Source organism: Advenella sp. FME57 (assembly GCF_014897675.1).
Classification (GTDB): domain Bacteria; phylum Pseudomonadota; class Gammaproteobacteria; order Burkholderiales; family Burkholderiaceae_B; genus Advenella.
This window is the reverse complement of sequence record NZ_JABUXU010000001.1, coordinates 403,139-517,302: the sequence shown is the minus strand read 5'-3', so window position 1 is coordinate 517,302 and position 114,164 is coordinate 403,139. Positions and strand designations below refer to the sequence as shown.

The 114,164-nt window shown below is 54.8% G+C and carries 108 protein-coding genes, 1 tRNA gene, 1 other RNA gene and 2 pseudogenes (2 of these 112 running past the window's edge); 63 read left to right on the top strand and 49 right to left on the bottom strand.

Going from position 1 to position 114,164, the window contains the following annotated elements:
* Positions 1-746: the start of an electron transfer flavoprotein-ubiquinone oxidoreductase gene (locus INT32_RS02350; RefSeq protein WP_193087102.1), read on the bottom strand. Its footprint begins 901 nt before the window's first position; only the first 746 of its 1,647 coding nucleotides appear in the window; it begins with the start codon at positions 744-746; its stop codon lies beyond the left edge, outside the window.
* 493 nt (positions 747-1,239) lie between these two features.
* Here INT32_RS02350 and INT32_RS02345 point away from each other — a divergent pair, with 493 nt between their 5' ends.
* The 3 genes from INT32_RS02345 to INT32_RS02335 are packed head-to-tail and all read left to right on the top strand — an operon-like array spanning position 1,240 to position 3,130.
* Positions 1,240-1,710, top strand: coding sequence for a thioesterase family protein (locus INT32_RS02345; RefSeq protein ID WP_193087101.1), 471 nt, complete (start codon positions 1,240-1,242; stop codon positions 1,708-1,710).
* A gap of 56 nt (positions 1,711-1,766) precedes the next feature.
* A complete protein-coding gene (locus INT32_RS02340) occupies positions 1,767-2,474 on the top strand; it encodes a CoA transferase subunit A (RefSeq protein ID WP_193087100.1) in 708 nt (235 codons plus the stop codon).
* Positions 2,475-2,476: 2 nt separating this feature from the next.
* A complete protein-coding gene (locus INT32_RS02335) occupies positions 2,477-3,130 on the top strand; it encodes a CoA transferase subunit B (protein WP_193087099.1) in 654 nt (217 codons plus the stop codon).
* A 244-nt stretch (positions 3,131-3,374) separates the two neighbouring features.
* Here INT32_RS02335 and INT32_RS02330 read toward each other — a convergent pair whose 3' ends face one another.
* Positions 3,375-3,824: a helix-turn-helix domain-containing protein gene (locus INT32_RS02330; protein ID WP_193087098.1), complete on the bottom strand. Its 450-nt coding sequence runs from the start codon at positions 3,822-3,824 to the stop codon at positions 3,375-3,377.
* Between the two features lie 120 nt (positions 3,825-3,944).
* Here INT32_RS02330 and INT32_RS02325 point away from each other — a divergent pair, with 120 nt between their 5' ends.
* On the top strand, positions 3,945-5,201 hold the full coding sequence (locus tag INT32_RS02325; RefSeq protein WP_226816380.1) for an MFS transporter: 1,257 nt from the start codon (positions 3,945-3,947) through the stop codon (positions 5,199-5,201).
* A gap of 57 nt (positions 5,202-5,258) precedes the next feature.
* Here the strand turns inward: INT32_RS02325 and gcvA are convergent, their stop codons facing one another.
* A complete protein-coding gene (gene gcvA / locus INT32_RS02320) occupies positions 5,259-6,146 on the bottom strand; it encodes a transcriptional regulator GcvA (RefSeq protein WP_193087097.1) in 888 nt (295 codons plus the stop codon).
* A 159-nt stretch (positions 6,147-6,305) separates the two neighbouring features.
* Here gcvA and INT32_RS02315 point away from each other — a divergent pair, with 159 nt between their 5' ends.
* Positions 6,306-7,712, top strand: a complete 1,407-nt coding sequence (locus INT32_RS02315; RefSeq protein ID WP_193087096.1) for an amidase — start codon at positions 6,306-6,308, stop codon at positions 7,710-7,712.
* 1 nt (position 7,713) lies between these two features.
* A complete protein-coding gene (locus INT32_RS02310; RefSeq protein WP_193087095.1) occupies positions 7,714-8,955 on the top strand; it encodes an MFS transporter in 1,242 nt (413 codons plus the stop codon).
* Between the two features lie 172 nt (positions 8,956-9,127).
* Here the strand turns inward: INT32_RS02310 and INT32_RS02305 are convergent, their stop codons facing one another.
* Positions 9,128-9,511, bottom strand: coding sequence for a DUF423 domain-containing protein (locus INT32_RS02305; protein WP_193087094.1), 384 nt, complete (start codon positions 9,509-9,511; stop codon positions 9,128-9,130).
* Positions 9,512-9,648: 137 nt separating this feature from the next.
* Here INT32_RS02305 and INT32_RS02300 point away from each other — a divergent pair, with 137 nt between their 5' ends.
* Positions 9,649-11,436: an aminopeptidase P family protein gene (locus tag INT32_RS02300; protein ID WP_193087093.1), complete on the top strand. Its 1,788-nt coding sequence runs from the start codon at positions 9,649-9,651 to the stop codon at positions 11,434-11,436.
* Positions 11,437-11,604: 168 nt separating this feature from the next.
* On the opposite strand, the gene INT32_RS02295 is transcribed toward INT32_RS02300, so the two are convergent.
* Positions 11,605-12,693 (bottom strand): YeiH family protein, encoded by a 1,089-nt coding sequence (locus INT32_RS02295; protein WP_193087092.1) that lies wholly within the window; start codon positions 12,691-12,693, stop codon positions 11,605-11,607.
* 105 nt (positions 12,694-12,798) lie between these two features.
* Here INT32_RS02295 and INT32_RS02290 point away from each other — a divergent pair, with 105 nt between their 5' ends.
* On the top strand, positions 12,799-13,698 hold the full coding sequence (locus tag INT32_RS02290) for a LysR substrate-binding domain-containing protein (protein ID WP_193087091.1): 900 nt from the start codon (positions 12,799-12,801) through the stop codon (positions 13,696-13,698).
* A gap of 88 nt (positions 13,699-13,786) precedes the next feature.
* Here INT32_RS02290 and rpmG read toward each other — a convergent pair whose 3' ends face one another.
* From rpmG to radC, 11 genes are all read right to left on the bottom strand, one after another.
* Complete coding sequence (rpmG, locus tag INT32_RS02285) at positions 13,787-13,954, bottom strand: 50S ribosomal protein L33 (protein ID WP_100696024.1); 168 nt, start codon at positions 13,952-13,954, stop codon at positions 13,787-13,789.
* 36 nt (positions 13,955-13,990) lie between these two features.
* On the bottom strand, positions 13,991-14,227 hold the full coding sequence (gene rpmB / locus INT32_RS02280; RefSeq protein WP_128394439.1) for a 50S ribosomal protein L28: 237 nt from the start codon (positions 14,225-14,227) through the stop codon (positions 13,991-13,993).
* A 306-nt stretch (positions 14,228-14,533) separates the two neighbouring features.
* The gene (locus INT32_RS02275) at positions 14,534-15,772 is read right to left on the bottom strand and encodes a Bcr/CflA family multidrug efflux MFS transporter (RefSeq protein ID WP_226816379.1); all 1,239 of its coding nucleotides are present in this window, start codon (positions 15,770-15,772) and stop codon (positions 14,534-14,536) included.
* Positions 15,756-17,153 (bottom strand): MATE family efflux transporter, encoded by a 1,398-nt coding sequence (locus INT32_RS02270; RefSeq protein ID WP_193087090.1) that lies wholly within the window; start codon positions 17,151-17,153, stop codon positions 15,756-15,758. The genes INT32_RS02275 and INT32_RS02270 overlap by 17 nt, the downstream gene beginning before the upstream one ends.
* A 6-nt stretch (positions 17,154-17,159) precedes the next feature.
* Positions 17,160-18,902: a glycosyltransferase family 39 protein gene (locus tag INT32_RS02265; protein WP_193087089.1), complete on the bottom strand. Its 1,743-nt coding sequence runs from the start codon at positions 18,900-18,902 to the stop codon at positions 17,160-17,162.
* An 815-nt stretch (positions 18,903-19,717) separates the two neighbouring features.
* A complete protein-coding gene (locus INT32_RS02260; protein ID WP_193087088.1) occupies positions 19,718-19,984 on the bottom strand; it encodes a type B 50S ribosomal protein L31 in 267 nt (88 codons plus the stop codon).
* A gap of 339 nt (positions 19,985-20,323) precedes the next feature.
* Positions 20,324-20,641: a hypothetical protein gene (locus INT32_RS02255; protein WP_193087087.1), complete on the bottom strand. Its 318-nt coding sequence runs from the start codon at positions 20,639-20,641 to the stop codon at positions 20,324-20,326.
* A gap of 365 nt (positions 20,642-21,006) precedes the next feature.
* Positions 21,007-21,861, bottom strand: coding sequence for a tryptophan 2,3-dioxygenase (kynA, locus tag INT32_RS02250; RefSeq protein WP_193087086.1), 855 nt, complete (start codon positions 21,859-21,861; stop codon positions 21,007-21,009).
* A 258-nt stretch (positions 21,862-22,119) separates the two neighbouring features.
* On the bottom strand, positions 22,120-23,376 hold the full coding sequence (kynU, locus tag INT32_RS02245) for a kynureninase (RefSeq protein ID WP_193087085.1): 1,257 nt from the start codon (positions 23,374-23,376) through the stop codon (positions 22,120-22,122).
* Positions 23,377-23,551: 175 nt separating this feature from the next.
* The gene (gene kynB, locus INT32_RS02240; RefSeq protein ID WP_193087084.1) at positions 23,552-24,184 is read right to left on the bottom strand and encodes an arylformamidase; all 633 of its coding nucleotides are present in this window, start codon (positions 24,182-24,184) and stop codon (positions 23,552-23,554) included.
* Between the two features lie 94 nt (positions 24,185-24,278).
* Positions 24,279-25,004 (bottom strand): DNA repair protein RadC, encoded by a 726-nt coding sequence (gene radC, locus INT32_RS02235; protein WP_226816378.1) that lies wholly within the window; start codon positions 25,002-25,004, stop codon positions 24,279-24,281.
* 69 nt (positions 25,005-25,073) lie between these two features.
* Between radC and INT32_RS02230 the strand changes: the two genes are divergently transcribed.
* The 3 genes from INT32_RS02230 to maiA are packed head-to-tail and all read left to right on the top strand — an operon-like array spanning position 25,074 to position 27,132.
* A complete protein-coding gene (locus tag INT32_RS02230; RefSeq protein ID WP_193087250.1) occupies positions 25,074-25,529 on the top strand; it encodes a peptidylprolyl isomerase in 456 nt (151 codons plus the stop codon).
* Complete coding sequence (gene ispH, locus INT32_RS02225) at positions 25,529-26,482, top strand: 4-hydroxy-3-methylbut-2-enyl diphosphate reductase (protein ID WP_193087083.1); 954 nt, start codon at positions 25,529-25,531, stop codon at positions 26,480-26,482. Before INT32_RS02230 ends, ispH begins: the two co-directional genes overlap by 1 nt.
* A 5-nt stretch (positions 26,483-26,487) precedes the next feature.
* Positions 26,488-27,132 (top strand): maleylacetoacetate isomerase, encoded by a 645-nt coding sequence (maiA, locus tag INT32_RS02220; protein WP_193087248.1) that lies wholly within the window; start codon positions 26,488-26,490, stop codon positions 27,130-27,132.
* On the opposite strand, the gene INT32_RS02215 is transcribed toward maiA, so the two are convergent.
* The 6 genes from INT32_RS02215 to INT32_RS02190 form a co-directional block, all read right to left on the bottom strand.
* Complete coding sequence (locus INT32_RS02215) at positions 27,114-27,725, bottom strand: nucleoside triphosphate pyrophosphatase (protein WP_193087249.1); 612 nt, start codon at positions 27,723-27,725, stop codon at positions 27,114-27,116. The genes maiA and INT32_RS02215 overlap by 19 nt on opposite strands.
* A 91-nt stretch (positions 27,726-27,816) precedes the next feature.
* The gene (rlmH, locus tag INT32_RS02210; protein ID WP_193087082.1) at positions 27,817-28,287 is read right to left on the bottom strand and encodes a 23S rRNA (pseudouridine(1915)-N(3))-methyltransferase RlmH; all 471 of its coding nucleotides are present in this window, start codon (positions 28,285-28,287) and stop codon (positions 27,817-27,819) included.
* Positions 28,288-28,295: 8 nt separating this feature from the next.
* The gene (gene rsfS, locus INT32_RS02205; RefSeq protein ID WP_193087081.1) at positions 28,296-28,703 is read right to left on the bottom strand and encodes a ribosome silencing factor; all 408 of its coding nucleotides are present in this window, start codon (positions 28,701-28,703) and stop codon (positions 28,296-28,298) included.
* Between the two features lie 50 nt (positions 28,704-28,753).
* Positions 28,754-29,341, bottom strand: a complete 588-nt coding sequence (gene nadD, locus INT32_RS02200; RefSeq protein ID WP_193087080.1) for a nicotinate-nucleotide adenylyltransferase — start codon at positions 29,339-29,341, stop codon at positions 28,754-28,756.
* Positions 29,338-30,621, bottom strand: a complete 1,284-nt coding sequence (gene purD, locus INT32_RS02195; RefSeq protein ID WP_193087079.1) for a phosphoribosylamine--glycine ligase — start codon at positions 30,619-30,621, stop codon at positions 29,338-29,340. Before purD ends, nadD begins: the two co-directional genes overlap by 4 nt.
* An 8-nt stretch (positions 30,622-30,629) precedes the next feature.
* On the bottom strand, positions 30,630-31,367 hold the full coding sequence (locus INT32_RS02190; RefSeq protein WP_193087078.1) for a YebC/PmpR family DNA-binding transcriptional regulator: 738 nt from the start codon (positions 31,365-31,367) through the stop codon (positions 30,630-30,632).
* A 251-nt stretch (positions 31,368-31,618) separates the two neighbouring features.
* On the opposite strand from INT32_RS02190, the gene INT32_RS02185 reads away from it, so the two are divergent.
* Entirely contained in the window at positions 31,619-33,112 is a 1,494-nt protein-coding gene (locus tag INT32_RS02185) for a helicase HerA-like domain-containing protein (RefSeq protein WP_193087077.1), read from the top strand.
* 290 nt (positions 33,113-33,402) lie between these two features.
* Here INT32_RS02185 and INT32_RS02180 read toward each other — a convergent pair whose 3' ends face one another.
* Positions 33,403-34,017, bottom strand: coding sequence for a MarR family winged helix-turn-helix transcriptional regulator (locus INT32_RS02180; protein WP_193087076.1), 615 nt, complete (start codon positions 34,015-34,017; stop codon positions 33,403-33,405).
* 145 nt (positions 34,018-34,162) lie between these two features.
* On the opposite strand from INT32_RS02180, the gene INT32_RS02175 reads away from it, so the two are divergent.
* Entirely contained in the window at positions 34,163-35,143 is a 981-nt protein-coding gene (locus INT32_RS02175; protein WP_193087075.1) for a quinone oxidoreductase, read from the top strand.
* Between the two features lie 70 nt (positions 35,144-35,213).
* Here the strand turns inward: INT32_RS02175 and INT32_RS02170 are convergent, their stop codons facing one another.
* Complete coding sequence (locus INT32_RS02170) at positions 35,214-36,161, bottom strand: LysR family transcriptional regulator (protein WP_193087074.1); 948 nt, start codon at positions 36,159-36,161, stop codon at positions 35,214-35,216.
* A 106-nt stretch (positions 36,162-36,267) separates the two neighbouring features.
* On the opposite strand from INT32_RS02170, the gene INT32_RS02165 reads away from it, so the two are divergent.
* A complete protein-coding gene (locus tag INT32_RS02165) occupies positions 36,268-37,332 on the top strand; it encodes an aldo/keto reductase (protein WP_193087073.1) in 1,065 nt (354 codons plus the stop codon).
* Here INT32_RS02165 and INT32_RS02160 read toward each other — a convergent pair.
* Positions 37,311-38,324 (bottom strand): class 1 fructose-bisphosphatase, encoded by a 1,014-nt coding sequence (locus tag INT32_RS02160; RefSeq protein WP_193087072.1) that lies wholly within the window; start codon positions 38,322-38,324, stop codon positions 37,311-37,313. The genes INT32_RS02165 and INT32_RS02160 overlap by 22 nt on opposite strands.
* A gap of 18 nt (positions 38,325-38,342) precedes the next feature.
* On the bottom strand, positions 38,343-41,066 hold the full coding sequence (pepN, locus tag INT32_RS02155; protein WP_193087247.1) for an aminopeptidase N: 2,724 nt from the start codon (positions 41,064-41,066) through the stop codon (positions 38,343-38,345).
* A gap of 240 nt (positions 41,067-41,306) precedes the next feature.
* On the opposite strand from pepN, the gene INT32_RS02150 reads away from it, so the two are divergent.
* From INT32_RS02150 to INT32_RS02110, 9 genes are all read left to right on the top strand, one after another.
* Positions 41,307-41,999 carry a DUF4136 domain-containing protein gene (locus tag INT32_RS02150; RefSeq protein ID WP_193087071.1) on the top strand — a complete coding sequence of 231 codons (693 nt, stop codon included), beginning with the start codon at positions 41,307-41,309 and terminating at the stop codon, positions 41,997-41,999.
* A gap of 13 nt (positions 42,000-42,012) precedes the next feature.
* Positions 42,013-43,470 (top strand): metalloprotease TldD, encoded by a 1,458-nt coding sequence (tldD, locus tag INT32_RS02145; RefSeq protein ID WP_193087070.1) that lies wholly within the window; start codon positions 42,013-42,015, stop codon positions 43,468-43,470.
* A gap of 461 nt (positions 43,471-43,931) precedes the next feature.
* On the top strand, positions 43,932-45,005 hold the full coding sequence (gene aroG / locus INT32_RS02140; protein ID WP_193087069.1) for a 3-deoxy-7-phosphoheptulonate synthase AroG: 1,074 nt from the start codon (positions 43,932-43,934) through the stop codon (positions 45,003-45,005).
* 200 nt (positions 45,006-45,205) lie between these two features.
* Positions 45,206-46,711, top strand: coding sequence for an FAD-linked oxidase C-terminal domain-containing protein (locus INT32_RS02135; protein WP_193087068.1), 1,506 nt, complete (start codon positions 45,206-45,208; stop codon positions 46,709-46,711).
* Positions 46,712-46,718: 7 nt separating this feature from the next.
* The gene (glcE, locus tag INT32_RS02130) at positions 46,719-47,816 is read left to right on the top strand and encodes a glycolate oxidase subunit GlcE (protein WP_193087067.1); all 1,098 of its coding nucleotides are present in this window, start codon (positions 46,719-46,721) and stop codon (positions 47,814-47,816) included.
* Between the two features lie 6 nt (positions 47,817-47,822).
* Positions 47,823-49,049 carry a glycolate oxidase subunit GlcF gene (glcF, locus tag INT32_RS02125; protein WP_193087066.1) on the top strand — a complete coding sequence of 409 codons (1,227 nt, stop codon included), beginning with the start codon at positions 47,823-47,825 and terminating at the stop codon, positions 49,047-49,049.
* Positions 49,050-49,098: 49 nt separating this feature from the next.
* Complete coding sequence (gene mnmA, locus INT32_RS02120; protein ID WP_193087065.1) at positions 49,099-50,217, top strand: tRNA 2-thiouridine(34) synthase MnmA; 1,119 nt, start codon at positions 49,099-49,101, stop codon at positions 50,215-50,217.
* A gap of 63 nt (positions 50,218-50,280) precedes the next feature.
* Entirely contained in the window at positions 50,281-51,657 is a 1,377-nt protein-coding gene (purB, locus tag INT32_RS02115; protein WP_193087064.1) for an adenylosuccinate lyase, read from the top strand.
* A 240-nt stretch (positions 51,658-51,897) separates the two neighbouring features.
* Positions 51,898-52,341, top strand: coding sequence for a cytochrome c (locus INT32_RS02110; protein WP_193087063.1), 444 nt, complete (start codon positions 51,898-51,900; stop codon positions 52,339-52,341).
* Between the two features lie 206 nt (positions 52,342-52,547).
* Here INT32_RS02110 and INT32_RS02105 read toward each other — a convergent pair whose 3' ends face one another.
* On the bottom strand, positions 52,548-53,252 hold the full coding sequence (locus INT32_RS02105; protein WP_193087062.1) for a cytochrome b/b6 domain-containing protein: 705 nt from the start codon (positions 53,250-53,252) through the stop codon (positions 52,548-52,550).
* Between the two features lie 134 nt (positions 53,253-53,386).
* Here INT32_RS02105 and INT32_RS02100 point away from each other — a divergent pair, with 134 nt between their 5' ends.
* The 4 genes from INT32_RS02100 (at position 53,387) to INT32_RS02085 (ending at position 57,193) form a co-directional block, all read left to right on the top strand.
* Positions 53,387-53,950: a carboxypeptidase regulatory-like domain-containing protein gene (locus INT32_RS02100; RefSeq protein ID WP_193087061.1), complete on the top strand. Its 564-nt coding sequence runs from the start codon at positions 53,387-53,389 to the stop codon at positions 53,948-53,950.
* 198 nt (positions 53,951-54,148) lie between these two features.
* Complete coding sequence (locus INT32_RS02095) at positions 54,149-54,691, top strand: hypothetical protein (RefSeq protein ID WP_193087060.1); 543 nt, start codon at positions 54,149-54,151, stop codon at positions 54,689-54,691.
* A gap of 162 nt (positions 54,692-54,853) precedes the next feature.
* Positions 54,854-55,345, top strand: a complete 492-nt coding sequence (locus tag INT32_RS02090; protein WP_193087059.1) for a hypothetical protein — start codon at positions 54,854-54,856, stop codon at positions 55,343-55,345.
* A gap of 138 nt (positions 55,346-55,483) precedes the next feature.
* Positions 55,484-57,193, top strand: a complete 1,710-nt coding sequence (locus INT32_RS02085) for an FMN-binding glutamate synthase family protein (protein WP_193087058.1) — start codon at positions 55,484-55,486, stop codon at positions 57,191-57,193.
* Between the two features lie 123 nt (positions 57,194-57,316).
* On the opposite strand, the gene INT32_RS02080 is transcribed toward INT32_RS02085, so the two are convergent.
* The 3 genes from INT32_RS02080 to INT32_RS02070 all read right to left on the bottom strand — a co-directional run bounded on the left by INT32_RS02080 (position 57,317) and on the right by INT32_RS02070 (position 60,427).
* Entirely contained in the window at positions 57,317-57,853 is a 537-nt protein-coding gene (locus INT32_RS02080; protein ID WP_193087057.1) for a hypothetical protein, read from the bottom strand.
* A 406-nt stretch (positions 57,854-58,259) separates the two neighbouring features.
* Positions 58,260-59,051, bottom strand: coding sequence for a CDP-diacylglycerol diphosphatase (locus tag INT32_RS02075; protein WP_193087056.1), 792 nt, complete (start codon positions 59,049-59,051; stop codon positions 58,260-58,262).
* A 29-nt stretch (positions 59,052-59,080) separates the two neighbouring features.
* On the bottom strand, positions 59,081-60,427 hold the full coding sequence (locus INT32_RS02070; RefSeq protein ID WP_193087055.1) for an MFS transporter: 1,347 nt from the start codon (positions 60,425-60,427) through the stop codon (positions 59,081-59,083).
* Between the two features lie 246 nt (positions 60,428-60,673).
* Between INT32_RS02070 and INT32_RS02065 the strand changes: the two genes are divergently transcribed.
* Both INT32_RS02065 and INT32_RS02060 read left to right on the top strand, forming a co-directional pair.
* Complete coding sequence (locus tag INT32_RS02065; protein ID WP_193087054.1) at positions 60,674-61,123, top strand: ribonuclease domain-containing protein; 450 nt, start codon at positions 60,674-60,676, stop codon at positions 61,121-61,123.
* Positions 61,124-61,152: 29 nt separating this feature from the next.
* On the top strand, positions 61,153-61,443 hold the full coding sequence (locus INT32_RS02060; RefSeq protein WP_193087053.1) for a barstar family protein: 291 nt from the start codon (positions 61,153-61,155) through the stop codon (positions 61,441-61,443).
* A gap of 184 nt (positions 61,444-61,627) precedes the next feature.
* Here INT32_RS02060 and sstT read toward each other — a convergent pair whose 3' ends face one another.
* From sstT to INT32_RS02040, 4 genes and pseudogenes are all read right to left on the bottom strand, one after another.
* Positions 61,628-62,866: a serine/threonine transporter SstT gene (gene sstT / locus INT32_RS02055; RefSeq protein ID WP_193087052.1), complete on the bottom strand. Its 1,239-nt coding sequence runs from the start codon at positions 62,864-62,866 to the stop codon at positions 61,628-61,630.
* 274 nt (positions 62,867-63,140) lie between these two features.
* Positions 63,141-63,713, bottom strand: a complete 573-nt coding sequence (locus INT32_RS02050; protein ID WP_193087051.1) for a DUF421 domain-containing protein — start codon at positions 63,711-63,713, stop codon at positions 63,141-63,143.
* A gap of 166 nt (positions 63,714-63,879) precedes the next feature.
* The gene (locus INT32_RS02045; protein WP_193087246.1) at positions 63,880-65,385 is read right to left on the bottom strand and encodes a tripartite tricarboxylate transporter permease; all 1,506 of its coding nucleotides are present in this window, start codon (positions 65,383-65,385) and stop codon (positions 63,880-63,882) included.
* Between the two features lie 104 nt (positions 65,386-65,489).
* Positions 65,490-65,936, bottom strand: a pseudogene (locus INT32_RS02040) (tripartite tricarboxylate transporter TctB family protein); the annotation flags it as partial.
* 231 nt (positions 65,937-66,167) lie between these two features.
* Between INT32_RS02040 and INT32_RS02035 the strand changes: the two are divergent.
* Entirely contained in the window at positions 66,168-66,881 is a 714-nt protein-coding gene (locus tag INT32_RS02035; RefSeq protein ID WP_193087049.1) for a response regulator transcription factor, read from the top strand.
* Positions 66,878-68,248, top strand: coding sequence for a HAMP domain-containing sensor histidine kinase (locus INT32_RS02030; RefSeq protein ID WP_193087048.1), 1,371 nt, complete (start codon positions 66,878-66,880; stop codon positions 68,246-68,248). The genes INT32_RS02035 and INT32_RS02030 overlap by 4 nt, the downstream gene beginning before the upstream one ends.
* Before the next feature lie 263 nt (positions 68,249-68,511).
* Here the strand turns inward: INT32_RS02030 and INT32_RS02025 are convergent, their stop codons facing one another.
* From INT32_RS02025 to INT32_RS02015, 3 genes are all read right to left on the bottom strand, one after another.
* Entirely contained in the window at positions 68,512-68,784 is a 273-nt protein-coding gene (locus tag INT32_RS02025) for a hypothetical protein (RefSeq protein WP_193087047.1), read from the bottom strand.
* Between the two features lie 88 nt (positions 68,785-68,872).
* Positions 68,873-69,307, bottom strand: coding sequence for a GNAT family N-acetyltransferase (locus tag INT32_RS02020; RefSeq protein ID WP_226816376.1), 435 nt, complete (start codon positions 69,305-69,307; stop codon positions 68,873-68,875).
* Positions 69,308-69,454: 147 nt separating this feature from the next.
* Complete coding sequence (locus tag INT32_RS02015) at positions 69,455-69,667, bottom strand: CsbD family protein (RefSeq protein WP_193087045.1); 213 nt, start codon at positions 69,665-69,667, stop codon at positions 69,455-69,457.
* Between the two features lie 506 nt (positions 69,668-70,173).
* Here INT32_RS02015 and INT32_RS02010 point away from each other — a divergent pair.
* Positions 70,174-70,383: a CsbD family protein gene (locus INT32_RS02010; RefSeq protein WP_193087044.1), complete on the top strand. Its 210-nt coding sequence runs from the start codon at positions 70,174-70,176 to the stop codon at positions 70,381-70,383.
* A gap of 204 nt (positions 70,384-70,587) precedes the next feature.
* Here INT32_RS02010 and INT32_RS02005 read toward each other — a convergent pair whose 3' ends face one another.
* From INT32_RS02005 to INT32_RS01995, 3 genes are all read right to left on the bottom strand, one after another.
* Complete coding sequence (locus INT32_RS02005) at positions 70,588-70,962, bottom strand: VOC family protein (protein ID WP_193087043.1); 375 nt, start codon at positions 70,960-70,962, stop codon at positions 70,588-70,590.
* A 588-nt stretch (positions 70,963-71,550) separates the two neighbouring features.
* Positions 71,551-72,735 carry a DUF1501 domain-containing protein gene (locus tag INT32_RS02000; protein ID WP_193087042.1) on the bottom strand — a complete coding sequence of 395 codons (1,185 nt, stop codon included), beginning with the start codon at positions 72,733-72,735 and terminating at the stop codon, positions 71,551-71,553.
* Positions 72,732-74,243, bottom strand: coding sequence for a DUF1800 domain-containing protein (locus INT32_RS01995; RefSeq protein ID WP_226816439.1), 1,512 nt, complete (start codon positions 74,241-74,243; stop codon positions 72,732-72,734). Before INT32_RS01995 ends, INT32_RS02000 begins: the two co-directional genes overlap by 4 nt.
* Before the next feature lie 450 nt (positions 74,244-74,693).
* On the opposite strand from INT32_RS01995, the pseudogene INT32_RS01990 reads away from it, so the two are divergent.
* A pseudogene (locus INT32_RS01990) lies at positions 74,694-74,987 on the top strand (tyrosine-type recombinase/integrase); the annotation flags it as partial.
* 47 nt (positions 74,988-75,034) lie between these two features.
* On the opposite strand, the gene INT32_RS01985 reads toward INT32_RS01990, so the two are convergent.
* Positions 75,035-75,111, bottom strand: a tRNA-Met gene (locus tag INT32_RS01985).
* 132 nt (positions 75,112-75,243) lie between these two features.
* Positions 75,244-76,470, bottom strand: coding sequence for a lytic murein transglycosylase (locus tag INT32_RS01980; protein ID WP_193087040.1), 1,227 nt, complete (start codon positions 76,468-76,470; stop codon positions 75,244-75,246).
* Positions 76,471-76,641: 171 nt separating this feature from the next.
* On the opposite strand from INT32_RS01980, the gene INT32_RS01975 reads away from it, so the two are divergent.
* The 4 genes from INT32_RS01975 (at position 76,642) to rfbD (ending at position 84,313) form a co-directional block, all read left to right on the top strand.
* Positions 76,642-78,852, top strand: coding sequence for a carboxy terminal-processing peptidase (locus INT32_RS01975; protein WP_193087039.1), 2,211 nt, complete (start codon positions 76,642-76,644; stop codon positions 78,850-78,852).
* 104 nt (positions 78,853-78,956) lie between these two features.
* Positions 78,957-80,132 carry an efflux RND transporter periplasmic adaptor subunit gene (locus INT32_RS01970; protein ID WP_193087038.1) on the top strand — a complete coding sequence of 392 codons (1,176 nt, stop codon included), beginning with the start codon at positions 78,957-78,959 and terminating at the stop codon, positions 80,130-80,132.
* 2 nt (positions 80,133-80,134) lie between these two features.
* On the top strand, positions 80,135-83,203 hold the full coding sequence (locus tag INT32_RS01965; RefSeq protein ID WP_193087037.1) for an efflux RND transporter permease subunit: 3,069 nt from the start codon (positions 80,135-80,137) through the stop codon (positions 83,201-83,203).
* A 141-nt stretch (positions 83,204-83,344) separates the two neighbouring features.
* The gene (rfbD, locus tag INT32_RS01960) at positions 83,345-84,313 is read left to right on the top strand and encodes a dTDP-4-dehydrorhamnose reductase (RefSeq protein ID WP_193087036.1); all 969 of its coding nucleotides are present in this window, start codon (positions 83,345-83,347) and stop codon (positions 84,311-84,313) included.
* On the opposite strand, the gene INT32_RS01955 is transcribed toward rfbD, so the two are convergent.
* On the bottom strand, positions 84,305-85,099 hold the full coding sequence (locus INT32_RS01955) for a hypothetical protein (RefSeq protein WP_193087035.1): 795 nt from the start codon (positions 85,097-85,099) through the stop codon (positions 84,305-84,307). The genes rfbD and INT32_RS01955 overlap by 9 nt on opposite strands.
* A 173-nt stretch (positions 85,100-85,272) precedes the next feature.
* On the opposite strand from INT32_RS01955, the gene INT32_RS01950 reads away from it, so the two are divergent.
* On the top strand, positions 85,273-85,824 hold the full coding sequence (locus INT32_RS01950; RefSeq protein WP_193087034.1) for a DUF1415 domain-containing protein: 552 nt from the start codon (positions 85,273-85,275) through the stop codon (positions 85,822-85,824).
* Between the two features lie 26 nt (positions 85,825-85,850).
* Positions 85,851-86,218: a transfer-messenger RNA gene (gene ssrA, locus INT32_RS01945) on the top strand.
* 93 nt (positions 86,219-86,311) lie between these two features.
* Here the strand turns inward: ssrA and INT32_RS01940 are convergent.
* The 4 genes from INT32_RS01940 to ompA all read right to left on the bottom strand — a co-directional run bounded on the left by INT32_RS01940 (position 86,312) and on the right by ompA (position 89,071).
* A complete protein-coding gene (locus INT32_RS01940; protein WP_193087033.1) occupies positions 86,312-86,908 on the bottom strand; it encodes an OmpA family protein in 597 nt (198 codons plus the stop codon).
* Complete coding sequence (locus INT32_RS01935) at positions 86,905-87,588, bottom strand: HAD-IA family hydrolase (RefSeq protein ID WP_193087032.1); 684 nt, start codon at positions 87,586-87,588, stop codon at positions 86,905-86,907. Before INT32_RS01935 ends, INT32_RS01940 begins: the two co-directional genes overlap by 4 nt.
* Positions 87,585-88,310, bottom strand: coding sequence for a bifunctional 2-polyprenyl-6-hydroxyphenol methylase/3-demethylubiquinol 3-O-methyltransferase UbiG (ubiG, locus tag INT32_RS01930; RefSeq protein ID WP_193087031.1), 726 nt, complete (start codon positions 88,308-88,310; stop codon positions 87,585-87,587). Before ubiG ends, INT32_RS01935 begins: the two co-directional genes overlap by 4 nt.
* A 200-nt stretch (positions 88,311-88,510) precedes the next feature.
* Entirely contained in the window at positions 88,511-89,071 is a 561-nt protein-coding gene (gene ompA / locus INT32_RS01925) for an outer membrane protein OmpA (RefSeq protein WP_014750459.1), read from the bottom strand.
* Between the two features lie 496 nt (positions 89,072-89,567).
* On the opposite strand from ompA, the gene gyrA reads away from it, so the two are divergent.
* From gyrA to cmk, 7 genes are read left to right on the top strand one after another with little or no spacing between them, the layout of a single operon-like run.
* Positions 89,568-92,279, top strand: a complete 2,712-nt coding sequence (gyrA, locus tag INT32_RS01920; RefSeq protein ID WP_193087245.1) for a DNA gyrase subunit A — start codon at positions 89,568-89,570, stop codon at positions 92,277-92,279.
* Between the two features lie 38 nt (positions 92,280-92,317).
* Positions 92,318-93,451, top strand: coding sequence for a 3-phosphoserine/phosphohydroxythreonine transaminase (serC, locus tag INT32_RS01915; RefSeq protein ID WP_193087030.1), 1,134 nt, complete (start codon positions 92,318-92,320; stop codon positions 93,449-93,451).
* On the top strand, positions 93,444-94,532 hold the full coding sequence (pheA, locus tag INT32_RS01910) for a prephenate dehydratase (RefSeq protein WP_193087029.1): 1,089 nt from the start codon (positions 93,444-93,446) through the stop codon (positions 94,530-94,532). Before serC ends, pheA begins: the two co-directional genes overlap by 8 nt.
* A gap of 12 nt (positions 94,533-94,544) precedes the next feature.
* A complete protein-coding gene (gene hisC / locus INT32_RS01905) occupies positions 94,545-95,681 on the top strand; it encodes a histidinol-phosphate transaminase (protein WP_193087028.1) in 1,137 nt (378 codons plus the stop codon).
* Entirely contained in the window at positions 95,681-96,589 is a 909-nt protein-coding gene (locus INT32_RS01900; RefSeq protein WP_193087244.1) for a prephenate dehydrogenase/arogenate dehydrogenase family protein, read from the top strand. The genes hisC and INT32_RS01900 overlap by 1 nt, the downstream gene beginning before the upstream one ends.
* The gene (gene aroA / locus INT32_RS01895) at positions 96,586-97,923 is read left to right on the top strand and encodes a 3-phosphoshikimate 1-carboxyvinyltransferase (protein WP_193087027.1); all 1,338 of its coding nucleotides are present in this window, start codon (positions 96,586-96,588) and stop codon (positions 97,921-97,923) included. Before INT32_RS01900 ends, aroA begins: the two co-directional genes overlap by 4 nt.
* On the top strand, positions 97,920-98,600 hold the full coding sequence (gene cmk / locus INT32_RS01890; protein ID WP_193087026.1) for a (d)CMP kinase: 681 nt from the start codon (positions 97,920-97,922) through the stop codon (positions 98,598-98,600). The genes aroA and cmk overlap by 4 nt, the downstream gene beginning before the upstream one ends.
* Before the next feature lie 90 nt (positions 98,601-98,690).
* On the opposite strand, the gene INT32_RS01885 is transcribed toward cmk, so the two are convergent.
* The gene (locus INT32_RS01885) at positions 98,691-98,831 is read right to left on the bottom strand and encodes a hypothetical protein (protein ID WP_193087025.1); all 141 of its coding nucleotides are present in this window, start codon (positions 98,829-98,831) and stop codon (positions 98,691-98,693) included.
* Positions 98,832-99,105: 274 nt separating this feature from the next.
* Between INT32_RS01885 and rpsA the strand changes: the two genes are divergently transcribed.
* From rpsA to INT32_RS01800, 17 genes are all read left to right on the top strand, one after another.
* Complete coding sequence (gene rpsA, locus INT32_RS01880) at positions 99,106-100,818, top strand: 30S ribosomal protein S1 (protein WP_193087024.1); 1,713 nt, start codon at positions 99,106-99,108, stop codon at positions 100,816-100,818.
* Positions 100,819-100,821: 3 nt separating this feature from the next.
* Positions 100,822-101,184, top strand: coding sequence for an integration host factor subunit beta (locus tag INT32_RS01875; protein ID WP_193087023.1), 363 nt, complete (start codon positions 100,822-100,824; stop codon positions 101,182-101,184).
* A 125-nt stretch (positions 101,185-101,309) separates the two neighbouring features.
* Positions 101,310-101,687 carry a lipopolysaccharide assembly LapA domain-containing protein gene (locus INT32_RS01870; protein ID WP_193087022.1) on the top strand — a complete coding sequence of 126 codons (378 nt, stop codon included), beginning with the start codon at positions 101,310-101,312 and terminating at the stop codon, positions 101,685-101,687.
* Positions 101,677-102,897, top strand: a complete 1,221-nt coding sequence (lapB, locus tag INT32_RS01865; RefSeq protein WP_193087021.1) for a lipopolysaccharide assembly protein LapB — start codon at positions 101,677-101,679, stop codon at positions 102,895-102,897. Before INT32_RS01870 ends, lapB begins: the two co-directional genes overlap by 11 nt.
* Before the next feature lie 4 nt (positions 102,898-102,901).
* Positions 102,902-103,831 carry a D-glycero-beta-D-manno-heptose-7-phosphate kinase gene (gene rfaE1, locus INT32_RS01860; RefSeq protein ID WP_193087020.1) on the top strand — a complete coding sequence of 310 codons (930 nt, stop codon included), beginning with the start codon at positions 102,902-102,904 and terminating at the stop codon, positions 103,829-103,831.
* Positions 103,828-104,820 (top strand): ADP-glyceromanno-heptose 6-epimerase, encoded by a 993-nt coding sequence (rfaD, locus tag INT32_RS01855; protein WP_193087019.1) that lies wholly within the window; start codon positions 103,828-103,830, stop codon positions 104,818-104,820. Before rfaE1 ends, rfaD begins: the two co-directional genes overlap by 4 nt.
* A 366-nt stretch (positions 104,821-105,186) precedes the next feature.
* Positions 105,187-105,669 carry a helix-hairpin-helix domain-containing protein gene (locus INT32_RS01850; RefSeq protein WP_193087018.1) on the top strand — a complete coding sequence of 161 codons (483 nt, stop codon included), beginning with the start codon at positions 105,187-105,189 and terminating at the stop codon, positions 105,667-105,669.
* 152 nt (positions 105,670-105,821) lie between these two features.
* Positions 105,822-106,739: a cysteine synthase CysM gene (gene cysM / locus INT32_RS01845; RefSeq protein WP_193087243.1), complete on the top strand. Its 918-nt coding sequence runs from the start codon at positions 105,822-105,824 to the stop codon at positions 106,737-106,739.
* 102 nt (positions 106,740-106,841) lie between these two features.
* Positions 106,842-107,822, top strand: a complete 981-nt coding sequence (locus INT32_RS01840) for a hypothetical protein (protein ID WP_226816374.1) — start codon at positions 106,842-106,844, stop codon at positions 107,820-107,822.
* Between the two features lie 8 nt (positions 107,823-107,830).
* Positions 107,831-108,052 (top strand): cbb3-type cytochrome oxidase assembly protein CcoS, encoded by a 222-nt coding sequence (gene ccoS / locus INT32_RS01835; protein ID WP_193087016.1) that lies wholly within the window; start codon positions 107,831-107,833, stop codon positions 108,050-108,052.
* A 384-nt stretch (positions 108,053-108,436) separates the two neighbouring features.
* Positions 108,437-109,909, top strand: a complete 1,473-nt coding sequence (ccoN, locus tag INT32_RS01830) for a cytochrome-c oxidase, cbb3-type subunit I (protein ID WP_193087015.1) — start codon at positions 108,437-108,439, stop codon at positions 109,907-109,909.
* Positions 109,910-109,919: 10 nt separating this feature from the next.
* Positions 109,920-110,579 carry a cytochrome-c oxidase, cbb3-type subunit II gene (gene ccoO / locus INT32_RS01825; RefSeq protein WP_193087014.1) on the top strand — a complete coding sequence of 220 codons (660 nt, stop codon included), beginning with the start codon at positions 109,920-109,922 and terminating at the stop codon, positions 110,577-110,579.
* Positions 110,580-110,602: 23 nt separating this feature from the next.
* The gene (locus INT32_RS01820; protein WP_193087013.1) at positions 110,603-110,773 is read left to right on the top strand and encodes a CcoQ/FixQ family Cbb3-type cytochrome c oxidase assembly chaperone; all 171 of its coding nucleotides are present in this window, start codon (positions 110,603-110,605) and stop codon (positions 110,771-110,773) included.
* Positions 110,770-111,672, top strand: coding sequence for a cytochrome-c oxidase, cbb3-type subunit III (gene ccoP, locus INT32_RS01815; protein ID WP_193087012.1), 903 nt, complete (start codon positions 110,770-110,772; stop codon positions 111,670-111,672). Before INT32_RS01820 ends, ccoP begins: the two co-directional genes overlap by 4 nt.
* 24 nt (positions 111,673-111,696) lie before the next feature.
* Entirely contained in the window at positions 111,697-113,193 is a 1,497-nt protein-coding gene (ccoG, locus tag INT32_RS01810; RefSeq protein WP_193087011.1) for a cytochrome c oxidase accessory protein CcoG, read from the top strand.
* Between the two features lie 14 nt (positions 113,194-113,207).
* Positions 113,208-113,441 carry a FixH family protein gene (locus INT32_RS01805; RefSeq protein WP_193087010.1) on the top strand — a complete coding sequence of 78 codons (234 nt, stop codon included), beginning with the start codon at positions 113,208-113,210 and terminating at the stop codon, positions 113,439-113,441.
* 2 nt (positions 113,442-113,443) lie between these two features.
* Positions 113,444-113,698, top strand: a complete 255-nt coding sequence (locus INT32_RS01800; RefSeq protein ID WP_193087009.1) for a hypothetical protein — start codon at positions 113,444-113,446, stop codon at positions 113,696-113,698.
* A gap of 240 nt (positions 113,699-113,938) precedes the next feature.
* Here INT32_RS01800 and INT32_RS01795 read toward each other — a convergent pair whose 3' ends face one another.
* On the bottom strand, positions 113,939-114,164 hold the final stretch of the coding sequence (locus tag INT32_RS01795; protein WP_193087008.1) for a helix-turn-helix domain-containing protein. Its footprint extends 533 nt past the window's final position; the window shows 226 of its 759 coding nt (coding positions 534-759); the start codon falls outside the window, past its right edge — the gene reads right to left on this strand; the stop codon is at positions 113,939-113,941.

Below are 114,164 nucleotides of genomic sequence, written 5' to 3'. Positions count from 1 at the left end.
AAAGAACCGCCGTAGGTATCGGAATCCAGAGGCCAGCCAGCGGTGTGCACCACCAGGCCTTTTTTGAATTTTGCCGGATCAATTTCCCACATTTCCTTGATGCCAATACCATAGCTTTGCGGGTCACGGCCCTGGTCAAGCTTGAATTTCTCGATCAGCTGACGTCCCAACTGGCCGCGTGAGCCTTCGGCAAACAAGGTATATTTGGCGTGCAGTTCCATGCCAGGCTGATAATGCGCGGTCTGGTTACCGTCACGGTCCAGGCCCATATCGCCGGTAGCTACGCCGCGAATACCGCCGGCCTCGTTGTACAGCAGTTCGGTGGCCGCAAAGCCGGGGAAGATGTCAACGCCCAGCGCTTCGGCCTGTTCGCCGAGCCAGCGCGTTACATAGCCCAGGCGTACAATATAGTTGCCTTCATTATGAAAACAGGGTGGCAGCGCCCACTTTGGTGTGGCTTTTTGTCCGGTTTCGTTCAGGAACAAAAACTGGTCTTCAGTTACCTCGACGCCCAGCGGCGCCCCTTTTTCTTTCCAGTCGGGAATGAGTTCGGTCAGCGCCTGCGGATCCATGACCGCACCTGAAAGAATGTGCGCGCCAATTTCGCCGCCTTTTTCAAGTACACAGACTGAGTAATCCTGTCCTTTTTCCTGACAGAGTTGTTTGAATTTGATCGCCGCAGCCAGACCGGCCGGCCCACCTCCGACGATGACAACGTCATATTCCATTGATTCGCGTTCTGACATTCGCGCTAACTCCTGAGATAGTGTAATTCTGTATTTAATGTCGATTGTATTGCAATGAGGGCGCAATTGCAGTTCTTTATGGCTGAAGTCGTTGTTAACTGCGCTGAAACTGCAGAATGATCTGACTGGCGGAACAGACGTCAGGTGATCGTAGATCGGGGCAATAATCGGCCGTCGGCAGCGCGTGCTCCAGAACTGCCCTGGGAGATCTGTTGTTTGACAGAGGGGGTCAGGGCAAGGGCGTAGGAGTGCGGGTAAAGGTGCAGGTAGGGGTGCGGCCGGAGCCAGTGGCTGGATGAACGGCCCCGGATCAGCCGGCCCGGACTTGACTCTTCATGCTGCGATGCGAAAAAAGAGCAGTATTGAACTGATATTCAAGTCGCGCCGCCGTACCTAGGACAAGTACCAATAAGGCCGGCCAGTGCCGGGTGGGTGTAACAGAAATCTGCTACAGTATCTCCAGTGAAAACAAGGTCATTAAAGGAGATCGTTAATGCCCGATAGTGTATTGCCGGCGCCCTCGCAGGACGGCTCCATGCAAGGCGAACACTGCCATGTGTTTGCCCTGCGCTGGGCCGACATGGATATGTTGCAACACGTGAACAATACCGTGTATTTTCGTGCCATTGAAGAGGCCCGCATGCAGATTTTCGGTCCGTTGCGCCATCTGTTTGCCCCTGGCATCGGCGTGGTGCTGGCGCGTGCGGAATGTGATTTTCTCAAACCCATGAGCTGGCCGGGCAATATCGAAATTGTGCACCGCCTTGTCAGAATTGGTCGCTCCAGCCTTGATTGCAATATTCTTATACGCAAGCAAGGCGAGCCCGACACCGTCTATGCACGTTCGCGCGCTATTGTGGTTCTCAGTGATCTGGCGTCGGGAAAGTCAAGCCCATGGCCGGCAGCGCTGCTTGAGCAGTTGCAAAAGCAATTTGCGGCAGCCCCATCACAAGCTGGTGGATAAGCCGAAAGGCGAACCAGCTTGTCGTTCATATTTCATTATCAGTAAAGGAAGAGTAAATGGATAAGGTATTTGCAAATGCCAATCTGGCACTCGAAGGCATCGTAGCCGACGGGCAGATGATCGGCGTTGGGGGGTTTGGTCTGTGTGGCATTCCCGAGGCGTTGATTGCTGCCCTACGAGATTCCGGCGTCAAAGACCTGACGTGTGTGAGCAATAATGCCGGCGTTGACGGGTTCGGGCTTGGTCAGTTGCTCAATACGCGACAGGTCAGGAAAATGATCGCATCCTATGTGGGTGAGAATAAGGAGTTCGAGCGGCAGTATCTGAATGGAGAGCTGGAGCTGGAATTCACGCCCCAGGGAACGCTGGCAGAAAAACTGCGCGCCGGGGGCGCGGGTATACCGGCTTTCTTTACGCGCACCGGGGTGGGCACCATTGTCGCCGATGGCAAGGAAATTCGCGAATTCGACGGGAACGAGTATGTAATGGAGCGTTCGCTTGCGCCCGACGTGTCACTGGTCAAGGCCTATATTGCAGATCGCAGTGGTAATCTGATTTTCCGCAAGACAGCGCGCAACTTCAATCCCAACGTTGCGATGGCCGGCAAAATCACCGTGGCCGAAGTGGAAAAAATCGTTGAAGTGGGCGAACTGGACCCTGATCAGATTCATCTTCCCGGCATTTACGTGCAGCGCATCGTCTTGAACGAAAATCCTGAGAAACGGATTGAACAACGCACCACACGTCCGTCCAAAGGAGAATAAACATGGCTTGGAATCGCGATCAAATGGCTGCGCGTGCAGCAAAAGAACTGCAGGATGGATTCTATGTGAATCTGGGTATTGGCTTGCCTACACTGGTGGCCAACCACGTACCGCCAGGTGTGGAAGTGTGGTTGCAATCGGAAAATGGCCTGCTCGGTATCGGCCCTTTTCCTACAGAAGAGGAAATTGATCCTGACATGATCAATGCCGGCAAGCAGACCGTTACAACGCTGCCCGGTTCGTCCATTTTCTCGTCCGCCGATTCATTTGCCATGATTCGCGGCGGCAAAATAAATCTGGCCATACTGGGTGCCATGCAAGTATCCGAAAAGGGCGATCTGGCTAACTGGATGATTCCTGGCAAGATGGTCAAGGGTATGGGCGGCGCGATGGATCTGGTGGCCGGCGTGGGCCGTGTCATTGTGCTGATGGAACATATCGCCCGTAAAAAAGACGGCACGACCGACATCAAACTGTTACCCGAATGCAACCTGCCATTGACGGGTGTGGGTGTTGTCGATGTGATCATTACCGATCTGTGCGTCATGGAAGTAACGGAAAATGGCTTGAAGGTTACCGAGCTTGCCCCTGACGTTACCATCGAAGAAGTACAGGAAAAAACCAAGGCAAAACTGGATATTTCTGCATTGGCCTGATCAGCTTCAGTCTGTCGAACAAGCGCCACGCACTGTCTACTCATTCACTGCCTTATCGCACGTGCCTGTGTCTTCAATGCGTGGCGCTTTTTGTTTGCTGAAAAAAAACATGACACGCGTCCGGGCGCGCTTATGGCTAAGACGTATGCCATGCCAGAACAAAAATGACAGCCCCTGGCTCGGGCTCGTCCACCATTGCCGAAATGCTGCGTATTCTCCGCTACGTATTACCGCTGAGTGACGCTCATCGCGCAACCTTGATGACACGCGTTGCACTTGCAGGGACGATGTGATCATCCTGAGTGACGGGTTGCATCAAACGCAATGGCTTCTCCGACTCAATATCGATAAGTTGTGAATGCGCCTCTTCGGGTGCAAACAAGTGCCGTTCTCCCCACTGTCGAAGTGCCACCACGACCGGAAAAAGCATCTCGCCCTTGGGAGTGAGAACGTATTCCTGATAGGCGGTGCCATCGGATGCCGGTCGCACCTCAAAAATGCCGGCTTCGACCAGATTGCGCAGGCGATCGGCCAGAATACTGCGAGCAATCCCCAGACCGCGTTGAAAATCGCTGAATCGGCGCGTGCCATCGAAGGCGTCCCGCACCAATAGCAATGACCAGCGGTCGCCAACCAGATTGACTGAACGTGCCACAGGGCAGGTATCGTCCTGTTTTTCTTGATGCCGGGTCATGCTGACTCCTTATCTGTCACCTGAATTGTCGGGAAAAAATAAAATCAGTATTATTTTAATACTAGTTGCTCTACAATCAAACTGGTCTTTATTTGAAACCAGATTGATTGAGGAAAGTTTATGCATGCTGATCAAGAGGTAAACGGCTACCAGCAGGCGCGCCGAATGCCGCGTGCGCTGGTCGTCCTGTTTGCTGGCGCCAGTGGCCTGAGTGTGGCTAACGTCTATTACGCCCAGCCGCTACTGGACGCATTGGCAGCCGACTTCTCCATTAGTCATGCGGCTGTCGGCGGCGTTATCACGTTTACTCAGATCGGTTGTGCGCTGGCTTTATTGCTGTTGGTGCCTTTGGGCGATCAAATAGATCGGCGCCGTCTGGTGCTGATCCAGTTGGTAGCGCTGTTTGCCGCGCTGCTTGGTGTTAGCCTGGCAAGATCTTCCGCGGCATTGATGTTTGGCATGTTGATGGTCGGTTTGCTGGGCACGGCGATGACGCAAGGATTGATCGCTTACGCCGCCACGGCAGCAGCGCCAGCGGAGCGGGGCCGCGTGGTCGGTGCCACCCAGAGCGGCGTGGTCATCGGGTTGCTGTCGGCACGGGTGCTGGCCGGGGTGGTCGCTGATCTTGCAAGTTGGCGCGGGGTGTATTTTGTTTCGGCCCTGCTGATGCTTGTGCTGGGACTGATGCTGCTGCGAGCGCTGCCGGTGCAAGCGGCACCTGCGCGGCGGCTGTCCTATGGGCAACTGATGCTATCGATGATTACGCTGTTGCGCCAGGAGCGGGTGCTGCAGATTCGCGGGGTGATCGCATTACTGATGTTTGCCGCTTTCAGCGTCTTCTGGAGTGCACTGGTCCTGCCCTTAAGTGCGCCACCATACTCCTTGTCGCATACCGCTATCGGCGCATTCGGGCTGGTGGGCGTAGTGGGTGCCTTAGGCGCCGCACGCGCAGGACACTGGGCGGACCAGGGGTTTGGTCAAAGGACCAGTGGTCTGGCGCTGATGCTGCTACTCGTGTCGTGGTTGCCGCTGTCGTTGGTATCACACTCCCTTTGGTGGCTGATACTTGGCATCATTGCCTTGGATCTGGGTGGACAGGCCATTCATGTGACGAACCAAAGCATGCTTTTCAACACACAAGTGCAGGCGCATAGCCGCCTGGTAGGGTGTTATATGCTTTTTTATTCAGTCGGCAGCGGTCTGGGCGCCATTGCCTCGACCGCCGCCTATGCGGCGTTCGGCTGGCAGGGCGTATGTCTGTTGGGAGCAGGCATGAGTGGGGTGGCTCTGGCATTCTGGGCGTGGACTGTGCGCCTCATGCCGCATAGCGCGCGCCCTTGCGCCGGGCTGGTTCAGCCGTGTCGCGAAACTGGCTAGCCGTATCGCCATCGACGCATTCGCCGGCGCTTTTTTTATGCAAACCTGATCATCAGGTTAAGTTAACGCTTCACCCAGAATCCAGTCCCTGAATGCAGCTATTTTAGGATTGTCGTCATGCATTTGCGGATAGACCAGATAATAGGCAAACGTTTCCATATGCGTCGGCCTTGCCAACTGGACAAGCCGGCCCTGTTCAACGTCAGGCGCTACCATCGCGGCAGGAAGCAAGCCGGCTCCGTGACCTGCGATAACTGCGTTGAGCAGCAGGCCTGTATTGTCAACCGCGGTGCCTCGTGCCGGCTCGATATGTTCAACCCCTTGGACCTGAAACCACAGACGCCAGCCCTGACGATCGGCGTCGTTTATCTTGGGCCATGCCAGCAGGTCGGCGGCCGACGCTGGCATATCGAGCCGTGCCACCAAGGACGGAGCGGCAACCGGCACCATTTGGACCGAGACAAGATGGTGGCTTCGTAAGCCAGGGTATCGTCCGACACCGTGGCGCACCGCGATATCAACATTGTCATGGGAAAAATCCACAAGTGCGTTGCCAGTGAGCACCTGAAGATCGATATCGGGGTGAGCCTGGCCAAATGAATTGAGTCGTGGAATCAACCAGGCCGAGGCAAAAAACGGCGTAACGCTCAACGTCAGGATGCCGGCGCTTGCGGACATGGTGGCGTGTCTTGATGCTTCGGCAATCTGACGAAAAGCATTGCGGATGACCGGCAGATAGTCTTGTCCGGCCTGGGTCAGTAGAATGCGCCGGTTCATCCGCTTAAAAAGCTTTACGCCCAGATGTTCTTCCAGCAGCTTGATCATTTGACTGACCGCGCCCGATGTGACGCACAGCTCTTCGGCTGCAATCTTTACCGACAGATGGCGCGCAGCACATTCGAACGCACGCAGGGCATTCAAGGGTGGAAGTTGGCGATAATTCATTTTAGATTATCTAAAGTAAATTGATAAATAATATGGTTTGTTTGTGGCGGCAACTAACGAGTATATTAGCAATAAATAGCATCGACAGATGATTGTCCTGGCATGTTTTTTTATATTTAAAAACTAAACTACTTTTTAATATCTCCTTGGGGAAGTGAATTGACCGCCAAAACGACCGCTGTGCATTATTTAGGACTAGAGCAAACTGCAACGCTCATCCGCAACCGGGAGGTCTGTTCGCGAGAAGTAACGCAATTGCTGTTGGACCGCATTGCCCGGCTCGACGGCCAGTTATGCAGCTATGCGCTGGTCATGGCGGAGACTGCCCTGGAGCAGGCAGCGGCGGCCGACGCAGAGATTTCGGCAGGACATGTTCGCGGGCCGCTGCATGGGGTGCCGATCGTAGTTAAGGACCTTTGCCAGATTCAGGGCTTTCCTACGGGGGCGGGGATGAAGGCCGGCATGTATCCGGTGGCTGCCGAAGACGCGACGGTGGTGCAGCGTTTGAAAGAAGCCGGCGCGGTTCTGCTGGGTAAATCGCAACTGACTGAAGGCGCGTATTCGGACCATCATCCATCGATCACGCCACCGCGAAACCCGTGGAATGCCCGTTATTGGCCCGGCATTTCCTCCAGCGGCTCCGGTGTGGCAATAGCGGCCGGCCTGGGATACGGCTCACTCGCATCAGACACCGGCGGCTCTATTCGCTGGCCCGCTGCGGCTAACGGCGTGACTGGCCTGAAACCAACCTGGGGCCGGGTCAGTCGTCACGGCGTGATTGAATTGGCAGCTTCGCTGGACCACGTAGGGACGATGGCGCGCAGCGCGGTGGATGCCGGTATATTGCTTGGAGTGATTGCCGGTAGCGATCCCAAGGACCCAACGGCCCTGCTCGCGCCGGTGCCCGATTATCTTGTCGCTACCGGCGGCGACCTGCGCGGCCTGCGCCTTGGTGTTGATAGTGCCTGGAACAGAGAGGGCGTCGACGCCGTTACTCAGTCTGCGCTTGCCGAGGCAACCCAGATATTTGCAGAACTGGGCGCACACATTATCCCAATCCGCTTTCCTGATGTCGCGCAGATTGTTGCTGACTGGGTGCCCAATTGTGCGATCGAGGCCGCCGTTGCGCACAAAGCAATGTACTCGGCACGCAAGCAAGCGTATGGCAGTATTCTGGCCTCGGTCATTGAAGCCGGGCTTGCACTGTCGGCATCAGAGTATCAGCAAATCTTGCTCAGGCGGATGGCATTTCGTGGCCGTGTCACGCATCTGTTTGACTCGATCGATGTACTTCTGACGCCAGTCCAACCGTTCGCACCCTTGACGCTTGCCCAGATCAACGCTCTGGGCGAACAACCCGGCCTGGTCGCGATGCTACAGCGCTACACCTGTCCGTTCGATATGTCCGGTCATCCGACGCTGACCATGCCTGCGGGTTTTACGCAGTCGGGCATGCCGATAGGCATTCAGCTGGTTGCCGGACATCTGGAGGAAACCATTCTGGTTCGTGCTGCTGCGGCGTTTCAAAGCATCACAGACTGGCATCATCGACATCCGGTGGCATAAGATGAATCAGAAAACGATGAAATGTCAGTGGTTTTACGGCTGGGTGGTTGTCGCTGCTGCGTTTGCAGTCACCCTTGTTGGTTTTGGCAGCGCCTATACGTTCAGTGCATTTGTGCCGTCATTACAGCATGATTTTGGTGCGTCCCGTGGCGCTGTCTCACTTGTCTTTTCGCTGGCCGGGTTTCTCTACTTTACCCTGGGTGTTGTCAGTGGACCGCTCGCAGACCGCTGGGGCGCACGCAGCCTGGCCATACTTGGCATGTTGTTGGTGGGTGCAGGGCTGGCGCTGGCCAGCGTTGCGCGCACCATTGTCGAGGTTTATCTGGCGTATGGGCTGGGTATCGGTCTGGGTGTCGGATGCGCTTATGTGCCAGTCATCGGCGCCGTGCAGCGCTGGTTTCTGAAGCGTCGCGGTTTTGCTTCAGGCATTGCGGTCAGTGGTATTGGCGTGGGGACACTGGTGATGCCGCCGCTTGCATCCTGGCTGATCGATATTCTGGGATGGCGCGGCGCTTATTTGGTGCTTGCCGCGATCGTCACTTCGATAGGCATCGGGATGGCGTGTTTCATTGTCAATGATCCTCGCAGCAAGGGAACCGGACCCGATGGGGCGGCACTGACAAGCGGTCATCCCGTGGCCATTGTCGCTGGCGTTTCGGCAGGGCAGGCGATACGGTCGCGGCAATTCATTGGACTATATTTCGCATGCCTGATCTGTTCATTTGGTGTATTCGTCCCGTTTGTTCACCTGGTCCCATATGCCCTGGATCATGGTATTGATCATTCTGCCGCTGTATTGCTTCTTGGCGCTATTGGGGTTGGCAGCACGCTCGGCCGGTTCTTTCTGGCCGGTCTTGCGGATCGGATCGGTCGACAGGTTTTTCTTCTGATGATGTTTGCAGGCATGGCATTGGCGCTTGCGATCTGGGCTATTGCGACAAGCTTTTGGTCGCTTGCCGCTTTCGCATTGATATTCGGTATCTTTTACGGGGGATGGGTGGCAATATTGCCTGCGGTTGTCATGGATCACTTTGGCGGACGTCATGTGGGCAGCATTATCGGCATTCTTTATACCAGCGTTGCGATTGGCACGCTCATTGGTCCTGCTGCGGCCGGCTTTATCTTCGATGCAAGCAACAGCTATACCGTACCTATTTTGACCAGCACCATCGCCAATCTTGTCGCAACCGGCATTGCTGCATTGGCTTTAAGAAGCCCGGCGCACAGGGTCGTGCCTGGTTAATTCCGGCAGAACGGGCCGCATCTGGTAACGGCCGCACCAGACAATCAGAACTGTTGGTCGCGGCTGTGCTGGCTGGTGGCGGGCTACGCCTGATACGGCCCGGACATGATCATATTCGGGCCCATGGTGCTGACCCGATCAGCCGCTTGGTCCCTGATATAAGCCAGGACGGTTATTTGCTGTCTGTTTTGCCAGCCGATAACGCCAGGCATAGCCAACCTGCCAGAAAACACAGGCCGCCAATCGGGGTGATGGCGCCCAGCCATTTCACATTGCTCAATACCAGAATATACAGACTGCCGCTGAATATCAAAATACCCGCTGCAAATAGGCGGCTGGTCCAGCGCAGCGCATGCCGGTTCACATGAGCAGCCAGGCCCACCAGCATCAACAGTGCCAGCGTATGGATGAGTTGGTAGAGCACGGCGGTGTGCCAGATGGGCAGCAGCATCGGATCCACGTGGTTTTTCAGGCCATGGGCACCGAAAGCACCGGCGGCCACGCCGATAAAACCGCTGATGGCGGCGCCACGAATCAAAGCAGAGAAGGTAGTCATAGGGCAACGTGTTGGAATGTATCTGGGCCGACCGCATGTTTTTTTTGCGGTGATGGTGTATTGTAAATGTTTGCGCACCACTGTGATGCCTGTTGCGGTGATGCATAGATGATTGTTTCCCGGAGTTTCTGTTTACTATGTCAACCGCTTCTGAACGCCTGCAGCAATTGCGTATCGCGATGGCCGCCCAGCATATTGATGCCTACCTTATTCTGTCGGCAGATCCCCACCAGTCGGAATATCTTCCGGAGTACTGGCAGGGACGACGCTGGCTCAGCGGCTTCACCGGTTCTGTCGGCACCATCGTTGTCACCAGCGATTTTGCCGGGCTCTGGGTGGACTCCCGCTATTGGGAGCAGGCGGAAAAACAGCTATGCGATAGTGGCATGACGCTGATGAAACAGGGCCAGGCTGATGTGCCCAGTGTCAATGCGTGGTTGGAGGCGCGCCTTGCAAACAGGCAGGTTGTTGGCGTGGACTGTCATGTGCTCAGCCTGAAAGCGGCGCAGGAATTGCGTCAGGCACTGACACGCAGCGACAGCATATTGAAAACCGATAGCGATTTGCTGGCGGCAATCTGGCCTGACAGGCCGGGCTTGCCGGCAGCACCTGTTGTTGAACATAGTGCGCCCTTTGCCACACGCAGCCGCCAGCAGAATTTGCAGGCGGTGCGCCAGGCCATGGCCCAGGCCGGCGCGCAATGGCATTTGATCAGCGCGCTGGATGATATAGCCTGGGTATTGAATCTGCGTGGTTCCGACGTTTCCTACAACCCAGTCTTCCTGTCGCATTTGTTGATCGGACCAGACAGTGCTGTTCTTTTCGTCGACAAGACAAAAATGGAACCCGAACTGATCGCCCGACTCGCAGCCGATGGCGTCACTGTAGAAGGGTATGAGGATATTCAAGGCGCATTAACGGCACTACCTCACGAGGCACTACTGGTTGATCCGGCCCGTACAACGGTGGGGCTGCTTGCCCATGCCCGTTCGGTATCATTGATCGAAAAACTCAATCCCTCGCAACGCTTCAAGTCCGTTAAAAATCAGGCCGAAATTGCGAACGTCAGGCAGGCCATGGAACAGGATGGCGCGGCACTGTGTGAATTTTTCGCCTGGTTCGAGGCGGCCATGGAAAACGGCGAGCCAGTGACCGAGTTGACGATTGATGAACAGATCACCGCGGCCCGTGCTCGCCAGCCTCATTTTGTGTCGCCCAGCTTTTCCACCATCGCCGGTTTCAATGCCAACGGCGCCATGCCGCATTACATGGCAACGCCCGAGTCGTATTCCGTCATTGAAGGCGATGGCCTGTTGTTGATCGATTCAGGCGGGCAGTACCTGAACGGGACCACCGATATCACGCGGGTGGTGCCCGTCGGTAATATTGGCGCTCATCATCGCCGCGATTTTACGCTGGTGCTCAAGGGTATGATCGGGCTGGCAGCAGCCGTTTTTCCGGAAGACTATCCTGCTCCTTTGCTCGATACGCTGGCGCGTGCACCTTTGTGGGCCCAGTTGCTGGATTTCGGTCACGGGACCGGGCATGGGGTCGGGTATTTTCTGAATGTGCATGAAGGCCCGCAAATGATTTCGCATCGCGCCTACCGTTTTCCTGACACCGAGATGAAAGCTGGCATGATTACTTCGGATGAACCCGGCCTGTATCGTCCGGGTCAGTGGGGTATTCGTATTGAAAACCTGATCTGTGCAGTGCCGGCGGGACAGTCAGAATTTGGTAATTATCTTAAGTTTGAAGCGCTGACGCTATGCCCGATCGATACACGTTGCATTGAAAGGCCGTTGCTGAGCGAGCAGGAACTGTCTTGGTTGAATGCCTATCATGAAGAGGTGTATCGCCGGCTTGCGCCGCGGGTATCAGGCGCCGCACTTGCGTGGCTGCAGGCCAGAACCGCAGCGATCTGATTGCCGGCCAGCGGCAAGACAAAACAAGCCTGCTGTTGTGGCCTGACACAGTGTATGTTTATCCCTTGCGTTTACCCGTTGCCAATTAGATGCTGTTCAAAAAGACAGGACCGCCTCCGATAAAACAGGGGCGGTCCTTTTTGCAGACTCAGGCAGATGGCTGCGTGTCTACATCTGACCCATGGCATATTGCACAATCAGGCTACTGACCGATACAGCCATCCATACCAGAAAACCCAACAGGATAGGGCGCGGGCCGGTCGCAAATATTTTGCGCATATCGGCAGACAACCCCACTGCGACCAGTGCGACTACGATCAGGAACTTCGCGGCGACATTGATCCAGTCAAGCATGATTTCGGGCACAATACCGGTGCTGCGCGTCAGCGAGGCGAGCAAAAACCAGACGATGAACCATGGAAATATTTTTGCCAGGCTGACAGACTGATTGCCCTGCCGGCGATTGCGCATACCGACCAGAACGACCAGAAACAAACAGATCGGAATAATGAGCGTGGCGCGGGTCAGTTTGACGATCGTGGCAAAATCACCAGCTGCATGACTATAGGCGTAACCGGCAGCCACCACAGAAGAGGTATCGTTAATGGCGGTGCCCGCCCACATGCCAAACCCGTAGTCGCTCAACCCCAGCATATGTCCCAAAGCCGGGAAGGTGAGTACCGCGACAACATTGAACAGAAAAATGGTGGAGATGGCGAAAGCCGTATCATGCTCCGAGGGCTTGAGAATAGGGGTGACTGCAGCAATGGCCGACCCGCCGCAAATGGCAGTACCTACGCCGATCAGTGTCGTCAGATCAGACGGGGTGCGCAATAGGCGCCCCAGCACCCAGGCGCTCCCAAACGCCACCGTTACGGTCACCAGCGTGACCGCCAGCGATTCTCCGCCTGTAGCCATGATCTGCGTAAAACTCAGGCCGAAACCAAGCAGGATAATAGAGATTTGCAGAATTTTCTTGGAAGAAAAACTGATCCCAGGCTGCAACGTGGCATGCAGGCCGAATGCGCTTCGGTACACTATCCCAAGCAGGATACCGAAAACCGGTCCGCCGATAATGGGCAAGGCACGTCCGGCAAACTCGGCCACCAAGGCAATTGCTACCGATAAAAACAGCCCTGGCCAAAGGGAGTTTTTGCGAGGCCGGGCTGCGCTGCTGCCTTTGGCTGGATGCGGAATGCTCGCATCAGGTGTGACAGTCGCTGACAAAGCGTGGGAGGACGTGGCCGTGAGTGTCATAATATATTAAATATCCATTAGCTTATTACTGATAGGTATCAATCATAGGCTTGGATATGGTATAAGTAAAGTTACAATAGTTTATAAGTAGAATAAGGAAAACTGATGGCTTCATTCAGTCCGAAACAGCTTGATGTTTTTATCAGCATCGCACGCCTGGGCAGTGTCAAGGCTGCCGCCGATTCTTTGCATCTGACTCAGCCAGCTGCCAGCATGGCGCTGGCTGAACTGGAAAAGCAGTTGAGTGGTCCATTGTTTGATCGTGATAAAGGCAGGCTGTACTTGAATGAAAAGGGCAGACGACTGTTGCCCCTGGCGCAGGAAATCATTGAAAGAATGATTGAGTTTCGCCAGCGCGCCGATGACCAGGCAGACGTCCTGACAGGAGAGTTTCGGATTGGCGCCAGCAACACCGTTGGCAATTACCGGGTCGGTGATCTGTTAAGCGGTTTTGTGCTCAATAATGACAGGGTGACGGTTTATCTGAATGTTGCTAACACAGATGAAATTGTTCGGCAGATCGTCGACCACAGCATAGATGTGGCCTGTGTTGAGGGCGCGGTGCATCACGAAGCGATCGAGTCGGTGCATTGGATGGACGATTCGCTCTGCGTATGTACGCGGCCGGATCACCCGCTGGCGGCAATCGCCAATCTGCAGCCGGCAGATTTTATTGATGCACGCTGGATTTTGCGTGAGCGCGGATCAGCCACGCGGCTGGTCAGTGATGTGGAGCTGGATAAATTGCCGCAAGCCAAGGTGGTGATGGAACTGGGTCAGATCGAGGCCATCAAGCAGGCGGTGATTGCCGGACTGGGTATTGCATTTTTACCGCAAGTGGCGGTGACCCATGCAGTCAGTTCCGGCAGGCTGGCATTGCTTCATACGCCGTTTTTGAACTTGACGCGACAGCTGTCGATTATTTATCATCGATCGCGCTATCAGGGCAGACTGATGCGCAGCTTTCTGGATTCGGTCAGATCTTCGGTCCGGCCCGAGCAGTAAAATGGTCCGCACAAAAAAAGCCCCGCGTTTGCGCTGCTTTTGTTAAAAAGCAGGCGGCCGCGGGGCCTGGTGTTGGGTAACCAGCAGATTACTTCAGTTTTGTTTCTTTGTAATCTACGTGTTTGCGCACAACAGGATCAAATTTTTTGATCAGCATTTTTTCTGGAGTGTTGCGTTTGTTTTTGGTCGTTGTGTAAAAGTGACCAGTACCAGCTGTGGATTCCAGCTTGATTTTTTCGCGAATGCCTTTTGCCATGATGGGCTCCTGGAGTTAATCGTTAGTAGGAATGAATTAAACGCTTTGGCCGTTGGCGCGCATTTCAGCAAGAATGACATCAATGCCTTTCTTGTCGATTGTGCGCAGGGCGTTTGTAGAAACGCGCAGACGAACCCAGCGATTTTCGCTTTCAACCCAGAAACGACGGCTCTGCAGGTTAGGCAGGAAACGGCGTTTTGTTCTATTGTTTGCGTGTGAAACATTATTACCGGACATTGGGCGTTTGCCGGTGACTTGGCATACTTTTGCCATGATCGTGACCTCGTTAAGTTTGAAGACCTGATTTTTGGCCCAGGCCAGCCTTCTGTGGGGGTTTCTGGCTGTAGAATTAGACCCTGCAGGCAGAAACTGAAAAAATATTACCCTGGAAACGTCTTGCCACAAGACTCGACATTCATGTTTTTGATGCTCATGTCGATGTCCGGCGTTTTGCTAACGGCGTTTAGTCAAGGTTAGCCATAGATTATAAGACGAAAAGTGAAATAAATTCAAGCATTTATTGCCTAACCGTGGGATTTCTGCCTACGCCAGGCGCCGGTTTTGCACCTGCGGTGCGGGTCAGCCACCAAAATAGCGATCTGCCGGCTTGGCCAGGACTTTTCCACACAGTAGAGCAAGCAGCGTACAAATGGCCAAACCGACGAAAAGCGGCACGGGAGAGTCGGCCAGGCTGCTGCTGACGATGCTGCTGCTAAGGGTGCCGAACAGAAACTGCAGGCAGCCCATTAGCGCAGAGGCAACACCCAATCGATGTCCCTGGTCCCTGAGTGCCAATGCCGTTGCGTTGGGCAAAATAAAGCCCAGGCTGGTGGTAAAGCCCAGCAACGTGAGTGTGAGCAGTGTGAGGTTGAGCATGCCGGCCAGGGCCAGCCCAAGACCAATAAGAATGCTGAGGCACCCGCAGGTGAGGGCGGTGCGCAAAATGCCCAGGGGCGAGTGAACGCGCAGCAGGCGGGCGCCGATCTGGGAGCCGACAATCAGACCGAATGCATTCAGGCCAAAAAACAGACCGAAGTGCTGTTGCGGCACGCCATACATATTAATAAAAACCGTGGGCGAGACCGAAATATAGGCAAACAGGCCCGACATGCCGATGCCGCCGGCCAGCGAAAAGCCCATGTAATTGCGATCGCGCAGCAGGCTGGCATAGTTTTTTGCGATGGTGCGCAAATGCAGCGGCACTGCCTTCTCCGGTGGCATGGTTTCCCTTAGTCGGAAAATCGCCAGAAAGAACATGATGGCGCTATAGAACAACATCACGGCAAACAGGCCGCGCCAGCCAGTGACCGGCGACAGGTAGCCGCCCATCAGCGGCGCAAGGATGGGCGCAACGCCCATGATCAGCATCATCATGGACATGGCCATAGCTGAATCCCGGGTGTTGAGCTGATCGCGAATGACGGCGCGTGGAATCACCATGGCAGCAGCAGCGCCGCAGGCCTGGATGCAGCGGAAAAACAGCAGATATTCGACGCTGCTGGCCAGCGCGCAGCCTATGGTGGCCAGCATGTAAATCATCAGGCCGCCCAGTAACGGTTTTTTTCGCCCGTAGCGGTCGGCGATCGGGCCATAAAACAACTGTGATAACGCCAATCCAAGCAGATACGTGGACACCGTCAGCTCGACCCGGTGTTGCGGGACCTGCAAATCGGCCGATATTGCCGGGAAAGACGGCAGATACATATCAATGGTGAGCGGGCCGATGGCGGTCATCAGACCCAATAGCCACAACCAGAGGGGTACTTTTTTATCGATTGATTTTGACTTTGTGCTGTGCATGCTATCGTTTTTGGACATTGACTGACTTCCAGTACCAAATGGCAAGTGTGATGGCGCAGAGCAGCATGCTAAAACTGCACATGATCCAGAGTGAAGCTACGCCTGGCGGGGCGCCTGGTGTGAGTACGGCGGCAAGGCCGTCCAGCAGGCGGTAGCCCGGGCCGAAGCCGAAATACCAGCCGCCCAGAAGGCCAATGCCAAAGAGTGATCCGGTCTGGATCACAAATGGCATGGTCGCTATTTTGTGCGCCCGCAATATATAGGAGAGCATGCATTGTAACGCATCGCTGGTATGCAACAGGGGAAGTATGGATAGCAATGCGTAGGCCATCGCAGCGATTGCCGGATCGGACGTGTATATCTGGATGATCTGCGGCCTGGCCGCCATCACCACCAGCAGACTCAGGGCGACGCCGGCCAGACCCAGCCCGATGCCGATGCGTGCCAGACGCCTGGCCTGCTCGGGCTGCCGTGCTCCGAGGGATTGCGCAACCAGCGATGAGGTAGCAATGCCGATGGCCAGGGGAAACATATACAGCAATGAAACCAGATTGGCCAGGATCTGATGCCCCCCGGAGACAAAGGTGCCCTCGCGTGCAGCCAGTAAGGCCATAAAGGTAAAGGAACTGACTTCAGCCAGATAAGAGCCGCCCATAGGCAGACCCAGTTGCAGAATTTCTTTTTGCGCTGGCCAGGCAGGCTTGCCTAGCCTGAGCTGAAACTGTGTGTAGAACGGCTCGCGCGCAATAGCCACGATGCCTGCCGTTAGCGCGAGCCAGGACACAATGGCGGTAGCGGTGGCGGCGCCGGCGCTACCCAGGGCGGGAAAGCCGCCATATCCGAAAATAAGCAGCCAGTTAAAGAGCAGTTTGACCAGTACGGAAGCCAGGCTTACATACATAAGCAGGCGCGGGCGCTGTACTGCAGTGGCAAGGGCATAGACGCAGCGGAACATCAATGCAGCCGGCAGCGCAATGCAGCAAATGCGCAGGTAAACAGCCACTTCCTGCCGAACCTGCAAGGGTAAATCGCCCGAGAAACTGAGCCATATATCAGGAAACAGGAGCAGGGCGCCGCCCAGCGTGGATAGAAACAGCGAAAGCCAGATCCCCTGGCCAATGAAGCGGCCGATTTCGGCATGCCGCTGGGCGCCGAACAGTTGCGCGCAAATGGGTACCAGCGCATGAACGACACCCATCAGCCCGATATGGATCGTCATGAAGATCGACACCGAGAGCGCCATGGCCTGCAGCGATACCGGATTGGTATGCCCAAGCATTGTGCTGTCCAGGACGGCGAAGGCGATCCCCGCCCATTGGCTGATCAGCATCGGCCAGGCCAGGCGCACAATCTTGCGCACGGGCCCATGCCCGGCCGTCAGGGTGGGGCGCAATGACATGGTCGGTTATCTGGCGGGCAGTTGAATCAGGCGAAAGACTTCGTGTCGGTCGGGCCGGCGTTTTCCCTGCCAGATCAATGTCGCATTGTCCGGGTATGGTTCAGCCTCATCCTCTATTTTTTCAAAGGTCGTCTGCAGCAATACATACTGACACTGAGGATCGAAGGCAAACTGCAGCCCTTCAAATACATAGAAGGCGGCGCGTTGCCCCAGGCCCACGCCATGCTGGCGAATGCATTCGGTCGGGATATTGTTTTCGTCAATGACCGAGGCCAATTCTTTGGACACCGCTTTATAACTGCGGTTGTAGTTGATTGACGGCAGCCACAACAGCGCCAGCAGCATCCATGTAAGGGTCAGACCGGTTGCCGACAAAACGATGCCGCGCCAGAGAACGGCAGGGTTGCTGCGCAGGCGCCAGGACACAGTCCAGATCCAGGCCACGCATACACCGATGGCCAGAATCAGGGTAATGACGGAGATCTGAGGCTCAAAGCCGGTCAGCAGTCGGGTGATATTGTGATGGATTTTCGGGGGCCAGCCAAAATTGAGCGCGACCCACCCCAGCCAGGTGGCCACCATGGCCAGCGACATGATCATGATCGAGAACCAGTCTAGCGTGTTGACGAATGAACGACGCAGCGTTGGCAATGAGAGTGCGGCAAGAATCGCACATGGCACGGCGAGCATGGCATATTCGGATTCGAATGCATCTTTCTGAAAAACGACCGTAAGCACAGCTGCGCCAAGCAATAGTGTGGGAATGAAGATATGCGGCGCATCCATCCATTTGCGCCAGTTCCACAAGGCAATAATCATAAATGGCCAGGTCGGCCAAAGAAACCACGACAGATCGCGTAGTGTGGAAAAAATCTCGGTGGGCGAGGGCAGGCTGAACAGTGAGTTGTTCCAGAAAACGTAACTATTGGCCCAGTAACTGCTGGTGTTGTTGGCAGCGGCCAACCAGATCAGGCAGCAGGCGGCGGCTAACGCGACGCTCCACACAAGCCACAGTTTCTGTTGCCGGCCGAAATTGCGAAAAAATAATAGCGCCAGCAAGGCCAGCAATACGGGGACGCCGCCGATTGCGCCTCGCGTCAGGAACGCGGCACCCAGGCCAAGACCGGCCAGCGTGCTGCCTTGTAAGGGATGATCAAGCATGCGCGCCATGCCGTAGAATGCGACGGCCTGGCACATCATGATCAAGGGAAAATTGGAGGTCTCGTGCATGCGGATGACGATGCCAATCGTAGCGATAATGAACAACACCGCAGCGTCGGCAATCATCCTGCCATAGTCCTGGGGATTGGGTTCTCCGCCAAATGGTAGCGCCAGCGGCTGGCATTCCTTGCGCCGTGCCAGAAGGTAGGTTCCGTACCAGGTAGCCCAGATGATAACGAAAAAATAAATGAAGATGGGCAGGCGGGCGGCGGTGATCTGCGCTTCCAGCGGCGCCTGAAATAGCATAAAGACGGGACTGAATACCTGAATGAAAAGTGTCCCTATCCAGGTCAGGAGCGGACCTTCCTGGGCATAGGCGTAATTGCCGATTTGCGGCAGCAACCAGGCATGCTCCTGTCCGCGAAGCGCGGTCAGCATGGTGGCAAGGCCAGTCAGGTCATCCGTTTTCCATGGATCGCGATAGAACAGCCCGGCAAAAATATACAACACGCCGACCACCAGCAGCGCAGTGCGGGAAAGTTTGCGGGTGGCGATTTCGGTAAGGCGGGAGGGCGTTGTGCGTTGCATGTATAAGTATTGGATGTACAACTAATGGATTCCACGCATTTTAGCTGAAAAAGCCGGGCTAAATACCTTGCTGCAGTTTTTGTTTCCTGTCCGGGCCACAAAAGCATGTCACGGCGCTTCCGTTAATACAGTGGCGCCGCGATGGCAGGACATGCCGGCGCTGACAGGCCGTGAGCGCGATTGGGAATTGACTGGGGGCCAATTGAGTCGCTATTTCCATGTGCCATAGATTATGGGGCGCTGGCGGGTGCAAATGAATGGGCTGCGTAGGTGCAAAGACGCAGGCAATAGTCGGGCTTTGGTCAGCCATTTGCCAGGGTGTTATTCGGAAAATTCGCCAGGCACTTGGATTGGCTGCGCTGCAATGGCTGGAATGCTGATGCACGGCCGGCAGGGCGCTATTGCGGCGAGCATTGTTAGGTTATTTATGTGGATCGCGCACCAGTACGGTCTTGGTCCAGGTGCCATATCTTCAGAATGGTGATGATGGGGTGATGGACGGGCGGCAAGGCGGATAAGATGGAGAAAAGCGAGAGCCTGCACAGATGCGGAATCTGCGGGTGGGGCAAAGCTAAGACCTGATTGTGTCGTTATTAATATCAGTACTAATAATCAAAGGCGCAAGTTAAAAGTTAAAGGCACGAGCTAAATAGAGCAGTAAAGGCGTAATAAAGGTACGGAAGGTATAGGCTAAAAGCACATTGGGCCTAAACTGAGCGGTATGTGCTGTTCAGTTTAGGCCCAATGAATGCAAGCTGGCTGGTATTAGTGGCTGTCGGACCCGGATGATTCCGTGGGCCCGGTGCACTGAAAAATCAGGAAGCTTTTTTGCGTGTGCCGGCAGTGGTGGCGAAACGGGCGCGGAATTTCTCAACGCGACCTGCTTCAACGATACGCGTTTGCGCGCCAGTATAGAAGGGATGGGACTCGGCAGTCACTTCACATTTGAAAAGCGGGTAGGTTTTGCCATCCAGTTCGATGGTTTCGCGTGAGTTCAGCGTAGAGCGGCTGATGATTTTTGAACCAGTTTGCTGGTCCAGAAACACGACTTCGCGGTATTCTGGGTGAATACTATCTTTCATGATTAAGTCCTGAGGGTTTGACGGGTCGCCAGCCTCGTGCCTCTGCTCAAATGACAGGTGCAAAAAGCAACGTATCCAAAAATTTAATCGGGTATTCTAGCACAGAAGTCATTGAATACATAGCGTATTCGGCGAAAAAACGACAGATAGGCGCCGTTTTGTCACGAACAGACACGGATTAAGCGGCTGTTTTGATTGGCGCGGTCGTTTTCCGGCCCATGGTTTACTTTGTTGCTCACGTGTTTCTGCGTGGATCTTTTGCCTGGTGTCAGGCGATTGACACCGGGCACATTGCCAGGCTGCAACAGGCAGCGACAGGCAGTTCGCTTCGCGCCCGGCTCAGGCGTTGACTGTCAGCCCCGGCAAATCGACGGTAATACTGGGCGAGCCCAATGCATTGATACAGTGACGCGCCAGCAATTCGCGCTGATCTGGGTGGTTCTGTAAAAATTGGTATCCCATGGCATCGATGATGCCTAGAATCCGGTCAAGCACCAGCACCTTGCCACTGGGGCGCAGCGGTTCGCATTCGAGTTCTTCCCATTTTTCAACCAGCCATTGCTGCGATTGCGCCGCAAGGGCGGCGGTCGGTTCCATATTAAGCTGAACCTGTAGAGTCTGGGTCGTGGTAAAAATAAAGTTGACGTCGCAGCGCATGGGACCTCCGGGTGTGATGGCAAAAGCGCACAAGCAGCACTGTAGAAAAAATGACGGGAAAACACTGTCACGATCATGACAATGTCGGGCGATCCGGCACTGGCCACCATTACCATGAATATGATCACAAACACGTGATGATGCAACCGTCGATACTTGATCGCGATACCGATGTCGGATCCGGGTTTATGCAACCCGTGATTATGCGTCGACATAAACCGTGGGAGTGACAGCGCAGTTGGATATTATTATTGCATCAATCATGCGGGTAGGTCCGCGTAATCGTGCGGCAGGGCCGTGCAACCGTTCGTGGCGCAGCAACCGCTCGAGCAGATGCACGGTACGATCCGGGCCGGCGTTGCAAATCACAGATGGGTGCGTAATGTCCAGATTTCGGGAAACAGAACGACATCGAGCATTTTGCGCAGATAGTTAACCCCCGAGGTGCCGCCGGTGCCGCGCTTGAAGCCGATAATGCGTTCTACGGTAGTTACATGACGAAAGCGCCACAATCGGAAGGTGTCTTCGATATCGGTCAGCTTTTCGCCCAATTGGTACAGATCCCAGTGCAGGTCGGGCTCTCGATATACCTGCAGCCAGGCCTGCATGACGCCGTCACTCGCTGTATAAGGCTGGGTCCAGTCCCGCTCAAGGTGATCCCGGGGGACCGCAATACCGCGACGCGCCAGCAATTGCAATGCCTCGTCATAGAGCGATGGTTGCTCATAGGCCTGTAATACCTGTGCGTAACGATCCGGATGATGCTCATGGGGCCGAAGCATGGCGGCGTTCTTGTTACCCAGTGAAAATTCGATTTGTCGATACTGAAAGCTTTGAAAACCACTGGATGCCGCCAGCCACGGTCGCAGTGCCGTATATTCCGGCGGTGTCATTGTGGCCAGCACATCCCAGGCATGAACCAGCTGCTCCATGATGCGTCCTACCCGTGCCAGCATTTTGAACGCTGGGTTCAACTGGTCATTGCGCAGGCTGCCAATGGCTGCATTCAGTTCGTGCAGCATCAGCTTGATCCATAGTTCGCTAGTCTGGTGCTGGATGATGAAAAGCATTTCATTGTGTTCGGGGGACAGCGGATGCTGCGCGCCCAGCAGTTCATCCAGGTGCAGGTAATCGCCGTAGCTCATATTGCGCGAGAAATCCAGTTTGGCGTTTTCATTGGCCATTGCATCTGCAGAGGAGGGGGGTGTCGATTCTTTCATGCTTGGATTCCTTTGAACAGGCCGGCAAGTCAGCCTGGGTCTGGCGTCGTCGATAGGGGCGTGTGCAACGTTGTGGCTACCGGTTCAGAACGTTGAGGCTGCCTGTTCAGTTTACCCAACCGGCAGGACTACGCCATCCGGATGCCGGTCTGGCGGGATATAAATACTTGGCCTGGCGCAGGGGGATAGGGCTATATCACCCTCTGCGGCGAGACTGGCATGATGGCAACTGTGATGCAGCCCGATACGCACTTACGGTCAGGTGACTGTCTGTTTTGCCGAAAATAGCTCGGATCGCCAGACTTCACTTTGCAATACCGATTTCAATTGCATTACCGCATCCCACACGTCGGTATAACGCAGATAAAGCGGCGTGAATCCGAAACGTAGTACGCCGGGTTCGCGATAGTCGCCAACCACGCCTTGCGCAATCAATGCCTGAATAATGGCGTAGGCACCTTCGGGATGGGTCAGGCTGACCTGGCTGGCCCGTTTTTCAGGGTCGCTTGGCGATACGAGTGACAGCCCGTACCCTGCACATTCTTTGTCGACCAGTTGAATGAACAGGCTGGTCAGTGTCTGCGCCTTTTTGTAGATTGCCGGCATGCCGCCATAGCCCTGCGCCTTCAGAAATACATCCAGGCTGCTCTCGAGCACAGACAGGGCAAGTATGGAGGGCGTGCCGCAAAGATAATGGCGGATGCCGGTGGCCGGCTGATAATGCGTCTCGAACGCAAAGGGCGTAGCGTGTCCCATCCAGCCGGTCAGCGGCTGAGTGATTTGATCAACGTGTTGCGGATGGGCCCAGACAAAGGCGGGCGAGCCCGGGCCGCCATTGAGAAACTTATAAGTGCATCCCACAGCAAAATCAGCCTGGCAGCCGCTCAAGTCGACCGGAATGGAACCGGCAGAGTGGCATAGATCCCATATCACCAGTGCGTCGTGGGCGTGCGCCAGGCGCGTGATCTGCGCCATATCGTATATCGCGCCGCTGCGATAGTTTACGTGTGTGAGCAACAATACCGCCAGATCATCATTGATGATCGAATCGATCGCCTCGCCCTCGACCAGTTCCAGCGACATGTCAAATTGCGCGCATAGGCTTTGTGCAATATATAGATCGGTCGGGAAATTGGTTTTTTCGCTGACAATTTTGCGCCGGGCGGGATGGCGCCTGCGTGCCATTTGAATCGCGCTATAGAGCACCTTGTACAGATTCAGGGAGGTGGAATCGCAAACCACAATTTCGTCCGGTCCCGCGCCGATCAGCGGTGCAATTTTGTTGCCCAGTCGCATGGGCAGGTTGACCCAATCGGCCTTGTTCCAGCTGGCAATCAGGTCATCGCCCCATTCCTGCAGCATGACCTGTTTGGCCTTGCCCGGTGCGGCCAGAGGCATGATTCCCAATGAGTTGCCGTCCAGGTAAATCGTGTCCGGCGGCAGGTGAAATTCGCTGCGCAAAGGGCTGAGCGGATCGATAGCGTCAAGATTTTCGTAGAAAGCGCGGTTGGTCATTGTTGTTCCATGATAGATGGTGATCGCAATTATTGTTGCGATGTCTGCAATTATGGATAGGGTTATGCCCGTGGCAACGGTGTCGTGGCCTCGTTAGTCGGTAAAAGGTATTGCGACCGTCGGCAATCGGATTCATTACATGTGTAATTGTGATGCTTGCAAGTGATGCTTGCAATTATAGCGATCGCAATACCGCTCTTACCGGGCTGGCGTCGGCGCTGGTCCATTTGAGCGGCAGTGCGATTAGTTCATAGTCGCCCACGGGCACGTGGTCCAGCACCAGATTTTCCAGTACGCGCATGTCGTATTGGCGTATGCGCTGATGGCTCTCGAGCGATTTGCTAGCGGCCGGATCAATGCTGGGCGTGTCGATGCCAATCAGAACAATGCCATGCTGGTGCAGTAAATCCAGCGTTTCAGGGGCAAAGCTGGCAAAGGTTTCCGACCAGTCGCTGGTGCGCGCCCGCTGGCAACTGCGCACCAGCAGCCGAGGCGGACACCCGGCCATGGCACCTGCAAGATCGTTCGGATAGATCAGGCCGTCGTCGCGCAAGATATGCAGGACGCGGCATGGACCGATAAAGGGCGTGAGCGACAAATGACCTGCGGCACGGCCACCGGTATCGTAATGCAGGGGTGCGTCGGCATGGGTGCCTACATGAGGGCTAAGCGTAACCTCACTGACATTGACTGGGCATTCGGCGGACAGGGTCCAGCTCCATTTCTGGGTGTAGGGCGTGTCTCCCGGAAATACGGGGGACTGCGCATCCACGGCTGCGGAAATATCCCATATTTGTTTATTACTCATGATGTGGGGCCTGCAGGGTCAACTGAGAAGGGCACAATGTCCTGAAACAACCAGAACGCGCTGGACTGATACGCAGTATAGCAGTTGTCATTGCTTATAGCTTGCCCAGTTCGGCCAGCGATATGGCCGTTGCTCCAGCCACGATGATATGGTCAACCAGACGGATTTCCAGCAGCGCCAGGCCGCGTCGCAATTGCTGGGTAAGCTGGATATCGGCCAGGCTGGGCTGCGCCAGTCCCGACGGATGATTGTGCGCCAGAATCACGCCCCAGGCATTGTGGCGCAGCGCGGTAGCGGCAATTTCGCGGGGATAAACGGCAGTTTGGTTCAGTGTGCCGCGCGAGGCTTCTTCGTGGTGAATCAGCTGATGGCGCGTATTGACCAGCAGCAATAGGCATTTTTCCACTACTTCATGCGATAGCAGGCTGATGCAAAAATCGCGCACCACTGCAGGACGGTTCAGTTCCGTATGAAATTGCAAGGTGTCCTGCATATGGCGCCGGGCAAACTCGACTGCGGCCAGAAACGAGCAGATTTTGGCCTCGCCCAGGCCTTTTATTTTTCTCAGGGATTGATAGTTGCTCAGCAACAGATTACGCGGGCCGCCAGCCTGATCCAGCACATATTGGGAAAATTGCATGATATTCATTTGGGTCGAGCCGGTACGCAGCAAAATGGCCAGCAACTCGGCATTGGATAGCGCGGCAGCGCCCCGGGCCAGTAATTTTTCCCGTGGTCGCAGTTCGCCTTCAGGCATTGCTGCCGCACAGTGAGCGGTGTCCTTGGCAGAATCAGGGTAAATGGCGGTGTACGTGTTCATTGTCAGTTAAAATGAGGTTTTACAGAAAACGCACTACGGTGACAGATTTTGACCGCGAATTCCCAGTCCATGAATCCAATTGTCCATGCCCAATCCTACCTGACCCTGCACTATCGCATTACGCTGATGTCTGGGCCGGGTGCCGGTTCGGCTTTTATTGACACCTTTACCGGCAAGCCAGGCACGCTGCAATTGAGCATCGGACAATGGTCTCCTTCCATGGAAGCGCCACTGATCGGCCATGCTGAAGGTGAATCATTCAGTTACGAATTGCCTGCGCAGCAGGCTTACGGAGCGCGCAATCCGGAACTGTTGCAGCGGGTTAGCCGCCAGATGCTGGATCGCGACGCCGGCCCCGATGCGCAATTTGAGCCTGGCGATATGGTCGAGTTTACGGCACCTAACGGCGGGCGTTATTCTGGTGTTTTCCGCGAGTGGGATAACGACACGGCGCGCTTTGATTTCAATCATCCATTGGCAGGCGTCGATTTGCGCATCGACGTCAAATTGCTCGGAGTTCTGTAATGGCTCAAAACAGCGAAGTGATTCTGGCCGAACCACGTGGCTTTTGCGCGGGGGTTGACCGCGCCATCGATATTGTGGAGCGTGCGCTGGAGTTGCACGGCGCTCCAATCTATGTGCGTCATGAAATCGTCCATAACAAATTTGTGGTTGAAAGCTTGCGCAATAAGGGCGCGATTTTTATTGATGAGCTGGATCAGGCGCCGGCAGGCGCCATCGTGGTGTTTTCCGCCCACGGCGTCTCGCGCGCGGTACGCGCAGAAGCGCAATTGCGTGACCTGCGTATTTTCGACGCAACCTGTCCGCTGGTGACCAAGGTACACATCGAAGTGGCAAAAATGCACGCCGCGGGCCTTGAGATTGTCATGATCGGCCACAAGGGTCACCCCGAAGTGGAGGGTACGCTTGGGCAGGCGGTCGGACGCATGCATCTGGTGGAAACCCCGGAAGACGTCGCAGCATTGCAGGTCGACAATCCTGAAAACACGGCGTTTGTTACCCAGACGACGCTCTCTATCGATGACGCAAGGCGGGTGGCCGATGCGCTCAGGGCAAAATTCCCGGGCATTGTCGAGCCCAAGAAAAGCGATATTTGCTATGCAACCCAGAACCGCCAGGATGCGGTCAAGGTTCTCGCGTCAGATTGCGATGTGTTTTTCGTAGTGGGCAGCATCAACAGTTCCAACTCGAATCGGTTGCGTGAAGTAGCAGAACGGCTCGATTGCCAGGCTTATCTGATTGACAATGCCCTGGCCATTCGACCCGAATGGGTGCAAGGCGCCAGGAAAATAGGCATTACCGCCGGTGCGTCTGCTCCCGAAGTGCTGGTTCAAGAGGTTGTTGAGCGGTTGAAGGAGTTGGGTGCCATTTCGGTGCGCAGAATGGATGGAATAAAAGAGAACGTGACGTTCCCCTTGCCAAAGGAACTGTCGCGCAAACAACAGGCAGGGAGATAATGCAGATGAAGCTATACGGGTATTTCAGAAGTTCGGCAGCCTATCGGGTCAGAATTGCGCTGAACGTCAAGCAGCTGGGATACGAGTCAGTGCCTGTGCACCTTATTCGTGATGGTGGTCAGCAACTGGCGCAGACCTACCGCGAGCTCAATCCAACTACCCTGGTACCCACCTTTATCGACCAGAATGTGAGTATTGGGCAATCCATTGCCATCATGGAATATCTTGAAGAGGCTTATCCGCAGGTGCCCATTCTTCCTGCAACGCAGGCGGGCAGGGCGCGCGTGCGTTCACTGGCGCAGTTTATTGCATGTGACATTCATCCCCTGAATAACCTGCGGGTGCTCAAGTACCTCAAGCGCGAGCTGGGTGTATCCGAAGAGGTGAAAAACGAGTGGTATCTGCACTGGATCCGCCAGGGGTTTGATTCACTGGAAAAAATGCTGGCGTCTTCAACCGATACGGGTGTTTACTGTCATGGCGATACGCCCACCATGGCTGATTTCTGCCTGGTGCCGCAGGTGGCCAATGCCCGCCGTTTCAATCTGGACCTGAATCCGTATCCTACGATTGTTCGCATCGATGCCGCCTGCAACAAGGAAGAGGCGTTCATCAATGCGGCGCCGGACAATCAGTCCGACGCTGAATAGGCACGCCCCAGCAGCCGGCAGGTTTCAAATAGCGGCAGTCCCATGACGCCGCTATAGCTGCCGCTGATCGATTCCACAAAGGCGGAGGCCAGGCCCTGTATGCCGTAGGCGCCGGCCTTGCCGATGCCCTCGCCCGAGCGCACATACCAGTCTATCTCGTCCGTGGTTAGGGTCTTTATTATCACACTTGTAATGGATACGTCTTCGTACAGGCGCTCGCGCCAGGCCAGTACGATGGCGGTATGCACCTGGTGCGTCTGCCCGGACAGGGCCGACAGCGCATCGCGCACGTCATTGTCTGTGCAGGCTTTTCCCAAAAGCTGTGGACCCATCATCACGGTTGTATCGGCCGTCAAAATGGGGCGGGGCGGCAGGCCGCTGGCGTGCAGGTGCGCCACGGCGCGCTCGGCCTTTTCTCTGGCGGTGCGTTTCACATAGCTGGCAGGATGTTCGCCGGGCAATAATGGCTCGTCCTCGCCTGGCGGCGCCGGCACCGGCAGAACGTCATGCGCGATGCCCATTTGTGTGAGCAATTGGTGGCGACGCGGGCTGGCCGACGCCAGGAAGATGGGTTGTGTTTGCACCTGCGCCATCAGCAGGGATCCTGCCGGGGCAGAGGGAGAGGCCGATACGGTGTTGTTCAAAGCAGTCATGATCGAAGACGGTGTGCCAGCACCAGGGCGTTCAGGCACGATGATAGGGATGGTTGGTCAGAATGGCCCACGCGCGATACAGCTGTTCGGCCAGCACAATGCGCACCATGGGGTGCGGTAATGTCAGCGACGACAGGCGGATGAGGCTGGCGCAACGCTTTTTGAGGTCTGCATCCAGTCCGTCCGGGCCGCCGATCAGAAAGGTGACGTCCTGGCTGTTGCCGCGCCAACCTTCCAGTTGCCGCGACAGGTCCATGGTGGTCAGATCGCGACCATGTTCATCCAGTGCAATGACCAGACTGTCGGCAGCGAGTGCGGCCTGAATGCGACGGCTTTCTGCCTCCATCATTTGAGATGGCGTTTTTCCGGACGTTCTGGGTTCAGGCTTGATTTCCCGCAGCTCAATCGTGCAATCGGCAGGCATCCGTTTGGCATAGTCTTTCCATGCGGTAGTGACCCAATCAGGCATTCTGTTGCCGACAGCAATGACAATGAGCTTCATAGGACGTTTTATTCTTCCATGTTGTCGTCTTCATCATCGGCAAAACCCTGCATGGCATGGCCCTTGGATTGCTCCAGCAACCGGACGCGAACCGGCTTGTCGCCCCACACTGCTTCCAGATTGTAGTATTGGCGAATGGTCGGTTGCATGCAATGGATGACAATGTCGCCGATGTCGACCAGTACCCATTCGCCGGACTCCTGCCCTTCGAGTGCGATAATGGGTATTTTGTGCGCTCGGGCTGCATTGACAACGCTGCTTGCCAGGGCACGAGTCTGGCGGTTGGAAGTACCGCTGGCGATAACGACCCGGTCAAACAGACTGGTCAGATGGCTGGTGTTGAACACCCGGATATCCTGGGCTTTGACGTCCTCCAGCGCATTGATGACCAGACGTTGCAATTTTTGTATATTCATAGGTAATAAGGTTTTCCGGTTTTCGGGGTAAGGGGCAGCAAGACAATCTGCTATCGGTAAAGTCCGTGAGTATTAATGTAATCCAGAACGGGCGCGGGAACAAACGCCGAGGCATCCTGCCCCTGCTGGATGCGTGAGCGGATCTCGGTGGAGGACACATCCATGGCCTTGAAGGGAAGGGTAATCAGGCCCTTGCCATCGCGTCGCAACAGGACGTCCAGCTCCTGCGGGATATGCAAGGGGTGGCCGGTGCGCCAGGCCACGGTCAGCGTGACGTAGTCTGTAATTTCCTGCCAGTTCTGCCAGGTGCAGAAATTGTTGAGCTGGTCGGTCCCCAATAACCAATAGTATTTCGCATCGCGCGGCAGGTTGCGCAGCGTATCGATGGTGTAGGTTGCCCCTTCCCGATTGATTTCGATATCGTTGATCACAATGCCGGGTTCATCGGCAATCGCCAGCGCCAGCATTTCCAGGCGCTGGGTGCCGCTGATCCGCAGCGGCTGCTTCTGCCAGGGGTTGCCGGCAGGAATCAGCTGCACCTCGTCCAGATTGAGCGCGCGCAATGCTGTCCTGGCCATGGCCAGGTGGGCCACATGTACCGGATTGAAGCTGCCGCCCAGGAGTCCGACTTTTTTCATGCCGGCTTCAGGGCGCGCCAGCCGATATCCTTGCGGTATTGGCTGCCGTCAAAGCGGATCTGCTCAAGGGCCGCATAGGCAATGTCGCGGGCAGCCGCAGGCGTCTCGCCCAGTGCCGTCACGCATAACACCCGACCGCCCGAGGTTTGTAGCACACCGTCTTGCAGGCGGGTGCCGGCATGAAAGGTAACGCAGTCGGCACTGGCGCCGGCGATGTTGGTGATGGCATCGCCCGTACGGGGTGTGCCTGGATAATTGTGCGATGCCATGACCACGCCCAGGGCTGTGCGCGGATCCCAGTCAATCTGTGCCTGGTCCAGCGTGCCGGCAATGGCGTGCTCCACGACCTCGGAGAAGTCGTTACGGATGCGCAACATGATGGGCTGGGTTTCCGGGTCGCCCATGCGGCAGTTAAACTCCAGCACCTTGATGGGGCGGGTCGCGTCCGGGCCGTCGCCAATCATCACGCCTGCATACAGAAAGCCGGTATATTCAATCCCGTCGCTGGCCATGCCGTTGATGGTCGGCCAGATCACTTCGTTCATGATGCGCTGGTGCAGTACCTCGCTGACAATCGGAGCGGGCGAGTAGGCGCCCATACCGCCGGTGTTCGGACCCTTGTCGCCGTCAAGCTGACGCTTGTGGTCCTGGCTGCTGGCCATGGGCAGCACGTGCTTGCCGTCGCACATGACGATAAAACTGGCTTCTTCGCCTTCCAGGCAGGCTTCGATCACCACGCGAGCACCGGCGCTGCCCAAAGAGCCGTCGCCCAGCATGCTGTCGATGGCGGCATGCGCTTCGTCTTCAGTTTGCGCGACCACCACGCCTTTGCCTGCGGCCAGCCCATCGGCCTTGACCACAATGGGCGCGCCTTGCTCACGCACATACTGATGCGCGGCTTGCGGATCGGTAAAGGTCGCATAGGCGGCCGTGGGAATGCGATGCCGCAGCATGAAGGCTTTGGCAAAGTCCTTGGAACTTTCCAGTTGCGCGGCAGCCTGGGTGGGGCCGAAAACCGCCAGACCCTTGCTGCGAAACAGGTCTACCGCACCGGCGGCCAGCGGCGCTTCGGGGCCGACCACGGTCAGTGCGATCTGTTCGTCCAGCGCAAATTGCGCCAGTTGCTGCAGATCGGAGATGGGCAGGCTGGTCAGGGCCGGGTCGGTGGCGGTGCCACCATTGCCCGGAGCAACAAATACAGTTGAAATACGTGGCGACTGCGCAAGACGCCAGGCGATGGCGTGTTCGCGTCCACCGTTACCAATAACAAGTGCCTTCATGGGGTATCTTATCCTTCTTCCGTTTCATTGAAGACAGCGGTGGTGTACACCTCCTGCACGTCATCCAGGCTTTCGAGCTGATCAAGAATTTTCTGCATTTTTTTTGCGTCCTCGCCGGTCAGTTCCGTTTCGTTCAGCGGCTTCATGATGACGCCTTCCATTTCCGGTTTCAGGCCGGCCTTTTCAAAAGCGGCGCGCACATCGGAAAAGAGCGGGGGTTCGCACAGCACTTCGATCAGCCCTTCTTCATCGGTCACGACATCTTCGGCGCCAGCTTCCAGCGCCACTTCAATGATCTGGTCTTCGGAATAGTCGGGACCGAAAATAAACTGGCCACAATGCTTGAACATGAACGCCACTGAACCGTCCTGGCCCAGATTGCCGCCATGCTTGGTGAGCGCATGGCGCACATCCGACACCGTGCGGGTGCGGTTATCTGTCATGCAGTCTATGATGACCGCAGCGCCGCTGATTCCATAGCCTTCATAACGTATGGATTCGTAGCTGTCGCCATCGGCCCCGCCAGCCCCGCGCGTAATGGCGCGCTGGATGTTGTCTTTTGGCATATTGGCAGCGGTGGCTTTATCCCAGGCCAGGCGCAAGGCCGGGTTGGTATCCGGATCGGGGCCGCCGGCACGCGCGGCGACCGTGACCTCACGAATGATTTTTGTCCAGATTTTTCCACGCTTGGCATCCTGGCGACCTTTGCGGTGCTGGATATTTGCCCATTTACTATGACCTGCCATGGTTTGATTAACTCTTGAAGTAGCAAAATAAAGAATTTTACCCTGAACAGTCATAAACTTTTATAGAATACGGCTTGTTTACGTCGTTTTACCGACATTCGGGCAGGATTGCTGCCTAAGGGCAGTGTCGTGTCGCGTTCAGGCTTCATCGTACACGCTTGATCGCGCAGCAGGCACCGGTAGAGTGCGTCGGGTGCTGAACCGGGCTTGGAAAGCGTCATCAGCACGTTAATTGATACAAAGGGAAACTCATGGCAGATCCGGTACTCATCGCAAAAAGTGGTCAGGCAGATGTCGTCATCTTGCCACAAATGGCCAATCGTCACGGTTGTATTACGGGGGCGACCGGCACCGGCAAAACGGTCACGCTTCAGGTGCTGGCCCAGTCGTTTTCCCGCTTGGGAACGCCGGTATTCATGGCAGACGTCAAGGGTGACCTTACCGGGATCTCCCAGGCGGGTGCGGACAGCCCCAAATTGCAGGAGCGCTTGCAGAAATACGGCCTGCCAACGCCGCAATGGGGGGCTGCGCCCACCGTCTTGTGGGATGTATTCGGCGAGCAGGGGCATCCGGTGCGGGCCACTATCTCAGACATGGGGCCACTGTTGCTGTCCCGCATGCTGGATCTGAACGATACCCAGGCAGGCGTGTTGAACCTGGTGTTCAAGGTGGCCGATGATGAAGGGCAATTACTGCTCGATCTCAAGGACCTGCGAGCCATGCTGCAAAACGTGGCGGACCGCGCCAGCGAATTGCGGCAGAACTATGGCAACGTGTCAGCCGCGTCAGTGGGCGCCATCCAGCGCGCATTGCTGCAACTGGAGTCGCAGGGTGCCGATCATTTTTTCGGCGAACCCATGCTCGATATTCACGATCTGCTTCGTACCGATGCCGGCGGACAGGGCGTTGTCAATATTCTGGCGGCTGACAAGCTGATGCAGTCGCCCAAGCTGTATGCGGTATTTTTGTTGTGGTTGCTGGCCGAGATATACGAGGCGCTGCCGGAAATCGGCGACCCCGAGAAACCACGCCTGGTGTTTTTCTTTGACGAAGCCCATCTGCTGTTTTCCGATGCCCCCGAAGCGCTGTTGCGGAAAATCGAGCAGATTGTGCGGCTGGTGCGTTCCAAGGGCGTGGGCGTGTTTTTTGTGACCCAGAATCCGCTGGATATTCCGGATACGGTGCTGGGACAGTTAGGTAACCGTGTACAGCACGCGCTGCGCGCCTTTACACCACGGGACCAGCGCGCGGTGAAAACGGCGGCCGAAACCATGCGTCCCAACCCGGATCTGGATATTACCCAGGCCATTGGACAACTGGGCGTTGGCGAAGCCCTGTTGTCCTTTCTGGATGCCAAGGGGAGTCCAGGTATTACGCAGCGCGGTTGGGTCTTGCCGCCGGCCAGTCGGATCGGCCCTGCGACCGACGCAGAACGCCAGGCGTTACGCAGTCAGTCGCAATTCGGGGGCAAATACGATAAGCCGGTCGATCGGGAGTCTGCGTTCGAGGTGCTGGCCAAGCGAACGGAGGAGAAAAACACGGAACAGGCGTCAGCCAAACCGGCAGCAGGTGCAGAAGATGACGGGATCCTGGGCATGGTCAAGGACCTGATGATCGGCTCCACCGGCCCGCGCGGCGGTCGACGCGATGGCGTGGTCCAGCAGGTGGCCAAAAGCTATGTGCGCGGCGCTGCACGGCGATTGATCCGCGGCGTGTTGGGGTCGCTGGTCGGTAAAAGACGGTAGGTCATTGGCGGCAGGGTGCCGTCGGTCCTGTGCGGCGCTTGATTTGGACGGGTTTGCACAGCGAGCCCATCTGAATGGGCGCTTGTTTGTCAGACATGGCGCTTGAATATGGCCAATTCTGGGCTTGATTAAAAGGGGCTTGATCAAGGGGCCAACTATGGGCAGCCGGCCGCTCACACAGTGTTTTGCTTCGAGGGCTGTAGCGCGCTGAAGCGTGGGCGCGAGTATGCCGCGCGCCGATACCATCCGTGAGTCTGCCCCCATTGCGTCTGCGGCCAGCCATGTGCGAATCAGGTCGCTGGCCGATTATTGTTACAGGACAGGACGCAGCCGTCATCATTCTCAAGTTCTTTGAGCAGCCGTTCGTAGGTCTCGGTGTTGCCATTTTGCTGCATTCGCTGCAAAAAACTGATCAGCAGCGTGGTTTCTTCGTTGGTAAAGCCCTTGAGGTGGGCATTGAGCGCACGCGAGACAGCAGGCATCAGCTTTTCGGTGACCGTGTGGCCTTTTTCCGTCAATTCCAGCTCCACGACACGGCGATCGTTTGTCGAGCGGTGGCGCTTGAGAAACCCTTTTTTCTCCAGGCGATCCAGGGTGCGGGTCATGGCTCCGGTATCGACCTCTGCGGTGCGCGCGACGCTGGCCGGGGTATTGGCTTTTTCCAGCCCGATAATGGCAATCGGGTGCCATTGCGACGCTGTCAGGCCCAGGGGTTCCATTTCAGCTTCAATCATTTGCGATATGGAATGAAAATTGAGCCGGATTAGATAGCCGATGTTCTTGAGCCCTCTATTGTTTGCAGCATTGGTGTAAAAAGGGCCGCAAGCCTCGCTGATCGCATTGGATTCGAGTGCAGGATCCTGTTTGGCGGCTTCAGGAGAGACGGGGTGCTTGCCTTTGTTCATTTTAATTGCTGCCTAAGCAGATTTTGACTGTATCATAAGAATTATTTTAACTGACTCCGTTGATTTAATACAGCGTATCGACTTAAATACACTAATCTGTTTCATCCATTGTGGCTAATAGAAAACTCAGGAGGGTAGGGTGGCAATGTCTTCAAGAAAAGTAGAGATCAGCGAACACGGCGATGTCGGTGTCATGAAAGTGATTACCGAAGAGGTAGGCGCGCCGGCGGATAATGAAGTGCAGATCGTACAAAAGGCGATTGGTCTCAATTTCATCGATATTTATTATCGAACAGGTCTTTATGCGCAGCCGCTGCCGCATGGGCTGGGTTTTGAAGCTGCCGGTATCGTCGAGACCGTTGGCAGTCGCGTCACGCATCTGAAAAAGGGCGATCGCGTCGCTTATGGGCAAAGCCCCATTGGTGCGTATGCCGAGCTGCGCAATGTGCCCGCCGCCAACGTGCTTAAAATTCCGGATTTTCTGTCGTTCGATGAAGCGGCGGCCGTAATGCTCAAGGGCCTGACCGTGCAATATTTGTTCCGGCAAACGTACCGGTTGCAGGGACATGAAACGATTCTGTTTCATGCCGCGGCAGGGGGCGTCGGGCTGATTGCCTGCCAGTGGGCCCGAGCCCTGGGTGTAAAACTGATCGGTACGGTTTCCAGTCCCGAGAAATCGGATATTGCCCTGGCGCACGGCGCGTGGGCAACTATCGACTACAGCAAGGAAGACGTGGTCGAGCGCGTGCTGTCGCTGACCAATGGCAAGAAAGTGCCGGTTGTCTATGATGGCGTGGGCAAGGACACTTGGGAGCGCTCTCTGGACTGCCTGCAGCCGCGCGGCTTGATGGTTAGTTTCGGCAACGCATCCGGGGCTGTGACCGGCGTCAATCTGGGCATTTTGGCCAGCAAGGGCGCATTGTACGTGACCCGGCCCACCCTTGGTCCGCATGTAGACACTGCAGAAAAACTCAAGGCCGCTTCCGATGAGTTGTTCGATATGATCCGCAGCAAGAAAATCAAGGTGCAGATCGATCAGCGCTATAGTCTGGATGACGTGGGAGAAGCGCATCAGGCGCTGGCCTCACGTAAAACGACCGGCGCGACAGTGATCACGTTGGACTAAGTTGGGCCTGGCGGGGCAGGTTTTGGCAGCGGGCCTTGGTAACGCGAGACCCGCTTTCCCGCGTACTCGCTTACTCGTCGCCCATCAGCGCCTGACGGGTTTCTTCACTCTCCAGTTCGGTCAGCCACCAATGCAGGCCTTTGCCGACGGCGCGACCATGAGCAGGTTTGCGCCAGGCATAATTGCTTTGCACGACCCGCGGGCAGGCTGCCACCTTTTTGATAATCAGCTCTCCGGTTGCCAGATAAGGCTTGGCGTGAGAATAGGGTAGAAAACCGCAGCCCAGGCCCATTCGATGGGCCAGCACCTTGGCATGCAGATTGGGTACGGTAAAGACTCTTTGCATCGCCTGCACACCATAGGAAATACGGCGCGCATATCTTGCCGAATCTGCGGCAGCCACAGACTGGTATTGGGCGATCAGTTGCTCTTCCAGTGGTTCAGGCGCAGTGGCCAGCGGATGTTGGGGCGACACTACAAACACAAATGAAATTTTGCTAAGCGGCAGCGAATGAATATCCGAGCTTTGCAAGGTGCTGCTCACGCCAATGGCCAGATCCGAATGGCCGGCGATCAAGGTTTCCCAGGTGCCATCCAGTACTTCCTCGCGGATACGTAACTGCGTAGGCACATTGAGCGCGAAAAACTTCTCACACAGTTCGAACAACACCTTGCGCGACACAATCGTGTCTGCGCTGATGGTCAGCAGCGGCTCCCATCCTGTGGCAATGCGCTTGACGCGGTGGGCAATCTGTTCCACCGAATTGAGCAACTGCCGGCCCTCGTCGATCAATTCCCTGCCTGCGGGCGTTAGCGCGGCATGTCGGGACTTGCGATCAAACAGCAGGACGTCCAGCGCATCTTCAACCTGCCTGACGCGATAGGTCAGGGCGCTGGGAACCAGGTTCAATTCGCGAGCGGCTGCCGCAAAACTGCCTTTTTCCGCGATCAGCACCAGCATCTGGATGGTTTCCGGCGTCAGAACCTGATGGATTTCTCTGGTGGGGGGCGTATTCATGTTGCTTTCGCAGGAAGATAGATATTCTGATTATAAGTTCAAAATTTTTGCTACACCGAAGTCGCATTACAATCGGACAAGTTCTCTTAAATTGCGAAGGATAGTTATGCAGAAAGTAAAGCTGGGGAAAAGTGATCTGGAAGTGACCGATATTTGCCTGGGCACCATGACGTTCGGTGAACAGGTCAGCGAGTCTATTGCATTTGAAATATTGGATCTGGCCGTCGACCAGGGTGTGAATTTTCTGGATACGGCCGAAATGTATGCTGTGCCGACCCGTGAGCAAACCTATGGTGCGACCGAGACAATCATCGGCAACTGGCTCAGTCGCCGTCCGCAAGTGCGCCAGTCAGTTGTGCTGGCCAGCAAGGTTGCCGGGCCGTCGCGCGGCATGCCGTGGGTGCGTGAAGGCGAAGGCCTGACAGCAGCCGATATCATCCGCTCCTGCGAAGGTAGTCTGAAACGCTTGCAGACCGATTACATCGACCTGTATCAGATTCACTGGCCGGCCCGGCCGGTGCCCGCATTTGGCAATCGCTATTTCGACCCGGAGAAAACCAATCCTGACCAAAGCAGCATTGAAGAACAGTTGCGGGCCATGGACAGGCTGGTGCGAGAGGGGAAAATCCGCTATGTTGGCCTGTCCAATGAAACGCCTTATGGGGTCAGCGAGTTCATCCGTATCGCCCAGGCCGAAAATTTGCCAAGAGTGGCCAGCATACAAAACCCGTTCTGCTTGCTAAATCGTTCGTACGAAAACGGACTGGACGAGATGTGCCATCATCTTGATGTGTCGCTACTTGCGTACTCGCCGCTGGGTTATGGCCTGCTGACAGGCAAATATGATGAGTCCGGCACCACCGGAGAACAGGCGCCGGCTGACGCCAGGATTACCTTATATGAGTCGGTGCGCAAGCAGCGCTGGGGCCGGCCGGCTTCGCTTGATGCAGCGCGTGTATATAATGCGCTTGCCCGCAGGCATCAGTTGACGCCGGTACAGCTGGCGCTGGCGTTCTGTAATACAAAATGGCAGGTTGCCTGCACCATTATCGGGGTCAGGACAACGGACCAGCTTAAAGAAAATCTGGCTGTCAGCGGAGTTAAGCTGGACAGCCAGATCATGCAGGAAATAGATGCAATCAGGTTAAATCACTTTGATCCGGCGCAGTAGTCCTTAACCCGGGCCACTTCGTTTTTGGACCCTAGCACCACGCCTACGCGCTGGTGCAACTCGGTCGGCTGGATATCCATGATACGGTTGACCGAGTCGGTGGCCATGCCGCCGGCCTGCTCGATGATAAAGCTCATCGGATTGGCCTCATACATCAGGCGTAGCTTGCCCGGTTTTTTCGGATCGCGCGCATCCCATGGATACATGAAAATGCCGCCACGCGTCATGATACGATGTACATCGGCCACCATCGAGGCGATCCAGCGCATGTTGTAGTCTTTGCCCATCGGTCCGGTGGTGCCTGCCAGGCAGTCTTCGATGTACTGGCGCATGGGCGGCGCCCAATGGCGCATATTGGACATATTGATGGAGAATTCCTTGGTATCTTCCGGAACACGCATATTCTCGTGTGTCAATACCCAGCTGCCCAGTTCGCGATCCAGCGTAAAGCCCATCACGCCATTGCCGATCGTGAGTACCAGCATGGTTTGCGGACCGTACACAGCATAGCCGGCCACCACTTGCCGGCTGCCTGGTTGCAGAAAATCCTTTTCGGTCACTTCGCGCCCTGAAATATCGGCCGGCGCCTTCAGCACAGAGAAAATCGTGCCGATGGACACATTGACATCAATATTGGACGAGCCGTCCAGCGGATCGAACAACAACAGGTATTCGCCCTTGGGGTAGCGGTTGGGAATGTGATGGATGGTTTCCATCTCTTCGGACGCCATGCCCGCCAGATGGCCTCCCCATTCGTTGGCTTCAAGCAGAATTTCATTTGACAGTACGTCAAGCTTTTTCTGAACTTCGCCCTGAATATTTTCGCTTTCCAGACTTCCCAGTACGCCGCCCAGCGCACCTTTGCTGACAGCATGGCTAATGGCCTTGCAGGCGCGTGAAACAACTTCTACGAGCAAGCGCACTTCTGCCTCAATGGCATTATTGTTGCGCTGCTGCTCAACCAGATACTGGGTAAGGGTTTTTCGTGACATAAGGTCTCCGGAAAATAATTAAATACGCAATGCTTTGGACACAATCTCGCTCACATTGCTGGACAGACCCTCGTGATCGCGGACCTGCTCAAGCGATGATTTCATTTGTGATTGCAGTGCAGGAGTATAGCGCGCCCAGTTATCCATGACACGCGCCAGACGGGAAGCAACTTCAGGATTGATGGCATCGAGCGCCAGCACGGCTTCGGTCCACAAGGCGTAGCCGGAACCGTCCTGGTTATGGAACCCTTGCGCATTGTTCATGCAGAATTGGAAGATCAGGGAGCGGGCGCGATTGGGGTTGCGCAATGAAAATGCTGGATGCGCCATCAGTCCGCGGATCGTTTCCGTGCGGGTGTCGGCGGCGGTTGCCTGCAGGGCAAACCATTTGTCGATGACCAGTGGATTATGCTGCCATTTTTCGTAGAAATCAACGATGGCTTCCTGGCGCTTGTCCCCGTGGTGATAGTTGACGATGGCGCCAAGCGCGCCCATACAATCGGTCATGTTCTGCGCTGCCTGGTATTGGGCCAGCGCTTGCTGGCATGCCGCCTGATCGCCTGCCGCCATCAGGTACGCCAGTGCCAGATTTTTCAGGCTGCGTCGGCCCGCGCTGATCGGATCCGGGCTGTATGGCCCGGGCGTGTCGTTGCCAAGAAGGGTGGTGGTCCATTCGGACGCGGCCGCTTTGCCCAGGTTTTCCCGGACAGCGTGGCGGGCCTTGGCCAGCCATATCGGTTCTATCGGATCCATTTGCTCTGCCAGGAATTTTTCCGAAGGCAGTGTCAGCAGGCGGGCACGATAGTCGGCGTCCAGGCCCGCATCCTGCAGATTGTTTTTCCAAACCTGCACGAACGTCTCGGACAGGGCCGATTGCGCACCCTTTTGCAGCGCATCGACAAGCCCCAGAATCTCGCGTGCTGCCAGCGCTTGGCCCGCTTCCCAGCGGGCAAATGGATTGGGGTCAGACTGGGCCAGGACTGCCAGTTCCGCTGCCGTCCATTCATAATGAACAATGACCGGCGCGGAAAAATCGCGCAACAGCGAAGGGACGGGTTTGGCGGCGATGTCGGTGAAGGTCCAGGACTGACTTTGCTCAGTGAGCTCCAGCAGGCGTGTGTGTTCGCCGGCCGGGTCCGGGGCGGCATCGTGGCTCGCGCTGTCGTTGACCTCGCTTAGCACCAGCGGCTGTCCGTCAGCCGACAGAAGACCGACAGCAAAGGGAATATGAAAAGGTTTTTTCACAAAATCCTTGCGGATTTTTTCAACGCCCACCAGCGGTGTTTGCTGCGACAGGGTCAATGTCACCGTGTGCTGCGCGGCGTCGTGGCTCATGGCAACCTGCACCCGTGGCGTGCCGGCCTGCGAATACCAGCGCCTGAAGACGGACAGATCGCGTTGCGGGTGGACTTTTGTATACACGTATTCCATGGCATTGACGAAATCGTCGCAGGTGACGGCCTGTCCATCATGGCGGCGAAAATATTCGTCCATGCCATCGCGAAAGCCGGGCGCGCCCAGCAGCGTGTGCTGCATACGGATGACTTCGGCACCTTTTTCATAGACAGTGGCGGTGTAGAAATTGCCAATGGATTCGTAGCTGTCCGGGCGGATGGGATGCGCCATGGGGCCTGCATCCTCGGGGAACTGGCCGGCGCGCAACACGCTCACATCGTCAATCCGCTTGACCGCGCGGGCGCTGGCGGCAGCCTGGTCATCCAGTCCTGCGGCCATCATGTCCGCCGTAAATTCCTGATCGCGAAAGACTGTGAGGCCTTCCTTGAGGCTAAGCTGAAACCAGTCGCGGCAGGTAACGCGATTGCCGGTCCAGTTGTGGAAATATTCGTGACCGATCACGGCTTCCACGGCAGAAAAATTGGCATCGGTGGCAGTATCGGGATCGGCCAGCACATAACCGGAATTGAAAATGTTCAACCCCTTGTTTTCCATGGCGCCCATATTGAAGTCGCGCACGGCCACAATCATGAAGCGATCCAGATCCAGTTCCAGGCCAAAGCGCTTTTCGTCCCAGACCAGAGAGCGCTCCAGCGATGCCAGTGCCCACTCGGTCTTGTCCCGGCTGCCCTTGTCGCTGTATATCTGCAACAGCACGTCGCGGCCATTATGGGTTTTGACGGTTTTTTCGCGAACATCGAAATCGCCGGCGACCAGCGCGAAAAGATAGCTGGGCTTGTGAAACGGGTCATGCCAGACCGCCTGATGACGACCGTCGGGCAGGTCGGTGGATGACAGCAGATTGCCGTTGGACAGCAGATAGGGGTACTTTTCCTTGTCGGCGGCAAGCGTGACGGTATAAATGCTCATCACGTCCGGACGATCGGGAAAGTAAGTAATGCGGCGAAAGCCTTCGGCTTCGCACTGCGTGAAAAAGCCGCTCCCCGATTTGTATAGGCCCATGAACAGGGAGTTGGCTGTCGGATTCAGTGTGGTGCATATGCGCAGTTCAAATGAACCGGACAATTGCGCAATCACCAGTTGGTCCTGGTCCAGTTCATAGGCGTCTGCGCCCAGCGCCTGGCCATTTAGATACAGCGCGTCCAGGCTGATGTCCTCGGCATTGAGCACCAGATCGGCAGGCGTCTTGTCTTTGGCGGTGAATGTCAGGGTAGAGATGACAACAGTGCGGTTTTCGTCCAGGTCGAAATTGAGTGCCACCGTATCAAGCGTAAACGGGTAGGGTTGGTAGTCGCTGCGATAGACGGTCGGACTGTTTTCTTCAATCAATTCTGTAGGCATGGTGGTCACTGTGGTGCTGGTGAACGGAAAGTGAATTTGCGGTACAACCGGCAGGGTTCACTTGAAAAAAAGCGATTTGTAGCTATTTGTCCTAATTATAGGGGCTTGCCCTGAATTGGAACCTTAAAAGACGTTTTGTGTCAAAATTGAAGTACAGTTTGCGGCGCGTGTCGGGCGCGGCAGGCCATCTATGATATTGGCGTGTGATTGGCAGGAGAAAGAAGCATGCGACATCTGCAAGTGCCCCGTATCCGGAACCTCGTTTTGGCTGGCTTGTTTCTGGCGGGATTGACCGCCTGCTCGACAACCAGTGAATTTACGACTCAGGTTACCTCGTTTCAGCAATGGCCTGCTGCCGTTGCAGGACAGCACTACCGCTTTGTCGACAGCAGACAGCAGAATCTGGAGCAGGCTGCCTATACCGGCTATATTCGCAATAACATGTTCCGCACCGGCCTGATCGAAGCGATGGGCCGCCAGCGCGCCCGTTTTGAAGTTGGCTTTACCACCGGCACCGAAGTGCGTCAGCAAATGGTCCAGCGGGAAACCGGCAATTATGATTTGTATCCGACACTGGGGCTGGGCATGGGCTTTCCCTATGGTTATTATGACAACCCTTTCTACAGCAGCTTCGGCTTTGCCATGACGCCACGCTATCAGCTGGTTCCGGTACCTTACCATCGCTATTCGCTCACTGTGTATATTCGTGACAGGCAGCAAAATGGCAATGAAGTATTTCGCGCCAGCGCCGTGGCAGATTCGCGCGAGCGTGGCCTGCCCGAAGTCATGCCCTATCTGGCCGCTTCGGTGTTTGACCAGTTCCCCGGGCATAACGGTCAGGTTCGCACCGTTGAGTTTGAACGCAACAAGGCAGGCGTCGCAGGTACAGCGCCTCCCATTACAGTAAAGAAACCTTAGAAGACACCCTTACATGAAACCTATTGAATCCGATCTCCAGGCAGTCGCAACGGCAAAATCCCTGCTGCTGGATCCCTGGGACCTGAATGAAAACCACATGGCTGCGGCGCTGGCCGAGATTTTTACCCATAAGGTCGATTACGCCGACCTGTACTTTCAATATACGCGCAGCGAAAGCTGGAGTCTGGAAGAGGGTATTGTCAAGACCGGCAGCTTCTCCATCTCCCAAGGCGTAGGCGTGCGAGCGCTGGCGGGCGAGAAAACCGCTTTTGCCTATTCAGACAAACTCTCGCCCGAGGCGCTCATGGAGTCGGCCACGACGGTCAAGGCGATTGCGCGGCAGGGTGAAGGGCGCATGAAGGTGATCGGCAACGGCAAAAACAAGGCGCACGACCTGTACGGCCAGGATGACCCGATTGCTGCCATGCCAGCCACGGAAAAAGTGGCGTTGCTTGGCCGGGTCGAGACCATTGCCCGCGCCAAAGATCCCCATGTAATTCAGGTCATGGCCGGCCTGGGTTCGGAATATGACGTGGTAATGATTGTAGGCAGCGATGGCCGTCTGGCAGCCGATATCCGACCGCTGGTACGATTGTCTGTCACCGTAATCGTCGAGCGCAATGGCCGACGTGAAATGGGCCATGGCGGCGGCGGTGGTCGTCTGGGCCTGAACTATTTCTCGGATGCGTTGTTGCACGAGTACGTCGACAAGGCGGTGCACGAAGCGCTGACGAATCTGGATGCCAGGGACGCGCCGGCAGGTGAAATGACGGTTGTGCTGGGCTCCGGCTGGCCGGGCATTCTGCTGCACGAAGCCGTCGGCCACGGTCTGGAAGGCGATTTCAACCGAAAGGGCTCAAGCATTTTCTCCGATCGTATCGGTGAGCGCGTTGCCTCCAAGGGGGTTACCGTGATCGATGACGGCACGATCAAGGATCGTCGCGGTTCCCTGAATGTGGACGACGAGGGCAATCCGACGCAGCGCAATGTGCTGATCGAAGACGGTATTTTGCGTGGCTACATGCAGGACTCACTGAATGCACGCCTGATGAAGACCAAGGTGACCGGCAATGGTCGCCGTGAATCGTATGCCCATCTGCCCATGCCTCGTATGACCAATACCTTTATGCTTGGCGGAGATCACAACCCGCAGGATATTGTTGCCTCGGTCAAGAAAGGCCTGTACGCCGTCAATTTTGGCGGCGGGCAGGTCGATATCACCAGCGGCAAGTTCGTGTTTTCGGCCAGTGAAGCCTATATGATCGAAAATGGCCGCATCACCTATCCGGTCAAGGGCGCGACATTGATCGGTAACGGCCCTGAAGCCATGAACCGGGTTTCGATGATCGGCAACGATTTATCGCTTGATTCGGGTGTGGGCACTTGCGGTAAGGAAGGGCAAAGCGTGCCGGTAGGGGTGGGCATGCCCACCATCCGCATGGATGGCCTGACGGTTGGCGGAACAGCCTGAGCCTTTTAATTGGCCCGGCTTCGCTTGCAACGCCGGGCTTTGCTGACTGGCTTACCGACCTTGGTGTTGCGGAAAAAGCGCGTGGCTGGGCAAAACGGTCTTTTTCTCCGCGATAATCGATTCTTCCACCCGAAAGCCGCGCATTCTGTGGTCCGGCCGGTACAGTCCCGGTATATTTTTGTCCTGACGGCAGATTGATGTGCCAATGTGCAAAAACCTGTGCTAGGATTGCTCTTATGAAACAAGTTAGCCACGTCTTTTTCTTTTTTTATTTTACATTTTCGACGCGATAGGCGGAGGAAAGGACGTTGCGTACTTAGCGAAAGCAGAAACAAGCTACAAGACACCAAAAGGCCGCCAGAATATCTGGTGGCCTTTTTTGTTTTGAGCGATGCACTGCCTGGCTGGGCAAACCTATAACCGATTCGATTGATTGATTAACGATATATCTGGAGTTTTCCGTGTCCTACAATACTGACGATTTACGTATCCGCGAAATTAAAGAGCTTAGCCCGCCGTCTCATCTGATGCGCGAGTTTACCTGTTCCTCTCAGGTGTCCAGCCTGGTGCATGATACGCGCGAGGCGATACATCGCATTCTGCATGCCAAAGATGACCGGCTGGTTGTCATTATTGGCCCGTGTTCAATTCACGATCCGGCCGCGGCGCGCGAATATGTAAAGCGCCTGAAGGAACAGCGTGACCGCTTCAGCGACGATCTGGAAATCGTCATGCGCGTGTATTTCGAAAAACCTCGCACGACCGTGGGCTGGAAGGGCCTCATAAACGATCCGGATCTTGACGGCAGTTTCAATATCAACAAGGGCGTGCGGCTGGCGCGCGAATTGCTGCTGGAGGTCAACGAGAATGGCGTGCCTGCGGGCTGCGAATTTCTGGACATGATCACCCCGCAATATATTGCCGACCTGGTGTCCTGGGGCGCGATCGGTGCGCGCACGACAGAGAGCCAGGTGCACCGCGAACTGGCGTCGGGCCTGTCGTGCCCGGTCGGTTTCAAGAACGGGACCGACGGCAATATCAAGATTGCCATCGACGCGATCAATGCCGCCTCACAGCCTCATCATTTTCTGTCGGTAACCAAGGGCGGCCATTCGGCAATCGTCTCTACCGTTGGTAATGACGATTGTCATGTCATTCTGCGTGGCGGCAAGGCCCCCAATTATGACGCCGAAAACATCAATCTGATGTCCGAGCAATTGTCCAAGGCGGGCCTGGCCAGCCGTATCATGATCGATGCCAGTCATGCCAACAGCAACAAGAAATATGAGAATCAGCCTCAGGTGATCGACGATGTGGCGCAGCAGATGGAAACCGGCGATCATCGCATTTTTGGCGTCATGGTAGAGAGTCATCTGGTTGCGGGTCGTCAGGATCTGAAAGAGGGCGTCGAACTCACTTACGGACAGAGCATTACGGACGGCTGCATCGGCTGGGACACGTCGGTCCAGGTGCTGGAGCGTCTGGCCCAGGCAGTGCGTACGCGGCGTGAGCAGAAAACAGATATCAATACCTGAATTTATGCATGCTGAGTGCAGCGGTGGCAACAGCGCCGACCCGCGCGTCGCTGCCGCTGCCTGTTTCGGGGCATTATATGCCCCGAAGTCATTTTGCTTTGCCGCAGGAGTGAACAATCATTAGGGTTAATCACGTTTTGGTTCGTGGCCGGTCAGGGTATACTTAAGCTTTATATCAGTTGTCATAAAAAAGGGTTGTCATGGATGTGAGTGCGCAGCTGCGACATGCGCCGCAGGCCGCTGAAAGCGGACCGGATTTTTCTGAACTGATCGCCGAATTACATCGCGGTCTGCCGGCGCATTGTGTGCTATCCCGTGTTGAAGAAAAAAAACCATTTGAATGTGATGGGCTGACGCTTTTCAAGGAAATGCCAGGCGTGGTTGTGCTTCCGGAAAACGAGGAACAAATCATTCACGTTCTGAAAACCTGTAAAAAAATGGGCGTGCCCGTGGTGCCGCGCGGGGCAGGTACAGGCCTGTCGGGCGGCGCGACGCCGCATTCGCAGGGTGTGTTGCTGGGCGTATCCAAACTCAACAAAATCAGACATATCGACCCGCAGGCAGCCACCGCTATCGTTGAGCCCGGCGTGCGCAATCTGGCAGTGTCCGAAGCGGCCGCAGCATACGGCCTGTATTATGCGCCTGACCCGTCCAGCCAGATTGCCTGTTCAATCGGCGGCAACGTTGCCGAGAATGCCGGTGGTGTGCATTGCCTTAAATATGGCCTGACGGTTCATAACGTCATCCGCTTGCGGATTGTGACGATTGATGGCGACATTCTCGAACTGGGTGCCGATGCACCCGACGCACCCGGTCTGAATCTGCTGCCGGTCTTTATCGGTTCGGAAGGCATGCTTGGCATTGTGACCGAAGTCAAGGTCAAACTCATTCCCAAGCCGCAACTGGCACGCGTCATCATGGCAAGCTTCGCCTCTGTTGAGGCGGCGGGCGAGGCGGTCAAGAATATTATCGGATCGGGCATTATTCCTGCCGGCCTTGAAATGATGGACAAGCGCGCAACCCATATGGTCGAGCCGTTTGTGAAGGCCGGTTATGACCTGGATGCCGAGGCGATTCTGCTGTGTGAATCGGACGGCACTGAGACCGAGGTTGAAGACGAAATCGTACGCATGGAAAAAGTATTTTCCGACTGCGGTGCGACGCGTTTGCAAACCTCCAGTTCCGAAGAGGAACGCTTGCGTTTCTGGGCCGGCCGCAAAAATGCATTTCCCGCCGCCGGTCGCATATCGCCTGATTACTATTGCATGGATGGCACGATTCCGAAAAGCCAATTGGCCTATGTGCTCAATGAAATGGTGAAAATGGAAGCGAAATATCAATTGGGTTGCGCCAATGTGTTCCATGCGGGCGATGGCAATTTGCATCCGCTGATTTTGTTTGATGCGAACGACCCGGATTCAGTGCGACGTGCTGAAGATTTCGGTGCCGATATCCTGGAGCTGTGTATCAAGGTGGGTGGCACGGTCACCGGCGAGCATGGCGTGGGTCTGGAGAAAATCAACCAGATGTGTTCGCAGTTTACTCGTGAAGAGCTCGATGCCTTTACCGCGCTGAAAAAAGCGTTTGATCCCGATATGCTGCTCAATCCGACAAAGCAGATTCCGACATTGAATCGTTGTGCCGAATATGGTCGCATGCATGTACACGGCGGTCAGATCGCTTTTCCCGATATCGAACGTTTCTAAGTATCTTATGAAATTCATTAAAGAAGATCTGGCAGAACAGGTTGCCGCAGCTGTGGCGGGCCGCAAGCAGATTGTCATTCGCGGCGGCGGCTCCAAAGCCTTCTATGGCAACGCGATCGCCGAAACCGAACAACTGGTCGAGCTGGACGTGACGCCTTATACCGGGGTCATCAGTTATGAACCATCAGAGCTGGTCATGACTGCCCGTTGCGGTACGCTACTGAGCGACATCGAAGCCGCGCTGGACCAAGAGAATCAGCGCCTGGCATGGGAGCCGCCGCATTTTGGCCAACAGGCAACCATCGGCGGTGCCATTGCCACAGGGCTGGCCGGCCCGGGACGCATGGCCGCCGGCGGGGCCAGTGACTTTGTGCTGGGCACAGTGTTGCTCAATGCAGAAGGGCAGCAATTACATTTTGGTGGCACGGTGATGAAGAATGTGGCCGGCTACGATATGTCACGCCTGCTCACCGGTTCCATGGGCGTGTTCGGCCCTATTCTGGAAATCTCGTTCAAGGTGCTGCCCAAGCCGATTTGCGAAGTCACACTGCAGCGGCAATGTACCCTGAAGGAAGCATTCGAATGCTTTGGCCAGTGGCAGGCCAAGGCGCTGGGTATCAGTGCCTCAGCCTGGATCCCAGAGGGCGATACACAGCAGGGCGTGCTCTATCTGCGCGTATCCGGTGCGCAGCCCGCCGTTAAACAGGCGTGCGGCGTCCTGGGCGGCGAGCGGGTAGATGAGCAGGTGGCCAAAGAATTATGGCTATCGCTCAGAGAACATACCCATCCGTTTTTTGGCGATACCGTCTGGCGCGTTTCTGTGCCGCCTTTGGCCGACACTGTAAACGAATCGGTTCCGCTACTGGAGTGGGGAGGTGCGCAGCGCTGGCTGCGACAGGTTAGCGATGTGACCAACATTCGTCATGCCGCTGCGCAACGCGGCGGGCACGCGACGCTGTTTCGAGCCGGAGCCGGCGTCAGTCAGCCCGTCGATGGTGTGTTCCAGCCGGTCAGTGCCGGGATTGCCGCCATTACCCGCCGTCTCAAGAGCAATTTAGACCCGTTGGGCACATTTTACTCAGGCCGGTTACTCAGGAATATCTAACGTATCATGCAGACCAATCTTGCCGACTGGGCAAAAAACAGCAGCTATGGCGAAGAAGTAGACGCAATCTTGCGCAAATGCGTGCATTGCGGCTTCTGTTCTGCCACCTGTCCCAGCTATCAGATACTTGGCGATGAGCGCGACAGTCCGCGTGGGCGCATTTACCTGATCAAGGAAATCGTCGAGGGCAAGGAGCCTACCAGTATCACTCAGAAGCACCTGGACCAGTGTCTTACCTGCCACAATTGCGAAACCACCTGCCCGTCGGGCGTGCAGTACGGTCATCTGGTCGATATCGGCCGCGAACTGGTCGCAGAACGCGTTACCCGTACGCCGACAGACCGTTTTCGGCGCACACTGCTGGCGGCGGGTCTGAACTCCCAAGCCTTTGCGCCTGCGGTGAAACTGGGCCGCATGTTGCGCTCCTTCATGCCGGCCACACTGGCGGCCAAACTGCCGGAGGCTCGCCCAGCGGGGGCGCTGCCGGTCGGTCGCCACCAACGCCAGGTGCTGGTGCCGCTCGGGTGTGTTCAGCCTGCGCTGATGCCATCGATCGACGCTGCGACCATAAGAGTGCTGGATGCTGCGGGAATTTCATCTGTGGATATCAGTCGCAATACATGTTGCGGCGCCGTCAATTTCCATCTGGATAAGGTAAACAGCAGCATCGCCCAGATGAAAAGCAATATCGACGCCTGGGTGCCGTTGCTGGAATCAGGCCAGGTGGAGGCCGTCATCATGAACGCGTCCGGTTGCGGGGCGTTCGTCAAAGAGTATCCGTTTTATCTTCGCAACGAACCTGCGTATGTGGAAAAGGCGCGCTATCTGGTTCAGCACGTAAAGGATATTGCCGAAGTGATTGCGCCCGAAGCGGCGACACTGAAGGCCAAATTCAAAAAGCCGCTACCGGCCTCAGCTGCATTTCATCCGCCCTGTACGCTCCAGCACTGGCAGGGGCTGCGTCCACTGACCGAGTCGTTGCTGGCCGATCTGGGATTTGACCTCAAGGCGTTTGGCGAGGCCAATCTGTGTTGCGGTTCTGCTGGGACGTATTCGGTTCTTCAGCCGGAAATCGCCACGGGCCTGCGTGATCGCAAGCTTGAAGCCATCGGCAAAACCTCGCCTGAAGTCATCATTACCTCCAATATGGGCTGTATGTCCCATCTGCAAACCGGAACCCAGACGCCGGTACGCCATTGGGTTGAAGTGGTCGATACTGCCTTAAGTGCCTAGAAGACGCTGATTTCCCCGTTTGGGCAGCCAGGACGGTAAAATATCGTCCATGAATGAACAATCTTCTGTAAAACCTCGTGTGGTGGTGGGCATGTCCGGCGGCGTAGATTCGTCGGTCAGCGCCTGGCTACTCAAAGAGCAGGGTTATGAGGTCATCGGGCTTTTCATGAAAAACTGGGAAGATGACGATGATTCCGAATACTGCTCAACCCGTCAGGACTGGCTCGATGCAGCCAGCGTTGCCGATCTGGTCGGCGTGGACATCGAAGCGGTCAATTTTTCCGCCGACTATAAGGATCGTGTCTTTTCGGAGTTCCTGCGGGAATATTCTGCCGGCCGCACGCCCAATCCCGATGTCCTGTGCAATGCCGAGATCAAGTTCAAGGCATTTCTGGATCACGCGCTGACCCTGGGAGCCGATTACATAGCGACCGGGCATTATGCACGCGTGCGGGCGGTGCAACGGCATGGCGTCACCGAGTATGAACTACTCAAGGGGCTGGATGCCAGCAAGGACCAGAGCTACTTCCTGCACCGGCTCAATCAGGCGCAACTGTCCAAGGCGTTGTTTCCCTTGGGTGAAATTGACAAAACCGAAGTGCGCCAGATTGCCCATAAGCTGGGTCTGCCCAATGCGGCGAAAAAGGATTCCACAGGCATCTGCTTTATTGGCGAGCGCCCCTTTCGGGAATTTTTGAATCGCTATCTGCCTACTAACCCAGGCCCCATTCTTACCGATGATGGCCAGCAAGTCGGGCAGCATCACGGGCTTGCCTTCTATACCCTGGGCCAGCGCAAGGGACTGGGCATCGGCGGTGTCAAAGGCCGTCAGAATGATGATGGCATTGCCGACGCCTGGTATGTTGCTCGCAAGGATTTGCAAAACAACACCCTGTATGTGGTGTCGGGCCATGATCATCCGTGGCTGCTGCAGCACGAGGTGCGTGCCGAAGATGTCAGCTGGGTGGCCGGACATGCGCCTGTTGCAGGACCGTACGGGGCCAAGACGCGCTATCGTCAGGTAGACGCGCCGTGCGAACTGATCCTGGGCAGCGATCCGGGCCGATTACATTTGAAATTTTCCCAGGCGCAATGGGCTGTTACACCCGGTCAGTCCAGCGTCCTATACGACGGCGATATCTGTCTGGGTGGCGGCATTATTGCCTGAAATTCGTCCGGCAGGGCAACGACCGTCTGCCGGTAATTCTCACTTTTATTTTTTTATTTCATTATGAATATTTCAGATTCGATTTCTCCGCTCAATGCGTTATCTCCGCTGGACGGTCGTTATGCCTCTCGTGCAGCAGCCTTGCGGCCCTTTTTGTCTGAGGCCGGCTTCATGGCGCATCGTGTGGAAGTCGAGGTGTCCTGGCTTATCGCGCTGTCGCAGGCTGGCCTGAGCGAGTTGCCGGCATTCTCTACTGATGCCGAAAACACCTTGCGCAGCTGGGTTCAGGATTTCAGCGAAGCCGATGCCCAGCGCATCAAGGATATCGAGAAAAAAACCAACCATGACGTCAAGGCCGTGGAGTACTGGCTTAAAGAGAAAGCGGCGGGTAATGATGAACTGTCGGCCGCTGCGGAGTTCATCCATTTTGCGTGCACTTCGGAAGATATCAATAATACGTCGCACGCCCTGATGCTGACGCGTGCACGTGACCAGGTCATTGTGCCCGCGTTGCAGAACCTGCTGTCGATATTGAAGGATGATGCCCGTCAGTTTGCGCAGCAACCCATGCTGGCCCGCACGCACGGCCAGCCGGCCAGTCCCACAACCATGGGCAAGGAGTTTGCCAATGTGGCAGCGCGACTGGAGACGGCGATTGCCGCTATTTGCGCGGTCAAGCCCCTGGCCAAGCTTAACGGTGCAACCGGTAACTACAACGCGCATTATTCGGCTTATCCGGAACTGGACTGGCCCGCGCTGAGCAAAAAGGTGCTGGCCGATTTGTCCCTGACACAGAATCCCTATACGATCCAGATCGAACCACATGACTGGATGGCTGCGCTGTTTGATGCCATTGCACGCGCCAACACCATTTTGCTTGACTTGAACCGGGACATCTGGGGCTATATCGCACTGGGCTATTTCAAACAGCGTCTGCGCGAAGGCGAAGTGGGATCATCGACCATGCCGCACAAGGTCAATCCCATTGACTTTGAAAACTCCGAGGGCAATATCGGGCTTGCCAACGCGGTCCTGAAGCACTTATCCGAGAAACTGCCGGTGTCGCGCTGGCAGCGTGACTTGACCGACTCCACCGTGTTGCGCAATCTGGGCGTTGCCCTGGGCTATTGCATGGTTGCCTGGGACTCATGCAGCAAAGGGCTGGGCAAACTGGAACTCAATCCGCAGGCAATTGATCGCGATATTGACCAATGCTGGGAAGTGCTGGCCGAGCCGGTGCAGACCGTGATGCGTCGTCATGGCCTGCCCGAACCTTACGAGCAGTTGAAAGCACTGACGCGCGGTCGTGGAATTACTGAAGAAGCACTGCGTGCGTTTGTCCAGGGGCTGCAATTGCCCGAGGATGCGAAGCAGCGATTGCTGCAGATGACACCGCGCAGCTACATCGGCCTGGCAGCAGAACTGGCAGCTAAAATCTGATAGCCAAATTTGGTCATCACATCAGTTCGCTAATACCGAACCGATACCGGTTACGATTTGGCGCGGCCTGATGTGACGCGACGGCTGGATGAATGGCCAGGCAGCAATATCAGTCAGCTCAGACAGACCAGCAAGGGGCAGTCGAACAATGTGTCGACTGCCCCTTGTGCTTTTTGGTGATGGCAAATAATGACGTATATGCGCTATCATAGGCGGGTCATTTATCCGGGAGTCAATGTAATGAAAACATCGGTTGTTGTTGCTAGCTGTTTGACCCTGCTGTCCTTGACGGCAAATGCGCAGTTTCTCAAAACCAAAGAAGCTCAGGATTATCGTCATCATGGCATGGAATTTATTGGGGATAATTTCAAGCGCATGGGCCATATGGTCAAGGGCGAACAGCCCTACGACAAGGAAGCGTTCATCAAATACGCGAATCTGCTCAAGACGCTTGCGCCGCTGCCATTTGAAGCGTTCTACAAAGGCACAGAGGGCGGGGATGCAAAAGATGAGGTGTTTTCAGACCCTGAGGGCTTTAACAAGGCCAAAGATAAAATGCTGGTTGCGGTAGACCGGCTTGCCGCCGAAGCGCCATCTGGCGATATGAAAAAAATCAAGGTGGCTTTCGGCGGGGTTGGCCAAAGCTGCAAGGCCTGTCACGACAATTACCGCAAGGATGACTAAACTTTAACAATAGTTATGCCAGCCCTCCGGCAATCACGGGTGGCAGGCACACTGTTGCGGATAAGTTGTTGCGCTGAAGGAACAGCCATGCTGCACCCCGGTCACATCGGGCGTAAACGGATATTCCAAATGTAAAGAAACGTCACAGATAGCATGGCTGGCGCTGTTAAAGGCACGCGCTGCCTGTGATGTTGCACCCCGCCAGCTCACAATTGCGAGAGCCAGAATACGAAAGCGGCGCAGATCAGCAATACGATGGACGCCCGGATGGCGGTTGCGGCATTATCCTGGCTGCGCGCTGGCGCTTTTGCATCCATAGGCCGGTCAGCCGGGACGTCGCCAGTTACCATGGCGCGTATCAGGGGGTGCCTGCGAAACACACTGTAATAGGCAATTGCACATAGATGCAGCGCCACCAGCGCGACAAGCACCCATTCACTGGCGTGGTGGATACTGTTGAAAAAGCGGCTGATCGCCGGATCCAGTCCGCTTAGCGGGCCTTCGAAAAGAATGTCGTCGCTGGCAAAGAGCCCGCTGGCTGCCTGCACGCCGAAAGCCAGCAACATGGCAACCACGGACCACGCGCCCAATGGGTTGTGGCCAGCTGCCCATGTCATTGTGTGTAATTTTATTGTACGTACATAAGCGATAATTTTCCGCGGGCCCACGATAAATTGCGTAAACCGCGCGTAATAGGGGCCAACGACGCCCCAAATGAGGCGGAAAAGAATGAGGGTAAGCACGGCATAGCCGAAACGCGAATGCCAGGTCATCCAGTCCAGGCCTGTTTCCGACAGCCAGCCCTCGGTAATGCCGGCAGACTTGACGCAGAAATAGGCGCCCGCCACACAGAAAACCAATAGCCAGTGAAACAGTCGCAAAGGCAGATCCCAGACTCTGATATTCTTCATTTGTCATTTTCCAGCAAGTTGCTTTCAAGCCAATTTCCGTTGCCTAACTTTACCGTTATTTTAACATTTGCAGTGTAATTGCCGCGGAGTTAGTCTATGATAAGCGAACTATTCAAATCAGTTTACAGGTACTCATGTCGCGTTCAACCAAAGTCCTTCTTGCGATCATTGCAGCGGCTGTGCTCGCAGGGTGTTCCTCTACCAAAACGGGCAGAGACCGTTCAATCAGCCATTCCCCGCGCGAACAAGTGGTGCGAATTGAGTATGACGAAAGCGCCTACGCCCTGCCAATCGGGCAGCCCACCATGCTGGTGGGGCGCGCGTTCATTTATGATGCCATTAATGGCGGAGAACGCAGCGGTGGAAACGTCGACGTCGTGCTCAATCCCGTATCGGCCATGAGCGAACAGTGGTTCAACGTGGTCTGTCGTCGCGGTAATGTGCTGGCGGGCAAAGCAGATCCACGCTACGCAGCCAGGGCCTATGCGTCCAAAACCAACTCTTTCGGCCAATTTGCGTTCACCAACGTACCGTCAGGCGAATATTACCTTACGACGCGGCTTTACTGGATGGATACCAAACCCTTCTCGGGCGCTGTCCAGTATGGCGGATTGCTAGCCAAAAAAGTACGGCTTGTTCCGGGGACAAATACGATCAATCTGTCGGACAGCGACAAATGCCGGGGCTATTTTCATTGATCATGTGGTTACCGGCTGACCTGTGGCAACGGACGATCCTCCATGTTAACTGCCTCTCCTTCTTTTTCTCCACATACAACTTGCTTCATTCACATTTTGCAATGAATTTACCCGGCTTTAATGATTAAATTCGGGCAGGCGAACGTTCTGCTTTGTGTTCTTGCAGCATTTTTTTCATTTTATTAAAAAAGGCAAACTATGAAATTAATTACGCTTGTTATGGTCGCCGCGGTAACGACCGCTGTTGCGGGATGCAGTTTTTTTGAAAAAAAGGCCACTTCCGGAACCGTTGCCGCGACATCAGCGGCTCCCGGCAGCCCAGCGACTGCGGTTCAGGCGACCGGCGCGGGTAACCTGGAAGTGTATGTGGGTTCGACTGCCAAGCCTAAAGCGACCAAGGGCAAGTCAGCCAAAACCATTCCACTGCAGGTTGGAGACCAGACCTACCAGGGGGTGGGCCCGATTCTCACCCGTTCCGATATCAAGAATGTCTTCGTGACCAAGGCTGGTGATCGTCCCGCGTTGGGGCTGCGCGTCACGCCGGAAGGCGCCCGCAAGCTGAATGCCGAAATTTCCGGCAAAGCCATCAAGGGAAAAATGGTTTTGGCCAGCCTGAACGATTCCATTTTTTCGACAACGATTGCCTCGCCTGGCGCCGTGGATGACGGCGTGTTGCTGATGCCCATGGCCACGCTGAACAATGCCAAGACAGCGGCTGACATTATTCGCGGTACAAGATAATACCGCCCGGGTCTTCGTTTTGTTGTGCCGGTTGCGTTGCTTGCAGTATTCACTCTGAACATTGTTAACAATTGAGCGTTGTTTTTTCTCTGAATCTGTTGTAACGTAAACGGACGACTTTATGCGAAGTTGTTCTCAAATTAGTTTTAATTAGGAAATACTATGAAATTATCCAGAAAAGTTGCGTTGATTGTGCTTCCTCTGGCTGCAGTTCTGGCCGGATGTAACTCAATGAAGACTGGTACCGAGAGCAATCCCGGCACCACTGCACAGACCCCGGCTGCAAAAGGTACTGCAGTAGACGTGTTCCTGGCTTCTGACAAAGTCATCAAAAGTTATCGTCCTGTTAAGCTGAGTGAGAAACAGACCATTTATGTCAGCAAAACACCGATCATTACTCGTGCCAATCTGACGAGTGTTGATCGTGTCCGCGACAGTCAAGGCCGCTCTTTTGTCAAACTGTCCCTCAATCCCGCCGGTGTCTCCGCTTTGAATGCAGCGCCCAAGGAACAGGGCTATGCGACAACTGTAGGTGGTCAGTTGGCGTCCCTCACAGGTATTCGCCAGAACAACGATTTCCTCTTCATGGTCCGGGATGATCAGGTTGCCGGATCCGTTGTCGAGGCCATCGCGCCAAAAACAGCAGCCAAATAATATCGGCTGCCTGCATTGCCACGTACCTTGTAAGTGGCAATACGAGCCTCGCTTTGCGGCGAGGCTTTTTTACGACCTTTGATATTGTCATGTATAAGTCGTATTCTATGCTACCCGATGTTCAATAAAAGGTGCACAATGCTGTCGTTATTTCCAGTCCGATTTCTGGCATTTTTTCTCGTCATTCTTGGCGCTGTTGTTTACCTGATCCTTGGCATCACTGTTGCCCCGGCGTGGTATGTAGCCGCGCTTGTTTGTCTCTTACTGACACTGGTCGGCATTCATGACCTTGTTCAGTCTCGCCATTCGGTCAAACGCAATTATCCGGTTATCGGCAACCTGCGGTTTCTGCTGGAATTCATTCGGCCGGAATTGCGCCAGTACTTCATTGAAAGCGACACCGATAGGCTGCCTTTTTCGCGCGCCCAGCGCTCTATTGTCTATCAGCGGGCCAAGCAGCAAATTGACAAGCGGCCCTTTGGTACGATCGAAAATGTCTATAGCGACGATTACGAATGGGTCAATCATTCCATGATGCCCAGCCATATTCCTGACCGCAATTTCCGGATTACTGTGGGGCAAGGGCAGTGCAGGCAGCCCTATGACATATCGGTGTTCAATATTTCGGCAATGAGCTTCGGCGCGCTATCGGCCAACGCCATCCGCTCGCTTAACCGCGGGGCCAAGGCCGGTGGGTTCGCCCATGACACAGGAGAAGGCGGAATCAGCAGCTATCACCTTGAAGCTGGTGGCGATTTGATCTGGAACATTGGTTCCGGTTACTTCGGCTGCAGGGATGAAAACGGACATTTTTCCGATAGCGCATTTGCACAGAAAGCGACCTTGCCCAATGTGAAAATGATTGAAATCAAGTTGTCGCAAGGCGCCAAACCAGGGCATGGCGGCATCCTGCCAGGCCCCAAAGTCACTGCTGAAATTGCAGAGGTACGTGGCGTCACGCCAGGCGTCGATTGCGACTCGCCAGCGGCGCATTCGGCATTCAGCACGCCGGTTGAGCTGTTGCAGTTCGTTCAGCGCCTGCGCACGCTGTCGGGCGGCAAGCCCGTCGGCTTCAAGCTGTGTATCGGGCATCCCTGGGAATGGTTTGGCATTGTCAAGGCGATGCTGGAAACCGATATCACGCCAGATTTTATTGTGGTAGACGGTTCCGAAGGCGGGACCGGGGCGGCGCCCGTGGAGTTCGTCGATCATATGGGCGTACCGCTTAAAGAAGCCTTGAGGTTAGTGCACAATGCTTTGGTGGGTGTCGGTTTGCGTGACCGCATCAAGATTGGTGCGTCGGGAAAAATTATCTCCGCCTTTGATATGCTCAGAACGTTGGCGTTGGGCGCCGACTGGTGCAACAGCGCGCGTGGTTTTATGTTTGCCGTGGGATGTATTCAGGCGCAGGCCTGTCATACCGGCAAGTGTCCTTCCGGCGTGGCTACCCAGGATCCATCGCGACAGCGCGCCATTGTTGTGACGGACAAGGCCGACCGGGTGACCCATTTTCATCGCAATTCGGTGCACGCCCTGGCCGAACTGCTGCAGGCCGCCGGACTGACTCATCCTGAACAATTGCGGGCGCACCATGTGGTGCGGCGCATATCCAGTTCTGAGGTCAAAGTACTATCGGCGATTTATCCGGAGCTGGAAAAGGGAGATTTGCTCAAAGGCAATTATCGCCTGAAAATTTTCGAAATATGCTGGCCGTTGGCTCAGGCGCATTCTTTTCAGCCTGCGCGTTCCATTGATCTGGTCGCCAGCGAAGTCAATACCGGTTATCAGATCAGTGAAAAGCCGGCGGAAAAAGACGCCCCATTCGATAAGCCGCTGCAACCGCTTTAAATTGCTTGCGACCAAGCTCAGTGCATCCTGGCGTCTGTGGTGCAAGGCGAACACGTCATCGCGTGCACCTTGCTGGCGCTGAGTTTTGCCGTCCGGGCCGTCAGCACAGGCGGCTTCAGCAGCTTATTGTGCAGCGGGTGCCGCAGGTTTGGCTGGTGTCTCTGGCGCTGCAGGGGCGGCTGGCGCCGACGATGCTGCCTGCGCCAGTTTGTCGCAGTTTGCCGTGAAATCCTTGATGAAGCGATTTTTTTCTACGATCTTCTCCTTGGGAGTAGACCACAACAGCTCGACAAACTCGATAAATGAAGAGACACGTTCGTCAGGGATGGCGGTGTTGTTGCTGACGGCTTCGTTGGCTTCGTCCTGCGTCTTGCCATTCACGCGCATGTCATAAAGCTCTGCAATGATTTTACTGGCATCGATGCAGGTAAGTGTGACGGGCGCACTATCATTGCTGGCATCTTCACCTTGCGCATTCTGATAGGGATCTTCCTGCTTTGGCGGAGGGACCGGCGCAGGAGGAGGCTGACGCAGTTCTGACTGCTGGGGAAGTTCGACATCGTCATCATTGAAAAGTGTTGTCTCAATAATTTTCCACGCACCAAATGCAATGGCTGCCGCAACCAGCAGCAATATGAGCAACTTTATGAACGATTTCATGTATATCCTTACGCTTGCGAACGGGGTACGAACCGCCGTTCCTGACTATGACGAATCAATATACTATAACTTATTTGCGGCGGTCAGAAAATTCAGTAACCGATAAACATATTTACGAAATCATACGGTCGTCCTACAGTGCCCAGCTGGGTGTTGGAATTGTCACAAATTGCCTGTTTCAAAAAAATACGGAGTTGACGGCATTGTGTCAGAGGTCGTGCTGCGGGGTTTGCACCGGCCTTTTTAGGGTATTTACGGCACTTGCGGTTGCCGCAAGCCGATCGCTGCCGCTATGGTCCACAGTCAGGGCTGGGAATGCGCCCTGAATGACAAGGGCCTCAAAGGCGTAGATGACGAAAATGACGTGAAGCGCATGACGAACGTGGGCGCAATGGCGTCTGATCGCCTAACGGCCTGCCAACAATTGCGGGCAGCGATGGTCCTGAAAGTCTCCTTCAGCCGACGCCCCCGGGCGGTGGGTTGCAAAAAGCAGAAAGTGCTGTTCAGACAGCGGATACAGGGCCAGACTCACATTGGCCATGTCCTGCCGCGCGTGCGCCAGTGAGGCGATGGTCAGTGCGATGGCGCCATGCTGCTCAAGCTCGTTCAGCGACAGGGTTCGCGCCTGGTACGCATGGCCATTGATCCCTCCCGGCACCGGCTGCCACCGGGAATCGAGCTGCGATTGCAAGGCAAGCAGGCGCTCACGCAGGGCAGGGCGGATACAGGAGATGTGGATATGCAGATGATTTTGGCTGCGACCCGATTGTGAATTGACGGTAAACGAATAGTCTTGCTCTGCGATGGCACTGCCCAGCAATCGATCCATATAGTGGCGGGCGTGCCAGGCTTGTGCAAAATACGGCGTGCGGCTTGCGCTCAGTAGCGCAGGATCTTCCAGACCCGTCACGTGCCGGGTGGGCATATGCAAATACTGCAGGGGTCCGTTTTTATCCTTGAAGATGGCGTAGCCGTTGTCCATATCGACCTTAATACACGGCAGTGGCGGATTCTGGCCGGCCAGCTGATTGGGAACGCATTGATCATGCACAAAATGCCAGAGTATGTCGCCGCGTGCCACCGGTTTGCTAGGCACTGCCGCCTTCGGTTCGGGAATCGCAGATGTACTGCATGCCGCCAGCAGGCTGACGGCAATGAGCATAGCGGCGGCAAGCCCGCAACGGGACCGGACAGACATATTCACTCCTTGTTCAGTGTGCTTGCCAATTACTCCATAGGCTCGCGCATTTCAGTAATGTACGAATGGTCGGAGCGCATGACGACAAAAACGAAAATGGCATTGGCGATGCCAAGAAAAAGAACGATCAGCGGGACGGTACTGAAGGCAATCAGCAGCCCGGTAATGACCGAGCTGGCTACCAGGAAAATGGCATTCATGATATTGTTGGCGGCAATCACACGCGAGGAATGAGTTTTTGGTGTCTTTTGTTGAATCAGGACATAAAGCGGCACGCTGTACAGCCCGGCCGACATGCTCAGCAGGAATAGCCCGGCGAGCAACAGCCAGTTTGTGGGAAGCCTGACAAATTCGTGTAGCGCCAGCAGATGCGTGGCATTCAAATCATGGGCCAGAAAGTACAACGCAATGGAAAAAACGGTCATGCCGGCGGCGCCCACGGGAACAAGCTTGAGTACATTGAGCCCTTTCTTGCCGATCCAGCCGCAAAGGACAGAGCCAAACCCCACGCCGATGGAAAATACGCCCAGAAGCAAGGTGGCAACCTGTTCGTCGCCACGCAGGATTTCCTTGGCAAAGACGGGGAATATATTCAGATACACTGCGCCAAAAAACCACATCCAGCTGATCAGCAGAATGCTTTTGAAAACATGTCGATCATGAAAGGCGTACTTGATATTTTCTATCGTACCGCCGATCGGATTCCAGTCCAGTTTCAGGTCGGGGGACGACATGGGGGTGGGCGGAACTAGCCCTGAACAGAGTCTGCCCGTGACCGCAATCAATACGCAACTGGCGGCCACATAATGATAGCCGAAGCCTTCTATGCCGGCCAAGAATCCGCCAGCCATATTGCCCAGCAGTATCGCGACAAAGGTGCCCATTTCGACCCAGCCGTTGCTGCTGACCAGTGTTGTGCCGTGAAAGACCTGGGGCAGATAGGCAAACTTGACCGGCCCGAAAACGGTCGAATGGATGCCCATCAGCAACACGCATAGCAGCAGGATGTACACTTGCTGGTAAATGAGTGCGAACGCGGCCAGTCCCATGATTCCGATTTCAGCGGTTTTGATCCAGCGCATGAAACGCGCTTTCTCGAATTTGTCTGACATTTGCCCGCTCACGGCGGACAGCAGCAAAAACGGGATAATGAACATGCCATTGATCACGACGCCGGCCATCTCCGGCGGCAACCAGCTGACCGAAACATGATACGTAAGCATGATTGTGACCGCGAACTTGAACAGATTGTCGTTGGCCGCGCCCGATATCTGTGTCCAGAAATAAGGGGCAAAGCGCCGTTGCAGCATGATATGGGTCGCATCGTCAGATGCTGCACCGTCTTTGGCAGTGTCGTGGGGGGAGAGATTTGTCATGGAAAATATATGTTACAGCTGCGCAATTAGCCGGACAGAAACAACAGTCGCAACATTAAACCAAATTACAGCTTCGTGGTTAAGGAATAGCGGTTTAGTTAAAATGTATCATTGGATCTGTCAGATTTTCGTCATTCTGTCAACACAATCGGCTACACTCTGAACACCAAAAACACGTTTGCGAGTGGCGATATGCAACGGTTCCTGTCGACATTGATATTAGCAATTTGCGCGCCGGCGTATGCCATGGGTTGGGCTGCGCCCGAACCGGCTCCTGTCAAGAGCAGCGATACTTTAGCCGGCGGTGCCGATCGCTGTGAAGTCGTGCTGGACGTTTTCAACAAGGCCGAGCTTGACGGACAGATCGATACCTCGCAACTGACAGACATCGTGCGCTCGCTGACGTCCCGCCAACAGCTGCCTGCCTACTTTGTGACGAAAAAGCAGGCCCGGCAGGCGGGGTGGTCGCCAGGGCGTTATTTTTCCGATATCCCCGCATTGCGCGGTAAATCTATTGGCGGTGATCACTTTGGCAATTATGAGCGTCGTCTGCCCCGGTGGCAATGGAGAGAGGCTGATCTGGACTACCGCGGGAAAAAGCGCAACGCCAAACGGCTGGTCTTCGCCCGGGCCGGCCAGCAGTACGTGACCGTGGATCATTATGAGACATTTCACAAGGTGCCAGCATGTCGATGAGAACCTCGAAACGCAGGAGAATGAAGGCTGTGCGCCGCCCCCCCGCGCCGCTCAAGACCTGCGAACTAACGCATATTCATTCGATTGATGATGTTTATGATCAATTGCAAATAGCGCTGCATCTGCCCCAGTATTTCGGTCGCAATCTTGATGCACTATACGATAGCCTGAGCGCGGATGTAAAGGGCCCTTACCGGATTGTCTGGCATGGCCATGCCAGAAGCGCGATTGAGCTGGGTGAACTGTATTATGAAGGATTGCTGGATATTTTCAGGGCGGTGGCTAGCGAGCGTGACGACGTGCAGCTTGAGCTCGATTGAGTGGACAAGCCCAAGGTAGAGCGTGTTCTGTCTGATTGGCTGACCTGCGCTGGAATCTGGATTGTGCAGATGGCGCCTTGCCCGTCGCTCCTTTTCATCGATCGTATGGCAGAAAAAAACCGGCCATGGGCAGGCCCATGAGCCGGTTTTCTGTTTGTAAGTGCTATTTACCCAGCATGCCGTCTCAGATTGCGATTTCGCGTTCTGTTGCTCCCGGGGTCAGCATGGCTTTGTCCGCCGCGGCAGTAAACAGCACATCGGTGGAGGAATTGAGCGCAGTTTCACTGGAGTCCTGCACGACGCTGATGATGAAGCCGACCGTTACCACCTGTGCGGCCAGGTCATTGTTGATGCCAAACAGGCTGCAGGCCATTGGAATCAACAGCAGCGAACCACCGGGTACGCCCGAGGCGCCGCAGGCGCCGACTGTTGCCAGCAAGCTCAGCAACAATGCGGTCGGAATATCAATCTGAATATTCAATGTATGAACGGCAGCCAATGTCAGGACCGTGATGGTCACGGCCGCCCCGGCCATGTTGATGGTTGCCCCCAGCGGGATAGACACCGAGTAAGTATCTTCGTGCAGGCCCAGTTTTTTGCACAGAAGCAGATTAACTGGAATATTGGCGGCTGAGCTGCGCGTAAAAAATGCCGTGACGCCACTTTCGGCCAGGCACCGGAATACCAGCGGATAGGGGTTGCGGCGAAGCTTGAAATACACAAGGAGCGGGTTGATGACCAGCGCGACAAAAAGCATGCAGCTGACCAGAACCAGCAATAGCCGACCATAGACCATGAGTTCGCCCAGGCCGGTTGTTGCCACGGTAACTGCGATCAGACTGAAAATGCCCAATGGCGCCAGGCGGATTACCCAGCGCACGACCTTGGTCACGGCCTGCGCTGCGTCGCTCAAGATAGCCTTGGTGGCGACGCCAGCGTGACGCAGACCGATGCCCAGCAAAATGGCCCAGCTCAGGATGCCGATATAATTGGCTGTCAGAATGGCATTGACTGGGTTATCGATCACGTTGAGCACCAGCGATCGCAATACTTCTATAATGCCTGTCGGGGCACTTTGCGTGACCTGGCTGGTCACCAGTGTAAGCGTAGTCGGAAAGGCAAAGCTGGCCACAACCGCAACCAATGCTGCCGAAAACGTACCCAGCACGTACAACAATAAAATGGGTTTGATATATACTTCGGTACCACTGCGATGTTGGGCAATCGCAGCCATGACCAGTACAAAGACCAGCACCGGTGCGACCGCCTTAAGGGCGCCGGTAAAGAAGGTGCCGATAATCTGGCTCGATTGGGCTGCCTGTGGAAAAAATACGCCAAACAAAATACCAAGAACCAGGCCGATGATGATCTGGCGAACGAGATTGCCGCGGGCGATAGCCGCAAATAAATGCTGCAAAGTCATGACATCATTCCAAAATGCATGTGATCGTGCAGAACCGTGGACAGCAGCACCACGCGTACCCAGTTCTGACGCGCGCGGCCAAAGCTGATCCGTATCTGCAGGAAAACGAAAGGGGTGTTGCGATCGGGCAACGTAAAAAAGCGGGATGCGCGCGCCAGAATTGCCCTGAAAAAACGCGATGGGCGTCATATTAGCCGCTTTTTTGCCGCTTGTGTTTCGAAATGATGACATCCGGTCAAAACGGGTTTGAGCGTACTGTGGTTGGTTTTGCCGGCTATTGGCCGATATCGCCCCTGGTTCGGGTGGCCGGACGACCGTCTTTGGATTGCGTATCGGCGGTGCCTGCACCGCCGGCGTCGTTATGCTTGTCCGCCTTGATGACGCTGATTTCGCCATTGGTTTCCAGAAAGGCGCGCCTGACCTGCGCCAGGTCATCGACTCCGTTGATGCGCAATTGCTCCAGCAATTCGGCGCGGGTGACATATTCGCGGCGCATATTTTTCAATTGCAAGATTCCGTCCTTGACAAGTAACAGCTGATCGGGCGAAAGCACATGGCTTACCGCTGGAAAGAAATATCCCAGACGGTCAACCAGAAATGACCATAGAACGATGCCGGCTGCCACTGTCAGGCCATCCGTGATGGTATCAGAAGATCCCGACAGCCCATTGCCGACGGCTTCCGATACTAGCATCACAACGACGATGTCGGCAAAACCCAATGAGCCGATGTTGCGGCGCCCACCGAACCGGAACAGCAGATAAATACCCCAGTAGATGGCCGTACTGCGCAAAAAAGCCTCGCCGAACGTCTGCTGCATCTGAAATACTTCACTTAGCATAGTCATAAGGGAATTCCTGTGAAAATCGGAGAAAGACCAATAGGGGGCTGCCCTGTAAAGTATACCCTGTGACCCTCGACCATCAAAAAAAGCCCCGTACCGGTAGCGGTACAGGGCGGTTGTTGACTGCAGCCAGGCGAACCACAAGGCGCGGCCATCCCGGGACTGCAGTTTATTCTTCTTCGACGAACGTCTCTTCGCGTTTCTTGCGAATCGAGGGCAGCGCGACCAGCACCACAAGCGCAGCGGCCAGGATAAGCAATGACATGGACAATGGGCGAGTGACGAAAGTGCTGAATTCACCGCGGGACAACAGCAGGGCGCGACGGAAATTTTCTTCCATCATCGGACCCAACACCAATCCGAGCAGCAGTGGGGCACCTTCACATTTGAGTTTGCTCCACACATAGCCGATTACACCGAAAATGGCCATGATGTAAATGTCAAACACGTTGTAGTTCAGCGAGTACACACCGATGGTGCAGAACAGGACAATGGCCGGGAAAAGGACACGGTACGGTACTTTTAACAGCTTGACCCACAGGCCGATGAGTGGCAAGTTCAGAATGACCAACATCAGGTTGCCGATCCACATGGAAGCAATCAGACCCCAGAACAATTCCGGGTGACTGGACATGACCTGTGGTCCCGGCTGAATGTTGTGAATGGTCATTGCACCTACCATCAATGCCATTACCGCGTTGCCGGGAATACCCAGCGTCAGCAATGGGATGAAGGAAGTCTGCGCAGCGGCGTTATTGGCCGATTCAGGCCCCGCCAGGCCGGCAGGATGGCCTTTGCCAAAGCGATGCGGCTGCTTGGAGATTTTCTTTTCCAGCGTGTAAGAAGCAAAGGAAGATAATACGGCGCCGCCGCCGGGCAGAATACCCAGTGCGGATCCAAGCAGGGTGCCGCGGATACACGCCGGTGCGGCTTCACGCAGCTCCTGACGGTTCGGATACAGCGCGCCAATCTTGTCTGTAATATCAACCCGGTTTTCTTTTTGCGCCAGATTGTTCATGATTTCAGCCAGACCGAAAACACCCATGGCAACCACGGCAAAGTCAATACCGTCCTGCAGTTCGGGAATGCCAAAGTCAAAGCGGGCAACGCCTGAGTTCACGTCGGTCCCGACCATGCCCAGTAGCAGACCCAGTAGAATCATGCAGATCGCTTTGGGCAGGGAGCCGGAAGCCAGGACCACGGCGCCGACCAGACCCAGCACCATCAGAGAGAAATACTCGGCGGGCCCGAATTTGAAGGCAACCTCGGCCAGTGGCGGCGCAAAGGCTGCCAGTAGCAAGGTGGCAAAACAGCCGGCGAAGAACGAGCCCATCGCAGCGATTGCCAGCGCAGCGCCGGCCCGACCATTCTTGGCCATTTGGTGTCCGTCCAGCACGGTAACCACCGCCGAGGTCTCCCCCGGCAGGGCAACCAGAATCGCCGTTGTCGAGCCGCCATATTGGGCACCGTAATAGATGCCGGCAAGCATGATCAGGCCCGCGGTGGGAGGCAGAATGTAGGTTAAAGGCAGCAGCATGGCAATGGTAGGGACAGGGCCGATACCGGGCAATACGCCGATCAGTGTGCCCAGAATGCACCCGAGCAGGGCATAGGCAAGATTTTCAGGCGTAAAGGCAACCGAGAACCCCAGGGCCAGATGTTGTAATAAGTCCAGCATGATTATTTTCCTTTGATCCGACGTACCAGCATGACGACTGCAATCACGACACCCAGCGGGATGGTGATCTGGGCCAATGTGCTCCATTCGGCAATCGGTTCAGGCCAAAGTGGGAATATCAGGCCCAGGCCTTTGACGAAGGCCAGCCAGGCGAACACCGTCAGAAAAATGGCGTTGCCCACTGCGATCAGCAGGCTGAATTCATGACTGGCCAGGCTGCAGAAAATGATCAGCAGCGGCGTGGCGATGTACAGCCCCAGGTGATCCAGCATGATGCCATACAGGCAGATACTGCCAATAATCAAAAATAGAATGTCCCAGTCGAAATGGCCGACGGCGCTGTCCTCGGCCGGTTCGCCGCGCAGAGAGTTGACCGTGACAATCGCGCCAAGCAGGGCCATACAGATGGCCAGCCAGAAAGGGAAATAGCCCGGACCCATGCGGCTTGGTGTGCCCATGTCATAGACTTGGGAAAATATGACGAAGCCCAGGCCGACGGCCACGAACATCAGGCCGGACCAGAAGTCCTGTTGATTTTTTATCTGCATAATCTACCTTTTAAGTCTCCACTAAAATTGCAGGTGTATAGACAGAAGATTGTATAGAGACAAAAGTCTTGCAATGGATGACGAAAACATTACCGTTTTGTCATGATTGCATTTGAATAAAAATGTATATTGGAATTCGGGTCGGTACGGTACGCGCGCTGGCATGAAATTGTATGATGCTCAGATGGCGGCACAACGCCGGCAAAAAGCATAGGAACGGGGGGGACGCTCATGTGGCACTGCTTGGTCATTGAGGATGATTATGAAAACGCACGGTATATTGCCAATGGCCTGAACGAGTTGCGACACGATGCCGTGGTCTGCGGCAACGGCGCAGACGGCATGCGACGCGCCTGCGAACAGCAATGGGACATTATCATCCTGGACCGGATGCTGCCCGGCAATATTGATGGCCTGTCCATTCTTTCCACGCTGCGCGCGCTGGGCAACAAGACGCCAGTACTGGTGCTTAGCGCCTTGTCGGGCGTGGACGAGCGCGTCCGTGGCCTGAAATCCGGCGGCGATGATTACCTTACCAAGCCATTTGCCTTTTCTGAGCTGATCGCCCGGATCGAAGCACTCATCCGGCGGGCCGGCAGCGACGATAGCGTCAAGCAGTTGCGGGTTGGCGATCTCAAGCTGGATCTGATCAGCCGCAAGGTGGAACGAAGCGGCAAGCTCATCAACCTGCAGCCTCGGGAATATCGTCTGCTTGTGCATATGATGCAAAACGCAGGCAATGTCGTGACTCGCACCATGCTGCTTGAATCTGTGTGGGACTATCGTTTTGACCCGCAATCGAATGTGATTGATGTTCAGATCAGTCGCCTGCGACGCAAGATCGACACCGGCTTTCAGACCCAGCTGATTCACACGGTCTGGGGCGAGGGCTATGTGCTGTCGGACCAGGGGCAGGCGACAGGACAGGATACCGCGCCGTCATGATTCGTCAATTTGTCCGTTTTCTGGACCGGACATGGAATTCGATTTCTTTTCGACTGACATTCAATTACGGAATGCTGGCCATTTTTTCCATCCTGGTCCTGATGGCATTTATTTATTTGCAGGTGGTAGGTGCGTTGCATTCCCAATTGCAGCGTCAGATCGCTTCGGCGACCCATAGACTGGTGACCGATTTCGAAACGGGTGGTTCAGAGCGGTTGATCCGCTCACTTGCCTTTACCCTGTCGGATAATGTGGATTCGGACCAGGGACTGTATCTTTTGCTCAATCAGACTGGTGAAAAGGTGATCGGCAACCTGGATGCTGCTCCGGTCTCGCGGCTGTCGGAGATCGCAGAAGCTGATGTGAGCAACAATGGGGTCGCGCTTAGCGGCAGGTTCAGGGTATCGATGCTGGATGATGGCAGCACGCTGGTCGTTGGTGTGGATCTGGCCGAGACCAACAGAACCATCGGACTGATCGGGCAGGCGTGTCTGGTCACGCTGTTTGTTGCGCTGATGCTGGTGATCGTGGGTACGTTCATCTTCAGGCGCGAGCTCGATTTCAGGGTTAGCAGCATTCACAAGACAGCTACGCAAATCAGCAGTGGTCAACTGTCATCGCGAATACCCCTGTCCGAAATACACGATGAGTTTTATCACCTGAGCCACGAAATCAATTCAATGCTGGACCGTATAGAGGCGCTCATGAAAGGCGTTCGTCATGTGTCCGATACGATCGCGCATAATTTGCGCACGCCGCTGACCCGCATTATCAGCAGGCTGCGTACGGTGCAGCGGCCCGGTCATTCTGCGCAAGAGGTACTGCAGGCCACGCATTTCGCCGTTCAAGAAATTGAAAATCTGAATCAGCTTTTTGAAAAGCTACTGCAGATCTCCGAAATCGAAGCCGGTGTGTATCGGCAACGCTTTCGCATATGTGACTTTTCGGCGATCGCGGACGATGTCATTGACCTTTACAGCGCCTTCGCCGAAGACCGGCGTCACCAGCTGTCATTGAATATTCGTGGTGACTGTCAGATCCATGGCGACGCAGACTTGCTGGCCAGCATGCTGGCCAATCTTGTGGACAATGCATTGAAATATACTCGCGAGCATGTCTGGGTGAGTTTACATGGGGAGCAGGGGCAGTTATCGATTCGGATAGAAGATGACGGCCCGGGCATTCCTGCCAGCGAATATGGCAATGTGGGCAAACACTTCTATCAACTGGATCCCAATGCCACAGGCTTTGGGCTCGGGCTCAAAAGCGTCATGGCCATTGTGGCCATGCATGAAGGAACCCTGATGTTTGAGGACTGCCGGCCGGGGCTGAGAATTACAATTGTATTCCCGATTGAGCAGGGCTAGTGCCTGATATCTGCTGGGTACAGGCTGCACTCAATGTACCTTTCATTATCGCTTCATATTCTTGTTACGGCAGATTTTCGTCTCCGTGGTCCCTGGCTTTCAAAAGCCAGGTGTCCATTCGGGCAGGCAAAGTGGTTCTCGCAGGGCAGGTTCTCAAGTAACTTGAATGCCAAGGGCCATCTTTTTTACTCGCTGATTCTATCGCTCGTCGTCTTTTGACTGCCGATATCAATGATGATAAATATATAACGCAGACATGCCCGTCAACCGACGTAGGGAGCTCGTCTGCCGACCTTGGTCACGCCGTCTTCGTCAATTTGATAGAAATCATTCGGGCTGTTCCAGCACTCGTCAAACAGCGCATCCAGACGCTCCGGTCCGAGTTTTTCGTACGCGTTCTCCTTGACCAGAACAAATCCATCCCGGTGGCTGTTCATGTAGTATTTCACAAGTGTTAGTTGTTTGCCCACCCGGTACGCTTCGTAGACTACGCCTAATGCATCGCCCTTGCGTACAGCCCATTTTTCAAATGCCATCGCTGTCTCCCAGCTCAATTGCTCACTATACAGCAGATACTGCGATCGTTAGTCGTCAAAGCGGTGGCGCGGTGAGTTGGCCCGGCGATCAGGATATGGCAGTCATCTGGCCATTAGTCCGGTCCAGTCTCAGCGTCAGGCGCAGCATGTCATAAAGCCTGATACCATCTTCAACGATGGGTTCGTTGTAGTTGTCGATGAAAAAATTTCGTTCGATGCCGGTCACCCGAAAGCCCTGTTTTTGGTAAAAGGCGAGCTGGTAACCGAATGATCCGGTCCCCACCTCCAATTGTATGACACCGGATCGGCGATAAAAACCGATTATCCACTTAAGCAGCAACGTGCCTGTACCTGCTTTTTGGTGATCCGGATGCACGGCGATGCTCTTGATTTCGCGGGATGTGGGCGCCAACGCCTGTACCAGGCATGCGCCGATCGCTATCCCGTCATGGGAGGCTACAAAACATTGCGATTGGTGAAGATACGAGCGAATCTTATCTTCCGATGGGTCCGCGAGCAGCAAAAGGTCAATGGGCGCTTGCTTTGGCGGTACTTGTTGAATGTGAGGCGACATATTTCAGGTGTGGTTGTGTCATAAGGCTGGCGGTTAGTCATTCAACGTGCAGACGTTCGTGGTGAGTGCACAAATAGATAGAAATTACTGCTTGACTCATACATGCGAATTTGAATACGAATTCCAGAAGTTTTTCACTTTACGCTGTGCTATCTTGCGAGGGTAACCATAATCAAACTGCAATATTGACACTAATTTTTGAGAATCACCGCCAATATAAGTCAATTCATCTTTTGAGAGATTAATCCAACGTTTCTTAAGGATAACTTTGAAGGCATCAGCTTTCCATTTATTTTTAAATATAATCATGGCACTGTCCTAATAGATGTAGGTTAATTCACACTACATCTATCACTCTACACTGTTGCGGTACGAAAAGGGCCGTGCAAACCTATTTCACAAATTTGTAATTTGGCTCTTTTAATACTTACACTTGATCGGTAGGTGAACTCAGGCAAGTAGAGTACTGTGGTCTACATGGGTTTGATTTTCTTGCCCATAGTCAAGGAGCATATATATGCTTATCGAATTAAAGTTTGCACAGCTATGCAAATCCATACAAAGAACGATAAAAAACGAATGGAGAATGTGCTGTGAGCAAGGTTCACCATAAATAGCTTGCACACTCGACTTTGACCGTGGCGTATTAAAACACCGAGCGGATATGCGAGATGTTGCGGTGTGGAATGATCGAAAAAATATTAAGATTTTTGCGCCAGTTTACGATGTATAAAGAATGATAAATTTTGTATGCATGGCGCACGGGATGTGCGAGTTTTTCGCATGTACCAATATTTGATAATAGGAGTATTATCATGGAAGGATTCAAAGACGCAAAATGGGATGACATCAAAGGTTCAGTCACTACTCAATGGAGTAAATTGAATGATGGTGACGTCAAGCAAATTAATGGCCATGCCGACAAACTGGTAACAGCTATTAAAGATAAATATTCAGTGACTCAGCCAGAGGCTGAAAAGCAAGTTCAGGAATTCATCGATAAGAAGCAACCCGCAGCAGTGTAGTCTAGCGAGTTGAAAAGGCACCCTTCGGGGTGCTTTTTGTTGGGTATCAATTCTCGCAATGCCGAGTTTAGCGTGGCGGAGTTAGCGTGGTATTACTGCTGGCCAAGATGCCAAGAGCGAAATCAGTCGATCAATTTAACCCAGGACGGGACGGCGACGAATACCAGGGAGAGGACGCCAGCGAAAAAGAAAAACGATTGAACACTAGGCGCCAGGTTTGCTGCAAACCACTTCGATATTGTGTCCGTCCGGCCCGATTACAAAAGCCGCATAATAATGCGCATGGTATTGTGGCCGTAACCCGGGAGCACCATTGTCTTTTCCACCAGCCTGTAGAGCTTTTAGATAGAAAGCGTCGACTTGCTCGCGATTTTCGGCAGCAAAAGCCAAGTGAAGATGTGCAGGTTTTTCCTCGGTTTGGAACAAGCACAATGAAACGTTGCATTTCGAGCTGAGCTCTACGCCGTACGTTGGCGTTCCCTCAGACGCGACTGCTACCCCAATTGGTTCGAGCGCTTGGAGAAAGAACGCTTTGCTTGCGGCATAGTTACTGACCCCGAATTTCACATGATCAAACATCGTATATCCTGAATAGTTTAAAACTACGGATTACCGTAGTAATAGAGATTTTCAATAATTAATCACCCGCTATTTCCGTAATCCTATCATTGCTTGATCACAAAGTCATGCTTCACCTTGCGCTCGCAGAACCGAGTGATCACGTTCCCCAGCGCCACCGAATCATATGCGGCAGTGGTCGGCGAGTTTGGCTCCACGCACTCAGCGAGATTTCCCGGCAGTGGCGGACGAGTAGAGATCGAGGATTGAGCGCAACCGGCCCGGTTCAATGTGCGGCAGAATTAGCCAGAGTCAATGTTATTTTAAATAAAAACAATAGCATATGAAAAATAACGAGCCAATTATCAGGGCAGGCGGCAATCGGTGACAGTGTGCGCAATCGTTGGTTCGGTTGAATCGTGACCGTCGACCAGGTGAAGGAATTATTATCTGCGGCCAGGCCTGAATCTGCGGTTGAGGGGTATGGGGTGACGCGGAAGATAGGCAATAGCAGGAATCTAGGCGTGGATTCGTGCGAGTCGATCTGCTTGTGATTTTATCGACCCCGACTAATATTGTTTAGAGTACTGAAGCCAACCAACCACTTCGTCACACAAGTTTCATCGATCTTGGATTACTGTCAGGAAAAATCAAATCGATCTGCTTTGGGGTCAATCCGTATATCTGCCGGAACATTCCTCCAAGTACATCTCGGTAATCATTCAATACCTTGTAGTCCCGTTTTTGATTGAGTGTTTCTAATGTCACTTTTTCCTGCTCTCCCAGCACATGCCCGCCATTTACCTTTCCTCCAAGGACCCAGTGTACCGATCCGTGCCCATGATCAGTACCGCCGGTTCCGTTCTGCTTGAATGTCCGTCCAAATTCGGAAATCACATACACGACTGTATTGTTCCAGGCCGGCCCCATCTCCTTGGCAAAGGTATTCAGTCCTTTGCCAAGGTTCACCAGGTAGTTGGTCAATTGGCCGTTTACCCCGCCCTGATTCACATGGGTGTCCCAATTTCCTACGTCAATAAATCCCAGGTTATATTTTCCTTTCATCATTCCTGCCATGCGCTGGGCCTCTAGTTCAAATCCCTTCGGATTAATCGCATTACGACTTGCCGCCTGCTTTTCCTTCTCAAAAGATGCGATTACCTGACGTTTATTTTCCAATCCTGTTCGTACCTTGGCCTCAAGATCTGTTTTTTCATAGAGTTCGGCCAGCATTTTCATCTGATCCTCATTCAGCCTTGACTTGTTTCCTGAGCGCAAGGAAAAATTGGCTACATCACTTTTACCCTGAAAACTTAGTGGCAAATTGTTTGCAAATGCCACTGGTACTGCTTTCCCAGCTAGTACCATTGCAAGGCGATTCAGAAAGCCAGACTCCTCCGTCCGCTTCCCATTCTCACCCAGGCCACGTTCCACCACATCCTGCGTATCAAAATGGCTTCGGGACATGTCCGGTGTGCCCGCAAATGGAACAAACAATACTTGTTTTCTCTCCCATAATCGAAACATCGTGTCTTGCAGTGCAGGATGCAGCGCCCAGGCGTCATCTAGCACCAGTGCGCCATTCGTAGCTTGCGGCTTGGGAATAGCTAGCTTTGGACGTGCCTCATAATAGTAATCCGATGTATACGGGATTAACAGGCTGCTGGAGTCGTAGGCTCCTCTTAAAAATACGAAGAGAAAACGTACATCGGTTTTTCCTGCGGACCATACGGCTGAACTGTTGACCCATAGCGGCATCAGTAGGGACGCAGTAATAAATTCACGACGCTTCATTTCTTTACCTCTCTGTTTTGCCACTCTGGAGAAGACAGGAACAACGTATTCCATAGTGGTATGTTTTGAGCTTTACTCAGTACCTTGGTCGTGTTCGGGGAAAGATGGGATGCATAAACCGCCTTGAAAGTTGAATTCTGAAAAATTGGTGGTTTGACTTTCCGCTTTTCTTTCTCCTCTTGTGCAGTAAATAGCTTTGGGACTTTGCCTGCTATGGCACGAGCAATTTCAAACCGCTGACTCAGTTGGCCTGAACTGTTCCAAGAGCTACTTGCAAGGGAATATCCGTTGGGGGTTACATAGCCATATAAAGGCTGGGACAATCTGGATATCCAATTTATCACAGGAAGATAATTTACAATTAGTTGTCGCTCGTATACATGTCTGACAGCGGCAATAACAAATTGCGTAGGAGAGCGATACTTGGACTTTAGGCTCTCAAGAAACTCCTTGCTTTCAAACATCACGGCAAGCGTGGCAGCTATATTGCCATCCGATGTGAGAAATTTTTCACTCATTGTTTTAATAAGTGTTTCAGAAGGACTGTCATCTACAAAATACTGCGCCATTTTTTTGCTGACATGCTTGGCCGTCGCAGGGTTTTTGCTCAGTTGTTCAATCAGTTGCTCTACCTCTCCCCAGCCTGTTCCTTTGTATGACACACCAAGTACTTTTTTCGTACCATAATCGTGTCGAGCTGGATTGAATTCGAATCCATGATCATTGATGTAACCCATTGCTCGATTTTCTGGCAATCTTGGCTCTCTGCTTTTGTAATTTACGCCAACTCCGGTCAAAATACGCGCGACCTCCTTTACATCGTTCTGTGAATAACCCGCGTCAACCCCCAGAGTGTGCAATTCAAGTAGCTCTCTCGCGTAGTTTTCATTTATCTTGCCTTTGCGGCTCCTTGCGTTGTCCAAATATGTCAGCATTGCTGGGTGTGTCAACGTGGCCTTCAGCAAATCGCTGAATTTGCCCAAGGCATAAGGCCGAATCGCTTTGTCTTCGTAGTCTCCAATTTGCCAGCGTATATTAGCTTTCGGTGCATATACATTGAAATGATTCAGCCAAAACCATACTAGCTGTTCTCGCAATTGATTAGGAGAGTATATGGCGCGAATCAAATGTCTGCTCCTGGCCTGAAAAACAGACTTTTTACCACTGTCCGCAATGGCTTTAACTAAATTCGCTTTCGTGTCGCCATCACCAATTTTGTTGCGTTTTGCACGCAAATCAAGAATTTCACCCATTCGTTCATCGAACGGCACGAATTCAGAATTAAATACAGTAAGCACCTTAGGCGGCAGCTGAGCGCTGTTCGCAGCTAACTGCTTTTGAAGGTAGGCTTCACGCCCAAGTCGTTGATACTCTACCAGTACCTGCTGGTTCACAGAATACGTAACCCGATTCAGCCAGCCAATATCTTCAGTTGTCAGTTCGCGAGCTTCGATAGAGACTGAAAATGCCACCGTTATGACGCAAAGCATTGCTGATAGCCGGTTCATGTGATTCAAGTCTGCTTCCTTTTCAATGTGCTATTTGTACTACCTATGAAAGGCTGTTCGAATTGATAAAAAATATCACACTCAATATTTATTAACTTATGCTCAATTATGCTACTTTCCGGATCGACTACATTTAGCTTTCGAGAAATGAATAAATAAACTATAGCCAATCCAATACAGCGCTTGGCGGTACTCTACCAAAGCAAAATTTTCTTTCAAATGTGTGTACGTATTTCAAATGATGTTAAATCGCGATCTGTAATTCAGTCGCAATGAAAAGGGGTGATTGTTCCCACAGCTGCACCATTAACATCCAATTGGCAACAAGTAGATAATTAGGACTTGGTAATGCGCACAGGAATTTTCTGAACGTGACGGTTTTATTTCGTCAGGATCGCCGATCTGTGTCATGGCATATAGCGAAGGGTGCAAGACGTGCGTCACCCCGTCAATACCGGTGGGCATCCATCAGCCATCAATCGGAAATGCTTCAAGCTGGCTCTCACGAAAGCCAATATTGAGGACTTTCACTTTCATGACCTGAGGCATACCCGGGCAAGTTGGCACGTTCAGGCTGGAACCCCATTATTTGTTCTTAAAGAAATGGGTGGGTGGGAAAGTCTTGAGATGGTAAAGAAGTATGCACATTTGAACGCAGACCATTTGGCGGTTCATGCAACTGGTGTCATGTTTTTGTCAAGGTTGGCACAGAACACCATTGTGACAAATAAAAAGGCCGCGTAAGAGGCGGCCTAAGTATTTGATATATCTACGGATTAAAACTGTGTAAATGGTGGCTCTTCCCCGATTCGAACGGGGGACCTGCGGATTATGATTCCGTCGCTCTAACCGACTGAGCTAAAGAGCCATTCTCACAGCTTTCACCTCATAAAAATGAGGTTTCATTCAAACAGACGCTGTTCCCAAAAACTGACATGGTTGTAGTGCGATTGAATGAAGCATGAAACTATATCAGGATTTTTTTTGCTTCGCAAGTCTTTTATTGCAACGCACGCAGGATTTTCTGTCCGGCGCGTCCGTCCGGCGTCAGTCCGAGCCTGCTTTGTTCCGTTTTGATCGCCTCGCGTGTCTTGCTGCCAATCAGGCCGTCTGGCTCGCCGATAGCATGGCCTCGGTTCAGCAGGGCTTTTTGCAGCGTTACACGGTCAGCCCGTGACAGGCCGGGATCATCCGTGGGCCACGCGGTGACAAAGGGGCCCGCGCCGCGCAGCCGGTCGCTCAGATGCGCAATGGCCAGGGCGTAGCTTTCGGCAGCGTTGTAGCCATAAATCACATCGAAATTGCGAAATACCAGAAATGCCGGCCCGGTGGCGCCTGCTGGCGTCAGCAGGCCCGCTTTCTGGTTGCCCGAAACACGCGCATCCAGCGGCTGGCGGTCTATGGTCGTGACGCCCCGAGCCGACCATGTCGAGATGGATTTTTTGTTGCGCCGACCTTCACCCGCTGTGTTCATGCCCGCAGGCAGGCGCACTTCGAACCCCCAGGGCTGCCCAGTTTGCCAGCCACCCTTGGCAAGAAAGTTGGCGGTCGATGCCAGCGCATCGGCCGAGTTGTCCATCAGATCGCGGCGCCCGTCACCATCGAAATCCACAGCCAGCCGCTCGAACGTAGAGGGCATAAATTGTGTGTGCCCGAAAGCACCTGCCCAGGAGCCGACCAGGCGTTGTGGCTGGATATCGCCTGATTGCAGAATCCGTAGCGTGGCAAAAAATTCTTTTTGAAAATAAGCCTGTCGACGTCCATAACAGCTGAGCGTGCCCAGCGCCTGCACCAACGGATATTTGCCCTGTGTCTGTCCGAAGTTGCTTTCCACGCCCCAGACCGCCACGACCGTTGCGGGATCTACACCGTATTGTGCAGAGACGCGTCGCAATACATCGGCATGGCCGGTCAGGTTACTTTTGCCTTCGCTGACCCGTTGCTCGTCGACCAATCCAGCCAGGTAGTCCCAGATCGGCTGGCGAAATTCCGGCTGGTAATTGAGCTTGTCCAGAATGCTCATATCCGGCGTGACGCCCTGGGTAAACCGGGCAAAAGATTGCGCGGAAATACCGGCGCGTGCCGCCTGTGGCTGCAGCTTTTGCATACATGCAGCAAAATCGCCACCGCTTTGCGCAAACGCCGCGCCCGGTATGCCAATTGTCAATAAGATGGTAAGCCGCTGCAGTGAGCGAAACTGAGAACGGCGCAAGCGGCTGATAGGCATGAATACGGCTCCTGATGATGATCAAATCGTGTAATGGATTGAAGTCAAATTCTAACGTATGTGCCATTTTGTTTGTGATTTCATGTGTTTGGCGAAAAACATGGGTAAAATTGACCGCAGTTCGTTAGAATCAGTATCCATTATCCTATTCACTCGTTGAGATTGCATTGTATGAAGTTGAAAGTATTGGCAACGGCTCTGGCACTTCTGGCTACTTCGGCCTGTGTATATGCCGACTCAGAAGCGCTGAACCGTATCGAACGGCTTGAGCAGTCGCAATCCACGCAGCATCAGTTGCTGGTTCAAAACAGCAGCCCTTCGGTCGATGCTTCTAAAGCGCCGGCCCCGCAGAAGAAGCCTGAGAAAAAAGCGCTGGAACCAACAGTGGATCAGGCCAAGGCGGCCATTATCGTGGCCAATATCCTGACACGCTTTGAGTATGACAAGAAGCCGCTGGACGAAAACATGTCGCATGCGGTGTTCAAGGAATACCTCAAAATGATGGATCCGGCAAAGCTGTATTTGCTCAAGTCGGACATCGACGAGTTCGAACCGGTGCGTCAGAACATTCATACCATGCTGATGACCGGTCGTCTGGCGCCGGCGTTTGCCATGTTTGAAAAGTATCGCGATCGTGTCGAACAGCGCTTCGATCATGCTCTGGCCTTGCTGGATAAGCCTTTTGACTTTGACATTGAAGAGTCCTTCAATCTGGATCGCAAGAAAGCCGAATGGGCAAATTCCGAAGAGCAGATCAACGATTTGTGGCGCAAGCGGATCAAGAATGATTATCTGCGTTTGAAACTGGCCGGCAGTAAAGACAGCGTCATTGTCGAGAAACTCAAAAAGCGCTATATAAACAATCGCAACCAGATCATGCGCATGAACGGCGAAGACGTTGCCGAGATGTTCCTCAATGCCTACGGAAACAGTACCGATCCACATACGTCATATTACAGCCCCAGCTCTGCAAAAAATTTCGACGTACAAATCAGCCTGTCGGTTGAGGGCATTGGCGCCGTCTTGCAAAAACGCGATGAATACGGACAGATCCGTGAGGTGGTGCCGGGCGGCCCGGCAGCCAAATCCGGCAAGCTCAATCCCGGTGACCGCATTGTGGCCGTTGGCCAGGGCGAATCGGGTCCCATGGAAGACGTGGTCGATTGGCGCCTGGATGACATCGTCAAGCTGATCCGCGGCAAGCGCGGCACAACCGTGCGTATCGAGATCATTCCGGCCGAAAGGGGTATGGAAGGCAAGCACACCACTGTTTCCATCGTTCGTCAGAGAGTAACAATGGAAGATCAGGCAGCTCGCTATCGAATCTATGAAGCGGGCGCCGAGGGGGACAAGCGCAAGGTCGGCATCATCACGATCCCCAGCTTCTATGAAGATTTTGATGCGAAAGCGCGGGGCGAAAGCAATTACAAAAGCGTGACCCGTGATGTCCGTGTGATTCTTGAAAAACTTGAAAAGGAAGGCGTGGATGGCGTTCTGCTGGATCTGCGTAACAACGGTGGCGGCTCGCTGAGCGAAGCGGCTAACCTGAGTGGCCTGTTTCTGGGTGGCCCCAATCCGATTGTGCAGGTCAGCACTGCCGAGGGAACCACGTCCAATGTTCGCAGTGCAACGGGCAAAATCGTGTGGAACAAACCGGTAGGGGTTATGGTCAATCGCATTTCGGCTTCTGCATCGGAAATTTTTGCCGCTGTGATCCAGGACTATGGCCGCGGTGTCGTCATTGGCGACCCAACGTGGGGTAAAGGTTCCGTACAGACCATTCGTGGCCTGGATGAATTCCTGCGCCGACATGAAGGCGAGGAGCTGGGTTCGCTCAAATGGACCATCCAGAAATTTTTCCGCGTCAATGGCAGCTCCACGCAGGAAAAGGGTGTCGTGCCCGATATCGTGTTTCCATCGGCCTTTGACCCGACCGAGTTGGGCGAGTCCAGCTACGAGAACGCCATGCCGTGGAGCAAGATCGCCCCGACCAAGTACAGCGGATACGATTCGCTTGCAGAAAAAATCGGGCCGCTCAAAACCATGCACGAGCAGCGTACGCAGCAATCGGATAACTGGAAGCTGTTGCTTGACGAACTGGCATACGCCCGCAAGACGTCCGATAAGAAAGTTATTTCACTGCGTTATGCCACGCGTTTGGAAGAGCGCGAAAAAATGTCCATGGAGCAATCACAGTTTGAAGAGCGCCGTAAAAAACTGGGTGAATCCGATGTTAATTCGTTCCGCCTTGATGATGGCCTGGCGGCAGGGGAAGGCAACCTGACCCAGGAGCTTGCGGATGAGAAAAAACGCAAGGAGAGCCTGGATATTGCTATCAAGGAAGCAGCCAACATCGTGGCGGATCTGGCAAAACAGAAGTAATCCTGCGGCGCATCCGGTTACAACGATTCACAACTCGCGCAGACAGACATATCGCATTTACCCGTACGATATGTTTGTTTTTGCAATCGAGCAGGCAGATACCCGTGCTGATTCCGTTTACAAAGCTGATGCAGTGCGCATTCATCGTGGCTATGTTGAATGCCTTTTCCCCGGACGTGGCTCACGCCCAGGAACCATCTACACGCCCCGCGCTGACCGTGACGGTCCATACGGTCAATGCCGCACTGATCACCCCAGGTTTCTGGGCAACCGGCAATATTCGCGCCTGGCATGACGCCAGCGTCAGTGCCCAGACTAACGGTCTTCGGCTCAAAGCCCTGTACGCCGACGTGGGCGACCGGGTGAAAGCTGGGCAGATGCTGGCCGAGTTTGAAGACACCTCCAGTCGCGGCGATCTGACCCAGGCCGAGGCGCGCCTGCGGCAGGCCCAGGCTTCACTGGATACGGCCAAGCGCAATGCGGACCGTATCCGAAAAATCCGCGGCAGCGGCGCTATTAGTCAATCCGAAGTCGATCAGGCCCTGTCGGGTGAGAAAAACGCCATGGCAGACGTAACTGCGGCCAAAGCGGCGCTGCAAACCCAGGTACAACGCAGCTCTTATACGAAATTGCTGGCGCCCTCCGATGGCGTCATCTCTGTACGTAATGCAGTCATCGGTGCTGTCGTCAACCCTGGGCAGGAAATTTTTCATCTGGTTGTCGATAACCGCCTGGAGTGGCAGGCCCAACTGGGTATGCGCAATCTCATGCAGGTTAGCGAAGGGATGCCGGTGCAGGTTGTTTTGCCAAATGACCGAAAGGTGGCGGGTAAGGTGAGGCAGATCGGGCCCACGCTGGATGAGCAGACGCGCCAGGGCATTGTTTACGTTGATCTGGCATCCGACCCGCAATTGCGGGCGGGCATGTTCCTGCGCGGCCGTTTCGAACTGGCACCCAAACAGGGGCTGACCGTACCACGTCAGGCGCTGGTGCTGCGCGACGGATTCAATTTTGTCTTTGTGCTTGAGAACGATAACAAGGTCGCGCAGACCAAGGTGCAAATCGGTGGCGCTGCCAACAATACGATAGAGGTCACAGCGGGCCTGCGCGACGGGGACAGGGTTGTGACCCAAGGCGCGGCGTTTCTGAATGACCAGGATACGGTGCGGGTGGTCGAAGCGGCTACGCAGCCGCCGGCCACCGGCGAGATCCGTGAATCAGCGCCGGGCAGCGCACCGGATTCTCAGACTGCAGCCAAAGCCAGTCCCGCCGGGAACTGAACATGAACGTTTCTGCTTGGTCGATAAAAAATCCGTTGCCCGCATGCATGTTATTCGTGCTGCTGACGCTGATGGGACTGTATTCGTTTCATGCCATGCGAATCCAGAATTTTCCCGATATCGATCTGCCCACCGTGGTTGTCACGACCGTCCTGGAGGGGGCGACGCCCAGCCAGCTTGAGAATGATGTTGCGCGCAAGATCGAGGACAACCTGGCAACAGTGCAGGGCATAGACCATGTCTTTAGCACCTTGCAGGATGGCGTCGCTACCATTACTGCGCAGTTTGAACTGGAAAAACCGATACAGGAAGCGGTCGATGACGTGCGCTCATCGGTTGCATCGGTGCGCAATGAGTTGCCAGCTAACACCGAGGAACCCATCGTAACCAAACTGGATCTGGCGCAGCTGCCGATCCTGGCATTCACCGTCAGCTCCACGCGCCGTGATGTCACGGATGTGTCCTGGCTTGTGGACAATACCATTGCTCGCAAACTGCTCACTGTCTCTGGCGTTGGCAAGGTCAGCCGGGTTGGCGGACGCGACCGGCAGGTTCGCGTAGATATGGACCCGGTATTGTTGCAGGGGTTGGGGGTGACGGTTGCCGATGTCTCCAGGCAGCTTAAATCGGTGCAGCAGGAGCAGTCGGGGGGTAAGGCTGAGCTGGGTCTTCAGAAACAGCCCATTCGTACGCTGGGTGCTGTAAAAAGCGCGGCAGAGCTTGAGGATCTGCGCATTCCGCTGAGTAACGGCAAAGTCATTACACTGGGCGAAGTAGCCACCGTCCGCGACAGTTTTGCCGATCCGGTCACTGCCGCATTTCTGGATGGCAAGCCTGTTGTGGCATTCGAAGTGGCACGCAGTCGCGGAGCTGGGGAGGTGGACGTCGGGCGAGGCGTGATGCAGGCGCTGGAGCAGATCAAGGCCCAGTATCCCGATCTGACGTTCCGGACTGCATTCGATATGGTGGAGCCTGTCCAGTCTGAATACGACGGGGCGATGCACATGCTGTACGAGGGCGCGCTGCTGGCGGTGCTGGCCGTTTGGCTGTTTTTGCGTGATATCCGGGCAACCTTGGTGTCGGCCGTCGCTTTGCCCTTGTCCATCATACCGGCGTTTGTTGGTATGTATTTTTTTGGCTTTACGATCAATGGCGTCACGCTGCTGGCCTTGTCGCTGGTGGTCGGTATTTTGGTGGATGACGCGATTGTCGAGGTTGAGAATATCGTGCGGCACCTGCAGGCGGGTAAATCTCCCTACCGCGCCGCAATGGAGGCTGCCGATGAAATTGGCCTTGCCGTCGTGGCCACCACTTTTACCCTGATTGCCGTGTTTTTGCCAACGGCGTTTATGAGCGGTATTGCCGGCAAGTTTTTCAAGCAATTTGGCTGGACGGCCGCCATGGCCGTCTTTGCCTCCCTGGTTGTTGCCCGCATGCTCACGCCCATGATGTGTGCCTACATTTTGAAAGGCAAGAAACAGGCACCCAAAGATCCGGGATGGATGAGGCTTTATATGAAGTGGGTGGAGCGCTCGCTGCGTCATCGATGGGTTACCGTAGTGATCGCTGGGCTGTTCTTTGTTGGTTCGATCGTTATTATTCCGCTGCTGCCAACGGGCTTCATGCCTGCCGATGATCTGTCCCAGACCCAGGTCTATGTGGAAATGCAGCCGGGCACGTCGTTGGTACAAACCGAGAAGACGGCCGAGCAGGTGCGCCAGCTGGTCATGGAAAATCCGTCGGTGCTCTCGGTGTATACCAGTATCGGTGGCGGAGCGGCGGGAGGCGACCCGTTTGCCGGCGGGCAGACCCAGGAAGAGCGCAAGGCCACGCTGACCGTGCTGCTGCAGCCGCGTAACGAGCGCCCGATAAAGCAGGAGATTGAGGCTGATATTCGCAGGCGTCTGCAAGTGGTTCCTGGCGTGCGCCTCAAAGTGGGGCTGGGCGGTTCCGGCGAGAAATATATGCTGGTGCTCTCAAGCGAGCAACCCGACGTCTTGATGCAGACCGCGCTGCAGGTTGGGCGGCAACTGCAGTCCATTGCGGGCCTGGGCAATATCTCCTCGTCGGCCAGCCTGATACGCCCGGAAATAGAAGTGCATCCGCGTTTCGATGAGGCGGCGCAACTGGGTGTTACCAGTGCCGCGATGGCCGATACCTTACGTGTTGCCACGGCCGGCGATTTCGAAGTGGCATTGTCCAAGCTCAATTTGGATCAGCGCCAGATCCCGATTGTCGTTGCGCTGGAAAAATGGGCAATCAAAGACCTGGACTTTATCGAGAATTTGCGTGTGCCTGGCGCAAACGGGCCCGTGCCGCTGAGCAGCGTGGCCGATGTGCGTCTGGGTGGCGGCCCGGCGGTCATTAATCGCTATGACAGAGCCCGCAATATTACGTTTGAAATTGAGCTTTCAGGGGTAGCGCTGGGCGATGTTGTCAAGCAGGTCAGGCAATTGCCTGCCATGAAAGCGTTGCCCGCCAGCGTGTCAGTCATCGATATCGGCGATGCAGAGGTTATGGAAGAGTTGTTCCAGAGTTTTGGGCTGGCGATTGTCATTGGGATTGTCTGCATTTATATTGTCCTGGTGCTGCTTTTCAAGCAGTTTCTTCAGCCTTTGACTATCCTGGCTGCGTTGCCGCTATCGCTGGGCGGTGCGTTCGTGGGGCTGCTGTTGGCCGACAAGAGTTTTTCCATGCCGTCGCTGATCGGCCTGATCATGCTCATGGGTATCGCGACAAAGAACTCGATTTTGTTGGTCGAATATGCCATTCTGGCGATCAAAGAAAAGGGCATGACGCGCCTGGAAGCGCTTCGGGACGCCTGCCACAAACGGGCACGGCCGATTTTGATGACTACCCTTGCCATGGGCGCTGGCATGGTTCCGTTGGCGGTCGGCTGGGGCTCTGCAGACCCGGCCTTTCGTTCACCCATGGCCATCGCGGTGCTGGGCGGCCTGATCACGTCCACGTTTCTAAGCCTGCTGGTGATCCCTGCAGTGTTCCTGATTGTTGACGATGTGAGTAATTTTTTTCGGCGCCATACTGGCAAATTATTCAATGACCCGGAGTGAAATGCAGTAGCCGCAGTCCATATGGCAGTCGCAGTGCGATAACGAGGCTCGGCGGCTTGCTGCACCAGGCACAACAGCGGCAGCAGGTGCCAGGATTGGCAACGGGCAATACGATGGGTGGGTGACAAAGGTGACTCTACAATGAAAATTGTGCTTTTCGGGAAAACAGGTCAAGTGGGGCGGGCCTTGCAATCGGCGCTGGCGCGGTCAGGACAGGTTATCGCGCCTGGCAGGCCTCAGCACGGGTCCGGGCTGAGGGCAGTTGCGGTCGAGCGTGTCAGCCCGCATGGGTTGTGGCAAGCTGATTTCCTGGATCCGGCACAATTGTTCGAGCACACGCTTGCCCTGTCGCCCGATGTGATTGTTAATGCGGCCGCCTACACGGCAGTTGATGAGGCCGAGCAAAATCAGACCACCGCCATGTTGGTGAACACCGAAGCGCCGGCTGCGTTGGCACAGGCGGCGGCCCAATGTGGCGCCCTGTTGATTCACTACTCCACTGACTATGTTTTTGACGGCACGGGAACACGGCCTTGGGCCGAGACCGATATTGCCCGGCCGGCCAATATTTATGGACGCAGCAAACTGGCCGCAGACCAGGCTATTGCCCGCAGTGGCTGCAGGCACCTGATCTTTCGCACCAGTTGGGTATATAGCCGTCAGGGCCGGGGCTTTCTGCAGCAGATGATGCAAATGGGCATGAGCCGTTATTGCGTGCGTGTGGTGAACGATCAGATCGGCGCGCCGACCAGTGCATGCCTGATTGCCGATATTACTGCAGCGGCAATTGATAAATATCGTCGCCATCCTGCAGCCATTGAAGACGGTTTATATCATTTGGCCGCCAGCGGACAGACCAGCTGGTTCGACTATGCCTGCCATATTTTTGCACGCATGCGGACTAACGGGCTGGATCTGGCGCTTGATCGCGTCGTGCCAGTCAGTACGTTGGAATACAGCAGCCCTGCGCGACGGCCTTTGAATAGCAGGCTGGACACCGGCAAGCTGGCTGGAGCCTTCGGCCTGTCGTTGCCCTGCTGGCAGCAGGGTGTTGACGCTACTGTGGACGCGCTATGCGAGGGCGCCAAGGACGGTCATTTCCTATCTTGAGGAGTGACCTGCAACAGCCGGCTTCAGATCATAGAAAATCTTGCTCGCGTCAATAAATTTGTAAAGCATGCTCTCGATAAAGACCGCTTGTCCCTGCTGGTTAAGCTTATGCATGGACTCGAGCATCTCCTGCAATAAAGCAATAAAAGACGGCACCAGCGCTGTATCCATGCTCCAGTAGCCATTGGAAAACTGCAGCGCCAGCGCACCGGCTGCATTGGCGGCCAGTGTTGCGTTGGGAAACACGTAGCGCCCCTGGGCGCTGTCGGCAAAGTGCACGGTATCGGTTGGGGCTGACACCAGCTGTATGCCAGGTGACATTTTGAATACTCTTTTGAATGGTTTGTACAGGTCATGGTGTTGCCCGACTTGCAGAAACCACAGCAGGCAAGTCAGTTCACTGAAGGCGGCAATCGCCTGATTGCTGCCCAGATTGCGATCAAAGCCCTGAATCTGTTCGTTGGCCGCGTAACTCATGAGATAGTCCACTTGCTCGATCAAGGCATCATGCTGTGGCTGGGACAAGGGATAGGCAGAATACTCCACGAGCGCAATGCGCGAGCCGGGCGCGTGGGTATTAATGCTGCTGATCGTGGCCAGCAGGTTGTCATAGCGTTGCGCCGGCTGGTTGCCGGTGGCATGTGGCTGGCCGTTACCGTGGGCACGGCCGCCCGATGTGCCGTTGCCGGCCGGATCGCCGGCTTGCTGCTGGTCTGCGCTGCCAGCATAAGGCGCGTTGGTGGCGCTGGTAATAATGAAAAGCGCGTTTGTGCTAGTATCTGTCATGAGTAAGTGCTCCGCAAGCCATTGCCCGGAATAATGCCAAGTAAACCGGCTATTTTAGCAAGTTACGCAAGCTTGGGCGGCCCCAGTGCAGCCGTTGGGTAAATGGGCATCCCTTGAACACTTTTCCTGCACTAGTCGGTGCTTATGACGCCACTCCCGGAATTCTTTTTTGTATGAACGATATCAGCCAGATCGAAAATCGTGTGCGCCGCTGGCTTGAAAAAGCGGTCATCGGCCTCAATCTTTGTCCTTTCGCCAAAAGCGTCTATGTGAAAGACCAGGTGCGCATCGCCATTTGCCAGGCGCAGGACAGGCACGCGTTAACGACCCAGCTTTACGAGGAGTTGCGGTGGTTGGCGAACACGCCGGCGCAGCAGACAGATACCACATTGTTGGTCGTGCCCTGTATGTTCGAGCAGTTCAGCGATTTTAACGACTATCTGGATATTGCCGAAGCGGTGCTCGATGAACTGGAACTGGTCGGTGAAATACAGCTTGCCAGTTTTCATCCTTTTTACCAGTTCGCCAATACCGAGCCGGACGATCTGAGCAACTATACCAACCGTGCGCCGTATCCCATTTTGCATCTGTTGCGCGAAGACAGCCTGGATAAGGCGGCGGAGCAGTACCCGGATGCCAGTGTGATTTTCCAGCGCAATGTCGCGGTGGTCCAGGAGCTGGGCGTCGATGGGTGGCACCGGCTGCTGCGGGATGATCAGGAGTAACCTGTTGAAATGCAATAGCTTTTCTAGTGCTTGTAGTATTGTGAATTGCCCACAGTTTGTGGTATTATGTAATCTAAGCTGTATATCTGGTTGACTGAATGTTTTCTGGACGCGGGTTCGACTCCCGCCGTCTCCACCAACAGCGTATTTGTGTTAGTGCATTTGCTGCTGCATCCGCAAGTCGGGTTCAAGTATGCTGCTGATGGGGACGCCATGGTTTCGACAGGAAAAGATAGGAAGATCGGCAGCCGGTAGGCGATGACCGTAAATCAAGCAAAACCTTTAAATGCAAATGACGAAAGTTACGCATTAGCAGCCTAATACTGGCTAGCTAGGAGCTTTATCCACTTGGCAACAGAACGGATAAAAAAGGGAGCTTCGGCTCCCTTTTTCATTGCGTGGCAAATTTGTGCTGTGGTGTTGGCTGTCACGGGGCAGCGACACATTGCCGGCACCACCGCATCCCGTCATACCAGAGGACTGCTCTCTAGCGGATTTCGTAAAGATAAAGTTCAACCCGCCGATTTACGGCGCGTCCCTGCGCCGTCGTATTGCTCATTAGCGGGTCAATTGATCCCCGGCCTTCGAGCTCGATCAGCACACTTTTCACATTGCGTTGAATAAGATAATTGGCCACGGACGTGGCCCGAGTGATCGACAGTGTCTGATTGGTAACCGAGTCTCCCTGAGAGTCTGAGTGTCCGACTACCTTGATGCGCAAGTAGGGCGACTGGTCAAATGCGCCTGCCACCGCGTTGAGCACCGGCTTCATCTTGTTGTTCAGGCGCGCGCTGCCGCCACGAAAGGTCGTTCCTCCGGGTAAAATCACGCGCAGGCTTCCATCGCGCACGCGGTTGACCTGGATCCCCAGATTTTGCGTATCGGAGGCACGGATCTGCCCGATAAGTTCATTCCAGTTGCTCGGGGTGGTCACGCTGCGCTGTGTCACTGGCAGTCCGCTGGTGTCAACGGCAATGCCGCCGCCCGGATTCTCAATGCCGCCATTGCTGAACGAGGCACAGGCCGATAGCAGCAATCCCGCCGTGGCCATCACCGTGGCCCGTATAAACGTGCTCAGTTTCATGATTTTCCTATACTTGCCTGTTCTTTGATTTTTACGACGGCATCCCACACATCTTCGGGCAGTAGTGCAATTTGGTCAGCATCCCAGGCCTTTACTTCATTGGCATCCACACAATAGCCATAAGCGGCGGCAACGGTTGGCATGCCAGCTGCCTTGCCTGCGATGATATCACGTTCGTCATCACCTACATAGATACAGGTTTCGGGTGCAACCCCGGCCAGTTTTGCGGCGTGCAGCAGCGGCGCCGGGTGCGGTTTGGAATGTGCAAGCGTATCACCACAGACATTGGCTGCGCTACGATCGGTCAATTGCAGATAATCGAACATTGGCAGCGACAGCGCTTCGGCCTTGTTGGTCACGATACCCCAGCGCAGGCCTGAATTTTCCAGCTTGCCGAATAACTGCTCAATACCCGGAAAAAGCGTGGTGTTGCGGGTCATGCAGGCACGGTAGTCTTCGAGAAACCGCAAGCGCGTCGGTTCGTAGTCTTCGTCGTCCGGGGTAAGCGCCAATGCCACCCGCAGCAGCCCGCGCGCGCCCTGGGATGCGACACAGCGTAGCATCTCATATGGCAGTGGCGCCATTCCCCGATACTGGCGCTGCAGATTTGCAGCGTGCGCCAGGTCAGGGGCGCTGTCGGCCAGCGTACCGTCAAAGTCGAAAAGCACAGTGGTGATCATTTGTAGGTCGCCATCAGATAGTTGACCGATGTGTCATTGCTCAGGGAGTAGACATCGGTAATAGGGTTATATTGCATGCCTTTCATCGACATGGGCTCAAGTCCCGCTGCGCGGGCGCTGGTCGCCAGCTCGCTCGGGCGGATAAAGCTGCTGTGAGTGTGCGTATTGCGTGGAAGCAGGTTAAGCACGTACTCGGCGCCGACGATGGCAAACAGAAACGATTTGAAATTGCGGTTCAGCGTGGAAAAAAAGACCAGTCCGCCCGGTTTGACCAGGGTGGCGCAGGCCCGGACAATGGAGCCTGGGTCAGGCACATGTTCCAGCATTTCCATGCAGGTCACGACGTCGTATTGCGCGGGCCGCTCGCTGGCGATCTGCTCTGCGCTGATGTTGCAGTACTCCACCTGCACGCCGCTTTCCAGGCCATGAAGCCGGGCCACATTCAGGGACTTTTGCGCCAGATCGATGCCGGTGACCGAAGCGCCGCTGGCAGCCATGCTTTCGGCGAGAATGCCGCCGCCGCAGCCGACATCAATGATGGTCTTGCCCTCCAGGCCGCCGGCCAGAGACGAGATCCATTCCAGGCGCAACGGGTTGATCGCATGCAAGGGCTTGAATTCGCTGGTGGGGTCCCACCATTTTGCCGCAAGATCGCCAAATTTATCCAGTTCGGCCTGACTGGCATTGACGGGCAGGGAAGAGGGCGTGCTGGTCTGTGACATAAGCAGTGGTGGGCGGTTGTATGGTGTGTATAGGATAGTGATAGCCGCATTTTACACCACTGGCGGCGGATGGGGCAGCAAGCCCGGCCAGTCCGCCCCAGACAGTACGCCTGGAATGGGTCCTGACAGACGTAAAAAAGGCTCCTTACAGGAGCCCTTTTTACTGCTACTAGGAGCCTTTTTGCAGGAGACGCTGAAAATTAGCGGCGTGTACCTACGATTTCGATCTCTACGCGACGGTTTTTAGCACGGCCTTCGCGGGTTGTGTTTGAGGCAACTGGTTGTGTTTCGCCACGGCCGGAAGCAATGATCTGGTCAGCAGGAACACCACGGGAGATCAGGTAGTTCTTGACTGAAGCAGCACGGCGCTCAGACAGTTTCTGGTTGTATGCATTGGTACCAACAGAATCGGTGTGACCAGTAGCGATCAGAGATTCCAGGTTCAATTGAGTAACTTGCTGGGCAACTTGATCCAGAATGTTACGGCCTTCTGGTTTAAGTGTTGCTTTGTCGAAGTCGAAGAATGTATCAGCGTTGAAGGTTACTTTGTTGGCAACGACTTCAGCTTGAGGAGCGCCACAACCTTGAGCTGCGGTTGCGGGTGTCCAGAAATTGTCGCGCCAGCAGTGTTCATTCGTGCCGTTCATCCAGACCAGACCGTATGGATTAACCCAGTTATCGACGGTTTGCGCTGATGCTACACCTGACGTTGCGGCTGCAACAACGGCGAATGCCAATGCGAATTTAGAGGGTTTGTTCATGTTTCTCCTCGTTGAGCTTGATAGCTAAAAGTTGACTCGCAGCGAAACCCGCCGCAGATTGAAATTCAGGGTCAGTATAGCAACGCTTGGATATGGATTCAAAGGGTTGCACTAGTTTTCCCTTGTTCGTGGTTCAATCTTAAGCGATTTTTGAAGTCTTTGCCGAGACTAAGTCCTACATTTTTAAGGGAACTTTCCAATATTGTCTCTTATGCGCCAAATTTGTTGGATTTCAACCACAAACCCTGTTTCAAATTTGCTGCAAAAGCCCGTAGTTCGAAGCAAGCACCTGAAAGAAATGAAAAATTAAAGCCCAATACTTAAAGTAAAGTCTCAAATATATAAATCGACCATAAATGTTCGCATTACGCGCTTTTTGGTGCGCTGAACAGGCTGTAACAATGATAGAATGACGGATTCGCCCCGCGTGCGAGACCGGAAAACGCCTGCCGGATTTTCTGACGTTTGTATCACATCAAAATAAGTTATGAGTACTATGGATTCTTTTGCCAGGGAAACCCTGCCAATATCGCTAGAAGAGGAAATGCGCCGAAGCTATCTTGATTACGCCATGAGCGTAATTGTCGGCCGGGCGCTTCCCGATGTCAGGGACGGGCTAAAACCGGTGCACCGCCGGGTGTTGTTTGCCATGCACGAGCTGAACAACGACTGGAACCGGGCCTACAAGAAATCCGCTCGTATTGTCGGTGACGTTATCGGTAAGTACCATCCCCACGGTGACCAGGCAGTGTATGACACCATCGTCCGTATGGCGCAAAGCTTCTCACTGCGCTATATGCTGGTAGACGGGCAGGGTAACTTCGGGTCAGTCGATGGCGACAGTGCTGCTGCCATGCGTTATACCGAAATCCGCCTGGCCAAAATTGCGCATGAGCTGCTGGCCGATATCGATCAGGAAACGGTCGATTTTGGTCCGAACTACGATGGCAGTGAGCAGGAACCGCTGTTGCTGCCTTCACGCGTACCGAATCTGCTGATCAACGGCAGCTCGGGTATTGCCGTCGGCATGGCAACCAATATACCTCCGCACAACTTGAGCGAAGTCATCGACGGCTGCCTGTATTGCCTGCGCAACCCGGGTTGCACCCTGGATGAACTGATCGAACTGATTCCTGCTCCCGATTTCCCTACCGGCGGTATTATCTACGGTATGACCGGGGTACGCGAAGGCTACCGTACAGGACGCGGGCGTGTGGTCATGCGGGCCAAAACCCATTTCGAAGACATGGAAAAGGGCAATCGTCAGTCCATCATTGTTGATGAGCTGCCATACCAGGTCAATAAAAAGACGCTGCAGGAGCGCATTGCAGAGCTGGTCAATGAAAAGAAAATCGAGGGTATCTCGGATATCCGCGATGAGTCTGACAAGGACGGCATGCGCCTGGTCATTGAACTGAAGCGCGGCGAAGTCCCCGAGGTCATTCTGAACAATCTGTTCAAGCACACGCAATTGCAGGATACCTTTGGTATCAACATGGTTGCGCTGGTGGAAGGGCAGCCGCGACTGCTTAATCTGAAGCAGATGGTCGAGTACTTTCTCAGCCATCGCCGGGAAGTGGTCACGCGTCGTACGGTATTTCAGTTGCGCAAGGCGCGCGAGCGTGGACATTTGCTGGAAGGCCTGGCCGTTGCGCTGGCCAATATCGATGAATTCATCGCAATCATCAAGGGTGCGCCTACGCCGCCTGTCGCCAGACAGGAACTGATGGCGCGCAACTGGGATTCTTCGCTGGTGCGCGAATTGCTGCAACGGGCAGACGATGGCAGCGTACTGGGCGGCAGTGCCGCCTATCGTCCGGACACCCTGGCCGATATTTTCGGGTTGCAGGAAGATGGGCTGTATCGTCTAAGCGACGTCCAGGCACAGGAAATCCTGAATATGCGTCTGCAACGCCTGACCGGGCTGGAGCAGGACAAAATCGTTAATGAATACCGTGGCATCATGGACACCATTTCCGATTTGCTGGATATCCTGGCCAAACCCGAGCGGATTACCGCGATTATTTCTGACGAGCTGGTTGCCATCAAGGCCGAGTTCTCAACCAATGCCAAAGATGTACGGCGCTCCGAAGTGGTCATGAATGCGACCGAGCTGGATACGGAAGACCTGATTACTCCTGCAGACATGGTGGTTACGCTATCCAATAGCGGTTATATTAAAAGCCAGCCATTGTCCGAATACCGCGCCCAGAAGCGGGGCGGTCGCGGCAAGCAGGCGACGGCCATGAAAGAAGACGACTGGATTGATCAGTTGTTTATCGCGAACACGCACGATTTTCTATTGTGTTTCTCTGACCGCGGGCGGGTGTACTGGCTCAAGGTCTGGGAAGTGCCTCAGGGCACACGCGGTTCCCGCGGACGCCCGATCGTTAATATGTTCCCGCTGATAGACGGCGAAAAAATCACGGTTGTCCTGCCGGTGCGCGAGTTTTCCGACACAAGCTTTGTGTTTATGGCAACTTCTCGCGGCACAGTCAAGAAAACCCCACTGTCCGATTTTTCCAATCCGCGCAAGGCAGGCATTATCGCCGTGGCCCTGGACGAAGGCGATTATCTGATCGGTGCCGATCTGACTGACGGCGAGCACGACGTCATGTTGTTCTCCGATGCCGGTAAGGCTGTACGTTTTGACGAAAATGACGTGCGTCCAATGGGCCGTACTGCGCGTGGCGTGCGCGGTATGAATCTGGACGGCGATCAGCAGGTTATTTCGCTGCTGGTGGCCGGTGACGAGTCACAAAGCGTGCTGACCGCAACCGAAAATGGTTACGGCAAGCGTACCTCTATTTCGGAATATACGCGCCACGGCCGTGGCACCAAGGGCATGATCGCCATCCAGACCAGCGCCCGCAACGGCAAGGTCGTGGGTGCTGTTCTGGTGAACCCATCAGACGAAATCATGCTGATCACTACTGCTGGTGTCCTGGTTCGTACCCGAGTCTCGGAAGTGCGGGAAATGGGCCGTGCGACACAGGGTGTCACGTTGATCAGTGTCGATGATGGCAGCAGCTTGTCCGGCGTACGACGCGTCGTGGAAAGCGATGCGGATGTTGATGCCGATGAGGCTGACGCTGACGCAGCTCAGCTGCCTGCCACCGGGCTGCCGGATTCGCAAGACGATGGCAGTAACCAGCCATCGGGTGATGCGCCCGGCTCGGCGACACCGGATACCGATACAGAGGCCTGATTTTTTCAGAGTAAATCACCTTAATTTTAGGGTAAACAATGGGTACGCAATTTTGGAATTTTTCGGCCGGGCCGGCTGTCCTGCCCAAGCCTGTTCTGGAGCAGGCCGCTGCCGAAATGCTCGACTGGCGCGGCAGTGGCATGTCGGTCATGGAAATGAGTCACCGGGGCGCCGAATTTACGCAAATCTGCGACGAGGCTGAAGACGATCTGCGTACCCTGTTGGGCATCTCCGACGATTATGCCGTGATTTTCATGCAGGGTGGCGCCACGGCAGAAAATGCCATTGTTCCGATGAACCTGATTGCGCGCAATCCGTCCAAGAATGCCGATTACGTCCTTACTGGTAGCTGGTCAGTCAAGTCACATAAAGAGGCGCAACGCTATGGCAATGCGCGGGTGGCTGCTGCTGCCGATACAGAGCGGCAGATCGATGGTGTCACATATGGAGCCTGGAGCTGGGTGCCGCCGCTTGATTCCTGGCACGTGCAGCCCGATGCTTCTTATTTGCACTATTGCAGCAATGAAACGATTGGCGGCCTGGAAATAGCCCAAATGCCCGACATGCAGGCATTGGGTGCGCCCGATGTGCCACTGGTGCTTGATGCCTCATCGCATTTCCTGTCCCGCCCGCTGGATGTTTCCCGAACCGGCATGGTGTATGCCGGTGCGCAGAAAAATGCGGGCCCCGCGGGCGTCACCATGGTGATTGTGCGCAGAGATATGCTGGGTCACGCGCTCGCATGCACGCCGTCGGCCTTTGATTATGTGAACGTGGCAAAAGAGCGCTCCCGTTACAACACGCCACCGAGCTACGGCATTTATATTTGCGGGCTGGTGTTCAAATGGTTGCTCCAATTGGGCGGGCTGACCGAGATCGAAAAACACAATCTGGCCAAATCGCAGGCCCTGTATGCCCAGATAAACAGCAGCGATTTTTACGCCAATCCAATACAGCCGGCCTTCCGTTCCCGCATGAATGTGCCATTTACGCTGGTCAACGAGGAGCTGACAGCCCAGTTTCTGAAACAAGCTGCGCAACATCACCTGCTGGCACTCAAAGGACACAAGTCCGTCGGCGGTGTGCGTGCATCCATCTATAATGCGATGCCTATGGAAGGCGTTGCAACACTCATAGACTTTATGAAAGAGTTCGAGCGCACACATGGATAATTCACTACAGGATGCGCTCAAACCGCTGCGCGACAAAATTGATCAGATTGACCGCGATATTCTTGACCTGCTTAATCAGCGGGCACAAACGGCAATCGACGTAGGCCGGGTCAAGTACGAGCATCAGGCCGACAGCGCCGTGCTCAAGCCCGAGCGTGAGGCTCAGGTCATCCGGCGCCTTCAGGAGCTCAATCGCTACGGTATCTTTACCGAAACCGGTGTGCGGGCCGTCTGGGCGGAAATTATCTCGGTTTGCCGGGGCCTGGAAAAAGGGCTGACGGTGGCCTATCTTGGTCCGGAAGGGTCATTTTCCGAGCAGGCTGCCATGGAGTTCTACGGCCATTCGGTTCACGCGCTGCCGTGCCCATCTTTTGATGAGGTGTTCCGTGCCGTCGAGGCCGGACAGGCCGATGTCGGCATGGTACCGGTTGAAAACTCCACCGAAGGGGCCGTCAACAGGACACTGGATCTGTTTCTTAACTCTACCGTCAAGGTGCATGGGGTTCGTTCCATTCCCATCCGTCACTGTCTGATGAGCCAGCATGGCACCATGGACGGCGTCAAAAGCATCATGGCGCATCCGCAGGCGTTGGCGCAGTGCCAGAAATGGATATCGCAACATCACCCGACGCTTGAGATCGTGCCGGCAGCCAGCAATTCCGAGGCGGCCAAACATGCCGCTCAGGAGGAAAGCGTTGCGGCAATTGCCGGCGAAACAGCGGCTGTCTTCTGGAATCTTGGGCTTGTCGCTTCCGGTATCCAGGATGACGCTAATAATAAGACGCGATTTCTGGCCATCGGCAATATCGAAACGGCGCCCAGCGGACGCGATCAGACCAGCCTGATTTTTGCAGTGCCCAATCGCGTTGGCGCAGTATACGAGATGATCAGCCCCTTTGCGCGCAATGGCGTGTCAATGACTCGTTTCGAATCCCGGCCGGCGCGCACGGGCCAGTGGGAATATTATTTTTACGTCGACGTGCTAGGCCACTGCTCTGACGAGAACGTGGCGCGGGCGCTGGAAGAACTGAAACAGCAGTCCGCATTTTTCAAAATTCTGGGTTCCTACCCAATGCAATAGAAGGTGATTTGAATGTCCGGTATAGCCAGTGGGTTCGGTATATCCAGTAATGTCGATGCGATGATGCCATACCAGGCAGGCAAGCCCATCGAGGATCTGGCGCGTGAATACGGGCTTGATCCTGCTAGTATTGTCAAACTGGCATCCAACGAAAACCCGCTCGGCATGTCCGACTCCGTGCGTCAGGCGATCAGCACATTTCTTGACAGCGTGCCAGGGCAGGCGCTGGGTCGCTATCCCGACCCCAATGCCTTTGCACTCAAACAGGCGCTGGCTGAGCATTACCAGGTCCCCGCCAATTGGCTGACGGTGGGAAATGGTTCCAACGACCTGCTGGAAATTATTTCACTGGCCATTTTGGACCAGCAGGCATCCTGTGTTTATGCCGAACACGCATTCATTGTGTACCAGTTGGCAACGCAGGCGCGCGGCGCCACCCATATTAAAGTGCCGGCGGCTAGTTTCGGCCACGATCTGCAGGCCATGTTCGAAGCCATTGGCGACGATACGCGTCTGGTCTTTATTGCCAATCCAAATAATCCTACAGGCACCTTCCATAGCGGCGATGTGATCCGCAGTTTTGTTGAAAAAGTGCATGCAGCCCACGGCAATCGCGTCACTGTGGTGCTGGACGAAGCGTATAACGAGTATCTGGATCCGCAGTTGCGGTTTGACAGCGCCCAGCTGGTAAGAGATTTTTCCAACATTATCGTGGTCCGTACGTTTTCCAAGGCCTATGGCCTGGCAGGCATGCGCATGGGGTTTGCCATTGCCCGTCCGGAAATGACCGACTACTTAAATCGCGTTCGCCAGCCGTTCAATGTGAATTTGCTGGCCCAGGTGGCTGCGGTCGCGGCGCTCAAGGACGCAGCGTTTCTTGAAAAAACCTACGAGTTGAACCGTGACGGCAAGCGCTGGCTGTCGGCCCAGTTTGCAGAAATGGGACTGGAATTTGTCCCCAGCTTCGGCAACTTCATTCTGCTGCGAGTGGGTGATGCTGCTGCAGTAAATACAGCACTGCTACAGCGTGGCGTGATCGTGCGACCGGTTGTCGGCGACGGCCTGCCCGAGCATCTGCGCGTGTCTATCGGGCTGCCCGAGGAGAACGCCAAGTTCATCAGCGCGCTCAAAGAGGTGCAGGGCAAGTGATGGCAATCAAGGCCAGCGAGAGTGCAGCGGCTGTGCTGCCGCCACTTCGGATTCCGGTTCTGGCCGTGGTCGGCGTCGGTCTGATCGGCGGCTCACTGGCATTGTCGCTCAAGCGCAATGGTGTTGTCGGCAAGGTCCTGGGCATCAGTCACGATCCGGCAAGTATCAACACGGCGCTGGAACTGGGAATCATCGACACAATCGCGTCTTTCGAGCAGGTCTCGCAGGCAGACGTGATTGTTATTGCAACGCCGGTTTCTGCATTCGAGTCGGTATGCAGTGCCATCAAGCCATTTTTGGCGCCGCGCTCGATCATTACCGATGTTTGCAGTACCAAGCAGCAGGTGACTGCCATGGCCCGACGCTCGCTGGGCGATCGCGTGGGGCATTTTGTTCCCGGGCATCCCATTGCCGGCGCAGAAACGTCCGGCCCTGCCGCGGCCAACGCTTTCCTGTTTGAACAGAAGCAGGTTATCCTGACTCCTTTGCAGGAGAATGTGCCCGAGCAAGTCGATCTGCTCACCCGATTATGGGAAGCCTGCGGATCCACCGTCAGTTCGATGGGCGCCGCAGAGCATGACCGCATATTCGCCGCGGTCAGTCATATGCCGCACTTTCTGTCGGCGCTCTATATGTACAGCTTGCTGGACGCTGGACAACCCGATCACAAGCTTAAGTACGCAGGCAGCGGGTTTCGTGATTTTACGCGCATCGCTGCCGGACCCCCGGTCATGTGGCGCGATATCTTTTCAAGCAATCGCGAGTGTATGCTAGAGGAAATTACCCGTTTTCAAACCTGCCTGGAGCAGGCCCGACAAATGCTGGAGAGCGGCAACAATGAAGCGTTCGAGGCCTGGCTGGCAGCCGCGGCCCAGGCGCGGCGAGATTGGGAGAATCCACCATCATGAGTGAAGTAAGTCAATATCTGGCCCCGGCGGTACGGGGCCGAGGGCAGATGGCGCTGCCTGGCTCGAAAAGTATTTCGAACCGGGTCCTGCTACTGGCGGCGCTGTCCGAGGGCAGTACGCGTATTGACGGGTTGCTCGACTCCGATGATACGCGCGTCATGCTTGCCGCTCTGCGCGCGCTTGGGCTGCAGATTGATCAGGCAGGCGACAATCAGGTTGTGGTGCACGGCAAGGGATCGTTTCCACAAATGCGGGCTGATTTGTTTCTGGGTAATGCCGGTACGGCGTTTCGTCCCCTGACAGCAGCGCTGGCCATGGCGCAGGGCCACTACCGCCTGCATGGCGTATCCCGTATGCATGAGCGTCCGGTCGGGGACCTGGTCACTGCGCTGCAGGCTGTCGGAGCACAGATTCGCTACGAAGGTCAACAAGGCTATCCGCCACTGCAAATTTCGCCGGCGCAACTGCATGTTGACGGCCCGATCCCGATTTCGGGTAATGTGTCCAGCCAGTTTCTGACTGCCTTTCTGATGATGGCCCCGATCCTGGCGGCGCGTGTCGGCCACGATGTCACCTTGCAGGTCCAGGGAGAGCTGATATCCAAACCCTATATCGCCATTACACTGCAATTGATGGCGCGCTTTGGTGTGACCGTTCAGCAGGATGGCTGGGAGCGCTTTACCATCGTGGCGGATAGCCGATACTCCAGTCCCAATGCAGTGGCAATCGAGGGCGACGCCTCCAGCGCATCTTACTTTCTGGCGCTGGGACTGCTTGGCCAGGGGCCGGTACAGATCAACGGCATTGGCAAGGACAGCATTCAGGGCGATATCGCGTTTGCGCAATTTATTGAACGGCTCGGTGGAAAAATCACCTATCAGGATCAATGTCTTATTTCCGAGAGAGCGCAAAGCGTTGCAGACCGGCCTCTGCCGGCATTTGACGAGGATTTCAACCTGATTCCAGATGCTGCCATGACGGCGGCGGTGCTGGCCCTGTACGCTGACGGTCCGTGCGTGTTGCGCAATATCGGTAGCTGGCGTGTCAAGGAAACCGATCGCATTCATGCCATGCATACCGAACTGGGCAAGCTGGGCGCAGTGGTTGAATCCGGTGCAGACTGGATTCGTATTACGCCGCCCGAGCCCGGAAAATGGCAGACAGCGCAGATTGCGACCTACGATGATCATCGTATGGCCATGTGCTTTTCGCTCGCCGTATTCGGGCCGGTTGGTGTCACCATCCTGGATCCTGCCTGCGTCAGCAAGACGTTTCCCGACTATTTTTCGGTTTATGATACGCTGGTCACGACCACCCAGGAGGATGCATCATGACTGGCGGGTTTCACGCGGACAATCGCATACCTGTCATTGCCATTGACGGCCCGACCGCCTCCGGTAAGGGCACGGTCGCTGCCCGGGTGGCCGATGCGCTGGGCTGGTCCGTCCTCGATAGCGGTGCGCTCTACCGGTTAAGCGCGCTTGCGGCGCTCAGGCGCGGTGTGGCCGACACTGATGAACAGGCGTTGGCCGATATTGCGAGACAGCTGGATGTCCGCTTCCAGGGCGACAAAGTGTTGCTTGACAACGACGACGTCACTGAGCAGTTGCGCCAGGAGCATATCGGCGACATGGCCTCGCGGATAGCCCCGCTGCAACCATTGCGTGGTGCATTGCTGGAGCGCCAGCGGGCATTTCGACAGGTTCCGGGCCTGGTTTGCGACGGTCGGGATATGGGTACAGTCGTATTTCCTGATGCCTCTCTTAAGATTTTCCTGATTGCAGATGTCGATGCGCGTGCTAAAAGACGCTATAACCAGTTGATCGAAAAAGGTTTTTCTGCTAATCTTGGCGACTTGTTAAAGGATTTGAAAGCGCGCGACGACCGAGATCAGAACCGTTTGGTGGCGCCACTTAAGCCAGCAGATGATGCCGTGGTGGTTGATTCTTCCAATTTGGGAGTTGATCAGACCGTCGAGCGCATCCTGGCTCACTGGCGTAACAAAACGTAATGATCTGCGTGCTGTTCAGGTAAATGGTTTGGACTGGTGGGTTTTAGCCAGCGGATGTTAGGGCAGGGGTCAGCAAACGCCGGGTGCCAATCATGCGGCCAGACTGGTAGCCTGCGAGCGGTAGTAGTGCGTCTGCATGCTCTCGAATGCAGCGGCATGGGCCTGCAGCGATCTACCACCCGGCAGTGAGCCGTGATGCCAAACCCACACGGGTTTGTCGCTCGCATTCATATCCGATAGTACCTGCTCGCTAATGCAGCACAGGCAGGATTGCAGTCGCAGTACCCATTATTTCCTGGGGGCAGCCGGTATTATTGCTGCGCCACAGGTACAGGGCAGTTTTTCAACGGTCATGGCAGGCGCGAAAGTCACCTGCGTTATCGTTGAATTTCAAGGGCTTTCGTCTGAACCCAGACGAAAGATTTTTTCACTCCGCCGCGGCAGGCTGTTCTGCCAAAGCGTGTTTTTAAGGCCAGGAGACCGTGACGGTCCCGGGATTTTTCTAATGTCATCCATTTCTTTACAAGACGCCACTGGTGGCGAAAGCTTTGCCGATTTATTTGCTCAAAGCGTAAAAAGCCAGGATATGAAATCAGGTGAAGTGATTTCAGCCGAAGTGGTCCGTATCGATCACAACTTTGTCGTAGTCAATGCGGGATTGAAGTCCGAATCTCTCATCCCTCTCGAAGAATTCCTGAATGATCAGGGCGAACTGGAAGTTGCCGAAGGCGACTTCGTTTCTGTTGCCATTGATTCACTCGAAAACGGTTTCGGCGACACCATCCTGTCCCGTGACCGTGCAAAACGTCTGTCTGCATGGCTGTCACTCGAGAAAGCGCTCGAGTCCGGCGAAATGGTAACCGGCACCATCACTGGAAAAGTGAAGGGCGGCCTTACCGTCATGACAAACGGCATTCGCGCCTTTTTGCCTGGCTCACTGGTTGATCTGCGTCCTGTCAAGGATACGACACCCTACGAAGGCAAAACGATGGAGTTTAAAGTTATCAAACTCGATCGCAAACGCAATAACGTCGTTCTGTCACGTCGCTCCGTTCTTGAAGTGAACATGGGCGAAGAGCGCCAGAAACTGCTGGAAAACCTGAAAGAAGGCGCAGTGGTTACCGGTGTAGTTAAAAACATTACCGATTACGGCGCGTTCGTTGACCTGGGCGGTATTGATGGTCTGCTGCATATTACCGACATGGCATGGCGCCGTGTTCGCCACCCATCAGAAGTCCTGTCCGTTGGTCAGGAAGTCCAGGCCAAAGTGCTCAAGTTCGATCAAGAGAAGAGCCGTGTTTCCCTGGGTGTCAAACAGCTGGGCGAAGACCCATGGGTTGGTCTGGCGCGTCGCTACCCACAAAGTACACGTCTGTTCGGTAAAGTTACCAATCTCACCGACTACGGTGCGTTCGTTGAAGTCGAAACTGGTATCGAAGGTCTGGTACACGTTTCCGAAATGGACTGGACCAACAAAAACGTTGATCCGCGTAAAGTGGTCAGCCTGGGCGAAGAAGTTGAAGTCATGGTTCTGGAAATCGACGAAGACCGTCGTCGTATTTCACTTGGTATGAAACAATGCCGTGCAAACCCATGGGAAGATTTTGCCACCAACTTCAAACGTGGTGATAAAGTTCATGGCGCAATCAAGTCCATTACCGACTTTGGCGTATTCATCGGTCTGCCTGGCGGCATCGATGGTCTGGTTCACCTGTCTGACCTGTCATGGGCTGATTCTGGCGAAGAAGCCGTGCGCAACTTCAAGAAAGGCGACGAGATTGATGCCGTGGTTCTGGCGATCGATACCGACAAAGAGCGTATTTCTCTTGGTATCAAACAGCTCGAAGGCGATCCGTTCAACAACTACGTTGCAACGAACGACAAGGGCGCAGTTGTTCCTGGCGTGATCAAGTCTGTCGAAGCCAAAGGTGCGGTAGTTACACTGTCACTCGAGGTTGAAGGCTATCTGCGCGCTTCTGAAATTTCAGCCGGCCGTGTCGAAGACGCGACCACTGTCCTGAAAGAAGGCCAGAACATCGAAGCCATGATCCTGAACGTCGATCGCAAGGCGCGTTCAATCCAGTTGTCAATCAAGGCACGTGACAATGCTGAGACCGCAGGTGCGCTACAGCGCATGAGCGATACCAGCGCGTCATCCGGTACGACTAACCTGGGGGCTTTGCTTAAGGCGAAGCTCGACCAAGCTAAAGACGATTAAGCTGTGACTAAATCAGAGTTGATTGAAGCACTAGCGGCCAGCTATCCACAGCTGGCTGCCCGTGACACCGACTTCGCTGTCAAGACGATGCTTGATGCCATGACCGTTGCTCTATCCAGAGGTCAGCGCATCGAAATTCGCGGTTTTGGCAGCTTCTCGCTGTCAACGCGTGCTCCACGGGTTGGGCGCAATCCCAAGTCCGGCGAACAGGTGATGGTGCCCGGCAAGCGGGTACCTCACTTCAAGGCGGGCAAAGAGTTGCGCGAGCGCGTTGATTCTGTTTTTACCTCTGCTGACGACACCAAGCAGGATCCATCCGAGAATGGTCATTTTGACGCTCAGGCGGCCAAGGTAGCCAATCTCTGATCAAACCAGGCAGGTGCTCGTTTTTTATGATGTCCAAAAACCCCGATTGCAAAATCGGGGTTTTTGTTTTTTAGACAGTCAATTCGCATTACAATGGCGAATAATTCAATTTCAGGAGCAGGCCAATGCGTTACATTGTCTGGGCATTGCGAATCATACTTTTTCTGTTGGTCCTATTGTTCGCGCTCAAAAACACCGACCCCGTCACTGTGCGGTTTTTTGGTGATTATACGTTTGCAGGTGTGCCACTCATAGTCGTGCTATTGCTTGCATTTTTCGTTGGCGCACTGTTTGCGTGGTTGATTAGTATTCCTACACGCTTGCGTAAAACCCGTGAAGTCGGGCGTCTCAAAGGCGAGGTAGAGCGTTTGAACCGTGACGTGGCCGATACCCGCCATTCGCTGGAAGCGCTCAAGGCCGAAGAATTGCGCCTGCGCAGCAGCGTGGCCTCGACAAGTACCGCCCTGCAGACGCCTGTCCGGGAGACCGCAGTTGGACTTTGAAGCATGGTGGCTGATTCTGATCCCCATTTTGTTCGGACTGGGGTGGATCGCAGCCAAGGTGGATGTTCGACAGATCGTATCTGAAAGCAGGAATCTGCCCGACTCTTATTTTCGCGGGCTCAACTTTCTGCTCAATGAAGATCACGACAAGGCTATTGATGCGTTTGTCGAAGTAGCCAAACTCGATTCCGAAACAACGGAATTGCATTTTGCGCTTGGCAACCTGTTTCGTCGTCGCGGAGAGATTGAGCGGGCCATTCGGGTCCATCAAAGCCTGCTTTCCCGTTCAGATTTACCGCGGGCCGACAGGGAGCATGCGCTGCATGAAATCGCCCAGGATTACTTCAAGGCGGGTATGTTTGACCGCGCTGAAAATGCCTTCAAGGAAGTGCAAAATACCAGTTATGATGTTTCCGCTACCCGAGCGCTGATTCGCATTTACGAAGCCGAGCACGATTGGAAAAAAGCGATCGCCGTTGCGGCGCGCTTGCGTGAACTGACTGACGAGCCGTTGCCGCAGCGCGTTCATTACCATTGCGAACGGGCGCAGGCCGTATTAAGTGCGAAAGAGCCGGATTTTGACCGTGTTGCTGCAGAGCTGGATGCCGCCGAGCGCGAGGCCAGGCACAACCTGGAGCAGGGCGGCTCACAGGCCTCTTACGCACGTATCGCCATTTTGCGTGCCTATCTGGCTCGCCGCCTGGGCGATGTCAGCACAGAGCGCCAGTGGCTGCTCTTGGCGCTGGAACGCTCGCCTGAATTCGCCGGTCTGGTGGCAAAGCAGATCATGGACAATTTCGCTGCCAGTGGCCAGGAAGAACAGGCGGTCAGCCTGCTCAGGGACCATTATTTTGCGCATCCGTCACTGGATGTATTCGAAGTGGTGTTTGCCGCATTGCGCAAGCAGGGGTTCGCCCCCGGCTGGCAGTTTGCCCAGGATTCTCTGCGTCAGCATCCGTCGTTGCTGGGCTTTGATAAAGTACTGCAAAGTGAACTGGCGCAAGAGCAAAGTTCGGCCGGGCAAGGCGAACTGCAGCAGCATATGCCCGATTTTGACCTGTCATTATTGCGAACCATGATTGACAAGCATACGCGGCGTATGGATAAATATGCCTGCCGGGTCTGCGGATTCCAGGCACAGACCTATTACTGGCAATGCCCTGGCTGCAACTCATGGGAAACTTACTCGCCACGCCGCCCAGAGGAATAGTCGTATGCGTGCATTTCCGATAGAAAAAATCAGGCAGATCCGTGTTCTGGTGGTGGGCGATGTAATGCTTGATCGCTACTGGTTTGGTGAAGTCGAGCGTATTTCGCCAGAGGCGCCCGTACCGGTGGTGCGAGTGGCCAAACGGGAAGACCGATTGGGCGGCGGGGCCAACGTGGCCCGCAATATTGTTGCGCTCGGCGGTGGAGTCACCTTGTTAGGTATCGTGGGCGATGACGAGGCCGGCGAGCAGATCGCCAGGCTGGCGCGCGAAGCGGGTATCGACACCCAATTATTAACCGACCCCTCAATGCATACAACGCTGAAAATGCGTGTGCTGGGTCGCCAGCAGCAATTGTTGCGGATTGATTTTGACTATCTGCCTGATGCGCAGACCCTGCAGCAACTGGAACAACAGTATCGCCGCCTGCTGGACGAGCATGACATTGTTGTCCTCTCCGATTATGCCAAAGGTGTGCTCACTCACTGTTCAGTGCTGATTAAACTGGCGCGCGAACGCGAGATACCGGTGCTGGTCGACCCCAAAGGGGACGAATATGAACGCTACGCGGGAGCAAACTTGATTTCTCCGAACCGCGGAGAAATGCAGCAAGCAGTTGGCAAATGGAAAACGGAAGAAGAACTGACGCGATCTGCCCAGAGTCTGCGCCAACGGCTTGCGCTTGAAGCACTGTTGATTACACGCTCGGAGCAGGGAATGACTTTATACACGGAAGCGGGGCGGTACCATGTGGATGCTGCCGCACAAGAGGTTTTTGATGTCTCCGGAGCCGGCGATACGGTCCTGGCAACGATGGCCGTAACCCGCGCCGCGGGCGCGGACTGGCATGAGGCCGTCGAGTGGGCGAACCAGGCCGGTGGTATAGTAGTAGGTAAACTTGGAACATCTATTGTAAGTGCAGAGGAGCTGACATGATTATCGTAACCGGAGCCGCGGGTTTCATTGGCAGCAATCTTGTGCGCGGCCTGAACAACAGGGGCATTACCAATATCCTGGCAGTAGATGATCTGACCGATGGCGACAAGTTCGTCAATCTGCGGTCAGGAATCATTGCCGACTATATGGATAAGGACGAATTTCGTACCCGGGTCAACAGCGGCCAGTTCGGCCCGGTTACCGCCATTTTTCATCAGGGCGCCTGTTCGGATACGACTGAAAGAAACGGGCGTTACATGATGGATAACAACTATCGGGTCACGCTGGAGTTATTCAATTTCTGCCAGGCCCGCAGCATCCCGTTTATTTACGCGTCTTCCGCTGCTGTATACGGCGCCGGGCCGGATTATATCGAGGCGCTTGAAAATGAAAAGCCACTGAATGTCTACGGCTATTCGAAGTTCCTGTTTGACCAGGTGGTGCGCGAGCGTTTTGAACACCGTACGACACAGGTCGTGGGTCTTCGATACTTTAATGTATATGGCCCGAATGAACAGCACAAGGGCCGCATGGCCTCCGTTGCCTTCCATAATATGAACCAGTTTCTCTCGGAAGGCCATGTGCGGCTTTTTGGCGGTTGGGATGGCTACGAAGATGGCGGTCAGCGGCGCGATTTTATCTCTGTGGACGACGTGGTCGCGGTTAATCTGTTTTTCCTGGATCACCCTGAACAGTCTGGCATTTTCAATTGCGGTACAGGCCGGGCGCAGCCCTTTAACGACATCGCCTGCGCGGTCGTCAATACCCTGAGGGAAGAGAGAAACGAAACGCGCCTGTCACTGGATGCGCTGGTTCGCGAAGGGCTGATTCGCTATATTCCGTTCCCCGATGATCTCAAAGGGCGCTACCAAAGTTTCACTCAGGCTGACACCACCCGGCTGCGTGCTGCCGGTTTCAAGGCTGAGATGAACGATGTGGAGCAGGGCGTATCCAGCTATATCCGCCGATTGCGTTCGGATAACGCATAGGGCTTCCAGCCTTTGACGGCATTCGGGCTTATTTTGGGCCACGTCAGACATACCAGATTTACCAGACTCATCAGGTTTATCACGTTCACCGAACTTACCCGGGGCACATCAGGTGCGCCCGGGTTTTTTATTGTCGTTGAGGGTGGCCACACACGCGTCGCCCTTTCCGTACTTTCCCAGCGCCCGAACGTACTGGATCGCTCGCGTCGGATTCTACCCGCGGATCATTCTATCTGCGTGTTCGTGCTGCACAAGCGCCGCTATGGCACACTACAGACATCATTTTTCACCGTTCTTCGTCTTGTCTTGCATATGCCATTCGTCCGCTGCTGCCGCTCCCGAGCCTGGCTGTTTTGTTTCTTTCTTGTGTTGGCGTCTTCTACCGTTAATGCACTGGACCTGAATCAGGCCACGCGAGCCCAACTGCGTGCGATCAAAGGCGTTGGCGACAAATTGGCTGACCGCATTCTGGCGGCCCGGGAGCAGGGCCGCTTTGTGTCCATGGAGGATCTGGCGGCCAGAGTTGCGGGCGTGGGGCCGAAAAAACTGCAGAAATTGCGCGAACAGGGCGTTCGGACAGGTTCGGTCGCTGGGCGCTCAGTGCACCATCCGGCCAGTGCTGGATCGCGCAGCAGCAGGCCTGCAAGCTCTGATCACTCCACATCTGTCAGGCCCCATGTGGCTGCCAGCAATGAAACAGCAAACGATCAGAAGCATGGTGGCAACCTGGCAGGCCGGTCCCTTCCCACCATGCCCATGTTGATCCGGCCACGCCCGCGGGCAGGCAGTGAACCGGCAGGCCTGCAGAAGGGGCCTGCCGGCACCGAAGCACAGGGCAAAACCCATTGATCGGTCAGGGAATAAGCCATGCAAGCCCGATTATGAGTGCTATGATTACCCTCACCAAGCGCCTGTTCAGCCCACTTCGGGAAGGCAGGGTTCGTTCGCAACTTACGATGCCCATATGGATTTTCGGGGTATCCCACATACCATTCAGACCTATCATGACAAAATCGTACCCCACAATCGAAGATACCATCGGCAACACCCCTTTGGTACGCTTGCAGCGCATTCCAGCACACTTGGGCGAGGCGCGCGGCAATGTGATTCTGGCCAAGCTTGAAGGCAACAATCCAGCCGGTTCAGTCAAAGACAGGCCGGCATTATCCATGATCCGGCATGCGCAGGCACGCGGCGACATCCGGCCCGGCGATACGCTTATCGAAGCCACCAGCGGCAACACGGGTATTGCGTTGGCCATGGCCGCTGCCATCAGTGGCTATAAAATGATTCTGATCATGCCCGATAACCTGTCTGTGGAACGCCGTGCGTCGATGAATGCTTACGGCGCCCAGCTGATTTTGACGCCGGCAGACAAAGGCGGCATGGAGTATGCCCGGGATCTGGCGCAGTCTATGCAGGCCGAAGGCAAGGGCAAGGTGCTCGACCAGTTTGCCAATCCCGATAATCCACGCGCCCACATCGAAGGCACCGGACCGGAAATCTGGAACCAGACAGACGGACAGGTTACGCATTTCGTGAGCGCCATGGGAACCACCGGCACGATCATGGGGGTTGGCTCTTACCTGAAATCGCGTAACGCCGATATCCAGATCATCGGTGCACAACCGGCTCCCGGCGCATCGATTCCAGGCATCAGGAAATGGTCCGAAGAATATCAGCCGGCCATCTATAACCAGGCAGGCGTTGATCACTTCGAGCTGATCGGGCAACAGGAGGCCGAAGATATGGCCCGTCACCTGGCCGCCAGTGAAGGCATCTTCGGTGGCATTTCGTCCGCGGGTGCGCTGGTGGCTGCCTTGCGCACCGCCGAACGCGTCAATAACGCAACCATTGTCTTCATCGTCTGTGATCGTGGTGATCGGTATTTGTCGCAGGGCGTGTTCAACCCCGTCTGAGCAGGCCACGATGAACCGCGGGCGGGCGCAATGCGCTGCAGGTACCGAATAGTTTGATATAGATCAAGATCGCTTTCTCCGATCGATACTATGATCGGTGGTATGAAACCCGCCTCCATTTTCTCGATCCCCAGCGACCTGGGCGCTCAGGAACGCCTGCAGCGCAGACACATGCTTGCCCGGCTTGGTTTGGCCTGGCTGGTCATGATGCAGGTCATGATGTTCGCCTTCCCGGGTTATCTTCGTGCCAGCTACGTTGATGCAGAAACAGTCGATACGCTGGACACGGCCATTATTGTCATGAACTGGTGCAGCCTGCTGCTGACCGTGCCGGTGCTGCTTTATTGCGCCTGGCCTATCTGGCGTGGCTTTGTCGGCCGGGACCCGCATGACACCCATCAGCAGTCCATGAACTGGCCCATTGGCCTGGGCATTGTGGTGGCCTTTATTCCCAGTGCTATCGCGACCTTTCGCCAATCCGGCGAAGTCTATTTCGAATCCATTGCCATGTTCGTTGCCTTCGTGCTTACGGCGCGCTATCTGGCGCTTGCCGCCAGGCAGTCGGCTGGGGCTGCGGTTGATCAGCGCTTCGATCAGGAGTCCAGGCTGCTGGCCAAGACGGCCGACCGGGTCGGGCTGTACTTCGTAAGTATACAAATTGCGCTCTCCATTGTGTCCGCGCTCATCTGGTACATGTTCATTGATTCGGACCACGCCCTGTCGGTGCTGGTTGCGCTGTTTGTCATGAGTTGTCCTTGCGCCATGGCCATGGCGGTACCCTCTGCACAGGCAGCGGCACGCGCCATTGTTCTTGGCAGTCCACCACTCAGTCAGAAGGCACTTATCGCCTTGCGTGCGCAGACCGTCCGCGTTGCCCGCCGCTCTCTTTACGGTTCATTGTTGTGGCATCTGCTTATGATTCCATTTGCCATGGTTGGCCTGGTGCAGCCATGGCTTGCTGCCATAACCATGCTGGTGTCGTCGATGGCAGTCGCGTTTTATGCCTGGCATTTTTATAAAAACTATACGGTTGGCAAGCCTGTCGGGGCCGGCACGGTCGCGATCAACTCGTCGTCGGCCTAGTACTTGCCATGGACGTATTCTTTCTCTTGGTCTTCCTGGCTTTTCTGTTTGTCATGAGCATTGGCGGCGTACTTTACTGGGCGGTGATGTCGGGTCAATTTGAAGACAGTGACGAAAACGCAAGCGTGATATTACAGGACGAAGATGCTGCAATCGCGCTGCCCGATAGTGAGTGGGGCAGTGAAGCGACGCGCGTGCCGTCTGCCAAATCGTCGTTGCCAATGCGATAGGAAGCGATGAGGCGACCGGTATCGTGCAGCGTATAACGCATCAGGTCTCCCAGGATAGCGCCGGGCGCCCGCCCCGGCGGCTGTCGATTGCAGTCAATGCAAGGACGTCGTATCCAGGCAGGAAAAGGGCCAGTAAGGGCGAGTAAGCGCCAGTAAAAGCAGTGAGAAAAATGGCGGACAAAACGGCGGGCAAAAGCAGTGGGCCATTGCCTTTGCTTTACGGCCGCCCCACGAAAAAACTGTTGTTTTCCTCGTAACCACCTGGCTGATTGCGCATGGTTGTGCGCCTGTTTCGTCTATGTCTTGGAGCAACTTGATATTTATCAAATCGCTGCGCTGTGATCTATTTAAGATTTAACAATAGGTTTTTTTAGGGGAAATTTTATGCGTGTCCAGAATGCGCGCTCCGCAGACGCGGAGATCTTCAATTACACAGTCGTGCGCCAGTTCACCATCATGACCGTTGTGTGGGGAATTGTCGGCATGTTTGTGGGTGTCTACATTGCAGCACAACTGGTCTGGCCGGAACTGAACGTCGTAGACTGGCTCAGTTATGGTCGCCTGCGCCCGCTGCATACCAATGCAGTTATTTTTGCCTTTGGCGGTAGTGCGCTGTTTGCTACTTCCTATTATGTCGTTCAGCGTACCTGTCAGACGCGCCTGTTCTGTGGACCACTGGCTTCGTTCACTTTCTGGGGTTGGCAACTGGTCATTGTGGCTGCTGCGATCACGCTGCCGGCCGGCTACACAACCAGCAAAGAATATGCCGAGCTTGAATGGCCTATCGATATTCTGATTACGCTGGTCTGGGTCGCCTACGCGATCGTCTTTTTCGGGACGGTGGCCAAACGCAAGATGAAACACATTTATGTGGCCAACTGGTTCTACGGTTCATTCATCCTGACAATCGCTATCCTGCATATCTTCAACAACATCGAGTTGCCCTATAGCTGGTTCAACTCTTATTCTGCCTATGCCGGTGCGCAGGATGCCATGGTGCAATGGTGGTACGGTCACAACGCGGTGGGCTTTTTCCTTACCACCAGTTTCCTGGGCATGATGTACTACTTCGTGCCAAAACAGGCCAATCGCCCGATCTATTCCTATCGTCTGTCCATTGTTCACTTCTGGGCGCTGGCCTTTACCTATATGTGGGCCGGTCCGCACCATCTGCTGTATACCTCATTGCCTGACTGGACCCAAAGCCTGGGTATGGCTTTCTCCCTGATCCTGCTGGCGCCTTCCTGGGGCGGCATGATCAACGGCATCATGACCATGTCCGGCGCGTGGCACAAGCTGCGCACCGATCCTATCCTGAAGTTTCTGGTGGTGGCGCTCTCGTTCTACGGCATGTCTACTTTTGAAGGCTCCATGATGTCCATCCGGACTGTGAATGCGCTTTCTCACTACACGGAATGGACTGTCGCGCACGTCCACTCCGGTGCGCTGGGCTGGGTCGCCATGATCACCTTTGGTAGCTTGTATTACATGATTCCCCGCCTGTATGGACGCGAATCTATGTATAGCAAATCCTTGATCGAGGCTCATTTCTGGATGGCTACCATCGGCGTGGTGCTGTATATCGCATCCATGTGGATTGCCGGCGTGATGGAAGGGCTGATGTGGCGTTCAACAGAAGCGGACGGTACGTTGACCTATGCTTTTATTCAGGCGCTGGCATCTAAATATGTGCTGTACATCATCCGCATCGTAGGCGGGATGTGTTTCCTCAGTGGCGTGTTGGTGATGTTCTACAACATGATCATGACCATCAAGGGACTCAAGGGTGTCAATCCGCAAGTACCTGAATTGGTCGGCCATGATGCCCGCGTTGCACAACCCACTACTGCTGTTTAAGAGATTTATCATGACGAATCAAAAAAAGCGTTTGTTTACCCATGAAACACTGGAAAAAAACGTCGGGCTTCTGATTATCTTTTCGATCCTCGTCGTTGCCGTTGCCGGTCTGGTGCAAATCGTGCCACTGTTTTTCCAGCATTACACCACCAAGGCGGCGCCCGGTGTTGAGCCCCTGCAGGCACTGCAGATCATCGGTCGGGACGTCTACATCAAGGAAGGCTGTGTCGGCTGCCATTCTCAGCAGATCCGGACGCTGCAGTCCGAGGTGTCCCGCTACGGCCCTTATTCGGTAGCCGGCGAGTTCGTTTATGACCATCCGTTTCTGTGGGGGTCCAAACGTACCGGACCCGATCTTGCCCGGGTTGGCGGACGCTACTCGGATGAATGGCACCGTATCCACTTGCGCAACCCGCGTGACGTGGTGAAGGAATCCAATATGCCGGGCTACTACTGGCTGCAGAACAAGGATGTGTCCAATGAAAATATTCAGGCGCGCATGAAGGCATTGCGTACCCTGGGCGTGCCGTATACCGATCAACAAATTAACGACGCACCGGCCGCGCTCAAGGGCAAAACCGAAGAGGACGCCATTATTGCCTATCTGCAAAGCCTGGGCGTGGGATACCTGGCTGCAATGCGTGAGCAAGACGCAACAGCGTCCAACTAGACCAGAACGGGGAAGGTGAACACATGGACATCGTAATCGGGATCATGACCATCGTATCCATTATGACGTTTTTCGGAATCATTGCCTGGGCCTGGTCCAGGCATCGTGTGAGTGATAACGAACAGGCAGCGCATCTGCCGTTTGCCGTCCCTGACGAAGCAACGACAACTCGTGGTGAAGGGTATAAAAAATGAGTGATTTTTTCAGTAATTCTTGGAGTTATTACATTGCCATCGTGTCTTTGGCTGGGGTAGCATGGTGCGTGTGGCTGCTGTTTACCCAGCGTCGATGGCTCAAGAGCGCAACGCCGCAGGTCGAAGATACGGGCCATGTCTGGGACGAAGACCTGCGCGAACTCAATAATCCCGTTCCGCGCTGGTGGACGGTTATGTATCTGGGGCTTTGCGTGATCGCACTGGGAATCATGTTGTTGTATCCGGCGCTCGGTTCCTATCCAGGCCTGCTCGGATTTACCTCTGCCAAGCAGGTTGTCGCCGAGCGCGAGGAACAGGCGGCGCAAATCAAACCATTATTTGACAAATTTTCAGCCTTATCTGTTCAGGAACTCGCGGCCAATCCCGAGGCAAATGCCATCGGCAAGCGGCTCTTTCTGAACAACTGTGCGCAATGTCATGGTTCTGATGCCAAAGGCGCGCCCAACTTTCCCAATCTGGCCGACAGCGACTGGCTCTACGGTGGCACACCCGAGGTGATTGTCAAATCCATCACAGAAGGTCGTCATGGTGTAATGGCGCCCCTTGCTGCGGCCATTACACCCTCAGAGGCCAATGAAATTGCCAACTATGTGCGTTCTCTTTCCGGTCTGGCCAGTGATCCGACGCTGCTGGCCGCCGGGCAGGCAGGGTACAAAAAGGTATGTTTCGCCTGTCATGGCATGGATGCCAAGGGAAACCAGGCGTTGGGTGCGCCCAACCTGACCGATGCGATCTGGCTCGGCGGCAGCTCCCGGGAGACCATTGTCAATACGATTCTGCACGGGCGCCAGGGTGTGATGCCGGCACAGAAACATATTTTGTCTGAAGATCAGATCCGTATTCTGGCCGCATATGTTTGGGGCTTATCCAACAAATAATCACGCATAGAAGAATCGACAATCATGTCTGATAAGCAACCAGAGCAGTCTGCCAATCAGGATGAGCCTGCCTGGCAACCACCAAGATTGGTCCCGGCCCGGGCTGTCTCTGCCGACGACAGCAGTATGCAGGTCGAGGAGATCCGCGCAAAAATATATCCACGCTCCGTGAACGGCGTGTTTGCCAAATGGCGGATTATTCTGGTGCTTGCCACGCAGGCGGTTTTCTATGGTTTGCCCTGGCTTCAATGGAATGGACGCCAGGCGGTGTTGTTCGATCTGGCAGAGCGCAAGTTCTATATCTTTGGGATTGTGCTCTGGCCGCAGGATGTGTTCTATCTGGCAATTATCCTGATCATTTCGGCCTATGGGCTTTTTCTGTTTACAGCGCTTGCCGGCCGGCTGTTTTGTGGATATGCCTGTCCGCAAACGGTCTATACCGAAATTTTCATGTGGATAGAGCGCAAGATCGAAGGTGACCGCGTTGCCCGTATCAGGCTCGATGAGTCTCCAATGAGCTGGCGCAAGTTCAGGGTAAAAGCCGCCAAGCATTTTTTATGGATAGCGGTGGCCTGGTGGACCGGCTCGACTTTCATTGGCTATTTCTCGCCCATTCGGGAGCTGGGCGTTGAGCTCCTGCATTTCGAACTCAGCTTCTGGCAGTGGTTCTGGATGATCTTTTATTCCTTTGCAACCTGGGGCAACGCCGGTTTTATGCGGGAGTCCGTCTGTAAATATATGTGCCCCTATGCCCGCTTTCAAAGCGTGATGGTCGACAAGGACACGTTTGTCGTGACCTATGACCGGATTCGCGGCGAACCGCGGGGTCGTCGCTCCAAGAAAATCATTCCCAGCCAGGCAGGCCTGGGCGATTGCGTTGACTGTACGATCTGTGTGCAGGTCTGTCCGACCGGAATCGACATCAGAGACGGTCTGCAGTATATGTGCATAGGCTGCGGCGCCTGTATCGACGCCTGTGATCAGGTGATGGACAAAATGAATTATCCGCGCGGGTTGATCCGCTATACATCCGAAAGCGGCATGCTCGATAGGCTCGACAGGAAACAGGCCCGCAAGCGTTTGTTCAAGCCCCGCATTTATGTTTACATCGCGTTGCTGAGCATCTTCATTATCGGCTTGCTGGTTTCGCTCTCGCTGCGTTCGCCGTTAAGGGTCGATATCGTACGGGATCGTGGCGTGCTCGGACGGGAGATACCGGGTGGAATGATCGAGAATATCTATCGCATTCAGGTCATCAATATGTCGGAAAAAGATCAGAAATTTGTCCTCAAAGCCACTTCCAGTGATATCCCGCAAGTGACTGTATTGGTCGGAGAAGAGGGTGGGCAACAAATCGACGTGCCGGCTTTTTCCAATCAATGGGTGCCCATGGTCATTCGCGTACCGGTACAGGACTCGGCCAGGGGATTGCATCCATTGACCCTGCATATTGAAAACACGGATAAGACCGAAGGCACGTTATCGGCTCAACAAGATACAACTTTTTTTGTCCCTAATTGACAAGGAGCATAAGGATGCAACAGCAGGAACGAGATAGCGGACCGTGGTATAGGGAGCCTTGGCCGTGGCTACTGATGGCCGGTCCCTTTTTGGCCATTATAGGTTGCGTGATTACCATTGTCCTGGCGTTTCAGAATAATCCCGACCGCGATGTGCGACTGGATGCCCGCAAGCAGGGACTGGTGGTGATTCGCGAAGGGACCGGGCCGTTGGTTCCGGTAGCCCGCAGCAACGTCAAGCGGGAGTGATCATGCGTACTGTTATGTGGATATTTTGGCCGTCGTTTCTTGCTGCTGGATTTGCCAGCGGGGTGGTATTTGCATTGGTTGATCCCCGGGATATTCCCTTGTTCGGGCACATCCGCATATCAAGTGAACTGGCCTATGCAGCCGGTTTTTTCCTCTTCTGGCTGACCGCCGCCTTCTCCAGTACACTTAGTTTTTTCATGGCCAACAGCGGTAATAATCTATCGCTGTTTTCCAGGCAAACCGAACTGGACGATTAATTGCTTAGCACAGGGTTCAATCCCTGCATCGGGGCGCAGCATTGGCCGGCTGTTGCGGTTACTGTTTGGGCCGTCATGCATTGTTGATGAGCGTCTGGATTTTGGCTGGTTGTCAAACCCCAATGGCCGTTCCCCGGCGCCTGAACGGCCGCTTTCCTGCATTCGACCGTTTAGCTGCTTCGGGATGCGGTGAGAATGCCGGCTGCCATGATTGGCCTGATGCTCGCAGGACGGGCTCGTTCAGGCAAGCGCCTTGCGCAAGTCCGCACGGTGCATATTCTCGTTTTGAATTAACGTCTGCAGACCATTGAAGTCCAGAATTCGTACTTCACGCTGATGGATACGGATCAGTCCTTCCTTGGCAAATCGCGACAGCAGGCGGCTGACCGTTTCAAGCGTCAGACCCAGATAGTTGCCGATTTCCTCACGGCTCATGCGAAGCACATACTCGCTGCCGGAATAGCCC

What these genes read in the sequence shown, in the direction of transcription:
- INT32_RS02345 (WP_193087101.1), top strand. Translation starts at nt 1,240, where the DNA reads ATGCCCGATAGTGTATTGCCGGCGCCCTCGCAGGACGGCTCCATGCAA.
- INT32_RS02340 (WP_193087100.1), top strand. Translation starts at nt 1,767, where the DNA reads ATGGATAAGGTATTTGCAAATGCCAATCTGGCACTCGAAGGCATCGTA.
- INT32_RS02335 (WP_193087099.1), top strand. Translation starts at nt 2,477, where the DNA reads ATGGCTTGGAATCGCGATCAAATGGCTGCGCGTGCAGCAAAAGAACTG.
- INT32_RS02330 (WP_193087098.1), bottom strand. Translation starts at nt 3,824, where the DNA reads ATGACCCGGCATCAAGAAAAACAGGACGATACCTGCCCTGTGGCACGT.
- INT32_RS02325 (WP_226816380.1), top strand. Translation starts at nt 3,945, where the DNA reads ATGCATGCTGATCAAGAGGTAAACGGCTACCAGCAGGCGCGCCGAATG.
- gcvA (WP_193087097.1), bottom strand. Translation starts at nt 6,146, where the DNA reads ATGAATTATCGCCAACTTCCACCCTTGAATGCCCTGCGTGCGTTCGAA.
- INT32_RS02310 (WP_193087095.1), top strand. Translation starts at nt 7,714, where the DNA reads ATGAATCAGAAAACGATGAAATGTCAGTGGTTTTACGGCTGGGTGGTT.
- INT32_RS02305 (WP_193087094.1), bottom strand. Translation starts at nt 9,511, where the DNA reads ATGACTACCTTCTCTGCTTTGATTCGTGGCGCCGCCATCAGCGGTTTT.
- INT32_RS02300 (WP_193087093.1), top strand. Translation starts at nt 9,649, where the DNA reads ATGTCAACCGCTTCTGAACGCCTGCAGCAATTGCGTATCGCGATGGCC.
- INT32_RS02295 (WP_193087092.1), bottom strand. Translation starts at nt 12,693, where the DNA reads ATGACACTCACGGCCACGTCCTCCCACGCTTTGTCAGCGACTGTCACA.
- INT32_RS02290 (WP_193087091.1), top strand. Translation starts at nt 12,799, where the DNA reads ATGGCTTCATTCAGTCCGAAACAGCTTGATGTTTTTATCAGCATCGCA.
- rpmG (WP_100696024.1), bottom strand. Translation starts at nt 13,954, where the DNA reads ATGGCAAAAGGCATTCGCGAAAAAATCAAGCTGGAATCCACAGCTGGT.
- rpmB (WP_128394439.1), bottom strand. Translation starts at nt 14,227, where the DNA reads ATGGCAAAAGTATGCCAAGTCACCGGCAAACGCCCAATGTCCGGTAAT.
- INT32_RS02275 (WP_226816379.1), bottom strand. Translation starts at nt 15,772, where the DNA reads ATGTCCAAAAACGATAGCATGCACAGCACAAAGTCAAAATCAATCGAT.
- INT32_RS02270 (WP_193087090.1), bottom strand. Translation starts at nt 17,153, where the DNA reads ATGTCATTGCGCCCCACCCTGACGGCCGGGCATGGGCCCGTGCGCAAG.
- INT32_RS02265 (WP_193087089.1), bottom strand. Translation starts at nt 18,902, where the DNA reads ATGCAACGCACAACGCCCTCCCGCCTTACCGAAATCGCCACCCGCAAA.
- INT32_RS02260 (WP_193087088.1), bottom strand. Translation starts at nt 19,984, where the DNA reads ATGAAAGATAGTATTCACCCAGAATACCGCGAAGTCGTGTTTCTGGAC.
- INT32_RS02255 (WP_193087087.1), bottom strand. Translation starts at nt 20,641, where the DNA reads ATGCGCTGCGACGTCAACTTTATTTTTACCACGACCCAGACTCTACAG.
- kynA (WP_193087086.1), bottom strand. Translation starts at nt 21,861, where the DNA reads ATGAAAGAATCGACACCCCCCTCCTCTGCAGATGCAATGGCCAATGAA.
- kynU (WP_193087085.1), bottom strand. Translation starts at nt 23,376, where the DNA reads ATGACCAACCGCGCTTTCTACGAAAATCTTGACGCTATCGATCCGCTC.
- kynB (WP_193087084.1), bottom strand. Translation starts at nt 24,184, where the DNA reads ATGAGTAATAAACAAATATGGGATATTTCCGCAGCCGTGGATGCGCAG.
- radC (WP_226816378.1), bottom strand. Translation starts at nt 25,004, where the DNA reads ATGAACACGTACACCGCCATTTACCCTGATTCTGCCAAGGACACCGCT.
- INT32_RS02230 (WP_193087250.1), top strand. Translation starts at nt 25,074, where the DNA reads ATGAATCCAATTGTCCATGCCCAATCCTACCTGACCCTGCACTATCGC.
- ispH (WP_193087083.1), top strand. Translation starts at nt 25,529, where the DNA reads ATGGCTCAAAACAGCGAAGTGATTCTGGCCGAACCACGTGGCTTTTGC.
- maiA (WP_193087248.1), top strand. Translation starts at nt 26,488, where the DNA reads ATGAAGCTATACGGGTATTTCAGAAGTTCGGCAGCCTATCGGGTCAGA.
- INT32_RS02215 (WP_193087249.1), bottom strand. Translation starts at nt 27,725, where the DNA reads ATGGCGCAGGTGCAAACACAACCCATCTTCCTGGCGTCGGCCAGCCCG.
- rlmH (WP_193087082.1), bottom strand. Translation starts at nt 28,287, where the DNA reads ATGAAGCTCATTGTCATTGCTGTCGGCAACAGAATGCCTGATTGGGTC.
- rsfS (WP_193087081.1), bottom strand. Translation starts at nt 28,703, where the DNA reads ATGAATATACAAAAATTGCAACGTCTGGTCATCAATGCGCTGGAGGAC.
- nadD (WP_193087080.1), bottom strand. Translation starts at nt 29,341, where the DNA reads ATGAAAAAAGTCGGACTCCTGGGCGGCAGCTTCAATCCGGTACATGTG.
- purD (WP_193087079.1), bottom strand. Translation starts at nt 30,621, where the DNA reads ATGAAGGCACTTGTTATTGGTAACGGTGGACGCGAACACGCCATCGCC.
- INT32_RS02190 (WP_193087078.1), bottom strand. Translation starts at nt 31,367, where the DNA reads ATGGCAGGTCATAGTAAATGGGCAAATATCCAGCACCGCAAAGGTCGC.
- INT32_RS02185 (WP_193087077.1), top strand. Translation starts at nt 31,619, where the DNA reads ATGGCAGATCCGGTACTCATCGCAAAAAGTGGTCAGGCAGATGTCGTC.
- INT32_RS02180 (WP_193087076.1), bottom strand. Translation starts at nt 34,017, where the DNA reads ATGAACAAAGGCAAGCACCCCGTCTCTCCTGAAGCCGCCAAACAGGAT.
- INT32_RS02175 (WP_193087075.1), top strand. Translation starts at nt 34,163, where the DNA reads ATGTCTTCAAGAAAAGTAGAGATCAGCGAACACGGCGATGTCGGTGTC.
- INT32_RS02170 (WP_193087074.1), bottom strand. Translation starts at nt 36,161, where the DNA reads ATGAATACGCCCCCCACCAGAGAAATCCATCAGGTTCTGACGCCGGAA.
- INT32_RS02165 (WP_193087073.1), top strand. Translation starts at nt 36,268, where the DNA reads ATGCAGAAAGTAAAGCTGGGGAAAAGTGATCTGGAAGTGACCGATATT.
- INT32_RS02160 (WP_193087072.1), bottom strand. Translation starts at nt 38,324, where the DNA reads ATGTCACGAAAAACCCTTACCCAGTATCTGGTTGAGCAGCAGCGCAAC.
- INT32_RS02150 (WP_193087071.1), top strand. Translation starts at nt 41,307, where the DNA reads ATGCGACATCTGCAAGTGCCCCGTATCCGGAACCTCGTTTTGGCTGGC.
- tldD (WP_193087070.1), top strand. Translation starts at nt 42,013, where the DNA reads ATGAAACCTATTGAATCCGATCTCCAGGCAGTCGCAACGGCAAAATCC.
- INT32_RS02135 (WP_193087068.1), top strand. Translation starts at nt 45,206, where the DNA reads ATGGATGTGAGTGCGCAGCTGCGACATGCGCCGCAGGCCGCTGAAAGC.
- glcE (WP_193087067.1), top strand. Translation starts at nt 46,719, where the DNA reads ATGAAATTCATTAAAGAAGATCTGGCAGAACAGGTTGCCGCAGCTGTG.
- glcF (WP_193087066.1), top strand. Translation starts at nt 47,823, where the DNA reads ATGCAGACCAATCTTGCCGACTGGGCAAAAAACAGCAGCTATGGCGAA.
- mnmA (WP_193087065.1), top strand. Translation starts at nt 49,099, where the DNA reads ATGAATGAACAATCTTCTGTAAAACCTCGTGTGGTGGTGGGCATGTCC.
- purB (WP_193087064.1), top strand. Translation starts at nt 50,281, where the DNA reads ATGAATATTTCAGATTCGATTTCTCCGCTCAATGCGTTATCTCCGCTG.
- INT32_RS02110 (WP_193087063.1), top strand. Translation starts at nt 51,898, where the DNA reads ATGAAAACATCGGTTGTTGTTGCTAGCTGTTTGACCCTGCTGTCCTTG.
- INT32_RS02105 (WP_193087062.1), bottom strand. Translation starts at nt 53,252, where the DNA reads ATGAAGAATATCAGAGTCTGGGATCTGCCTTTGCGACTGTTTCACTGG.
- INT32_RS02100 (WP_193087061.1), top strand. Translation starts at nt 53,387, where the DNA reads ATGTCGCGTTCAACCAAAGTCCTTCTTGCGATCATTGCAGCGGCTGTG.
- INT32_RS02095 (WP_193087060.1), top strand. Translation starts at nt 54,149, where the DNA reads ATGAAATTAATTACGCTTGTTATGGTCGCCGCGGTAACGACCGCTGTT.
- INT32_RS02090 (WP_193087059.1), top strand. Translation starts at nt 54,854, where the DNA reads ATGAAATTATCCAGAAAAGTTGCGTTGATTGTGCTTCCTCTGGCTGCA.
- INT32_RS02085 (WP_193087058.1), top strand. Translation starts at nt 55,484, where the DNA reads ATGCTGTCGTTATTTCCAGTCCGATTTCTGGCATTTTTTCTCGTCATT.
- INT32_RS02080 (WP_193087057.1), bottom strand. Translation starts at nt 57,853, where the DNA reads ATGAAATCGTTCATAAAGTTGCTCATATTGCTGCTGGTTGCGGCAGCC.
- INT32_RS02075 (WP_193087056.1), bottom strand. Translation starts at nt 59,051, where the DNA reads ATGTCTGTCCGGTCCCGTTGCGGGCTTGCCGCCGCTATGCTCATTGCC.
- INT32_RS02070 (WP_193087055.1), bottom strand. Translation starts at nt 60,427, where the DNA reads ATGACAAATCTCTCCCCCCACGACACTGCCAAAGACGGTGCAGCATCT.
- INT32_RS02065 (WP_193087054.1), top strand. Translation starts at nt 60,674, where the DNA reads ATGGGTTGGGCTGCGCCCGAACCGGCTCCTGTCAAGAGCAGCGATACT.
- sstT (WP_193087052.1), bottom strand. Translation starts at nt 62,866, where the DNA reads ATGACTTTGCAGCATTTATTTGCGGCTATCGCCCGCGGCAATCTCGTT.
- INT32_RS02050 (WP_193087051.1), bottom strand. Translation starts at nt 63,713, where the DNA reads ATGACTATGCTAAGTGAAGTATTTCAGATGCAGCAGACGTTCGGCGAG.
- INT32_RS02035 (WP_193087049.1), top strand. Translation starts at nt 66,168, where the DNA reads ATGTGGCACTGCTTGGTCATTGAGGATGATTATGAAAACGCACGGTAT.
- INT32_RS02030 (WP_193087048.1), top strand. Translation starts at nt 66,878, where the DNA reads ATGATTCGTCAATTTGTCCGTTTTCTGGACCGGACATGGAATTCGATT.
- INT32_RS02025 (WP_193087047.1), bottom strand. Translation starts at nt 68,784, where the DNA reads ATGGCATTTGAAAAATGGGCTGTACGCAAGGGCGATGCATTAGGCGTA.
- INT32_RS02015 (WP_193087045.1), bottom strand. Translation starts at nt 69,667, where the DNA reads ATGATTATATTTAAAAATAAATGGAAAGCTGATGCCTTCAAAGTTATC.
- INT32_RS02010 (WP_193087044.1), top strand. Translation starts at nt 70,174, where the DNA reads ATGGAAGGATTCAAAGACGCAAAATGGGATGACATCAAAGGTTCAGTC.
- INT32_RS02005 (WP_193087043.1), bottom strand. Translation starts at nt 70,962, where the DNA reads ATGTTTGATCATGTGAAATTCGGGGTCAGTAACTATGCCGCAAGCAAA.
- INT32_RS02000 (WP_193087042.1), bottom strand. Translation starts at nt 72,735, where the DNA reads ATGAAGCGTCGTGAATTTATTACTGCGTCCCTACTGATGCCGCTATGG.
- INT32_RS01995 (WP_226816439.1), bottom strand. Translation starts at nt 74,243, where the DNA reads ATGAACCGGCTATCAGCAATGCTTTGCGTCATAACGGTGGCATTTTCA.
- INT32_RS01980 (WP_193087040.1), bottom strand. Translation starts at nt 76,470, where the DNA reads ATGCCTATCAGCCGCTTGCGCCGTTCTCAGTTTCGCTCACTGCAGCGG.
- INT32_RS01975 (WP_193087039.1), top strand. Translation starts at nt 76,642, where the DNA reads ATGAAGTTGAAAGTATTGGCAACGGCTCTGGCACTTCTGGCTACTTCG.
- INT32_RS01965 (WP_193087037.1), top strand. Translation starts at nt 80,135, where the DNA reads ATGAACGTTTCTGCTTGGTCGATAAAAAATCCGTTGCCCGCATGCATG.
- rfbD (WP_193087036.1), top strand. Translation starts at nt 83,345, where the DNA reads ATGAAAATTGTGCTTTTCGGGAAAACAGGTCAAGTGGGGCGGGCCTTG.
- INT32_RS01955 (WP_193087035.1), bottom strand. Translation starts at nt 85,099, where the DNA reads ATGACAGATACTAGCACAAACGCGCTTTTCATTATTACCAGCGCCACC.
- INT32_RS01950 (WP_193087034.1), top strand. Translation starts at nt 85,273, where the DNA reads ATGAACGATATCAGCCAGATCGAAAATCGTGTGCGCCGCTGGCTTGAA.
- INT32_RS01940 (WP_193087033.1), bottom strand. Translation starts at nt 86,908, where the DNA reads ATGAAACTGAGCACGTTTATACGGGCCACGGTGATGGCCACGGCGGGA.
- INT32_RS01935 (WP_193087032.1), bottom strand. Translation starts at nt 87,588, where the DNA reads ATGATCACCACTGTGCTTTTCGACTTTGACGGTACGCTGGCCGACAGC.
- ubiG (WP_193087031.1), bottom strand. Translation starts at nt 88,310, where the DNA reads ATGTCACAGACCAGCACGCCCTCTTCCCTGCCCGTCAATGCCAGTCAG.
- ompA (WP_014750459.1), bottom strand. Translation starts at nt 89,071, where the DNA reads ATGAACAAACCCTCTAAATTCGCATTGGCATTCGCCGTTGTTGCAGCC.
- gyrA (WP_193087245.1), top strand. Translation starts at nt 89,568, where the DNA reads ATGGATTCTTTTGCCAGGGAAACCCTGCCAATATCGCTAGAAGAGGAA.
- serC (WP_193087030.1), top strand. Translation starts at nt 92,318, where the DNA reads ATGGGTACGCAATTTTGGAATTTTTCGGCCGGGCCGGCTGTCCTGCCC.
- pheA (WP_193087029.1), top strand. Translation starts at nt 93,444, where the DNA reads ATGGATAATTCACTACAGGATGCGCTCAAACCGCTGCGCGACAAAATT.
- hisC (WP_193087028.1), top strand. Translation starts at nt 94,545, where the DNA reads ATGTCCGGTATAGCCAGTGGGTTCGGTATATCCAGTAATGTCGATGCG.
- INT32_RS01900 (WP_193087244.1), top strand. Translation starts at nt 95,681, where the DNA reads ATGGCAATCAAGGCCAGCGAGAGTGCAGCGGCTGTGCTGCCGCCACTT.
- aroA (WP_193087027.1), top strand. Translation starts at nt 96,586, where the DNA reads ATGAGTGAAGTAAGTCAATATCTGGCCCCGGCGGTACGGGGCCGAGGG.
- cmk (WP_193087026.1), top strand. Translation starts at nt 97,920, where the DNA reads ATGACTGGCGGGTTTCACGCGGACAATCGCATACCTGTCATTGCCATT.
- INT32_RS01885 (WP_193087025.1), bottom strand. Translation starts at nt 98,831, where the DNA reads ATGAATGCGAGCGACAAACCCGTGTGGGTTTGGCATCACGGCTCACTG.
- rpsA (WP_193087024.1), top strand. Translation starts at nt 99,106, where the DNA reads ATGTCATCCATTTCTTTACAAGACGCCACTGGTGGCGAAAGCTTTGCC.
- INT32_RS01870 (WP_193087022.1), top strand. Translation starts at nt 101,310, where the DNA reads ATGCGTTACATTGTCTGGGCATTGCGAATCATACTTTTTCTGTTGGTC.
- rfaE1 (WP_193087020.1), top strand. Translation starts at nt 102,902, where the DNA reads ATGCGTGCATTTCCGATAGAAAAAATCAGGCAGATCCGTGTTCTGGTG.
- rfaD (WP_193087019.1), top strand. Translation starts at nt 103,828, where the DNA reads ATGATTATCGTAACCGGAGCCGCGGGTTTCATTGGCAGCAATCTTGTG.
- INT32_RS01840 (WP_226816374.1), top strand. Translation starts at nt 106,842, where the DNA reads ATGAAACCCGCCTCCATTTTCTCGATCCCCAGCGACCTGGGCGCTCAG.
- ccoS (WP_193087016.1), top strand. Translation starts at nt 107,831, where the DNA reads ATGGACGTATTCTTTCTCTTGGTCTTCCTGGCTTTTCTGTTTGTCATG.
- ccoN (WP_193087015.1), top strand. Translation starts at nt 108,437, where the DNA reads ATGCGTGTCCAGAATGCGCGCTCCGCAGACGCGGAGATCTTCAATTAC.
- ccoO (WP_193087014.1), top strand. Translation starts at nt 109,920, where the DNA reads ATGACGAATCAAAAAAAGCGTTTGTTTACCCATGAAACACTGGAAAAA.
- INT32_RS01820 (WP_193087013.1), top strand. Translation starts at nt 110,603, where the DNA reads ATGGACATCGTAATCGGGATCATGACCATCGTATCCATTATGACGTTT.
- ccoP (WP_193087012.1), top strand. Translation starts at nt 110,770, where the DNA reads ATGAGTGATTTTTTCAGTAATTCTTGGAGTTATTACATTGCCATCGTG.
- ccoG (WP_193087011.1), top strand. Translation starts at nt 111,697, where the DNA reads ATGTCTGATAAGCAACCAGAGCAGTCTGCCAATCAGGATGAGCCTGCC.
- INT32_RS01805 (WP_193087010.1), top strand. Translation starts at nt 113,208, where the DNA reads ATGCAACAGCAGGAACGAGATAGCGGACCGTGGTATAGGGAGCCTTGG.
- INT32_RS01800 (WP_193087009.1), top strand. Translation starts at nt 113,444, where the DNA reads ATGCGTACTGTTATGTGGATATTTTGGCCGTCGTTTCTTGCTGCTGGA.